102 protein-coding genes and 3 tRNA genes (1 of these 105 running past the window's edge) are annotated in these 111,590 nt (G+C 60.2%); 42 read left to right on the plus strand and 63 right to left on the minus strand.

Annotated elements, in window-relative coordinates; genetic code table 11:
• Nucleotides 1–347: the beginning of a metalloprotease PmbA gene (gene pmbA, locus HUS66_RS03860; protein ID WP_175069644.1), read on the minus strand. It extends 994 nt beyond the left edge of the window; 347 of the gene's 1,341 nt are visible here — the first part of the coding sequence; the start codon lies at nucleotides 345–347; its stop codon lies off the left edge, out of view.
• A gap of 66 nt (nucleotides 348–413) precedes the next feature.
• Here pmbA and yjgA point away from each other — a divergent pair, with 66 nt between their 5' ends.
• Complete coding sequence (yjgA, locus tag HUS66_RS03865) at nucleotides 414–917, plus strand: ribosome biogenesis factor YjgA (protein ID WP_175069645.1); 504 nt, start codon at nucleotides 414–416, stop codon at nucleotides 915–917.
• A 99-nt stretch (nucleotides 918–1,016) separates the two neighbouring features.
• Here the strand turns inward: yjgA and tldD are convergent, their stop codons facing one another.
• The 7 genes from tldD to HUS66_RS03900 are packed head-to-tail and all read right to left on the minus strand — an operon-like array spanning nucleotide 1,017 to nucleotide 10,993.
• A complete protein-coding gene (gene tldD / locus HUS66_RS03870) occupies nucleotides 1,017–2,483 on the minus strand; it encodes a metalloprotease TldD (protein ID WP_254628687.1) in 1,467 nt (488 codons plus the stop codon).
• Nucleotides 2,483–6,409, minus strand: coding sequence for a YhdP family protein (locus tag HUS66_RS03875; RefSeq protein ID WP_175069647.1), 3,927 nt, complete (start codon nucleotides 6,407–6,409; stop codon nucleotides 2,483–2,485). Before HUS66_RS03875 ends, tldD begins: the two co-directional genes overlap by 1 nt.
• A gap of 10 nt (nucleotides 6,410–6,419) precedes the next feature.
• A complete protein-coding gene (gene rng, locus HUS66_RS03880) occupies nucleotides 6,420–7,883 on the minus strand; it encodes a ribonuclease G (RefSeq protein WP_175069648.1) in 1,464 nt (487 codons plus the stop codon).
• A gap of 33 nt (nucleotides 7,884–7,916) precedes the next feature.
• The gene (locus tag HUS66_RS03885) at nucleotides 7,917–8,501 is read right to left on the minus strand and encodes a Maf family protein (protein WP_282848144.1); all 585 of its coding nucleotides are present in this window, start codon (nucleotides 8,499–8,501) and stop codon (nucleotides 7,917–7,919) included.
• Between the two features lie 35 nt (nucleotides 8,502–8,536).
• Entirely contained in the window at nucleotides 8,537–9,025 is a 489-nt protein-coding gene (gene mreD / locus HUS66_RS03890) for a rod shape-determining protein MreD (protein ID WP_175069650.1), read from the minus strand.
• Complete coding sequence (mreC, locus tag HUS66_RS03895; RefSeq protein ID WP_282848146.1) at nucleotides 9,025–9,921, minus strand: rod shape-determining protein MreC; 897 nt, start codon at nucleotides 9,919–9,921, stop codon at nucleotides 9,025–9,027. Before mreC ends, mreD begins: the two co-directional genes overlap by 1 nt.
• A gap of 34 nt (nucleotides 9,922–9,955) precedes the next feature.
• Nucleotides 9,956–10,993, minus strand: a complete 1,038-nt coding sequence (locus HUS66_RS03900) for a rod shape-determining protein (RefSeq protein ID WP_112053387.1) — start codon at nucleotides 10,991–10,993, stop codon at nucleotides 9,956–9,958.
• A 207-nt stretch (nucleotides 10,994–11,200) separates the two neighbouring features.
• Here HUS66_RS03900 and gatC point away from each other — a divergent pair, with 207 nt between their 5' ends.
• The 3 genes from gatC to gatB are packed head-to-tail and all read left to right on the plus strand — an operon-like array spanning nucleotide 11,201 to nucleotide 14,447.
• Nucleotides 11,201–11,488 carry an Asp-tRNA(Asn)/Glu-tRNA(Gln) amidotransferase subunit GatC gene (gene gatC, locus HUS66_RS03905; protein ID WP_175069652.1) on the plus strand — a complete coding sequence of 96 codons (288 nt, stop codon included), beginning with the start codon at nucleotides 11,201–11,203 and terminating at the stop codon, nucleotides 11,486–11,488.
• Between the two features lie 44 nt (nucleotides 11,489–11,532).
• Nucleotides 11,533–12,993, plus strand: coding sequence for an Asp-tRNA(Asn)/Glu-tRNA(Gln) amidotransferase subunit GatA (gene gatA, locus HUS66_RS03910; protein ID WP_175069653.1), 1,461 nt, complete (start codon nucleotides 11,533–11,535; stop codon nucleotides 12,991–12,993).
• Complete coding sequence (gatB, locus tag HUS66_RS03915; RefSeq protein WP_175069812.1) at nucleotides 12,993–14,447, plus strand: Asp-tRNA(Asn)/Glu-tRNA(Gln) amidotransferase subunit GatB; 1,455 nt, start codon at nucleotides 12,993–12,995, stop codon at nucleotides 14,445–14,447. The genes gatA and gatB overlap by 1 nt, the downstream gene beginning before the upstream one ends.
• 120 nt (nucleotides 14,448–14,567) lie before the next feature.
• Here the strand turns inward: gatB and HUS66_RS03920 are convergent, their stop codons facing one another.
• A complete protein-coding gene (locus HUS66_RS03920; protein WP_175069654.1) occupies nucleotides 14,568–14,738 on the minus strand; it encodes a DUF6435 family protein in 171 nt (56 codons plus the stop codon).
• Between the two features lie 317 nt (nucleotides 14,739–15,055).
• On the opposite strand from HUS66_RS03920, the gene HUS66_RS03925 reads away from it, so the two are divergent.
• Nucleotides 15,056–16,495, plus strand: coding sequence for an FAD-binding oxidoreductase (locus tag HUS66_RS03925; protein WP_175069655.1), 1,440 nt, complete (start codon nucleotides 15,056–15,058; stop codon nucleotides 16,493–16,495).
• 182 nt (nucleotides 16,496–16,677) lie between these two features.
• Here the strand turns inward: HUS66_RS03925 and HUS66_RS03930 are convergent, their stop codons facing one another.
• The 5 genes from HUS66_RS03930 to HUS66_RS03950 all read right to left on the minus strand — a co-directional run bounded on the left by HUS66_RS03930 (nucleotide 16,678) and on the right by HUS66_RS03950 (nucleotide 21,802).
• On the minus strand, nucleotides 16,678–17,265 hold the full coding sequence (locus HUS66_RS03930; RefSeq protein WP_175069656.1) for a glycine zipper 2TM domain-containing protein: 588 nt from the start codon (nucleotides 17,263–17,265) through the stop codon (nucleotides 16,678–16,680).
• 380 nt (nucleotides 17,266–17,645) lie between these two features.
• Nucleotides 17,646–18,731 carry an ABC transporter substrate-binding protein gene (locus HUS66_RS03935; protein WP_175069657.1) on the minus strand — a complete coding sequence of 362 codons (1,086 nt, stop codon included), beginning with the start codon at nucleotides 18,729–18,731 and terminating at the stop codon, nucleotides 17,646–17,648.
• A gap of 199 nt (nucleotides 18,732–18,930) precedes the next feature.
• The gene (locus tag HUS66_RS03940) at nucleotides 18,931–19,734 is read right to left on the minus strand and encodes an ABC transporter permease (protein ID WP_175069658.1); all 804 of its coding nucleotides are present in this window, start codon (nucleotides 19,732–19,734) and stop codon (nucleotides 18,931–18,933) included.
• Complete coding sequence (locus tag HUS66_RS03945; protein ID WP_175069659.1) at nucleotides 19,731–20,654, minus strand: ABC transporter permease; 924 nt, start codon at nucleotides 20,652–20,654, stop codon at nucleotides 19,731–19,733. Before HUS66_RS03945 ends, HUS66_RS03940 begins: the two co-directional genes overlap by 4 nt.
• Nucleotides 20,651–21,802 (minus strand): ABC transporter ATP-binding protein, encoded by a 1,152-nt coding sequence (locus tag HUS66_RS03950; RefSeq protein ID WP_175069660.1) that lies wholly within the window; start codon nucleotides 21,800–21,802, stop codon nucleotides 20,651–20,653. Before HUS66_RS03950 ends, HUS66_RS03945 begins: the two co-directional genes overlap by 4 nt.
• A 215-nt stretch (nucleotides 21,803–22,017) precedes the next feature.
• Between HUS66_RS03950 and HUS66_RS03955 the strand changes: the two genes are divergently transcribed.
• Nucleotides 22,018–23,370 carry an aspartate aminotransferase family protein gene (locus tag HUS66_RS03955; RefSeq protein WP_175069661.1) on the plus strand — a complete coding sequence of 451 codons (1,353 nt, stop codon included), beginning with the start codon at nucleotides 22,018–22,020 and terminating at the stop codon, nucleotides 23,368–23,370.
• A 157-nt stretch (nucleotides 23,371–23,527) separates the two neighbouring features.
• Here the strand turns inward: HUS66_RS03955 and HUS66_RS03960 are convergent, their stop codons facing one another.
• The 6 genes from HUS66_RS03960 to hemA form a co-directional block, all read right to left on the minus strand.
• Nucleotides 23,528–24,448, minus strand: a complete 921-nt coding sequence (locus tag HUS66_RS03960) for a LysR family transcriptional regulator (RefSeq protein ID WP_175069662.1) — start codon at nucleotides 24,446–24,448, stop codon at nucleotides 23,528–23,530.
• A 3-nt stretch (nucleotides 24,449–24,451) separates the two neighbouring features.
• The gene (locus HUS66_RS03965; RefSeq protein WP_175069813.1) at nucleotides 24,452–25,216 is read right to left on the minus strand and encodes a HesA/MoeB/ThiF family protein; all 765 of its coding nucleotides are present in this window, start codon (nucleotides 25,214–25,216) and stop codon (nucleotides 24,452–24,454) included.
• Nucleotides 25,217–25,373: 157 nt separating this feature from the next.
• The gene (locus HUS66_RS03970; protein ID WP_175069663.1) at nucleotides 25,374–25,874 is read right to left on the minus strand and encodes an Lrp/AsnC ligand binding domain-containing protein; all 501 of its coding nucleotides are present in this window, start codon (nucleotides 25,872–25,874) and stop codon (nucleotides 25,374–25,376) included.
• A gap of 239 nt (nucleotides 25,875–26,113) precedes the next feature.
• A complete protein-coding gene (gene prmC / locus HUS66_RS03975; protein ID WP_175069814.1) occupies nucleotides 26,114–26,953 on the minus strand; it encodes a peptide chain release factor N(5)-glutamine methyltransferase in 840 nt (279 codons plus the stop codon).
• A 20-nt stretch (nucleotides 26,954–26,973) separates the two neighbouring features.
• On the minus strand, nucleotides 26,974–28,062 hold the full coding sequence (prfA, locus tag HUS66_RS03980) for a peptide chain release factor 1 (RefSeq protein ID WP_175069664.1): 1,089 nt from the start codon (nucleotides 28,060–28,062) through the stop codon (nucleotides 26,974–26,976).
• A gap of 25 nt (nucleotides 28,063–28,087) precedes the next feature.
• Nucleotides 28,088–29,365, minus strand: a complete 1,278-nt coding sequence (gene hemA / locus HUS66_RS03985) for a glutamyl-tRNA reductase (RefSeq protein ID WP_175069665.1) — start codon at nucleotides 29,363–29,365, stop codon at nucleotides 28,088–28,090.
• Nucleotides 29,366–29,597: 232 nt separating this feature from the next.
• Here hemA and HUS66_RS03990 point away from each other — a divergent pair, with 232 nt between their 5' ends.
• The 10 genes from HUS66_RS03990 (at nucleotide 29,598) to HUS66_RS04035 (ending at nucleotide 38,197) form a co-directional block, all read left to right on the plus strand.
• Complete coding sequence (locus tag HUS66_RS03990) at nucleotides 29,598–31,337, plus strand: tetratricopeptide repeat protein (RefSeq protein WP_175069666.1); 1,740 nt, start codon at nucleotides 29,598–29,600, stop codon at nucleotides 31,335–31,337.
• A gap of 69 nt (nucleotides 31,338–31,406) precedes the next feature.
• Complete coding sequence (gene lolB / locus HUS66_RS03995; protein ID WP_175069667.1) at nucleotides 31,407–32,015, plus strand: lipoprotein insertase outer membrane protein LolB; 609 nt, start codon at nucleotides 31,407–31,409, stop codon at nucleotides 32,013–32,015.
• A complete protein-coding gene (gene ispE / locus HUS66_RS04000) occupies nucleotides 32,008–32,895 on the plus strand; it encodes a 4-(cytidine 5'-diphospho)-2-C-methyl-D-erythritol kinase (RefSeq protein ID WP_340162732.1) in 888 nt (295 codons plus the stop codon). The genes lolB and ispE overlap by 8 nt, the downstream gene beginning before the upstream one ends.
• Before the next feature lie 91 nt (nucleotides 32,896–32,986).
• Nucleotides 32,987–33,061, plus strand: a tRNA-Gln gene (locus HUS66_RS04005).
• Between the two features lie 69 nt (nucleotides 33,062–33,130).
• Nucleotides 33,131–34,072: a ribose-phosphate pyrophosphokinase gene (locus HUS66_RS04010; protein WP_175069669.1), complete on the plus strand. Its 942-nt coding sequence runs from the start codon at nucleotides 33,131–33,133 to the stop codon at nucleotides 34,070–34,072.
• A gap of 123 nt (nucleotides 34,073–34,195) precedes the next feature.
• Entirely contained in the window at nucleotides 34,196–34,858 is a 663-nt protein-coding gene (locus HUS66_RS04015) for a 50S ribosomal protein L25/general stress protein Ctc (protein ID WP_175069670.1), read from the plus strand.
• Nucleotides 34,859–35,011: 153 nt separating this feature from the next.
• Nucleotides 35,012–35,596 (plus strand): aminoacyl-tRNA hydrolase, encoded by a 585-nt coding sequence (gene pth, locus HUS66_RS04020; protein ID WP_175069671.1) that lies wholly within the window; start codon nucleotides 35,012–35,014, stop codon nucleotides 35,594–35,596.
• 195 nt (nucleotides 35,597–35,791) lie between these two features.
• On the plus strand, nucleotides 35,792–36,883 hold the full coding sequence (ychF, locus tag HUS66_RS04025; protein ID WP_175069672.1) for a redox-regulated ATPase YchF: 1,092 nt from the start codon (nucleotides 35,792–35,794) through the stop codon (nucleotides 36,881–36,883).
• A gap of 151 nt (nucleotides 36,884–37,034) precedes the next feature.
• Nucleotides 37,035–37,111 (plus strand) — tRNA-Met (locus tag HUS66_RS04030).
• 147 nt (nucleotides 37,112–37,258) lie between these two features.
• Entirely contained in the window at nucleotides 37,259–38,197 is a 939-nt protein-coding gene (locus HUS66_RS04035; RefSeq protein ID WP_175069673.1) for a DMT family transporter, read from the plus strand.
• A gap of 54 nt (nucleotides 38,198–38,251) precedes the next feature.
• Here HUS66_RS04035 and HUS66_RS04040 read toward each other — a convergent pair whose 3' ends face one another.
• A complete protein-coding gene (locus tag HUS66_RS04040) occupies nucleotides 38,252–39,550 on the minus strand; it encodes a M18 family aminopeptidase (protein WP_175069674.1) in 1,299 nt (432 codons plus the stop codon).
• Nucleotides 39,551–39,680: 130 nt separating this feature from the next.
• Here HUS66_RS04040 and HUS66_RS04045 point away from each other — a divergent pair, with 130 nt between their 5' ends.
• Nucleotides 39,681–41,789: a carboxy terminal-processing peptidase gene (locus HUS66_RS04045; RefSeq protein ID WP_175069675.1), complete on the plus strand. Its 2,109-nt coding sequence runs from the start codon at nucleotides 39,681–39,683 to the stop codon at nucleotides 41,787–41,789.
• A gap of 244 nt (nucleotides 41,790–42,033) precedes the next feature.
• Here HUS66_RS04045 and HUS66_RS04050 read toward each other — a convergent pair whose 3' ends face one another.
• The 26 genes from HUS66_RS04050 to HUS66_RS04175 all read right to left on the minus strand — a co-directional run bounded on the left by HUS66_RS04050 (nucleotide 42,034) and on the right by HUS66_RS04175 (nucleotide 70,901).
• The gene (locus HUS66_RS04050; RefSeq protein ID WP_175069676.1) at nucleotides 42,034–42,738 is read right to left on the minus strand and encodes an RNA polymerase sigma factor FliA; all 705 of its coding nucleotides are present in this window, start codon (nucleotides 42,736–42,738) and stop codon (nucleotides 42,034–42,036) included.
• Nucleotides 42,739–42,874: 136 nt separating this feature from the next.
• Entirely contained in the window at nucleotides 42,875–43,255 is a 381-nt protein-coding gene (locus HUS66_RS04055) for a flagellar protein FlhE (protein ID WP_175069677.1), read from the minus strand.
• A 47-nt stretch (nucleotides 43,256–43,302) separates the two neighbouring features.
• The gene (locus HUS66_RS04060; protein ID WP_175069678.1) at nucleotides 43,303–43,938 is read right to left on the minus strand and encodes a hypothetical protein; all 636 of its coding nucleotides are present in this window, start codon (nucleotides 43,936–43,938) and stop codon (nucleotides 43,303–43,305) included.
• A gap of 2 nt (nucleotides 43,939–43,940) precedes the next feature.
• On the minus strand, nucleotides 43,941–46,223 hold the full coding sequence (gene flhF, locus HUS66_RS04065; RefSeq protein ID WP_175069679.1) for a flagellar biosynthesis protein FlhF: 2,283 nt from the start codon (nucleotides 46,221–46,223) through the stop codon (nucleotides 43,941–43,943).
• Nucleotides 46,220–48,304: a flagellar biosynthesis protein FlhA gene (gene flhA / locus HUS66_RS04070; RefSeq protein ID WP_175069680.1), complete on the minus strand. Its 2,085-nt coding sequence runs from the start codon at nucleotides 48,302–48,304 to the stop codon at nucleotides 46,220–46,222. Before flhA ends, flhF begins: the two co-directional genes overlap by 4 nt.
• Before the next feature lie 38 nt (nucleotides 48,305–48,342).
• Nucleotides 48,343–49,479 carry a flagellar biosynthesis protein FlhB gene (gene flhB, locus HUS66_RS04075; RefSeq protein WP_175069681.1) on the minus strand — a complete coding sequence of 379 codons (1,137 nt, stop codon included), beginning with the start codon at nucleotides 49,477–49,479 and terminating at the stop codon, nucleotides 48,343–48,345.
• Nucleotides 49,480–49,710: 231 nt separating this feature from the next.
• The gene (cheZ, locus tag HUS66_RS04080) at nucleotides 49,711–50,397 is read right to left on the minus strand and encodes a protein phosphatase CheZ (protein WP_112053419.1); all 687 of its coding nucleotides are present in this window, start codon (nucleotides 50,395–50,397) and stop codon (nucleotides 49,711–49,713) included.
• Nucleotides 50,398–50,435: 38 nt separating this feature from the next.
• On the minus strand, nucleotides 50,436–50,825 hold the full coding sequence (gene cheY / locus HUS66_RS04085; protein WP_112053420.1) for a chemotaxis response regulator CheY: 390 nt from the start codon (nucleotides 50,823–50,825) through the stop codon (nucleotides 50,436–50,438).
• A gap of 57 nt (nucleotides 50,826–50,882) precedes the next feature.
• On the minus strand, nucleotides 50,883–52,589 hold the full coding sequence (locus tag HUS66_RS17930; protein WP_175069682.1) for a methyl-accepting chemotaxis protein: 1,707 nt from the start codon (nucleotides 52,587–52,589) through the stop codon (nucleotides 50,883–50,885).
• Nucleotides 52,590–52,629: 40 nt separating this feature from the next.
• Nucleotides 52,630–53,691: a protein-glutamate methylesterase/protein-glutamine glutaminase gene (locus HUS66_RS04095; RefSeq protein ID WP_175069683.1), complete on the minus strand. Its 1,062-nt coding sequence runs from the start codon at nucleotides 53,689–53,691 to the stop codon at nucleotides 52,630–52,632.
• 139 nt (nucleotides 53,692–53,830) lie between these two features.
• Nucleotides 53,831–54,652 (minus strand): CheR family methyltransferase, encoded by an 822-nt coding sequence (locus tag HUS66_RS04100; protein ID WP_175069815.1) that lies wholly within the window; start codon nucleotides 54,650–54,652, stop codon nucleotides 53,831–53,833.
• Nucleotides 54,653–54,702: 50 nt separating this feature from the next.
• Nucleotides 54,703–56,895, minus strand: coding sequence for a methyl-accepting chemotaxis protein (locus HUS66_RS04105; protein WP_175069684.1), 2,193 nt, complete (start codon nucleotides 56,893–56,895; stop codon nucleotides 54,703–54,705).
• A 95-nt stretch (nucleotides 56,896–56,990) separates the two neighbouring features.
• Nucleotides 56,991–58,292, minus strand: a complete 1,302-nt coding sequence (locus HUS66_RS04110; protein ID WP_175069685.1) for a methyl-accepting chemotaxis protein — start codon at nucleotides 58,290–58,292, stop codon at nucleotides 56,991–56,993.
• Nucleotides 58,293–58,670: 378 nt separating this feature from the next.
• The gene (gene cheW / locus HUS66_RS04115) at nucleotides 58,671–59,165 is read right to left on the minus strand and encodes a chemotaxis protein CheW (RefSeq protein ID WP_175069686.1); all 495 of its coding nucleotides are present in this window, start codon (nucleotides 59,163–59,165) and stop codon (nucleotides 58,671–58,673) included.
• Nucleotides 59,165–61,354 carry a chemotaxis protein CheA gene (cheA, locus tag HUS66_RS04120; RefSeq protein WP_175069687.1) on the minus strand — a complete coding sequence of 730 codons (2,190 nt, stop codon included), beginning with the start codon at nucleotides 61,352–61,354 and terminating at the stop codon, nucleotides 59,165–59,167. Before cheA ends, cheW begins: the two co-directional genes overlap by 1 nt.
• A 39-nt stretch (nucleotides 61,355–61,393) precedes the next feature.
• Nucleotides 61,394–62,326, minus strand: coding sequence for a flagellar motor protein MotB (gene motB / locus HUS66_RS04125; protein WP_175069688.1), 933 nt, complete (start codon nucleotides 62,324–62,326; stop codon nucleotides 61,394–61,396).
• Nucleotides 62,323–63,201: a flagellar motor stator protein MotA gene (gene motA, locus HUS66_RS04130; RefSeq protein ID WP_175069689.1), complete on the minus strand. Its 879-nt coding sequence runs from the start codon at nucleotides 63,199–63,201 to the stop codon at nucleotides 62,323–62,325. The genes motB and motA overlap by 4 nt, the downstream gene beginning before the upstream one ends.
• Nucleotides 63,202–63,374: 173 nt before the next feature.
• A complete protein-coding gene (gene flhC, locus HUS66_RS04135) occupies nucleotides 63,375–63,971 on the minus strand; it encodes a flagellar transcriptional regulator FlhC (protein ID WP_112053430.1) in 597 nt (198 codons plus the stop codon).
• The gene (gene flhD, locus HUS66_RS04140; RefSeq protein WP_309251207.1) at nucleotides 63,968–64,327 is read right to left on the minus strand and encodes a flagellar transcriptional regulator FlhD; all 360 of its coding nucleotides are present in this window, start codon (nucleotides 64,325–64,327) and stop codon (nucleotides 63,968–63,970) included. Before flhD ends, flhC begins: the two co-directional genes overlap by 4 nt.
• 377 nt (nucleotides 64,328–64,704) lie before the next feature.
• Complete coding sequence (locus tag HUS66_RS04145) at nucleotides 64,705–64,980, minus strand: EscU/YscU/HrcU family type III secretion system export apparatus switch protein (protein ID WP_112053432.1); 276 nt, start codon at nucleotides 64,978–64,980, stop codon at nucleotides 64,705–64,707.
• Complete coding sequence (locus HUS66_RS17730; protein ID WP_175069690.1) at nucleotides 64,977–65,372, minus strand: flagellar hook-length control protein FliK; 396 nt, start codon at nucleotides 65,370–65,372, stop codon at nucleotides 64,977–64,979. The genes HUS66_RS04145 and HUS66_RS17730 overlap by 4 nt, the downstream gene beginning before the upstream one ends.
• 935 nt (nucleotides 65,373–66,307) lie before the next feature.
• Complete coding sequence (fliT, locus tag HUS66_RS04155) at nucleotides 66,308–66,715, minus strand: flagellar protein FliT (RefSeq protein ID WP_175069691.1); 408 nt, start codon at nucleotides 66,713–66,715, stop codon at nucleotides 66,308–66,310.
• 1 nt (nucleotide 66,716) lies between these two features.
• A complete protein-coding gene (gene fliS / locus HUS66_RS04160; protein ID WP_112053435.1) occupies nucleotides 66,717–67,136 on the minus strand; it encodes a flagellar export chaperone FliS in 420 nt (139 codons plus the stop codon).
• A 59-nt stretch (nucleotides 67,137–67,195) separates the two neighbouring features.
• Nucleotides 67,196–68,608: a flagellar filament capping protein FliD gene (fliD, locus tag HUS66_RS04165; RefSeq protein WP_340162734.1), complete on the minus strand. Its 1,413-nt coding sequence runs from the start codon at nucleotides 68,606–68,608 to the stop codon at nucleotides 67,196–67,198.
• Between the two features lie 145 nt (nucleotides 68,609–68,753).
• Nucleotides 68,754–70,460: an HD domain-containing phosphohydrolase gene (locus HUS66_RS04170; protein ID WP_175069692.1), complete on the minus strand. Its 1,707-nt coding sequence runs from the start codon at nucleotides 70,458–70,460 to the stop codon at nucleotides 68,754–68,756.
• 126 nt (nucleotides 70,461–70,586) lie between these two features.
• Nucleotides 70,587–70,901, minus strand: a complete 315-nt coding sequence (locus tag HUS66_RS04175) for a DUF2835 family protein (protein WP_340162735.1) — start codon at nucleotides 70,899–70,901, stop codon at nucleotides 70,587–70,589.
• Between the two features lie 52 nt (nucleotides 70,902–70,953).
• On the opposite strand from HUS66_RS04175, the gene HUS66_RS04180 reads away from it, so the two are divergent.
• The 5 genes from HUS66_RS04180 to HUS66_RS04200 all read left to right on the plus strand — a co-directional run bounded on the left by HUS66_RS04180 (nucleotide 70,954) and on the right by HUS66_RS04200 (nucleotide 77,546).
• The gene (locus tag HUS66_RS04180; protein ID WP_175069694.1) at nucleotides 70,954–71,667 is read left to right on the plus strand and encodes a putative metalloprotease CJM1_0395 family protein; all 714 of its coding nucleotides are present in this window, start codon (nucleotides 70,954–70,956) and stop codon (nucleotides 71,665–71,667) included.
• Between the two features lie 153 nt (nucleotides 71,668–71,820).
• Nucleotides 71,821–73,551, plus strand: coding sequence for a flagellin (locus tag HUS66_RS04185; RefSeq protein WP_175069695.1), 1,731 nt, complete (start codon nucleotides 71,821–71,823; stop codon nucleotides 73,549–73,551).
• A gap of 169 nt (nucleotides 73,552–73,720) precedes the next feature.
• On the plus strand, nucleotides 73,721–76,036 hold the full coding sequence (locus tag HUS66_RS04190) for a glycosyltransferase family 4 protein (protein WP_175069696.1): 2,316 nt from the start codon (nucleotides 73,721–73,723) through the stop codon (nucleotides 76,034–76,036).
• Between the two features lie 17 nt (nucleotides 76,037–76,053).
• Nucleotides 76,054–76,746: a sulfotransferase family 2 domain-containing protein gene (locus tag HUS66_RS04195; protein ID WP_175069697.1), complete on the plus strand. Its 693-nt coding sequence runs from the start codon at nucleotides 76,054–76,056 to the stop codon at nucleotides 76,744–76,746.
• A 20-nt stretch (nucleotides 76,747–76,766) separates the two neighbouring features.
• Nucleotides 76,767–77,546 carry a sulfotransferase domain-containing protein gene (locus tag HUS66_RS04200; protein ID WP_175069698.1) on the plus strand — a complete coding sequence of 260 codons (780 nt, stop codon included), beginning with the start codon at nucleotides 76,767–76,769 and terminating at the stop codon, nucleotides 77,544–77,546.
• A gap of 161 nt (nucleotides 77,547–77,707) precedes the next feature.
• Here the strand turns inward: HUS66_RS04200 and HUS66_RS04205 are convergent, their stop codons facing one another.
• On the minus strand, nucleotides 77,708–78,061 hold the full coding sequence (locus HUS66_RS04205) for a hypothetical protein (RefSeq protein ID WP_175069699.1): 354 nt from the start codon (nucleotides 78,059–78,061) through the stop codon (nucleotides 77,708–77,710).
• A 56-nt stretch (nucleotides 78,062–78,117) separates the two neighbouring features.
• On the opposite strand from HUS66_RS04205, the gene HUS66_RS04210 reads away from it, so the two are divergent.
• Nucleotides 78,118–78,318 carry a hypothetical protein gene (locus tag HUS66_RS04210; protein WP_175069700.1) on the plus strand — a complete coding sequence of 67 codons (201 nt, stop codon included), beginning with the start codon at nucleotides 78,118–78,120 and terminating at the stop codon, nucleotides 78,316–78,318.
• Between the two features lie 229 nt (nucleotides 78,319–78,547).
• Nucleotides 78,548–81,025 carry a flagellin gene (locus HUS66_RS18005; RefSeq protein ID WP_340162742.1) on the plus strand — a complete coding sequence of 826 codons (2,478 nt, stop codon included), beginning with the start codon at nucleotides 78,548–78,550 and terminating at the stop codon, nucleotides 81,023–81,025.
• Nucleotides 81,026–81,167: 142 nt separating this feature from the next.
• On the opposite strand, the gene HUS66_RS04220 is transcribed toward HUS66_RS18005, so the two are convergent.
• Nucleotides 81,168–82,235 (minus strand): OmpA/MotB family protein, encoded by a 1,068-nt coding sequence (locus HUS66_RS04220; protein WP_175069702.1) that lies wholly within the window; start codon nucleotides 82,233–82,235, stop codon nucleotides 81,168–81,170.
• Entirely contained in the window at nucleotides 82,228–83,100 is an 873-nt protein-coding gene (locus tag HUS66_RS04225) for a motility protein A (protein WP_175069703.1), read from the minus strand. The genes HUS66_RS04220 and HUS66_RS04225 overlap by 8 nt, the downstream gene beginning before the upstream one ends.
• Before the next feature lie 135 nt (nucleotides 83,101–83,235).
• Here HUS66_RS04225 and HUS66_RS04230 point away from each other — a divergent pair, with 135 nt between their 5' ends.
• Nucleotides 83,236–83,670, plus strand: a complete 435-nt coding sequence (locus tag HUS66_RS04230) for a flagellar protein FlaG (protein WP_340162738.1) — start codon at nucleotides 83,236–83,238, stop codon at nucleotides 83,668–83,670.
• Between the two features lie 242 nt (nucleotides 83,671–83,912).
• Here HUS66_RS04230 and fliE read toward each other — a convergent pair whose 3' ends face one another.
• Complete coding sequence (fliE, locus tag HUS66_RS04235) at nucleotides 83,913–84,242, minus strand: flagellar hook-basal body complex protein FliE (protein WP_112053603.1); 330 nt, start codon at nucleotides 84,240–84,242, stop codon at nucleotides 83,913–83,915.
• A gap of 354 nt (nucleotides 84,243–84,596) precedes the next feature.
• On the opposite strand from fliE, the gene fliF reads away from it, so the two are divergent.
• The 13 genes from fliF (at nucleotide 84,597) to fliR (ending at nucleotide 96,071) form a co-directional block, all read left to right on the plus strand.
• A complete protein-coding gene (fliF, locus tag HUS66_RS04240; protein ID WP_175069704.1) occupies nucleotides 84,597–86,384 on the plus strand; it encodes a flagellar basal-body MS-ring/collar protein FliF in 1,788 nt (595 codons plus the stop codon).
• Complete coding sequence (gene fliG / locus HUS66_RS04245; RefSeq protein WP_175069705.1) at nucleotides 86,377–87,384, plus strand: flagellar motor switch protein FliG; 1,008 nt, start codon at nucleotides 86,377–86,379, stop codon at nucleotides 87,382–87,384. Before fliF ends, fliG begins: the two co-directional genes overlap by 8 nt.
• Nucleotides 87,377–88,150, plus strand: a complete 774-nt coding sequence (fliH, locus tag HUS66_RS04250) for a flagellar assembly protein FliH (RefSeq protein ID WP_175069706.1) — start codon at nucleotides 87,377–87,379, stop codon at nucleotides 88,148–88,150. The genes fliG and fliH overlap by 8 nt, the downstream gene beginning before the upstream one ends.
• A complete protein-coding gene (gene fliI / locus HUS66_RS04255; RefSeq protein WP_175069707.1) occupies nucleotides 88,147–89,541 on the plus strand; it encodes a flagellar protein export ATPase FliI in 1,395 nt (464 codons plus the stop codon). The genes fliH and fliI overlap by 4 nt, the downstream gene beginning before the upstream one ends.
• Nucleotides 89,538–89,996, plus strand: a complete 459-nt coding sequence (gene fliJ / locus HUS66_RS04260) for a flagellar export protein FliJ (RefSeq protein WP_112053450.1) — start codon at nucleotides 89,538–89,540, stop codon at nucleotides 89,994–89,996. Before fliI ends, fliJ begins: the two co-directional genes overlap by 4 nt.
• Before the next feature lie 8 nt (nucleotides 89,997–90,004).
• Nucleotides 90,005–91,417, plus strand: a complete 1,413-nt coding sequence (locus HUS66_RS17625) for a flagellar hook-length control protein FliK (RefSeq protein ID WP_217487897.1) — start codon at nucleotides 90,005–90,007, stop codon at nucleotides 91,415–91,417.
• 182 nt (nucleotides 91,418–91,599) lie between these two features.
• A complete protein-coding gene (fliL, locus tag HUS66_RS04270) occupies nucleotides 91,600–92,079 on the plus strand; it encodes a flagellar basal body-associated protein FliL (RefSeq protein ID WP_175069708.1) in 480 nt (159 codons plus the stop codon).
• A 19-nt stretch (nucleotides 92,080–92,098) separates the two neighbouring features.
• Complete coding sequence (gene fliM, locus HUS66_RS04275; RefSeq protein ID WP_175069709.1) at nucleotides 92,099–93,145, plus strand: flagellar motor switch protein FliM; 1,047 nt, start codon at nucleotides 92,099–92,101, stop codon at nucleotides 93,143–93,145.
• A complete protein-coding gene (gene fliN, locus HUS66_RS04280; RefSeq protein ID WP_175069710.1) occupies nucleotides 93,138–93,677 on the plus strand; it encodes a flagellar motor switch protein FliN in 540 nt (179 codons plus the stop codon). Before fliM ends, fliN begins: the two co-directional genes overlap by 8 nt.
• Nucleotides 93,674–94,153 (plus strand): flagellar biosynthetic protein FliO, encoded by a 480-nt coding sequence (gene fliO / locus HUS66_RS04285; RefSeq protein WP_175069711.1) that lies wholly within the window; start codon nucleotides 93,674–93,676, stop codon nucleotides 94,151–94,153. The genes fliN and fliO overlap by 4 nt, the downstream gene beginning before the upstream one ends.
• Nucleotides 94,150–94,929 (plus strand): flagellar type III secretion system pore protein FliP, encoded by a 780-nt coding sequence (gene fliP, locus HUS66_RS04290; RefSeq protein WP_175069712.1) that lies wholly within the window; start codon nucleotides 94,150–94,152, stop codon nucleotides 94,927–94,929. Before fliO ends, fliP begins: the two co-directional genes overlap by 4 nt.
• A gap of 85 nt (nucleotides 94,930–95,014) precedes the next feature.
• On the plus strand, nucleotides 95,015–95,284 hold the full coding sequence (fliQ, locus tag HUS66_RS04295) for a flagellar biosynthesis protein FliQ (protein WP_092524835.1): 270 nt from the start codon (nucleotides 95,015–95,017) through the stop codon (nucleotides 95,282–95,284).
• Between the two features lie 4 nt (nucleotides 95,285–95,288).
• A complete protein-coding gene (gene fliR, locus HUS66_RS04300) occupies nucleotides 95,289–96,071 on the plus strand; it encodes a flagellar biosynthetic protein FliR (protein ID WP_175069713.1) in 783 nt (260 codons plus the stop codon).
• A gap of 218 nt (nucleotides 96,072–96,289) precedes the next feature.
• Here fliR and flgL read toward each other — a convergent pair whose 3' ends face one another.
• From flgL to flgB, 11 genes are all read right to left on the minus strand, one after another.
• A complete protein-coding gene (gene flgL, locus HUS66_RS04305; protein WP_175069714.1) occupies nucleotides 96,290–97,534 on the minus strand; it encodes a flagellar hook-associated protein FlgL in 1,245 nt (414 codons plus the stop codon).
• A gap of 18 nt (nucleotides 97,535–97,552) precedes the next feature.
• The gene (gene flgK, locus HUS66_RS04310; RefSeq protein WP_175069715.1) at nucleotides 97,553–99,448 is read right to left on the minus strand and encodes a flagellar hook-associated protein FlgK; all 1,896 of its coding nucleotides are present in this window, start codon (nucleotides 99,446–99,448) and stop codon (nucleotides 97,553–97,555) included.
• A 127-nt stretch (nucleotides 99,449–99,575) separates the two neighbouring features.
• Nucleotides 99,576–100,619 carry a flagellar assembly peptidoglycan hydrolase FlgJ gene (gene flgJ / locus HUS66_RS04315; protein WP_175069716.1) on the minus strand — a complete coding sequence of 348 codons (1,044 nt, stop codon included), beginning with the start codon at nucleotides 100,617–100,619 and terminating at the stop codon, nucleotides 99,576–99,578.
• Nucleotides 100,619–101,755, minus strand: a complete 1,137-nt coding sequence (locus tag HUS66_RS04320; RefSeq protein WP_282848108.1) for a flagellar basal body P-ring protein FlgI — start codon at nucleotides 101,753–101,755, stop codon at nucleotides 100,619–100,621. Before HUS66_RS04320 ends, flgJ begins: the two co-directional genes overlap by 1 nt.
• A gap of 30 nt (nucleotides 101,756–101,785) precedes the next feature.
• Nucleotides 101,786–102,475, minus strand: coding sequence for a flagellar basal body L-ring protein FlgH (locus HUS66_RS04325; RefSeq protein ID WP_425340068.1), 690 nt, complete (start codon nucleotides 102,473–102,475; stop codon nucleotides 101,786–101,788).
• A 16-nt stretch (nucleotides 102,476–102,491) separates the two neighbouring features.
• Entirely contained in the window at nucleotides 102,492–103,274 is a 783-nt protein-coding gene (flgG, locus tag HUS66_RS04330; RefSeq protein ID WP_175069717.1) for a flagellar basal-body rod protein FlgG, read from the minus strand.
• Between the two features lie 42 nt (nucleotides 103,275–103,316).
• Complete coding sequence (locus HUS66_RS04335; protein ID WP_175069718.1) at nucleotides 103,317–104,066, minus strand: flagellar basal body rod protein FlgF; 750 nt, start codon at nucleotides 104,064–104,066, stop codon at nucleotides 103,317–103,319.
• Between the two features lie 20 nt (nucleotides 104,067–104,086).
• Nucleotides 104,087–105,847, minus strand: a complete 1,761-nt coding sequence (locus HUS66_RS04340) for a flagellar hook protein FlgE (protein ID WP_175069719.1) — start codon at nucleotides 105,845–105,847, stop codon at nucleotides 104,087–104,089.
• Between the two features lie 120 nt (nucleotides 105,848–105,967).
• On the minus strand, nucleotides 105,968–106,663 hold the full coding sequence (locus HUS66_RS04345) for a flagellar hook assembly protein FlgD (RefSeq protein ID WP_175069720.1): 696 nt from the start codon (nucleotides 106,661–106,663) through the stop codon (nucleotides 105,968–105,970).
• 4 nt (nucleotides 106,664–106,667) lie between these two features.
• A complete protein-coding gene (gene flgC / locus HUS66_RS04350; protein WP_175069721.1) occupies nucleotides 106,668–107,075 on the minus strand; it encodes a flagellar basal body rod protein FlgC in 408 nt (135 codons plus the stop codon).
• 45 nt (nucleotides 107,076–107,120) lie between these two features.
• Nucleotides 107,121–107,537, minus strand: a complete 417-nt coding sequence (gene flgB / locus HUS66_RS04355) for a flagellar basal body rod protein FlgB (protein WP_175069722.1) — start codon at nucleotides 107,535–107,537, stop codon at nucleotides 107,121–107,123.
• Nucleotides 107,538–107,877: 340 nt separating this feature from the next.
• On the opposite strand from flgB, the gene flgA reads away from it, so the two are divergent.
• The 4 genes from flgA to ligB all read left to right on the plus strand — a co-directional run bounded on the left by flgA (nucleotide 107,878) and on the right by ligB (nucleotide 111,231).
• A complete protein-coding gene (gene flgA / locus HUS66_RS04360) occupies nucleotides 107,878–108,474 on the plus strand; it encodes a flagellar basal body P-ring formation chaperone FlgA (RefSeq protein WP_254628676.1) in 597 nt (198 codons plus the stop codon).
• 98 nt (nucleotides 108,475–108,572) lie between these two features.
• Nucleotides 108,573–108,857 carry a flagellar biosynthesis anti-sigma factor FlgM gene (gene flgM / locus HUS66_RS04365; protein ID WP_175069724.1) on the plus strand — a complete coding sequence of 95 codons (285 nt, stop codon included), beginning with the start codon at nucleotides 108,573–108,575 and terminating at the stop codon, nucleotides 108,855–108,857.
• The gene (locus tag HUS66_RS04370; RefSeq protein WP_175069725.1) at nucleotides 108,854–109,303 is read left to right on the plus strand and encodes a flagella synthesis protein FlgN; all 450 of its coding nucleotides are present in this window, start codon (nucleotides 108,854–108,856) and stop codon (nucleotides 109,301–109,303) included. The genes flgM and HUS66_RS04370 overlap by 4 nt, the downstream gene beginning before the upstream one ends.
• A 212-nt stretch (nucleotides 109,304–109,515) precedes the next feature.
• Entirely contained in the window at nucleotides 109,516–111,231 is a 1,716-nt protein-coding gene (gene ligB / locus HUS66_RS04375; RefSeq protein WP_175069726.1) for an NAD-dependent DNA ligase LigB, read from the plus strand.
• Between the two features lie 281 nt (nucleotides 111,232–111,512).
• On the opposite strand, the gene HUS66_RS04380 is transcribed toward ligB, so the two are convergent.
• Nucleotides 111,513–111,588: transfer RNA gene (locus HUS66_RS04380), tRNA-Asn, on the minus strand.
• Nucleotides 111,589–111,590: the final 2 nt, after the last annotated feature.

Consider the following 111,590-nt stretch of genomic DNA (forward strand, 5'->3'; position numbering starts at 1 on the left):
CGGGCCATCAGCTCGGCCGGCGCCAGGCCGGCAAAGTCGTCCTCACCCGTGTGACGGGCAATCGCCATGGCCTGATCCACGGCGGCGCGGATCGAAGCCTCACCGGCATCCGACGATGATGCCGTGCCCTTGCGCTTGCCCACATAGACAGTTACCGCGATGCCCTGGTCACGGGACAGTTCGACGGTTTCCACCTCGCCAAGGCGCACGCTGACGCCGATCCCCTGATCGACGCTGGCCCCCACCTCGCAGGCATCGGCCCCCAGGGAGCGCGCCTGGTCGAGCGCGGCCTGTGCCCGGGACTCCAGCAATGCCTGCTGGGCGACGGCATCGAAAGCCTGAGTCATCTTGGTCTCCTTGTCGCGAGGCTGGCTGGTATACTGCGCCAACCTCCCAATGCTGATGGTAATGGCATGTCAATTGAAACGCCCGCCGACCACGACGGTCGGCAAAGCAAGACCCAGCGCAAACAGGAAATGCAGGCCCTGCAGGCGCTGGGCGAGAAGATCATCGCCCTCTCCGACGCGTGGCGAGCCCGGCTACCGCTTTCCGACGAGCTGCTGGCTGCCGTCGAGGAAACCGCGCGTATTCGCTCCCACGAGGGGCGCCGCCGGCACATGCAATACGTCGGCAAGCTGATGCGTCGCGAGGACGTGGCCGGCATTCAGGCGGTCTTCGACGAATTCGAGCAGGAACAGCTGCGTCGCGATCACGCTTTCCACCGCCTGGAAGGTCTGCGTGACCGGCTGATCGACGATGACGAGGCCCTCGAGCCCTTCATCGCCGAGTATCCCGACGTCGACCGACAGATGCTGCGCCAGCTGATTCGCAACGCGCGCCGCGAGCGTCAACAGGAAAAGCCGCCCACTAGTGCGCGCAAGCTGTTCAAGCTGATTCGCGACACGGCCGGCCTCTAAAGCCGGAAGCTCGATGCCGAAAGCTGGAAGCGACGCAAGCCCTGCCAGGCCATGGGTTTCTCTTCCAGCTTCCCGCCGCGAAGCCGCGCTCTTCGAGCTTTATGACTCGGTGCCGCCGACGGTCAGCTCATCGAGCTTCAGCGTTGGCTGACCGACCCCGACCGGAACGCCCTGACCTTCCTTGCCGCAGACCCCGATACCGGTATCGAGCTCCAGGTCATGGCCGATCATCGATACGCGGCCCATGGCCTCAGGACCGTTGCCGATCAGGGTCGCGCCCTTGACCGGCGCGGTGATCTTGCCGTCCTCGATCAGGTAGGCTTCGCTCGCCGAGAAAACGAACTTGCCCGAGGTGATATCCACCTGACCTCCCCCGAAGCTGACCGCGTAGATCCCACGCTTGACGCTCTTGAGGATATCGGCGGGATCGTCCTTCCCGGCCAGCATGTAGGTGTTGGTCATGCGCGGCATGGGCATATGGGCATAGGATTCGCGGCGCGCATTGCCGGTGGGCGACATGCCCATCAAACGTGCGTTCAGCTTGTCCTGCATGTAGCCGGTCAGCACCCCGTCTTCGATCAGCGGCGTGTACTGCCCCGGTGTGCCTTCGTCGTCGATGCTCATCGAGCCGCGGCGATCGCTCAAGGTGGCGTCGTCGACCACGGTCACGCCGGGAGCGGCCACCCGCTCACCCATGCGGCCGGCGAACGCCGAACTGCCCTTGCGGTTGAAATCGCCTTCCAGGCCGTGTCCCACCGCTTCATGCAGCAGGATGCCGGGCCAGCCCGCGCCCAGCACTACCGGCATCTGACCGGCCGGGGCGTCGATGGCCTCGAGATTGACCAGCGCCTGTCGCACGGCTTCAGTGGCGAAGCGCTTGGGCGCGCCCTCGTCGCGCAGTCGTGCCAAGGGGTAGCGGCCGCCGCCACCGGCGCTGCCGCGTTCGCGGCGACCGTTGCGCACAGCGATCACGCTGACATTGAGACGCACCAGCGGACGAATATCCGCCCCCAGGGTGCCGTCACTGGCGCGCACCAGCACCACCTCGTGCACGCCGGTCAGAGAAGCGCTGACCTGGCTGACCGCCGGGTCCGCCGCGCGGGCGACCCGGTCGGCTTCCTTGAGCATCGCAATCTTGTCTTCCGCCGAGAGACCGGACAGCGGGTCGATTCCCGCATAGCGCTGCGAGGCGCTGGCCAATTGCGGCGCGACCTGGGTCAGCCGCGAGCCGCTACGCGCGATGCCGGAGGCGGTGCGCCCGGTTTCACGCAGCGCATCGGCGCTGACCTGGTTGGAATAGGCAAAGCCGGTCTTTTCACCGGACATGGCACGCACGCCGACGCCGCCATCGATGTTGTAACTGGCATCCTTGACCTCGCCATCCTCCAGCACCCAGCTTTCGTGCCAGCTGCGTTGGAAGTAGAGATCGGCAAAGTCGACGCCTGGCCCCAAGGCATGCCCGAGGCCGCTGTCGAGCGCCGCCAGGTCGAGGCCACCAGGGGCCAGCAGGGTGCTGACGGCGGTGTCCAGCATGTCCTGGGAAGAGAGTTCGGAGGACTTGAGCATCATTCGGCACTTTCCAGAGAAATCCGCGGATCGGTCCATGGACCTTGCACGCGGTAGTGGATTCGGGTCACGCGGTCGATGGCTCGACCGAACAGGCGCTGGGCGAGAAATACGGCTCCGCCGATGACCGGACCACCGGCCACCAGGGCCGCGACCGGCAACGCCTGCGTCACTGGTACTGTGATCGCCAGGCGCTGATCGAGTTCACGTCGCGCCAGATCGACCTGACCCTCGAGACTGAACTGCGTCGCCGGCGCTTCGATCTGCACGGGACCGTGGGTCTCGAGAATCCCACCATACAGCGTCGCGCTGCCGTTGACACGGTCGAAGGCCGTGCCCTGCCCGGTGACATCGGAGAAATCCAGTCGCAGGCGGCGCAGCAGGTTATCGAAATTGAGCAAGCCTATCAGCTTGGCAGAGCCCGACTGCAAGTTGAGGAAGCGGCCATCGAGCAGTTTGACATCGAGGCTCCCTCGAGAACGTACCAGCGCAAACTGCCAGGGCGCCCCTGGCCAGGCCAGCTGCGACTCGACGTGGGTCTCGGCATTGCGAATCGGCACGTCCTGGCCCAGCGTGGCCAGCGCCGTGCCCAGGTCACCGCCATCCAGCCGCAGGCGAGAGCGCGTCAGGCTCGAGTCGGAACCGGCGGCTTCCCAGATCAGTTCTCCCCGGGCGCTCACTTGACCCAGGGTCAGGCCGAGCGGTGCCAGCACAAGCCGAGACGGCGACGCCTGCCAGCTCAGATTCAGTGGCCCCAGAGTGCTGCCCAGCCGCGTCATCTCGGCAACCCGCAGCCGGCCATCGGGCAGTGCCTCGAGCCAGTTCGGCAGCGGCAGCGGCGCCGGCGCAGCGGCGACTTCGTCGAACACTTGAGTGGGAGCCTCCGGGGCCGGCCAGAGGCCGTCGAGTGACAGCCGCGTAAGGTCCGCATTGACGGTTCTGGCCGCCGATGGACGGTAGTCGACCTCCCCCTTGGCGATACTGCCGTCGAGCGCCATCTGCCAGTTACCGCTGCCCAGTGAGTCGGCGTTTGCCTGAAGGGTTCCCAGGCAGCGGTTGTTCAGCGACAGACAGGCCGTGGACAGGCCGATAGTCGCCAGTGAGTCCGCGCCCTGGCCGCTACCTTGGCGGCCGCTGAGGTGCTGCAATGACAGACCGCTCAGCGCGTCAATCCAGGGCGATATGGGCAGTCGATTGGTCTGCCACTGCACCGACCAGCCAGGATCGCGCGGCCATCTAGGTTCGAGCGGCCAGTTCTCGAGCCACAGCTGCCCCTGAGTGCCTACAGGTGCGGTGCGCCAGCGCATTCGTGCGCGGTCGCGCAGGACCATCTCGCCACGCTCCCGCGCCTGGTCAATGTTAAGCGTCAGCGGGACCGCCTCACCGGCCCGCTTGCCAAAGGGAGCCGGCAGGTTCAGCGCGAGCCCTTCGAGGCGACTATCCAGGCTCACGGTCGGTTTCTCGCCATTGATTGGCATACGCAGCGTGTAGGGGAAATAGCCACTCACCAATGGCGCCAGATCAGGCGTGTCGGCCCATTCCAACAGGCCGCGGGCCAGGGCACGGCCTTTCAGCGTCATCGTCTGGGCATCGCCGTCGAAGTTAGCCAGCAACGGCCCCTCGAAGGCACGGGCACCAAGCTCGCCGTACAAGCCTCCCTGTCCGTCGCGATAGCGATACGACACATCGCCATTCACGTTGAAGAGACTAAGCCCCACTGGCACTAGCCCCAGCCGGGGCTCATCGACGCTGGCACTGACATCCAGCGACAGCGCATCCGGCGCATTGAGATCCATGGCCAAATCGACCTTGCCGGCAAGGCTGCCCTGGCCGTTCCAGTCCTCCCGGCCGATATCAAGGTCGGGAATGGCCGCAAGAAAGTCCAGCAGCGCCGTGGTGCTGCCCTCGGCCTGACTGGCAACCTCCAGATGCTCGTCATTCAGGCTAACCGTTGCATCCCGAGCCTCAAGGCCGACCAGGCTGGCCTTCTCAACGTCGGCCGACAGCCGCTGATTGTCGAGGCGCAGCTGGCCATTGACCCCCTTGAGTGCCGGCCAACCAGGGGCGAATGGCAAGGTGCCATCACGAATATCCAGCGCCAGCGACAGATCCACATCCTCGCTGCGAACGTCATCGGCCAGCGGCAGATTCAGCGCCAGAGTGCCGTCATCGACGACGCCAGCCACGCCAAGTCCCAGCCACTCGGTGAGTTCCGCTGGAAGTGCCTTGACCGGCAACCAATCGAGAAGATCATTCCGGTTAGCATCGACATCGGCGAAGGCAAGATCCAGGGCCAGATGACCCGGGGTGGCGCGCCCCGTTTCCAGATCGAAGCTGCCTGTCACCGGCGCCCCCCGCCACCTGACCGCCAAATCACGGCCGTTAACACTGACTCCCTTATCCTGGTAGGCCCAACTGACCTCCCCGGAGGCCGATGACAGCGCCATCGGCGCGGCAAAGACGTCGGGGAAATTGAGGGAAGCCGGCTCATCTCCGGTGCCAGCAAAACGGACAGTGCCGGACAAGTCCTCTGCCTCGACCCAGGCATCCAAGGGACCGCCGCCCGGCGCGCCCTGCCAGGGGTCGACGGCAACATCATAAAGCTCGACGAAAGCGCGCCAATGACCGTCGCGATGGCCTACCTTGAGGCCGCCCACCTGCCCTCTCGGCGCCAGGCGACCCAGAACCCGCTGCAGACCGTCTGGCAAGGGAGCGCGTTCACGCCAGGCCGCCAGGGCAGCGAGATCAAAGTCGCTGGTGTTAAGCCACCAGCCATTGGCATCTCCGCTAGCCTGCCAGTGCTTGGGTAAGGGCCGACCAGCGGCATCGGACGTGCCTTTGGCGGCCTCGTTGGCTTCTTCTTCAGTAGCGTGGTCAGGATCCTTTGCGCCTTCATCAGCTGTGACGCCTTGCCCTGCAGACGCACCGGCATTCGATGTCGTCACCTCGGCTTCCGAGTCGCCCCGGGTGTTCAACCAGGCCTGCCACCCCTCCTCCCCTCGTAGCCACTGACCGGTAACGCGAATATCCTGAAGGTCCAGCGGACGCTGCTGGTGACTCAGCAGCAACCTGGGCACGTCCACGTCCAGGCGCACATCCTCCAAGGCACCGTGACGCCAGCGTCCCCAGAGCTTGGCCTCACCCTGCGCCTCATCGACCTTCAGGGGCTCGTTGCGGCTGAGCACCCCGGCCAGTTCCACCAGGTGATCGAGTTCCATTCGCGCCTGCAGAGCGGCATTGAAATCGGCCAGCCCGCCTTGGCCAGGCAGCACTTCGAGCACCGCCGTCAGGGTCGCATCGGGATTGTTGGCGACGTGCAGCTGACCCTCGATATGGGCACGACCGGCATCGCCGGCCATCAGCAGCCGAGGCGCATCGAACGCCAAGCGACGATCGAGCCCATGCAGCACGACACGCACGTTATCGACCGCCAGACGCTGACGCAGCAGAACGCCGACCCAATAATCGAGCCTCTCGAGGGTAAAGTGACCATCAGGGATGATTTCCGGCGGCAGCTCGGCTGGCTGCGGCCAGTGCCAGCTGCGATCCGGGTTCTGGTAGAGGTGCAGAGTGACGCCGCGAATCTTGGCATCATCGACTTGGGGCATGCCGAGCAGACTGGCGATCCCGGCGAGGCGCAGGCGCGCACTGTCGATTTCAAGCAGCGGCCGCGCCGGCTCGGTCCGTGAGACCAGGGTAAGGTTCTCGAGGCTCAGTGCAGGGTCGAGGCCCTGAAAGCCGCCGTTAAGTTGCTCCATCTCGAGTTCGGCGTTGAACCTATCCGAGAGCAGGCGCTCGACTTCGGGACGCAGGTAGTCCAGCTCACCGACCGCCAGACGCAGGGTCAGCAGCAACACGGCAAGCAAGGCCAACAAGACGGCAACGGTAGTCAGTGCCCAGCGCAATAGGAGGCGAAACGGGCTCATGGCACGCCTCCTACATCAGCACGATATCGTACTGTTCCTGGGAATAGTGAGCTTCCACCTGGAAGCGGATGGTTTTGCCGATAAACACTTCCAGGTCGGCCACCGAGGCCGACTCCTCGTCGAGCAGACGGTCAACCACTGCCTGGGCAGCCAGCACCATATAGGTTTCGGCGCTGTAGGCGCGGTCTTCGCGCAGTATCTCGCGAAAGATCTCGTAACACACCGATTCCGGTGTCTTGAGGGTGCCACGGCCATGACATACCGGACAGGCTTCACACAGGGTCTGCTCGAGGCTCTCGCGGGTGCGCTTGCGGGTCAGTTGCACCAGGCCAAGTTCGGTCACGCCGGTGCACTTGGTCTTGGCATGGTCACGCTCGAGCGACTTCTCGAGCATGCGCAGCACCTGGCGCTGATGCTCGGTATCATCCATGTCAATGAAGTCGATGATGATGATGCCACCGAGGTTGCGCAGCCTTAGCTGGCGAGCGATCGCCGTCGCCGCCTCGAGATTGGTCTTGAAGATCGTCTCCTCGAGGTTACGATGCCCAACATAGCCGCCGGTATTGACGTCGATGGTGGTCATCGCCTCGGTGGGGTCGATCACCAGATAGCCCCCTGACTTGAGCTGCACCTTGCGCCCCAGGGCCTTCTGAATCTCATCCTCGACGCTGTAGAGATCAAAGATCGGCCGCTCACCGGGATAGTACTCGATGCGCGACTCGGTGCCGGGCATGAACTCCCGGGCGAACTCGAGCAGTTTCTGGAAGTTTTCCCGGGAATCGATGCGAACTCGCTCGATCTCATCGCGCATCACATCGCGCAGGGTGCGAATGAAGAGTGGCAAATCATCATAGATCACGCTGGGAATACCAGCAGTGTGCTTGCGCTCGCTGACCTTGCGCCACAGCCGCAGCAAGAAGTGCATATCGGCGTAGAGTTCGTCTCGGGTCACGCCTTCTGCAGCGGTGCGAATGATGAAACCGCCGGTGACCTCGATATCCTGCTCGGCCTGGCAGGACTCCGTCAGTTGGCGCAGGCGCTCCCGCTCGCCCTCGTCTTCAATACGCTGAGAGACGCCGTTGTGGGGCGAATCCGGCATATAAACCAGGTAGCGAGAAGGAACGGAAAGATGAGTGGTAAGCCGCGCGCCTTTCGAGCCAATCGGGTCCTTGGTGGCCTGCACCACCAGCGGCTGCCCCTCCTGGAGCAACTGACTGATCGAGACCTGCTCGTCGGGCGGGGTATTGGGCGCCATGACCTCGTGAGCATGAATAAAGGCGGCGCGGTCAATGCCGATGTCAACGAAGGCAGCCTGCATGCCGGGCAGTACCCGCACCACTTTGCCCCGATAGATGTTGCCGACGATGCCCCTTCGCCCGCTGCGCTCGATAAAGGCTTCCTGCAGGACGCCATTCTCGACCACGGCCACGCGCGTTTCCATGGGCGTTAGATTGATCAGTACTTCACCGCTCATGCGGGCTTCCTTAATCATTTGCTCATACGGGTATTATGACACAGCTGCCCGGCCACTCATCCACAGCGCCACGCCCTGGCGCTCGAGCAGTTCGGCAGTTTCATACAGCGGCAGGCCGACCACGGCGCTATGACTGCCTTCGATATGGGACACGAACACCGCTGCCCGGCCCTGAATTCCATAGCCACCCGCCTTGTCCTGGGGCTCGCCGGTTGCCCAATAGGCGGCTGCCTCAGCGGGGCTGATCCCTCGCAGGGTCACCCGGGTCGTCACGCAGATATCCACCAGCCCCTGGGGGCCGCTCACGGCCACCCCCGTCAGCACCTCATGAGTGTTGCCAGAGAGTGCCGCCAGCATCTCGAGAGCATGGTCGCGGTCGCGGGGCTTGCCGAGGATGTCGCCTTCGAGCACCACCGCCGTATCCGACCCCAGCACCGGAAGGTCAGAAAACGCCGCACCGGCACGCGCCTTGTCACGCGCCAGACGACAGACATAGTCACGGGGTAGTTCCCCCGGCAGCGGTGTCTCGTCGATGTCGACCGGGTGCACCTCACAGTCAACACCGATCGAGGCCAATAGCTCGAGTCGGCGCGGGGACGCCGAGGCCAGACACAGGATAGCCACGCGTTTCTCCTTTGCGTCACGGGCCTCCGTCAGGAAACGGCAAAGCGGCGGCGTAGGGCCTGCAGCATGGTGAACAGCCAAGGCCACAGGATAGCGCCGATCAATGACGGCAGCAGGAAGGCCAGATGAATGGAAAAGGGACCAAACAGGGTCATCAACCACTGCTCGACCAGTTGCACGATGCCAAGCAACACGAAGATCAACACCGCCTGCTGCACCAGCGAATAGGCACGCATGCGCTGATAAACCAGGGCAACCAGGAAGGCCAAGAGCGACAGCGCCAAGGCATTCAGGCCAAGCGGCGAGCCCTCGATGAGGTCGAGCAGAATACCCAGCACGAAACCGTGAAAGACCCCGATACGCTGGGGCATCACCATACACCAGTAAACCAGCATCAGACCCAGCCAGTCGGGGCGCCACATCAGCCACTTGTCGGCAAGCGGCATGACCTGCAGGCATAGCGCCAACAGCAGGGTCGACCACACCAGCAGATATCCGCGCAATCCCATGGCAGCCATCAGCGCATCAACTCCTTGGGCAGGGGATCGAGGTCAAAGTCGTCCGTCCACAGCGCATCGCCGGCGGCAACATCGACAGCGGGTGGAAACAGCAGCAGGAAGTGCCTGGCGCGCTGCAGCTTCGCCACCGGCATGGCCATCACTGTCGCAAAGGGCTCGCCTGGATCATGTGCCACTTCGCTGACTCGTGCTACCGGATAGCCGACCGGGAAACGGCCGGCGAGACCTGAAGACACCAGCAGGTCGCCTTCGCGAATATCGGCGGTGTCCGGCACATGCAGCACGCGCATGGCATCGAAGCGCCCGGTACCCTGGATGATGAATCGCAGCCCGTTGCGGTTTACCTGCACCGGCATCGCATGATTGGCATCGGCGACCATCAGCACCCGGCTGGTGTAGGCCGACACCGAGGTGACCTGCCCCACCAGCCCGGAAGCATCCATCACCGGCTGCCCCACATAGACGCCATCGCGACGGCCGCGATCGACGACCATCTGCTGGGTGAAGGGATCCGAGTCCAGCGACAGCAGTTCCGCGGTGAGAAAGGGAATATCATCGCGCTTCGTGGCATTGAGGAGTTCGCGCAGCCGCACGTTTTCAGCGGTCAGGCTGGCCATCCGCTGGACACGATGCGACAGCGTCAGCAACTGCTGGCGAAGCTGGCGATTCTCGTCGACAAGTGCACGCTGATCAGACACCGCAAGCGAGCCCCATGACAGGACATCACTGGGCAGGCTGACCAGCCACTGTACGGGCGCAACCACGGTCGACAGCTGTGCCCGCAAGGCTTCTACTCGCGACAATTGATGTTCGGCAAACATCAACGTCAGTGCCAGGACCGCACACAGCAACATGCGGTAACCGGGCACTGGCGCGTGCGTGAACAGCGGTTTGATAGGCGTTCCCCTGGGTCACGGCCTAGCGAACAGGTCAGTCGCTGGAGAGTAGCTCGAAGGTATGCTGATCGATCATTTCCAGCGCCTTGCCGCCACCGCGCGCCACACAGGTCAACGGATCTTCGGCGACGATCACTGGCAGGCCGGTTTCCTCGGAAATGAGCTTGTCCAGGTCGCGCAACAGAGCACCGCCACCGGTCAGCACCAAGCCGCGTTCGGCGATGTCCGAGGCAAGTTCGGGGGGAGACTGTTCGAGGGCACTCTTCACGGCCGTGACGATGGCCGCCAGCGTTTCCTGCAGGGCATCGAGGGCCTCGTGGGAATTCAGCGTGAAGCTGCGCGGAATGCCTTCGGCCAGATTACGGCCGCGCACATCAATCTCGCGCAGCTCGCCGCCCGGATAGGCGCAGCCAATCTCTTCCTTGATGCGCTCGGCAGTGGCCTCACCGATCAGGCTGCCGTAATGACGGCGCACATAAGCGGTGATGGCCTCGTCGAAGCGGTCGCCGCCAACGCGAATGGATTCCGAGTAGACCACGCCATTGAGGGAGATGATGGCAATTTCGCTGGTGCCGCCACCGATATCAACGACCATCGAGCCTTGGGCCTCTTCGACCGGCAGGCCAGCACCGATGGCGGCTGCCATGGGCTCTTCGATCAAAAAGACTTCGCGGGCGCCAGCGCCCTCGGCAGATTCTTTGATCGCACGGCGCTCGACTTGAGTCGACATGCAGGGCACACAGACCAACACCCGAGGACTCGGCGTCAGGAAGGTGCTTTGGTGCACCTTGCGGATGAAGTGCTGAAGCATCTGCTCGGTTACGGTGAAATCGGCGATCACGCCATCCTTCATCGGCCGTATGGCAGTGATATTGCCCGGCGTACGGCCTAGCATACGCTTGGCATCAATACCCACAGCAGCCACGGTGCGCATATTACCCGATTGGCGAATCGCCACCACGGAAGGCTCATCGAGCACGATGCCCCGTCCGCGAACATAGATCAGCGTGTTGGCCGTACCCAAATCGATCGAGAGATCGCTGGAAAACAGCCCACGTAAACGTTTAAACATGGAAGTCTTTCACCTAGTGCAGACCGGAACCCTGTGCGGACGCAAACGGTACCATCGCCGCTTTAATGCAGCAAGCGACATCGGGGGACGTCGCCAGAGCGCAAGTCCTGCCAGCTGGCCCAGGATATGGTACATTTTGCGGTTATTTACTGCGGCAGACGCCAACTCGGCGCCGCCGCCACGATCCATGCTCAAGGGATATCCACCATGGCGCTTGAACCGCAAGACGTGAAGCGTGCGGCGCATCTGGCCCGACTGGGCCTTGATGACACCGACGCCGACCGCTATGTCGACGACCTGACCCGTATTCTCGAGATGGCCGACCAGCTTCAGGCGGTCGACACCGACGGCGTGGCGCCGTTGGCGCACCCACTGGATGCCACTCAGCGCCTGCGCGCCGATGAGGTCACCGAGACCGACCAGCGCGAGCGTTTCCAACGCAACGCCCCGGCGGTCGAGAACGGCCTCTACCTGGTACCCCGCGTCGTCGAATGAGCCCTGCTCGCTGCCTGAATGCCTCATCTGGAGCCAAGTCTCACATGCATGACATGACCCTGACCGAGCTTGCCCGCGCCCTCGAGGCCGGCGAGTTCACCAGTCGCCAATTGACCGAATCGCTGCTTGAGCGCATCAAACGACTCGACGGCGAACTCAACAGCTTTATCAGCGTCACCGCCGAGCAGGCACTGGCCGCCGCCGATGCCGCCGATGCCGCCCGTGCTCGCGGCGAGGCAGGACCGCTCACCGGCCTGCCGCTGGCCCTGAAGGATATCTTCTGCACCGAGGGCGTGAGGACCAGCTGCGGCTCGAAGATGCTCGACAACTTCATCGCGCCCTACGACGCCAACGTGGTCGAAAAGCTCAAGACGGCCGGCACCGTGAGCCTGGGCAAGACCAATATGGACGAGTTCGCCATGGGCTCCTCCAACGAAAACAGTTATTACGGCCCGGTCAAGAACCCCTGGGATCTCTCCGCCGTCCCCGGTGGCAGCTCTGGTGGCAGTGCCGCCGCCGTGGCAGCAGGCCTGGTGCCGGCGGCGCTGGGTACTGACACCGGCGGCTCGATTCGCCAGCCAGCCGCCTTCTGCGGCATCACCGGCCTGAAGCCCACCTATGGCCGCGTGTCCCGCTATGGCATGGTGGCCTACGCCTCTAGCCTCGATCAGGCCGGCCCCATGGCCCGCACCGCCGAGGACTGCGCACTGCTGCTGAGCGCCATCGCCGGCCACGACCTGCGCGATTCCACCAGCGTGGCCCGCGGCGTGCCCGATTACTGCGCCGAGCTGGGCGCCTCACTGTCCGGCCTCAAGATCGGCCTGCCCAAGGAATACTTCGGCGATGGTCTGGACCCGGCGGTAGAGAGCGCCATTCGTGAGGCGGTCAAGGTCTACGAATCCCTCGGCGCTACCGTGCAGGAAGTCAGTCTGCCGCATACCCATCACGCCATCCCGGCCTACTACGTCATCGCCCCGGCCGAGGCCTCCTCGAACCTGTCCCGCTATGACGGCGTGCGCTTCGGACATCGCTGCGACGCGCCCCATGATCTCGAGGATCTCTACAAGCGCTCCCGGGCCGAAGGCTTCGGCGACGAGGTCAAGCGCCGCATCCTGATCGGCACTCACACCCTCTCCGAAGGCTTCTTCGACGCCTACTACAAGAAGGCCCAGCAGGTCCGCCGTCTGATCCGCCAGGACTTCATGGACGCCTTCGAAGAGGTCGACGTGCTGATGGGCCCGTCGACACCGACGCCGGCCTTTGACCTGGGCGCCAACAAGGACCCGGTGTCCATGTACCTGCAGGACATCTACACCATTGCCATCAACCTGGCCGGTATCCCCGGCATCAGCGTCCCGGCCGGCGCCGTCGACGGCCGCCCGGTGGGCCTGCAGATCCTCGGCCCGCACTTCGCCGAATCGCAGCTGCTCAACGTCGCCCACCAGTTCCAGCAGGTCACCGACTGGCACCAGCAACGCCCGGCCTTCGGCAAGGAGAACGCATGATGCAATGGGAAACCGTGATCGGCCTCGAGGTTCACGTCCAGCTGGCCACCCGCTCGAAGATCTTCTCCGGGGCCTCTACCGCCTTCGGCGCCGAACCCAATAGCCAGGCCTGCGCCGTCGACCTGGGCCTGCCCGGCGTGCTTCCGGTGCTCAACGAGTCCGCCGTGGCCATGGCGGTACAGTTTGGGCTCGGTATCGATGCCGAGATTCCCGAAGTCTCGATCTTCGATCGCAAGAACTACTTCTATCCGGACCTGCCCAAGGGCTACCAGACCAGCCAGATGTATCACCCGATCGTCGGGCCGGGCGAGGTCGAGATCACCCTCGATGACGGCGATACGAAACGCATCCGCGTTCATCACGCCCACCTCGAGGAAGACGCCGGCAAGTCGCTGCACGAGGACTTTCACGGCATGACCGGGGTCGACCTGAACCGCGCCGGCACACCGCTTCTGGAGATCGTCTCCGAGCCCGACATGCGCTCCGCCAAGGAAGCCGCGGCCTATCTGAAGGCGATTCACTCCATCGTCACCTACCTGGGCATCTCGGATGGCAACATGGCCGAGGGCTCGATGCGCTGCGACGTCAACGTCTCGGTGCGCCCCAAGGGTCAGGAGGCCTTCGGCACCCGCGCCGAGATCAAGAACGTCAATTCCTTCCGCTTCGTCGAGCGCGCCATCGCCTTCGAGGTCGAGCGCCAGATCGAACTGCTCGAGGACGGCGGCAAGGTGGTGCAGGAAACGCGCCTGTACGATCCCGACGCCGACGAGACCCGCAGCATGCGCACCAAGGAGGAGGCCAACGACTACCGTTACTTCCCCTGCCCCGACCTGCTGCCGGTGGTGCTCGACGATGCCTACGTGGATCACCTGCGCAGCTCGTTGCCGGAACTGCCGGCCGAGAAGCGCGCGCGCTTCCAGAGCGAGCTGGGGCTGTCCGCCTACGACGCCGGCGTACTTTCGGCGACCCGCGCCATGGCCGACTTCTTCGAGGGCGTGAAAGACGTCTGCGGCGATGCCAAGCTGGCCGCCAACTGGGTGCAGGGCGAATTCGCCGGCCGCCTCAACAAGGAAGGCCTGGAGATCGCCTCGAGCCCGGTCTCGGCAACGCAGCTCGGCGAGCTGGTGGCGCGGGTCAAGGACGAGACCATCAACGGTAAGGCCGCCAAGCAGGTGTTCGCCGCGTTATGGGACGGTGAAGGCGACAGCGCCGATGCCATCATCGAGGCCCGCGGCCTCAAGCAGGTCACCGACAGCGGCGCCATCGAGGCGATGATCGATCAGGTGATCGCCGACAGCCCGGTGCAGGTCGCCCAGTATCGCGACGCCGAACCCGACAAGCGCGGCAAGATGATCGGCTATTTCGTCGGCCAGGTCATGAAGGCCTCTAGGGGCACCGCGAATCCCCAGCAGGTCAACGGCCTGCTCAAGGAAAAGCTCGACGCCCTTTGCTGAGCTAGCCAAGCCGCTAAATGACAGGCGTGGAAATGAACTCCGCGCGCTGCCCGCAACGCAAGACGCCCCTTTCACAGGGGCGTCTTTGTATCTGGCAGTGGCACCTGTCATCAAACCCAATCAAGCGTTCTTATGCGCCTCGATTTCCTCTAGCAACGCTTCCGCTTCTGCGGTCAGGGTCGCATTGGTATGCATGTCGCCATTGCGGGCGGCTTCCATGGCCTGCTCGAGCTTGCGCTCATAGGCCTTCTGCAGCTTCTTGGTTGGGTCGCTCTTGAAGATCCCAAACATGGCGTCGCTCCTAAGTATTGTCCCTGCAGACTACGCCAGTTTATGTACAATATCGATACAGTAATTGTACATCACCATATTCGCTCCTGCCGACACCGCTCTTCGACCATTCCCCTAGACGATTTGGTGTCCCCTGCCCTGCGCTACCCGCCAGACTCTGAAGGATGTCGTCATTTCCCTATCATGACAGGACTCGCGTGAACACAAGGTCCTCTCGGATGCCATCCGCCGCCTAGAATCGCGACGCCTTTCTACCCACACCGCTCAGCACGGACGCTCAGCAGGTTTGCCTGACTTCCCCTCAGGGGGGGCTTACCATGAAGACACTTACCTACCAAACTCTGGAGGGCGATCAACAGTCATTGCCCCTTGAGGCCATTGACCGCCTGCGGGCCGCCCTTCAGGGCAGCGTGGTTACCCCGGACGATGCCGGCTATGAGATGCTGCGCCAGCTGTGGAATGGCATGCTGGACCGGCGCCCAGCACTGATCACCCGCTGCCTGGGCGCCAATGACGTCGCCCAGGCCATCGACTTCGCCCGCGAGCATGCCATGCGGCTCAGCGTGCGTGGAGGTGGCCATCATATCGCCGGCAATGCCATTGCCGAGCAAGGCATGACGATCGACCTGTCGGCGCTGCGCAACGTGCGGGTCGACCCACGCCGGCGGACAGCTCGGGTCGATCCTGGCGCCCTGCTTGGGGATCTCGATCGGGAGGCCCAGGCCTTCGGGCTGGCAACCCCGCTGGGCATCAACTCCACCACCGGCGTCGCCGGCCTGTGCCTGGGCGGCGGATTCGGCTGGCTGACGCGCTGCCACGGCCTGACCGCCGACAACCTGCTGAGTGCCGACATCGTTACCGCCGATGGTCAGCGCCACTGGGTCTCGTCAAGCGAGGAGCCCGACCTTTTCTGGGCCATTCGCGGCGGCGGCGGCAACTTCGGTGTCGTGACCTCCTTCGAGTTCCAGCTTCACCCGGTGGGCCCTGAGGTCTACGCGGGCCTGGTGGTCTATCCCTTCGATCAGGCAGAGCGGGTAATGCGCGCCTGGCGAGACTTCACCCAGAGCGCTCCTGACGAACTCAGCGTCTGGGCGGTGCTGCGCCATGCTCCGCCACTGCCCTTCCTGCCCGAGTCCGCCCATGGCCAACCGGTGGTGGTGTTCGCCCTGCTCTATGCCGGCGAGATCGCCGCAGGTGAGCGTCTGGCGGCTCCCATACGGGCCTTCGGCACCCCGCTCGGCGAGCACCTCGGCGCCCAGCCCTACACCGCTTTCCAATCGGCCTTCGACCCGCTTCTCACTCCCGGGGTACGCAACTATTGGAAGTCCCACAATTTCGCTCGGATCGATGATGACGCCCTGGCGGCACTGATCCGCGCGGCCGAGACACTGCCCGGACCGGAGTGCGAAATCTTCGTCGCCCAGTTGGGCGGCGCCATGGCCCGGGTTGAGCCCACCGCCACCGCCTACGCGGGACGCAACGCCACCTATGTCGTGAACGTTCATGGCCGCTGGCAAGCGGCCGAGGACGATGCCTGCTGCCGCGACTGGGCGCGCCAGGCCTTTACGTCCTTGGCGCCCTTCGCCACGGGTGGCGGTTATGTGAACTTTCTCACCGAGGATGAAGGCGACCGAGTGGTAGCGGCCTACGGAATCAACTTTGCCCGCCTACAGGCCATCAAGCAGCAGGTCGATCCCGGTAATCTGTTCCGCATGAACCTCAACATTCCACCGCAAGCCGGCGAGGTGGCGGCCTGACAGGCCAGCGGGAAAGCGGATAAAAGCAGAAAGCGCCAAGAACCGTGCGGCAGGCGGGAAGGCACCGTAACTGGATGATCATGACGACACGGGCGCAACCAGGCGCCCGGTATGGCAATGGAAACAGGTATGGAAAATACCAGGGCCGACATGATGCCGGCCCGACCGCCTAACTCTGCGCTTCAGCCCTGAGAGTCACCCTGAGAGTCACCCTGAGACGTTGCCAGGCCAGCCCGCCACTGAGGCTTACCGTCCTGCATCAATACCCGGTCACCCTGGGGCGCCTCATCGAGTCGAGCGCTGAAGACCTGGCCATCGACCCGGTATTCCACGTCATACCCCAGGTGCTCCTGGCGAGTGTCGGTGACGGTTCGGCACTCTTGTCGGGTGGTGGTAGTGGTCTGGCCGGCCTCGATGCGTCCCTGAACCTCGCGCCCCGCCAGGCCACCGCCCACGGCGCCGGCCACGGTGGCAATCTTCTTGCCACTGCCGCCCCCGACCTGATTACCCAGCAGACCGCCAACGATGGCACCTGCGGCAGTGCCGATGATGCGGTTGGGATCGCGGCTGGGCGCCTGCTGGCTGACCACCACGTCCTCGCAGACCTGACGGGGTGTCTCGACGGTTCGCGTCGCCGCCTCGACCTGCAGGATATCGGCATAGACCGGCTCGGGTGCCTGGGAATAGCTGCTGACCTGATAGGCCCCTACCGCCAATCCACCAAGGCCGAGAACTGACAGGGTGCTACCGATCACGATTGACTTGTTCATCACTCACTCCTCAAACACGACACAGAATCGACCACACAAGGGTCGACAGGGATAAGAGTCGGCTCGGGGGAGTCCAGGCATCGGAATCTCGCCCCGGGGCACGCGCGGGCGCCAGGCGAAGTGACGGGAAGGGATGAGACGAGAACTCGGGCGACATCCTGCCGCTAACGAGTCGGAGACGGACGGAGTATAGCCTAGGGATCAGAAAGCAGACACAGGGCTCACGACAGCTGTGCGGTGTTTCCACACTTGCCAGTAGCCTGTCGCCATCGGCAGACGCGATGAGACCTTGCACTACGTCGGTGGCATTCACTCAAACGAAAAAAGGGCCCGGCGCCGTGATGGCGACCCCGGGCCCGGCAGGCATCATCCGTTGAGGGTCAGCGCGCCTGAACTTCCGACCAGAGCTGCTGGAAGACCTGCAGCTCGTCGCCTGAAAGGCTCGGGATGAAGCGCAGTCGCTGCATGTCATCATCGCTTGGCTGCACCGGCGGCTGGGTCAGCACCTCGTCCAGGTACGGCTCAGCGGCGGCGTTGGGGCTGGCGTAGTAGTTGTAGTTGGATAGCTGGGCGCCTACCTCCGCTTCGAGCAGGAAATCAATGAAGGCATGGGCGAGATCAGAGTTCGGCGCCTCGGCGGGAATCATCATGGTATCGACCCACATCTCGGCCCCTTCATCGGGGATCATGAAGGCGGTATTGGCGAAGCCCTCGGGGTCTTCGTCCTTGAAGGCCAGATAGTCGCCGTTGAAGCTCATCGCCGCATGCACCACGCCGCGAGACAGCTGCTGCAGCGCCGGAGTCCCGTCGGTGAAGCCACTGAAGGTATCGCGACCTTTGGTCTCGATGAGAAGCTTCGCTGCCTCTCGCCAGGCATCCAGGCCGGTGCAGTCATAGCCATGGCCGAGATAGGCACAGGCCCCACCCATGGTCACCTGCCCATCGCCCGCTACCGCGAAGGGGTAATCGGGATTCTCGTTGGCATCGAACAGCAGCGACCAGCTCTTCGGCGCGTCGGGGAAGGTGTCGGTGTTGTAGATAATGCCAGTCGTCCCCCACTGGTAGGGCACGCTGTAGTCACCGCCCGGGTCGTAGCCGGGATCCTGGAAGGTGTCCATGACGTTGCCGAGATGCGAAAGCTTCGTCTTGTCCAGGGGCTGCACCAGGCCAGTCTCGATCAGGCGCGGCACATAGTAGTTGGAAGGCACGATCACGTCATACTGGGACACGCCGCCAGCATTAAGCTTGGCTAACATTTCCGGCTGCGAATTGAAGTAATTCTGCACCACCTCGACGTCATAGCGCTCCTCGAAGGCATCGATGATCGCCGGGTCCATGTACTCGGTCCAGTTGAACAGATAAAGCTTGTCGTCAGCGGCCTGAGCACCGCCGGCCAGCATCAGGCCGAGGAGCGGCAGGGCTGTACGGGCCGAACGACGGAAGGGACGATAAAGCGAGTGCGGCATGCGTGACTCTCCTGGGTAGCAATGATGTGATGTTAGGCGGGACGAGATCGGCGAAATCGGCAGGGTGCCACGTCAAGATCTTCCTGGCGACCTCCACCTGACGACAGCAAGCTAGCGACACCGACTTGGCGACACCATGCTAGAGGCAGGCCATGGCCGCCGGCCCCTAGCGGTCGTGGCGTGGAATAGCCCTGGCTCGCTAGCCACGCCCCGCACGCTGGCGGCCCAGCAGCAGGCTGGCCACGGCGACCAACACGACGGCAGCGATCATCAGCGTGGCAATGGCATTGATCTCCGGCGAGACCCCCTTGCGGATCGCTCCCCAAATATAGATCGGCAGCGTCGCGCTCTCGGGGCCTGCGGTGAAAAAGCTGATCACGAAATCATCCAGCGACAGGGTGAATGACAGAAAGGCCCCTGAGATCAACGCGGGCCTCAGGGTCGGCACCAGAAAATGGCGGGCCCGCTGCCAGGGTGAGGCATAGAGGTCCTTGGCCGCTTCGAACAGACTTGGGTCGAGGCCCACCAGCCGTGAATAGACGATCAGCGCCACGAAGGGGATCTGAAACGACACATGGGCGATGACCATGGTGCCAAGCCCCGGCGACAGCCAGCCGGTGAGGCGCTCCACCTGCACGAAGAAGGCCATTTCGGCGATGCCGAAGACGATATCCGGCAGCACCAGCGGCAGATAAATCAGCACCACCAGCCATCCCAAGCGTCGCCAGCGATGGTGGAACATGCCATAGCCGACCAGGCTACCCAGCAGCAGTGCAATCAGTGAAGACACCACCGCCAGCAGCAGGCTGTTACCCAGTGCCGCGAGCAGCGCCTCATTGCCCATCAGCCGGTAATACCAGCGCAGCGAGACACCGGTAAAATGGGCGGCACTGTTAGAGGCGTTGAAGGAGTAAAGCACCACCACCGCCAGTGGCAGATAGAGAAACAAGAGCGTCAGCCACCAGAAAACCCGCAAGCCTCTATGCAGTCCATGGCGGGTCATATCACCACCTCATCGCCACCGCCCAAGCGCCGACCCAGCCGCCTCATCACGTAGAGTCCGGCGAAGGTCGCCAGCAACATCAGGATCGCGCCGGCGGCACCCAGCGGCCAGTTGGCGCCCCCGCCGAACTGCCGCGCCACCAGGTTGCCGAGCAGCATGTGCTTGCCCCCGCCCAGTAGCTCCGAGACGACGTACATGCCGAAGGCGGGAATCGCCACCAGCACGACGCCGGCCAGCAGCCCAGGCAGAGTCTGAGGGAAGACCGCATGCCGAAAGGTGCGCAGCGGCGAGGCGTAGAGGTCCTGCGCCGCCTCCACCTGAGAGATATCGAGCTTCTCGAAGGCGGCATAGAGCGGCAGCACCATGAACGGCAAAAAGTTATAGACAAGCCCCAGGGTCACCGCAATATTCGACGGATAAAGCCCCATGTTGGACGGTATCAGGTTCAGCGACTCGGCCAATCCCGCCAGCGGCGTGCCTGGCGCCAGCAAGTTCATCCAGCCGAAGGTGCGAATCACCTGATTGGTCCAGGACGGTACCACTAGTGCCAGCAGCATCACCGGCCGCCAGCGCGCCTTGGCGGTACTGATGTGGTAGGCCAGCGGATAGCTGATCGCCACCACCAACAGGGTCGCGATCAGGGTCTGAGCCAGCGAGCGCAGCAGGGTGTAGAGATTGGCCGGACTCCAGCCCAGAATGCCGTAGCCGGCCAGCCGCTCGAAGGCATCCAGCGTCAGCGGCATCTGCGGCTGTCCATAGGGGCCATTGGTCATGAAGGCCACGCCCATCAGGTAGATGCCGGGCAGCACCAAGAATATCAGCAGCCAGAGCACTCCCGGTGCTACGGTCAGCAGCAGGTGGCGGGTCTCGCCAAGGGCCCTGCGCCCACCGGGAGCCGCCAAAACGCCGGGCCCGCTCATGTGCCCCCCTCGTCAGCCAGCGTCACCAGATCCTCGGCCGCTACCGATACGCAGACGCGATCCCCTACGCTTGGCAACTGTCGCCCCCGATTATTGATCATCGCCTGCAGCTCGGCATCGCCTACCGCCAGACGGTATTCGGCGTGGCTGCCTCGATACAGGCAGTCGGTAACGCGTGCCGGCAGGCAGTTGGCGCCGGCCTGATCCAATGGCCGCAAGTCTACCGTTTCGGGGCGGATCAGCAGCAACGAGTCCTCGTCCGATGTCTCTGATAGCTCGGCCTCCGGTGGCTCGACCGTCAGTGCCCCCAGTCCGGTGTTGAGCCGCACGCCATCCCGGGCAAGGATCGGGAAGAGATTGTCGTGGCCCATGAAGCGGGCGACGAAAGCATTCGCCGGCCGCTCGTAGATTTCTTTAGGCGAGCCCACCTGCTGGATGCTGCCCCCATCGAGCACGGCGATGCGGTCCGACATGACCATGGCTTCCTGCTGATCGTGGGTAACGAACAGGAAGGTCATGCCCAGGCGCGCCTGAACGCGCTTGAGCTCGACCTGAAGCTGGCCGCGCAGCCCAGCATCCAGGGCCGACAGCGGCTCGTCGAGCAGCAGCACGTCCGGCTCACAGACCAGGGCGCGTGCCAGAGCGATGCGCTGACGCTGACCGCCCGAGAGCTGATCCACCCGGCGTTCGATCAGCCCACCGAGCTGGATGAAGCGGGCAATCTCGGCAACCCGAGACTCCCGCTCGGGCTTGGAGACGCCCTGCATACGCAGCCCAAAGGCCAGGTTGTCGCGCACCGACAGATGCGGAAAGAGCGCATAGGACTGGAAGACGGTGTTGACGCTGCGCTGGTGCGCCGGCACCTGGGTGATATCGCGCCCGCCAAGGGTCAGGCGACCGGCATCCGGCGACTCGAGCCCGGCGAGAATGCGCAAAAGGGTCGTCTTGCCACAGCCCGAGGGGCCGAGCAGCGTGAAGAACTCCCCTTCGCGGATCGTAAGATCGACGCCGTCCAGCGCCACGGCGTCGGAACCGAAACGCTTGTGCAGGCCCTCAAGGGCGATGGCCGCCTCGGGGCGAGCGGCCGCCGGGGCTCGATTGGTCAGGTCCTGGCGGGGCCGGGCACTCGCCGTACTGGTCTCGCTCATCGCTCTCCTCGTCTTGTCGCATGCCGGCCTTCGCCGACCGGATCATGGCCGGTCGCGCAGTCTATAGAACTGTGCCGCCGGGACCAATAGGGACAGGCGCCTTGCCGCCGTTACGCCATATTTTACTCACCTTGGTGTGAGTAAAGTTGGATTTTTCATACGTGCTGGCCGCGCCATGCTATGGACACACTCCCAGCGCCTGGCCAGGAGGCCCCATGCTGCATTCCGACATTGAGACCGACCCCACCAGTACCTCGGCTCCCAACACCCTGTCGTCCGCCTTCTGGATGCCCTATACCGCCAACCGCGATTTCCGCGAACATCCGCGGATGGTGACCGGCGCCGAAGGACGCTACTTCATCGATGCCAAGGGGCGCCGGCTGTTCGACTCCCTGTCCGGCCTGTGGACCTGCGGTGCCGGCCATAATCGCACCGAGATCAAGAACGCCGTGTCGCGCCAGCTGAGCAGCCTCGACTTCGCCCCTGGCTTTCAGGTCGGCCATCCGCTGGCTTTCGCGCTGGCCGACAAGGTCGCCGAGCTGACGCCGGCCGGCCTCGACCACGTCTTCTTCACCAACTCCGGCTCCGAGGCCGCCGACACCTCGGTGAAGATGGCCAAGGCCTACTGGCGTATCAAGGGGCACCCCGAGAAGACGCGGCTGATCGGTCGCGCCAAGGGCTATCACGGCGTCAACATCGGCGGCACCAGCCTCGGGGGAATCGGCGCCAATCGCAAGCACTTCGGCCCATTGCTCGACGTCAGTCACCTGCCGCACACCCTGCAACAAGGCCTGGCCTTCACCCGCGGCCAGGCCGAGACCGGCTGGGAACTGGCTGATGCCCTGCTCGACCAGATCGCCCTGCACGACGCCTCCACTATCGCCGCGGTGATCGTCGAGCCGATGTCCGGCTCCGCCGGCGTGATCGTGCCGCCCAAGGGCTATCTGGAGCGACTGCGAGCGATCTGCGACGCCCACGACATCCTCTTGATCTTCGACGAGGTAATCACCGCTTTCGGACGCTGTGGCGCTCGCACCGGTGCCGAGGCCTTTGGCGTCACGCCGGACATTATGAACGTGGCCAAGCAATTGACCAACGGTGCCGTACCGATGGGCGCGGTGATCGCCTCTCACGAGGTCTTCTCAGCCTTCATGGACGGCACCGCACCGGCCCACGCTATCGAGTTCCCCCACGGCTACACCTACAGCGGCCACCCGGTGGCCTGTGCCGCGGGCCTGGCGGCGCTGGAGCTGTTCGAGCGCGAGGACTTCCCCGCTCAGGTCCGCTCCATTGCCCCGGCTTTCGAAAACAAGCTGCATGCGCTGCGCGGGCAGCGTCACGTGGTCGACATCCGCAACTACGGCCTGGCGGGTGCCATCCAGCTTGCACCCCGCAACGGCGACCCGTCGATCCGCCCGCGGGATGCCCACCTGGCGCTGTGGGAAGCAGGCTTCTATGTCCGCTTCGGCGGCGACACCCTGCAGTTCGGCCCTCCGTTCTCAACCACGGAAGACGAGCTCGAGCGACTATTCGATGCCGTGGCTACCACTCTCGACACCCTGGCCTGAGCGCCCCGCGCTCTCTATCCCTTCCTTCGAAACCACTCGCGCCGAGTTCAACTTCCCTTCCGGCAGCTAACCAGCTCTTCGGGATCAACTCCCGATAGCCTGGGGATCAACAACGGCCGGCCCTTCGGGGTCGGCCGTTGTCGCTGATCTCGCCCTCTCAGGACTGATTGGCCAGCTCGTCGATAAAGGCTTCGAGGACCCGATGGGGGCGCCGGTCGCGGCGGGTAATGGTGACAAAAGGGGTGCTGAAGCGACAGCCAGGCAGGTCGAGCTCCCGAAGCCGCCCGGCGGCGACCCAGTGGGCGGCCAGATGATCGGGCAGATAGCCAAGGTAGGCCCCGGTGAGAATCATGAATGCCGCGCCCTCGCGATCACTGGCGGTGGCGGTACCTGTGAGCGGGGCATGGGCCGCCCGCGCCGCGTCCGGCAACGGGTAGCCGGGGACTACCGCCTCGAAGCCGGCGAGCTGCGCCGTCGCCAGATCGGCATCGGGGACGGCGAAGAGCGGGTGGGTATCGGCGCAATAAAGCCCTGAGGCCTCATCGTAGAGCGGGCGCGCCTCGAGGCTCGCCAGCAGGTTGACCTCGGGCACCACACCGATATGCAGCCGGGCGTCGAGGACCCCCTGGGCGATGCTGTCCGGTGCTTCCATATAGATATTGACCACCACCTCTGGCCCCTGAGCCTTGAGGGCGGACAGGGCATGGGTGATACGCATCTGCGGCAGGCTGACCAAGTTATCAGTGATGCCGATATTGAGCTCGCCGCGCAGGGTACGGTGCAGGCCGTTGACTTCAGTGCGGAAGGTCTCCAGGGAAGCCAGCAGGGCTAACCCGGCCCGATAGACCTGGCGGCCCTCCTCGGTGAGCGCAAAACCGCCGCGTCCGCGCTGACACAGGCGCAGCCCCAGCCGTTTCTCGAGATCACTCATATGCAGGCTGATCGCCGAGCGGGATATACCCAGCTGGCCCTCGGCAGCGGTGAAGCCGCCGCACTCGACGACCGCCTTGAACACGCGTATCAGACGCACCTCGAAATCGCTGACCCGCCCAAGCGGCGGCGCTGCGTGCTCAGCCATGGTTTAGTCCTGATCGCAGCGCTGCCCGCAAACCGGGCAACCCGGATCGCGGGGCACGCGGAAGCGGCGCCATTCACCTGTGAGGCCATCGAAGGTAGCAAGCCCTTGATGAGCGCTACCGGCACCGCTGAGCAGCTTGACCGCTTCCAGCGCCTGGAAGCTGCCGATCAGCCCCACCAACGGTGCCACCACACCGTTCTCGGCGCAGCGCAGTTCCTCGTCCTCCCCCGGCGTTCCGGGCGGATAGAGGCAGGCATAGCAGGGGCTTTCCAGCTCACGAGGGTCGAAGACCGCGAGCTGCCCCCCGAAACGAATCGCTGCACCGGAGACCAGCGGCCGCCCCGCCGCTAGGCAGGCGGCATTGATGGCATAGCGGGAGGCAAAGCGATCGGTGCAGTCGAGCACCAGATCCGCTGCCTCGACGGCGCGCGCCAACGCCTCGCCATCGAGGCGCTCGGTGATGGCGGTGATCCGGCAATCAGGATTGAGCGCCAGCGCAGCATCGCGAGCCGATTCGGCCTTGAGCCGGCCGATGTCCGCCTGGCCGTGGGCAATCTGGCGCTGCAGGTTGGAAAGCTCGACCGCGTCATCGTCAGCAAGCGTCAAGCGGCCGACTCCCGAGGCTGCCAGGTAAAGCGCCACCGGCGAGCCTAGCCCGCCGGCGCCGATCACCAGCGCATGGCTTGCAAGAAGGCGCTCTTGCCCTTCTATCTCGATCGATTCAAGCATGATCTGGCGGCTGTAGCGCAGCAACGCCTGGTCGTCCATCGTCACGTATCTTCTGGGCCTTTTTCTCAGGTCCTGATCTCAGGCCCTGCTTTGTTACCGGCCAGCACCGGTCAGCCGGCGCCAACGCTCACTACTCTTACTCACGACTCTTACTCACTACTCTTACTCGATACTCTTCACTCAGTACTCTTCTCACTCAGTACTCTTCGAGCTGCTCGACGTCCGGGACATGCAGGGTAAATTCTTCCTTGACCTCTTCCATGACCACATAGCTCTTCGACTCCTTGACGCCGGGCAGCGTCAGCACTACCTCGCCAAGCAACTGGCGATAGGCCGACATCTCAGGAATACGGCACTTGAGGATATAGTCGAACTGCCCCGAGACCAGATGGCATTCCTGGACTTGCGGCAGCTTGCGCACGGCACGCCGGAACTCGTCGAACACCGCCGGCGACTGGCTCTCGAGACTGATCTCGACGAACACCAGCAGCTTGGCCTTCAGGGCCTTGGGGTCGAGCACCGCCTTGTAGCCGCGGATGATGCCCGAGCGCTCCAAGCGTTTGACGCGCTCCAGGCAGGGCGTGGTGGAAAGTCCCACCTGAGCGGCCAGGTCGACATAGGAAATGCGGGCATTGTCCTGGAGAACGCGCAGGATTTTTAGATCGATACGGTCAAGCGAGCGGGTCTTGGCTTTCATGGTCATCCAGTGTCCAAGCTCAATACACAGGCGCCGTCTGAGGCATCACCGCCGGATCGCCTGCGCATCATGGCTTTCATAGTTGTTGGCAGGGGGAATCAACGAAAACCTCAGTGATTGGTCGGGCCAGATGCCGGCTTGTCAGCGAGGTTCGCCATTTTCCCCCATGTTTCCCATACAAGTACCATATCCGCTCTAGGCGGCGCGAGCCGCAGCGCCAACGCTCTTTTCTAGCGAGCTTATGCGAACCAGCGCCCCAGGCTCACCCGGTCGCGCGACCCCAGGTCCTGAAGGGTCACGGCATCTGAATAGCCCGCCTCCTTGAGCGCCTGACGCACCGCCGCACCCTGTTCGAGACCATGCTCGAGCAAAAGCCAGCCGCCCGGGACGAGATGATCGCGCGCCTTGGCCACCAGCCAGTGGAGGTCAGCCAGCCCCTCATCGCCGGCCACCAGCGCCGAGCGAGGTTCGAAACGCACGTCCCCCAGCGCGAGATGGGGGTCATCGTCGGCAAGGTAAGGCGGGTTGGCTACCACCAGCGAAAAGCGCTCACCCCCAAGGGCGGCAAACCAGTCGCTCACGAGGAAGCGAACCCGCGACAGCCCCAGACGGGCGGCGTTGTCTGCGGCCAGGGCGACGGCCTGCGGCGACAGGTCGACGCCGGTCACCTGCCAGCCGGGGCGCTCACTGGCGAACGCCAGCGCGATGGCACCGGTGCCGGTGCCGAGATCCACTAGCTTGCCACTCTCGGCGGCGCCACGAGCGAGCGCCGCCTCGACCAGGCATTCGGTATCGGGGCGCGGAATGAGGGTGGCATCAGAAGTCTTGAGGGTCAGCCCCCAGAACTCTCGTTCACCGGTCAGGTGAGCCACCGGCCTGCCCTGCGCCCTCGCCGCGACGAGGGCCTCGAAGCGCGCCCGCACACCAGGCTCGGCGTCGCGATCGCCCCAGGTATAGAGCCAGGCACGGCTGACACCGAGCACGTCACACAGCAGCACCTCGGCATCCAGCCTTGGGCTCGGCGAAGCGGCTACCTTGAGGCGCTGGGCGGCACGCGCCAATAGCAGGTCGAGGCGCATCAGGCTGTCTCCTTGGCCCATCAGGCTTCCTGCTGCAGGGCAGCGAGCTGCTCGGCCTGATACTCGTGCAGCAGGGGCTCGATGATCTCGCCAAGCTCGCCGGTCATCACCTCGTTAAGCTTATAGAGTGTCAGATTGATGCGGTGATCGGTGACACGCCCCTGGGGAAAATTATAAGTGCGAATGCGCTCGCTGCGATCCCCGGAGCCCACCAGCGAGCGACGCGTATCGGCCTGCTCGCGCTGCTGATTCTCTTGAGCGCTCTGCTTGAGACGCGCGGCCAGCAGTGACATGGCCTTGGCGCGGTTCTTGTGTTGGCTACGCTCTTCCTGACACTCGACCACCACGCCGCTTGGCAGGTGAGTGATGCGGATCGCCGAATCGGTGGTGTTGACATGCTGGCCGCCAGCACCGCTGGAGCGGAAGGTATCGACACGCAAGTCGTTAGTGTTGATGTCGATATCACCGACCTGGTCGGCCTCCGGCATCACCGCCACGGTACAGGCCGAAGTATGAATCCGCCCCTGGGATTCGGTCGCCGGCACCCGCTGCACACGGTGCGCGCCGGATTCGAACTTGAGCCGGGCATAGACGCCCTCGCCCTTGACGCGCGAGATCAGCTCCTTGTACCCCCCCTGCTCACCGTGACTGGCACTGACCACTTCGACCTTCCAGCCGTGCTTCTCGGCATAGCGGGAATACATGCGAAACAGGTCGCCGGCAAACAGTGCAGCCTCATCACCGCCGGTGCCGGCTCGGACTTCCAGATAGACACTGCGACCGTCATCCGGGTCCTTGGGCACCAGCAGCCGCTTGAGCGACTCTTCGAGGGCAGCCAACCGCTGCTGGCCCTCGGCCTGCTCTAGCTCGGCCAGCTCGCGCATCTCGGCATCGCTATCCTCGAGCAGGGCCTGGGCAGCCTCGACATTGCCCTCGGTGCCGCGGAATTCCTGCCAGGTGGCCACCAGCTCTTCGAGTTCGGCATATTCCCGGGAATAGTCGCGGAAGCGCGGCTGGTCGGCGATGACGTCGGGCTCGGCCAGCAGGGCCGAGAGTTCCTCGAAGCGCTCGGCAAAGGTATCCAGGCGCTGACGCAATGTGGCTTTCATGAAGGGTCCTGTTGTCTGGTGCCGGTCATCGAGGTGGATCCTGAGGACGGCGCTCGGCGTCGAAAAGCAGTGCCTCGGCGGCTTCGATCAGATCCTGGCGCTCGGCCCCGGAGGCCTCGCGCAGACCAAGAGTGGGAGCATGCATGAGCTTGTTGGTAAGCTGACGGGCCAGGCGTGCGACGACCTTCTCCGGGTCGTCGCCGCGGGCCAGCTGCGCCAGCGCCTGTTCCTCGGACTCGGCACGCATCTGCTCGCCCTGAGCACGGTAGCGGCGAATCAGGTCGCCGGCGCCGCGCACCCGACGCTCATGCTGCCAACTACCCACACCGTGCTCGATCAGCACTTCAGCCTGATCGGCAGCCACTTGGCGATGACGGCGGTTCTCTTCGATAACCTCCTGAAGGTCATCGACGGTATAAAGGAAGACATCATCCAGTTCGCCGACCTGCGGTTCAATGTCACGGGGCACGGCGATATCGACCATGAACACCGGCCGGTGACGGCGCATCTTGATCGCTCGCTCGACCATGCCCTTGCCGAGAATCGGCAGCGGCGCCGCAGTGGACGAAATAACGATGTCGGCACGGGCCAGGGCATCGGGAATCTCGTTGAGAGAGATCGCCTCGCCACCGAAGGATCCCGCCAATTGCGCAGCCCGCTCACGGGTGCGGTTGGCCACGATCAGGGTTCGCACCCCTGCCTCCTGCAGGTGACGGGCGACCAGCTCGATGGTTTCACCGGCGCCGATCAACAGCGCCGTGGAGCGCTTGAGGTCATCGAAGATGCGACTGGCCATGCTCACCGCGGCATAGGCCACCGACACCGGGTTTTCGCCGATGCCCGTCTCGGTGCGCACCTGCTTGGCGACCGCGAAGGTGTGCTGAAATAGCCGTTCGAGCTCACCGCCCAGCCCCTGGTGGCTGCGCGCCACCTGGTAGGCATCTTTGAGCTGGCCGAGGATCTGCGGCTCGCCGAGCACCATGGAGTCCAGCCCCACGGCCACCCGCATCAGGTGGCGCGCAGCGTCACCGTCCAGATAATGGTAGGCCGCCGCCGACAGCTGCTCGACGCTGAGCGCATGAAAGCGGCTCAGCCATTCAAGGATCGCCGCCTCACCATCGCGCTCGATCACGCAATAGAGTTCGGTGCGATTGCAGGTCGACAGCAGCGCGGCTTCGTGCACTTCGGCCAGAGCGCTTAGCTCGGTCAGAGCCGCTTCCAACTGCGCCGGGGTAAAGGCGACTTGCTCGCGCACCTCGACCGCTGCTGTCTTATGGTTGATGCCAAGGGCCAAAAGCGTCATGCAATCAGAGTCTTCGCTCAAGGGGGTGGGTGCGAATCACGGCGCACGCCACGAGGCGCAGCGCGACAGCAGGATAGCCTGCCTGACACCTGTATCAACGCCTGGGAAGTGGTCGCCGGATCGTCCGAAGATCGCAATTCTATCACAGCCCACCCTGGGGACACGCCCCCATGGCTTTGCCCTTGCCCGGCAAGCCGTTATGCTGAACGCTGATTCCCTTGACGAGACGACCATGCGCGCACGCCTGCTCAAGACGGCCCTCATCACGGCGACCCTCGCGCTGCTTTCGGCTTGCCAGGGCATGCCGATGACCTCAGATGCCAACGATCCCGGCATTGACGACCCCATGCGGGGAGCGCCACCGGTCACGAAGGGCCTGGATGCTCAGGGGCTCAAGACCCTGTTGGTGGCAGAGCTGGCCGGTCGTCGCGGCCAGTATGAACGCGCCGCCCAAGGGTATCTCGACGCCGCCGAGCGCTATGATTCCGCCGCGCTGAGCGAGCGCGCCACCTTGGCGGCCCGTTTCAGCCAGCAGCCGAAGCTGTTCGAGACCGCGGCCCGCCGCTGGCATCAGCGTGCTCCCGACGCAGAGGCCCCGCTGCGCCTGCTGGCGAGCCTTGCCCAGCAGCGCGGTGATTGGCAGGCCGCCTTGGACTCACGGCTGACACTGGTTGCGCAAGGCGAGCCGGGGGAGCTTGCAAGCTTCGCCGAACAGGCGCTGACTCAGGGGGCTGATCCACAGCCACTGGCCATTCGCTTGCGCCGCCACCTGCTGGTGGCCGATGGCAATGCCCCCTACGCTTACGACGCCGTGCTGGCCACCGCCCTGCTCGAAGCCGCCGGTGGCGACGCCGAGCGAGCCGACGCACGGCTTGCCGACCTGGCCCGCACCCATCCCGAGCTCCCCGCCCTGTGGCTGACCCGCGCACGCATTGCCATGCAACGAGGGAATCCGACTGCTGCGCGCAGTGACGCCCGGCGTGGCCTGGAGACCTCTCCCGACGATACGCGCTTCCTGCTGCTGCTGGCCCGAAGCGAGCTGGCATTGGGCCAAGTCGACGCCGCAGAGCGCCAGACCGATCGCCTCCTGGCCCAACAAGACGAGCAGCCGGAACTGCGCCTGGGGCTGGCCCGCCTATTCCTCGAAGCCCGCCAACCGGCTCCGGCCCGTCGCCTGCTGCTGCCGCTGATTGACGACGACGCCACGCCCCCAGCCGCCTTCTTGCTGCTGGGCGGCATTGCCGCGCAGCAAGGCGAGATCGACAATGCCCTCCTCTATTACCGCCAGGTACCAGAGGGCGATCAGTTTCTTAGCGCCCGCCTGCAGGCGGCGCGCATGTTGATCGATGCGGACCGCTTGGCCGATGCCCTGGATTTCCTACGACTCGAGCGGCTGCGCCATGACGACCAGGCCGCCGATATTGCGTCCCTCGAGGTCGAGCTGCTTGATCAGGTGGGTGAGCGCGACGCTGCCGACAAGGTGCTCGCCGAGGCTCGTGACCGCCACCCCAGCGACAACGGCCTGCTATATCTGCAAGCGATGCGTAAATTCAACGCCGGGGACCTGGACGGCATGGAGGCTGATCTGCGCACGCTGATCGAACGCCGTCCTGACAACGCCATGGCCTTGAATGCGCTGGGCTTTACCCTGGCTGACATGACCAACCGCTTCGATGAAGCCTATGAGTTGATCGAGCGGGCCCATCGCCTGGCGCCCGACAACCCGGCCATCCTCGATAGTCTTGGCTGGGTTCTGCACAAGCACGGCGAGAATGCTCGCGCCCTGCCCTATCTCGAGCAGGCCTTCGCGATGATGCCGGATCAGGAAATCGCCGCCCACCTGGCCGAGGTACTCTGGTCGCTTGAGCGAAGCGCCGAAGCTCGTCGTCTGGTCGAGCGTGGCCTGGCCCGCTTCGAAGACCACCCCAAGCTCACCGAGCTGATAGAGCGCATCCCCGCCCTGGCCCCCTGAGGGGCCGGCGGAAACATCGCCCCCGTTACCCTGGCCGACACCTTTGACCGCCCCTTGAACGAGAGCCCCATGACCCGACGCTTCGTCCTTTTGATCGCCCTGGCCGCCCTGCTGGCCGGCTGCGCCACCCGTGGACCTGTCACCAGCGACAGCGCCGAACGCGGCCCCTGGCAGGATCAGGTCGCCCGCGTGCAGGCCCTGACCAGCTGGACACTGGCCGGCAAGGTGGGATTGCACACCGCCAATGAAAGCACTAGCGCCAACCTGGACTGGCGTCACACGCCCAATTATTACCGGCTGCTGATCAGCGGGCCCTTCGGCGCCGGCCGCAGCACCCTCGAGGGCACCGCTGAGAAGGTGACACTGACCACCGGCGAAGGCCGCGTGAGTGCCACAAGCGCCGAAGCGCTGCTTGACCAGCAGCTGGGCTGGTCACTGCCGGTTTCATCGCTGGACCACTGGATCCGCGGCCTGCCCGCCCCAGGCGATGCCTTTGAGCGTAAAACCGATGCCCTGGGCTACCCCACCCAGATGCGCCAGGATGGCTGGACCATCGACTACTCGGACTGGGTGCCAGCCGATGGGCTATGGCTGCCACGCCGCCTGACGATGCAGCGCCCCGGCATCGACGCCACCCTGATCATCAATGCCTGGCAGCCGGAGGCCAAGGGTGAATGAGATCAGAACATCAGGCGCTGCCGGCCCCCTCTCTCAGGACACACTCAGCTTGCCGGCACCCGCCAAGCTCAACCGCATGCTGCATATCACCGGGCGCCGCGCCGACGGCTATCATGAGTTGCAGACGCTCTTCCAGTTTCTGGATGTCGACGACACCCTGCACTTCACTCCCCGAAACGATGCCGCCATCCGCCTGACCCCGGCTATCGCCGGCGTGGCCGCCGAGGACAATCTGGTGGTGCGCGCCGCCGGTCTGCTGCAAGCCGAGACCGGCTGTCGCCGCGGTGTCGATATCCATTTGGAAAAGCGCCTGCCCATGGGGGGAGGTCTGGGTGGCGGAAGCTCCAACGCCGCCACCACCCTGCTCGCCCTGAATCGACTATGGGCGCTCGGCCTCGACCAGGAGCGACTGGCCGCACTTGGCCTGACCCTCGGGGCCGATGTTCCCGTCTTCGTTCGTGGCCACGCCGCCTGGGCCGAAGGCATCGGCGAGCGCCTCACGCCGGTCACTCTGGATACCCCTTACTTCGTGGTGATTCACCCCGGGGTATCGGTCGCCACGGCGCGGGTCTTCCAGGCGCCTGAATTGACACGCGATACTGCGGCCATTAGACTTTCGCGCGCACTTGAGGGGGGCGCGTCGTGCTGGAAAAACGACTGCGAGACCACGGTTCGCAGGCTTTATCCGCAGGTCGACGAAGCCATCGGCTGGTTGGCCCAGCGGGCGCCGACAATGCTGACCGGCACCGGCGCTTGCCTGTTCGGAAGTTTGACGAACGTCGAAGAGGCCGCTAGCATAGCGCGCCAAGTCGACCCACGCTGGCACGCCTTCACGGCGCGAGGCGTGAACGTCTCCCCTCTGCACAAGGCTCTGGGGTGAGGCAATCTGCCTAGATTGCCCGCACGACGGCTGTTGTTTTCAGGCATTTATCCTGGGCAAGAGTGCAAGCTGAGTCGACAGGCAAGGTTACTGGGGTATAGCCAAGTGGTAAGGCACCGGTTTCTGGTACCGGCATTCGCAGGTTCGAGTCCTGCTACCCCAGCCATTCCCTCCCGAGTCGACCGCCCGTCAACATCCCTCATAGAGATTCCCAAGACTCCAAAGGTGGCTGCGCGTGTCTAAATTGATGGTTTTCGCCGGGAACGCCAATCCCGAACTTGCCCGCAAGATTGCCGAAGGACTCGACAATCGCCTCGGCCACGCCACGGTAGGCCAGTTCAGCGACGGCGAAATCGCAGTCGAAATCAACGAGAATGTCCGTGGCAAGGACGTTTTCGTGCTGCAGTCCACCTGCGCGCCCACCAACGACAACATCATGGAACTGGTCCTGATGATTGATGCGTTGCGTCGCGCTTCTGCCGCCCGCATCACGGCGGTAGTTCCCTATTTCGGCTACGCTCGTCAGGACCGTCGTGTCCGCTCGGCCCGCGTGCCCATCTCAGCCAAGATCGTCGCCGACATGATGGTCAAGGCCGGCGTCGACCGGGTAATGACCATGGACCTGCACGCCGACCAGATTCAGGGCTTCTTCGATGTGCCCGTCGACAACGTCTACGGCTCACCGATCCTGCTCGACGATATCGAACGCCAGAACTACGAAGACCTGGTCGTGGTCTCGCCGGACGTGGGCGGCGTGGTTCGCGCCCGGGCTATCGCCAAGCAGCTCAATGCCGACCTCGCCATCATCGACAAGCGTCGCCCCCAGGCCAACCAGGCTCAGGTAATGCACATCATCGGCGAGATCCAAGACCGCACCTGCGTGGTGGTGGACGACATGATCGATACCGCCGGCACCCTGTGCAAGGCCGGTGAGGCGCTCAAGGCGCATGGCGCACGCCGTGTGGTGGCCTATGCCACTCACCCGATCCTGTCCGGCCCGGCCGTCGATAACATTACCGGCTCAGTGCTCGACGAGGTCGTGGTGGCCGATACCATCCCACTGTCCGAATCAGCACGCCGCAGCGGCAAGATCCGCCAGCTGTCGGTGGCCGGCCTGATCGCCGAGGCGATCCGCCGCGTCAGCAACGAAGAATCCGTCAGCGCGATGTTCCACTGACGTCCCGACAAGGGGCGAACGCAGCACCGCGCAGGATACGCGCGCCGTCAGGCGCTATTGGAAACGTCAACGCTTGGTCGCGGGCTTGGCGTTCTCCTCATCAAACCACTGAGGTTTAATACAATGTCCGATTTCAATCTTAATGCCAGCGTTCGCCACGACCTGGGGAAAGGTGCGAGCCGCCGCCTGCGTCGTGCGGACCTCGCCATCCCGGCGATCATCTACGGCGGCGAAACTGCCCCGAAGTCCATCGCCATCGACAAGGCCCCGTTCTACAAGGCCATCGAAGATGAGTCTTTCTTCTCCTCCGTGATCACCCTGGACGTCGAAGGTCAGAAGGAGCAGGTCGTGGTTCGTGACCTGCAGCGTCACCCCTTCAAGCCGCTGGTGACCCACGCCGACTTCCTGCGTGTTGACGCCACCCACGAGCTGACCCTGCACGTCCCGCTGCACGTGGTGGGCGAAGATACCAGCAAGGCGATCAAGGATGAGGACGGCGAGCTGCACCAGCTGGCGTCCGACGTCGAGATCAGCTGCCTGCCGAAGGATCTCCCCGAGTATCTGGAAGTGGATATCAGCAACCTCGAGCTGGGCACCACCCTGCACCTGTCCGACCTGACCGTACCGGCGGGCGTGACCCTGGTCGCACTGACCCACGGCGAAGATCACGACAACGCCGTTCTCAGCGTGACCAAGGCCAAGGTTCGGGATGAGGAAAGCGAAGAAGGCGAGGAAGCCGAAACGCCGGCGGAGAAGCCGGCTGAAGGCGAAGGCGACACCGAGTAATCGGCGTGCCTGCGGGCATGTCGGCCAGCCGTCATGCCCGTTATCTTCTGAAAATCAAGCGCCTCGGCGCTTGATTTTTTTTGCCTGTCCCAAGCCTCGCCCCCAACCTCAGCTTTTAACGCACGAGCGCCCAACATTCGTGAGGACACCGGCATGAGTCAGCTAAAAGCGATTATCGGCCTTGGCAATCCGGGTGCCGACTATGATGCCACCCGGCACAATGCCGGCGCCTGGCTGGTGGAGTCCCTGGCCCGCGATCATCACGCGACCCTGCGCCCAGAGCGCAAGTTCCTGGGGCTCTATTCGAAGATCACCCTGGCCGGCCAGGACCTGCACCTCTTGTACCCCCAGACCTTCATGAACAAGAGCGGCGGTTCCGTGGCGGCCCTGGCCAAATTCTTCAAGCTGGCGCCCGACGAGCTACTGGTCGCCCACGACGAGCTCGATATCGCTCCCGGCACTGCGCGCTACAAACAAGGCGGGGGACACGGCGGCCATAACGGCCTGCGCGATATCATCGCATCGCTTGGCAACGCCAAGGACTTTTACCGGCTGCGCATCGGCATCGGCCATCCTGGCGAGGCTCGCCAGGTCGTCAACTATGTACTGGGCCGTCCCGGCAAGGCCGAGCGCACCGCCATCGACGCGGCTCTGGACGAAATCGAGCGCACCCTGCCGGATGCCGTCGCCGGTGACTGGGCCCGAGCCATGAACCGCCTGCACAGCTTCAAGGGATAAGAGAGAAGACGGAAGAAATTGGAGCGCGGCTGCGCCGCTGGAAGAAGCAAAAAGGCACTCCAAGGCTGGATAGCAGCCCGCCGATAGTCTCGTCCTTCTTCTCTCTTCCGACTTCCCCCTTCTGGCTCGCGCCGAAGGCGTCCCGTAGAATATCGGCCAATCACCACCATCGAACACTCTTTCCAGGAAGATCCCATGGGTTTCAACTGCGGTATCGTCGGTCTGCCCAATGTCGGCAAGTCCACCCTCTTCAATGCCCTGACCAAGTCGGGCATCGACGCCGAGAACTTTCCCTTCTGCACCATCGAGCCCAACGTCGGCATCGTGCCGATGCCGGACCCGCGCCTCGACAAGCTGGCCGAGATCGTGGGTCCCCAGAAGGTGCTACCCACCACCATGGAGTTCGTCGATATCGCCGGTCTCGTCGCCGGCGCCTCCAAGGGTGAGGGCCTGGGCAACAAGTTCCTGGCCAATATCCGCGAGACCGACGCCATCGCGCATGTGGTGCGCTGCTTCGACAACGACAACGTCATCCACGTCGCCAACCAGGTCGATCCCGAGGCGGACATCGAGATCATCAACATGGAGCTCGCCCTGGCGGACCTGGATACCGTGGATCGCGCCATTCAGCGCCTGGTGCGCGTCGCCAAGGGCGGCGACAAGGAAGCCATCGCCACCAAGGCGATTCTCGAACGCATCCAGCCTCACCTGGCGGAAGGCCAGCCGCTGCGCAGCTTCGGCCTCGATGCTGACGAGCAGCAGCAGCTGAAGAGCTTCGGCTTCCTGACCCTGAAGCCGACCATGTACATCGCCAACGTCAACGACGATGGTTTCGAGGACAATCCCTACCTGGACAAGGTTCGCGAGATCGCCTCCGCCGAAGGCGCCATGGTGGTGCCGGTCTGCAACCAGATCGAAGCCGAAATCGCCGAACTCGAGGACGAGGAGCGTGCCATGTTCCTCGACGAACTCGGGATGGACGAGCCCGGCCTTGATCGCGTGATCCGTGCCGGCTACGAACTACTGGGTCTGCAGACCTACTTCACCGCCGGGGTCAAGGAAGTGCGCGCATGGACCGTCAAGGTCGGCGCCACGGCACCGGAAGGGGCTGGCGTGATCCACACCGACTTCCAGAAAGGCTTCATTCGCGCCGAAGTGGTCGCCTACGACGATTTCGTGACACTGGGAGGCGAACAGGGCGCCAAGGATGCCGGCAAGTGGCGCCTGGAAGGCAAGGAATACGTTCTCAAGGACGGCGACGTGGTGCACTTCCGCTTCAACGTCTAAGCCCTGAGCACCTAAGTCCTGGGAACCTAAGCCCTGGGAACCTGATCGGCACGCTCGTGGAGGCTGTAGCTCAAAGGCGATAAAAAAAGCCGATGTATCATGCTCTTATGGTTGACGAAGCATGGCCTATTGAGTAACATTCATCGCCGTTGGCTACATAGCTCAGCTGGTTAGAGCACATCACTCATAATGATGGGGTCCCCTGTTCGAATCAGGGTGTAGCCACCAGGAATTTGAAAAACGCCCGAACGGCCAGCCGTTCGGGCGTTTTTTTTGACCCCTTCAAGCAGACGTGACATCAATAACACCTAGCCCTGCATGCGCGTCCGCCACGAGCTCGGGCTGGCGTGCGAGTCAATACAAAGGATTGTGACGATGTGGATTCCGCTGGCCTTCGTGCTGCTCTTCTCGACCGGTTTCATCTGCGCCCGACTGGGCACCATGGATGCCGAGCCCTTTACCCTGCTCTTGGTACGCAGCCTGCTGGTGCTTCCGGTGCTGGGCATCATCCTGTGGGCACGCCGGTCACCAAGCCAATGGGGCAGTCGCGCGCAGCGAGGCTGCCAAATGGGCGTGGGCATGCTACTGCACGGTGCTTACCTGGGCGGCGTCTTCGCCGCGGTCAAGGCGGGGCTACCCGCCGGGCTCACGGCACTGCTGGTCAGCCTGCACCCACTGGCGACGGCTGCCCTGTCATTGCCGCTGCTCGGGGTGCGCCTAGGCGCCAAGCAATGGTGCGGCCTTGCCTTGGGCGCGCTGGGTGCCAGCTTAGTGCTGGGCGGCGGACTGGAAGTATCCCAAGGATGGCCGTTGATTGGCCTGACCTGGTGTCTGGTGGCCCTGGTCGGCATTTCCAGCGCCACCCTGTGGCAGAAGCGACTGAGCGGCGGCATGGGAATGGTCGAAGGCTTGGTCTTCCAGTACCTGGGGGCGGCACTGGTATTCAGCGTCGCAGCCACCTGGGTCGGCAGTTTCGCCTTCGACCCCACCCCTCGCCTGCTGCTGACACTTGCCTGGCTGGTCGGAGCGATCTCGGTGGGTGCCATCTGGTTACTGATGATGATGATCGCCCGCGGCGAGGCACACCAGGTCGCCCGCACCTTCTTCCTCGTCCCGCCCTGCGCGGCGGTAATGGCCTGGCTGCTGTTCGACGAGCAGTGGACGCTGCCGATGATCATCGGTGCCGCCCTGGTGGTGGCGGGGCTGGCCCTCGACCGCCCGGCGGCCAACCAGACCAATGCTGCCCGAAGCAACGCGACCAAGCCCAGCGACTCCCAAGGCGAGCCGACTCACCCCGAGCAAACAACCGAATAGAGCGCCCGGGCCCCGCCCTTAGCTAAGTCGGGGCGGGGCCAGTCAACCCGCCTCTCAAACCAGCTCAGCGCGATTCAGATAGGCGGTCAGCACACGAATCAACCGCTCGGCGTCCTCGCTGCCGGCGGTCTCGCGGATTGAATGCATGCCCCACTGGGCAACGCCCACATCAAGGGTCGGCACACCGAGTTCGGTGGCGGTGATCGGCCCAATGGTACTGCCACAGCCCATGTCGGCGCGGGTCACGAAGGTCTGTACCGGCACCTCGGCCTCTCGACAGAGGTCATGAAACAGCGCCGAGGTGGCGCTATTGGTCGCATAGCGCTGGCTGGCGTTGACCTTGATCACCGGCCCCCCGTTGATAGCAGGGCCATGGCCGGCATCATGCTTGTCCTGGAAATTCGGGTGCAGCGCATGGGCATTGTCGCAGGAGATCATTCTCGATGCTTGGATCAAGCGAATGAAGCCCTCATCGCCTGCCTCACCGAGCTGGGCATTGACGCGACGCAGCACATCACCGAGGAAGGGTCCCTGAGCACCGGAGGCACTGGCGCTACCCACCTCTTCATGGTCGTTGGCCACCAACACAGCGCCCTGCTCACCGTCGCAATCAAGCAGTGCCTCCAGGCCGATGAAACAGGACAACAGGTTATCGAGACGAGCACTGGCGATGAGCTCGCCCCGGGCGCCGACGCGTGCCGGGGGCTGGGTATCGTAGAGCGCCAGCTCGAAATCCAGCGGTTCGGCGTCCTGGATGCCGTGCTGCGCGTTGAGCCAGCCTCTCAGCAGGTCGTTGAAGTCATCGCCGTCTCCCCCTTGCAACAAAACCGCCGCCATCTCGGTCTGAGGGTTGATGGAGCGACCGCTGTTGGCCTCACGGTCGAGATGAATCGCCAGACTCGGCACCGTTGCCACTGGCCAGTCGACGTTGAGCAGCACGCCTTCGATTCGCCCATCGGGGTATCGCAGGTGAACCCGGCCGGCAAGACCCAGGTCGCGATCGAACCAGGGCGCCAGCAGCGCCCCGCCATAGACCTGCACGCCGAGCTGCAGCCAGCCAGCGCTGCGCTGGGCGGCGTGGGGCTTCAAATGCAACCCCGGGCTGTCGGTATGGGCCCCGATCATGCGCAGCGCATCGAGCCGCCCCTTGGGCAGCTGCATCGCAATAATCGAGGCGTCGTTGCGAGTCACGTAGATTCGCTCACCGGCGACAAGCGTCCAGGGCTGGGTCTCATCCAGGTGACGATAGCCGGCGGCTTCTAGGCGTTCCGCCATATTGGTTACTGCATGCCAGGGCGTTGGCGAGCGCTCGAGAAAGTCGAGCAGGCGATCCACGGGGGAGGCGTGATGCATGTTCATCCTCTTGAAGGGTCTGTGTCTGGCGACACAGGCTGCTACAATGGCCGCTCAGCTGTCGAGAGGCGGGTGACGAGCCGGGTTCAGCTAGGGACGAAGTGTACATGAAATCGGGAGTGCTTCATTGATGAGACGGATTGCAGCCATTGGGCGGATAAGCGCCATCACCCTGATGCTGATGACGCTGAGCGCCATGGCGATGGCCCAACTGCACCCCAGCGAGGCGCAACAGCAGGTGGCGCCAGAAATCGCCGACTCCCTTCGCTTCGGTCATTACGCGGATGTCAGCCTGACCGATAGCTGGTCGCAGCGCGCCTTCCAGCGCTACCTGGATATTCTCGACCCGCAGCGAGCCTATCTGCTCAAGCGCGACGTTAATGAATTCCGCGACAGCCTAAGCAACCGCATCGACGACGCGCTCTACGACGGCGACCTGGAGCCCGCCTTCGCGCTCTACGAGCGCTATCAGGAACGTCTCGAGGCACGCCTCGAATGGATTCTGGCCAAGCTCGATGACGGCCTCGACTACCGCTACGATACCGACCAGCGGCTGGCGCTGGACCGCGAGGAAGCGCCCTGGGCCGAGAAACAAGATGCCCTCGACCAGCTGTGGAACAAGCGCCTCAAGAACTCGGCCCTGACCATGATGCTCAGCGGTCAGGAGGAAGCCGAGGTAGAAAAAACGCTGCGTGATCGCTTTGAAGGCCAGTTGAACCGCATTCGTCAGACCAATGCCGAGGATATCTTCGGCCTTTTCATGGCATCCGTTACCGGCACCATCGACCCCCATACCGAATACCTGTCACCGCGTCAGGGCGAATCCTTCGATATCCAGATGCGTTTGTCTCTCGAGGGTATCGGCGCCCTTTTGCAGGCCGATGGTGAATACGTCAAGGTTTCGAGCCTGGTGCCGGGTGGCCCCGCCGACAAGGCCGGCGTGCTTCAGCCTGCCGACCGCATCGTCGCCGTCGGCCAGGGCGAAGACGGCGAGATGACCAATGTGGTCGGTATGCGCCTCGATGACGTGGTCGACCTGATTCGTGGCCCCAAAGGATCCAAGGTGCTGCTGGACGTGGTGCCCGCCCAGTCGGTGGACACGACGCGTTCGCATATCGTCGAAATCGTGCGTGACACCGTCAACCTCGAGGACCAGGCGGCCAGCAGCGAGGTCATCGAGGTCAAACGCGAAGACGGCACTCACCGCATCGGTGTGATCGACGTTCCCACTTTTTATGTCGACTTCGACGCCTGGCAGGCCGGCGAAGAGGATTACCGCAGCACGACCCGCGACGTGGCCAAGGAGATTCGCTCCCTCAAGGCGCAGAACGTCGAAGGTATCGTACTCGACCTGCGCGATAACGGTGGCGGCGCCCTGCAGGAAGCCAATTCGCTGATCGGCCTGTTCATCGACCGTGGCCCCACCGTACAGGTACGCGACGCCAGCGGGCGCATCAGCCTGTATGGCGATACCGACAGTGGCGTTCTCTATGAAGGCCCACTGACGGTGCTGGTCAACCGTCTGTCGGCCTCCGCATCCGAGATCCTGGCCGGGGCCATTCAAGACTATGGCCGTGGCCTGATAGTGGGCAGCCGGACCTTCGGCAAGGGCACCGTGCAGACCCTCAATGAACTCAGCCACGGCGAGGTCAAGCTGACCCGAGCCAAGTTCTATCGCATCTCCGGGGAAAGCACCCAGCACCGTGGCGTCGAACCCGATATTAGCTTCCCGAGCCTGATCGACCCGGACGTGATCGGTGAGAGCAGCCTGGACAATGCCCTGCCCTGGGACACCGTGCGGGCAGTGCAGTACCGCCTCTACGGGACTCCGTGGCGGCACCTTGAGGCCCTGGCCGCGTCGCATCGCGCGCGCATCGGCTCGCATCCCAATTTCGTCTACCTGGAAAAACAGGCCGAACTTTCCCGCCAGCTGCGCGACCAGCAGACCAGCGTTAGCCTGAACCGCGAGCAGCGACAGCGCGAAATGCAGGCCCAGGAAGCCGAGCAGCTGTCGCTCGAGAATCAGCGCCGTCGCGCGCTGGGGCTAGATGAACTCGAAGACTGGAGTGATGCCCGCGGTGCCGCCGACGAATCACCCTCTGCCGCGCCACTGGACAGCGAAGAGCCCGCCCCCATCGATCGGGCCCAGCTCATCGAGAGTGCGGAAATTCTGCTCGACTACGCGCATCTCAGCGAGGGCGACAGCAAGGATGGGCGCCAGCTCAGCAGCATGGAGTGACCCCTCCCTGACGAAGGGCGCACCCAGCGGGTGCGCTCTGTGGTGACAACAGCTCTCAGGGCACGCAGCGGTGGCAAGACAAGGGATGGGCTGACAGCCACCATCATCCAGAGGTTTCGATAAGCGGTGCCGGACAGGGCTCCACTCCTGCGCATGCGTGGATCACATCACCGCGCTGCAGGAACCAAAATCAGTAGGGACAGGGTAAAAAAGCGCCACCAGCGAGTCACGACGCTGGCTGGGGTCAGCTATCGGAAGCCATTCGAGCCCTGAGACGACTCACGGCCTGACTGTGCAGCTGGCAGACACGAGACTCGGTCACGCCGAGCACCGCTCCGATTTCCTTGAGGTTCAGTTCTTCTTGGTAGTAGAGCGCCATCAGCTGCTTTTCACGCTCCGGCAAGGCACCGATGGCCTCTACCAGCTGTTCGCGCTGCTGGCTATCGACCAGTGCCGCAAAAGGAGACTGCGGCCCACCAGCTCCGGCCTGGGGTTCGCCGCTTTCGGCTACCAACTCTTCGAAAGGCAACAGATGGCCGTTATTGGTATCGCTCAACAGCTGGCGGTAGACATCCATCGGCATGTCGAGATCGGCGGCAATTTCCCGCTCCTCCGGTGGCCGACCCAACTGCTGTTCGAGACGGCGCACACTGGCGTCCACGCTGCGGGCATTGCGCCTGACGCTGCGCGGCATCCAGTCGCGGGTTCTCAGTTCATCGATCATGGCGCCGCGAATGCGCTGGCTGGCAAAGGTCGTAAAACTCGCGCCCGCCTTGGCGTCAAAGCGCCCTAGGGCATCCAGCAACCCCACCATGCCCGCCTGAATCAGGTCATCCAGCTCGACCGCTGCCGGCAACTTGACCTGCAGCGAGAGTGCCTGGCGCCGGACCACAGGCAGGTACTGCTCAAGCATTGCATTTTGATCGATCTTGCCCTGTGCCGTGTACATCCTGTTGCCTCAAGGACCGACATGGAGCCGGAAAGCGTGGTTAGGACGAGGCTCCGAAAACTGTGGAGTTCGATACACTCTATTATTAAGCCTGCCCTGCCTGGCAGAAGGGTGAAATAGCCCCTAATGATGGCGGTTATTTCACTGATGAAGCGCCTCGACTTCGGTAATTGACGATCACCTGCAGACCCTGGACCTTGACCGCCCGGCGCTGACCGTTGGGCAGTAGGAAGCGAAAATGCAGCGCACTAGCGGCCTGCCAGGACATGGGAGCGGTACGCCGCCCCCGAGGAGAGGTCAGGGACAGGCACTCGCTACCCTGACATAGCCATGCCCTGACCGCCCGGTCAGAGGGTAGGCGAAACCGCCAACTGACCTCGCTGACCTGTCGGCCCACCAGCCGTGAGGGGTTAGCCGCCGAGAGCGCCTCAGAGCTTGTCACCCGTCCCGGAACGGCCACGGTCACCGAAGGGGCATTGGCCACCCAACTGCCGGCCGCCAGACAGGTTGGCGCCATTCCCAGCATCATGGCGATGCAGACGAATCGAATTGCCCAGTACCGGCTCATGGCGCCAGCACCAGCAGGTCGATATCGAACGCCTCGCGAGCCATTTGCTGCAGATTGTTGAGCAAGCCGCGCCGCGAAGCCACCGGCGGATGCAGTGCCAACATGCGCCGGGGCCCGCCGCCACGCCGGACGGCCCGCATCACATTGAAGGCTTGCCGAAAACCGTCGCCGTCGGTCTCGACCCACAACGCCCAGCGTTTTTCCTGGCTGGCCAGTTGGGCCAGTCGTGGGCTGTAGGCATCGCAGGCAACGACCTGCCAAGCGGCTGGATCACCGACCCAGCGCTTCCCCTGCCGTGACCAACTGACCAACGCCGCCTGTGCAAGCTCAATGCCATCGACCTTGGGAAGCCCCAGCACCATCAACGGAATGGTCGGGGAGGGCTCTGGCTCTGACTCTGGTTCTGGCTCCGGCTCGGGCTTCAGTTCTGGCTTCAGTTCCGGCTGGGGTTCCGGTGTCGGCTCGGGTGTTGACGCCTCGCTCGGGCCCAGTGTGGCCGAATCATCCGAAACATTGGCGGCGGCATCAGCCAACGGCTGATCATCGGAGCGGACGGTCTCATCCGGGGCTTCATCGCCAGAGGCGACGCGTTCCTGAGCCCAGCGGCGCAGGCCAGCTGCCTGGTCACTCATAGTCAACGCCCTGTCTGTTCACTGAAGTGGCGAATCGCCTCACGGGCATCTAACACCTGTATCAAGCCTTCCAACAGGCTCTTGGCACGGCGTGGCCGACGACCCGCCTGTAATCGCAACAGATGCGCACGCACGTCCATGGCCCAATCCTCTTCGGCATGCTCGAGATGCAGGGCCAAGGCGGCAATGCCCGTCGCCATGAACACCCGGAGCTCGCTGTCGATGGCAAGCGGCCCATGCCCGGCGAGCTGCCGTGATGCCTGGCGAGCAAGTGTCGGCAGTTCATCGTTGCCAAGCTGCTCGAGCAATGCCGCTCGGCCAGAGTCGATCGACCACCAGGTCGGCGACAAGGCGTAACGACGGGTCAGCATCGTACCGCTATCACGCCCACGCACCTCGGCGAACCAGGCACACAAGGCATCGCCGCCGGACTCTCCGGCAGCGTAGCTTACGACCTCAAGTCGGCGCAGCATGACCTTGGCCGCCTGGCCACGATAGCGAATCAATGCGGGCTCAATGGCCTGTGCCTCATCGGCAAGCCCGGCAAGAGGCAGCCGCTCGCCGCGATACAGCACGCGGCTATTGCCCTGTGCCTGGCTCAACCAGCCGCTGCCACGCGCTTGAAGCCAGGCTCTTGTCCGCGCATCCGGCAGCCGGGGCAGCAAATGAGCGCTGACTCCCAACGTCGTCTCGGCCCACTCCATGCGAGCGCTTTGTCCCGCCATCAACCGGTGCTCGGGAAACGGTTGGACCGCCGGGCGTCCATCGCCATCGAGGGCCAGATGAGGGAGCCCCCAGTCTTCGCCCTGAAGCGTCGATGACCGCGCCCACAGTAGCGTGGTCACTGTCGCCGGCACCCGCGCATGCAGAGGTGCCAAACGTTCTGAATGCAGGCTCGGCGGCAGTGAGCTGATCGCCCACGCATCAGCAAGAGTGTCGAAACCGGGTACCCGGGCATGCAGCATGTCCCAGATACTACCAAGCGCCCTGCCCTGTCCGAGCAATGCCGGTGCGCCTCGACTGGCACTGGCCTGAGGTTCATCGGCCTGAGCATCGGCGAAGGGTGAGGGCACGCCTGCCGTCAGCGCTTCTCGAATCAGTTCCTGTGCATCGGCCATCCCCAGATCTTCGGGCACCCGCTGACCGTGAGACACGAAGTGCAGCGTCAACCCGTGGCGGATCAGGGTGTCCAGGGCGCCACCCAGTCTAGCGGCTTCGTCCTGCTTGGTGAGAATGGCATCCTCAAGGCGTCCGCCAACGGCGCGGGCAGACTGTAAGTAAGTGGTCACCACCTCATCGATCGTCTCGCCCTGGCTGGCGGCATTGAGTAGTAACACCAAGCGGACGTCACGACTGTCGCCACGCAGGTGAGCAATCTGTTCAAGTAGCCGGCGATCACGCTGGCTCATGCCCACGGTATCGACGATCACCAAGTGCTTATCGACCAACTGCGGCAAGAGACTTTCCAGCGGACGGTCGGCTTCGAGCGCATGCATCTCGATGCCCATCAGGTCGGCATAAATACGCAGCTGGTCCTGGGCGCCGATCCGGTAGGCATCGGTAGTGACCAGAACCGCCCGCTCCGGGCCATGTCGCATCACATAGCGAGCGGCCAGCTTGGCCGTCGTGGTGGTCTTGCCCACGCCGGTTGGCCCCACCAGGGCAATCACTCCGCCCTGGTCGAGCAGGGCCTCGGGCTCCGGTGTAACGGCAAGCCGGGCCACCAACTGGCGTTGAAGCCACGCCCGCTGATTCTCCTGGGACGTGTCGGCGAGTTCCGCAGGCAAAGCCGCCAGTAGCTCGGCGACCAATTCATGGCCGAAGCCCGATGCCAGCAAGCGGCGACGCAGATCGGATCCAGGACCAGGCCCGGAGCGGCCTTGCTGACCGAGCATCTGGCGCATTTCCTGCATTTCACCCAGCAGTTGTTGGCTGAGGGCGGCGAAGTCCTGGGGCGAAGAAACACTGGCGGCTGGCGGAATCGAGGGCGCCTCTACGGCTGGCCGTGTGTGCGCCATCAGTCCTGAAGAGGCACGATGCGCGGCTCGCCAGTCAAGACCGCCGTCGCTTCCAGCGGTGGTCGTCGCTTGCGAGGCAGGCGGTGCCTGACGGGCAGCCGGCTCAGATGTCGCCATGGCATCAGCTGCATCGTCGGCCATGGCAAGAATCTCGACGCCGTCTTCGACCGGGCGATTAGCGAGAATAAGCGCATCATCGCCCAGCAGCGCCCGCACCTGGCGCATGGCCTCGCGGCTGGTCGCCCCCAGGAAGCGTTTCACGCTCATCGATCACCTCCCACCATGCTGGTGATCCTTAGCGTACGATCATCGGGTATTTCGGCCTGAGACATCACCACCAGATTACGCAGGCGTCGGCGCAGGAAGCGCGAAAGCAGCGCACGCAGGCTGTGCTGGACCACCAGCACCGGCGGTTCGCCACTCTGCTCTTGGCGCTCCAACGCCTTGGAGGCTTGCTCCATCAGGGTCTCGGCAAGGCCGGGTTCCAGGGCGCCACCGCTGTTCATGGCCTGCATCAGTACCTGCTCGAGCTTGGCGTCCAGGCCGATCACATGCAGATCGCCCTGGGCCGGGAACCATTGCTGAGTGATCGCACGTCCCAGCGCGACGCGCACCATGGCGGTAAGGTCGCTGACCTCCACCTGGCCGCCGCCATGTTCGGCCAGCGTATCGAGAATGGTGCGCATGTCGCGAATCGACACATCTTCCTCGAGAAGTTGCTGGAGCAGCCGCTGCAACTGGGTGAGATTGACGATCTTCGGCACCACGTCTTCCACCAGGGACTTGTCCTCCGCGCTCAGCTTGTCGAGGAGTTGCTGAACCTCTTGGCGTCCCAACATCTCGCCGGCATGCTGATGCAGCAAGTGGTTGAGGTGGGTCGCGACGACGGTGCCGGCATCGACCACGGTGTAACCGTAGACTTGGGCGTGTTCTCGCTGCGCAGCCTCGATCCACACGGCGGGCAGCCCAAAGGCGGGATCCTCGGTCCGAGTGCCTTCGAGCTGCCCCGAGACCTGGCCTGGGTCGATGGCCAGCCACTTGCCGGGATAGGCTTCGGCTTGGCCGATCTCGACCCCCTTGAGGGTAATCACATAGGTGTTGGCGCCCAGTTCGAGGTTGTCGCGAATATGCACGACAGGCGGCAGAAAGCCGACTTCCTGGGCATATTTCTTGCGAACGCTCTTGATGCGACCCAGCAGCTCGCCCTGCTGACGGTGGTCGACCAGAGGGATCAGCCGATGCCCCACCTCGAGGCCCAAGGTATCGACCAGTTGAACATCGTCCCAGCTGGCTTCGGGGGCTTCCTGAGCGGGCGGAGGTGCGGTGTTGACCGCTTCTTCGGTCACGCGGTTTTGCTCGTTACGTTGCAGCCACCAGGCCAGACCGCCGAGCAGCACGGTGAAGATCAAAAACACCAGGTTGGGCATGCCCGGCACCAGACCCAGCAGCCCCATAACGCCGGCGGCCAGCCACAGCACCTGGGGGTTGATGAATAGCTGGCTGATCATCTGCTGGCCGACATCTTGATCGGTGGTGACCCTGGAAACCGTCACACCGGCAGCGGTGGAGATCACCAGCGCCGGGATCTGTGCGACAAGGCCGTCACCGATGGTCAGCAGGGTATAGGTCTTGGCGGCGGTGCCGAAGTCCAGGTCATGCTGCATCATGCCAATCAACAGCCCGCCGATGATGTTGACCACCATGATGACAAGTCCCGCCATGGCATCGCCACGCACGAACTTGCTGGCACCGTCCATGGAGCCGTAGAAGTCGGCTTCCTGGGATACATCGGAACGACGCTGACGCGCTTCGTCCTCACCGATCAGGCCGGCATTGAGGTCGGCATCGATCGCCATCTGCTTGCCGGGCATGGCATCGAGCATGAAGCGAGCCCCCACTTCGGCGATACGCCCGGCCCCCTTGGTGATGACCATGAAGTTGATGATGACCAGGATCAGGAACACCACCAGGCCAACAGCGAAGTTGCCGCCGACCAGAAACTGACCAAATGCCTCGATGACCTTGCCTGCCGAGTCGCCACCATTATGCCCTTCCATCAACACCACACGCGTCGAGGCCACATTCAATGACAGGCGCAACAGCGTAGTGAACAGCAGTACTGCCGGAAAGGCCGCGAAGTCGAGCGGCTTCTGGGTGAACATGCTGACCAATAACACCATCACCGCCAGGGCGATGTTAAAGGTGAAAAACAGGTCCAACGCGAAGGGGGGCAACGGCAGGATCATCATTGAAAGGATCATGATGATCAGCAGTGGACCCGCCAGCAGCTTCATCCGCATGTCGCCCAACAGATCCATGCGGCCCAGATAGTCAGTCAGCGCTCTCATCGAGGCTCCTTGGTGATTTCATCGCTCGGGGCGTCAGGCTAGGCCCCATCATCCAGTTCGCTGGGGACCGGCAGATCATGAGGTGTCTCTGGCAACTCACCGCCCTCCTCGCGGACACTCTTGAGTCGCATCGACCAAGCCAGGACCTCGGCCACGGCCGTATAAAGCGCCATGGGCACCTCTGCATCGAGGTCGACATGGCCGTGCAGAGCTCGTGCCAATGGCGGAGCCTCGAGGATCGGGACACGATGTTCTTCGCCCAACTCACGGATCCGCTTGGCTACCTCATCGGCACCCTTGGCCACCACCCGCGGCGCGGCCATCTTGCCCTGGTCGTAGCTAAGTGCCACGGCATAGTGTGTCGGGTTGGTCACGATCACGTCGGCTTCCGGCACCTTGCTCATCATACGGTTGCGAGCCATGGCCTGTTGCTGGGAGCGAATGCGACCCTTGACTTGCGGATCACCCTCGGACTCCTTGTGTTCCCGCTTAACCTCGTCCTTGCTCATGCGCAACTTCTTGGTATGACTCCATAGCTGGAAGGGAACATCGATAAGTACCGCCACGATCAGGGTCAGTATCATCAAACCACTGGCCGTCGCGGCCAGGCTCATGGCATTGGCCAGGGCTTGCTTGATGGGCTGGCTCATCAACGACATGAACTCGCCAAGATGAGTCACCAGGAACCAGGCACCTACGCCTCCGACCAGCACCGACTTGGCGATCGCCTTGGCCAGCTCAGCCAAGGCTTGGGTCGAGAAAAGCCGCTTCAGCCCCTTGAGGGGGTTCAACTTGGAAAGCTGGGGCTGCAATGACTTGGCCGATATCAGCCATCCACCCAGCAAGGCCGGTGCGACCAGGGCCACGAATACCAGCAGGAGGAACAGCGGCAAGAGCGTGAACAAGGCATTCTGCCCAAGCGTCCAGGCATGGGTCAGCATGGGCATCACTTCGAGCGCCTGACGACGCTCGAACAGAAACGACTGTTCCATGATCGTGCCCAGCTGGTTGTACAAGGTGTTGCCCATCGACCACAAGCCGATGACACCAGCCAACAACAACATGAAAGTCGCCAACTCTCGCGAACGGGCTACCTGACCGTCTTCACGCGCCTTCTGTTCTCGTCGGGGCGTGGGATCTTCTGTCTTTTCGTCATCACTGCTTTCATCGGCCATAAGCCATAACCAGCGGGCACTTCCAGAGAGGGCAATTCGATGCTGATCATTGTCGAGAAAGCGAGGAAGGGGCGATGCGTCAAATAGCGCGACGTATTAGGCCTTATTCGGGCGCATGCGCCGTATCACCAAGCCGGGGGAAGCTTAAGCGGTAGGAAAGAAAATAGACAAACACAGCACGGGAGGCATGAAGCTCCGCCGAACATGACGATGTCCGGCGGGGCTCAAGGTTTAGAAACCCAGTTCATCCAGGAGGTCATCGACCTGGTCCTGACTACTCACTACATCCGGCGCCTCTGACTTGACTTGAGGGCCATTCAGCAGTGAGGCCTCACGCTTGGCGTCGGCCTCCCACTGCCCTTCGGCGCGACGCTTCATCTCGTCGCGACCCTGCTCGGCGGGCACGCTGTCGAGCAGCACCTGTACCAGCTGATGCTCGATCTCACGGATGACATCCATCATCTTCTTGATCACTTGGCCCGTCAGATCCTGAAAGTCCTGGGCCATCATGATTTCCATCAACTCCTTCTGCGTCCCTTGAGTCTTCTCGGGCACCTCTGCTAGATAGCTGCGCGTATCAATGACCAGCTCACGAGCTTCATCCAGTTCTTTCGGTGCGTCGAACCACTCAGCCCAGCGCTTGTCGAGCGACGAAGCGCGGGACTCGAGATCATCCTGCAGCGGCTGAGCCCGATCGATGGCATTGAGTGCTCGGTCCGCCGCCTGTTCGGTCATCGAGGCCACGTAGTTCAGACGATCCCTCGCATCAGGAATCGCCTCGGCCGCCTTCTCGATTTCCTGGTCAAGCCCGAGCTCGCGCATGTTCTCACGCAGCATGCGCGTCAGCTGCCCAATGCGCTTCACCAGGTCTTCGCTGCCACCGCCGGGGGTAGACGCCTGTTGAGCATTTTCGCTCATGATCGTTTCTCCTGCCGAGGGCAAGCCCCTCGTCGTGATTACATGCCGAGCTTTTCGAAGATCTTGTTCAGCTTCTCATCGAGCGTCGCGGCGGTGAACGGCTTGACCACATAACCATTGGCGCCTGCTTGAGCGGCGGCAATGATGTTTTCCTTCTTGGCTTCAGCGGTCACCATTAGCACCGGCAACTCTTTCAGGCTATCGTCGCTGCGGATCTGCTTGAGCATCTCCAGACCATCGAGGTTGGGCATGTTCCAATCCGATACCACAAATTCAAAGCCGCCCTGCTTGAGCTTGTTCAGACCGTCCTGACCATCCTCGGCCTCTTCCACATTCGTGAACCCCAGCTCCTTGAGCAGGCTGCGCACGATACGCCGCATGGTGGGAAAATCATCCACCACCAGAATTTTCATATCCTTATTGGCCATTTCAACCTCTTGCGTCATGTCGTCATTATCAAGACCGGCGAAGGTGCCGGCCCGTTATCAGAATTCTTCCCAGTCGTCTTCCGTCGTGGCCTTGTCACGGGTTGCCGGCACCTGGTGCGCGGCCGCCGAGCGAGTCAGCCCAGAGCGACGTTCTTCCGTACGACCAGGCGGTAGGGAGGCACTCTCAGCGGGCGGTGCCTGAGTGATGCCGCCCGCCAGGCGGAAGACCGCTACCGCCTGCTCGAGACGGCTAGCCTGCTCTTCGAGAGATGTTGCCGCCGCCGCCGCTTGCTGAACCAACGCCGCATTCTGCTGCGTCACCTGGTCCATCTGGCCAACGGCTTGAGTGACTTGCTCGATGCCATCGCTCTGTTCCTGCGAAGCAGCCGAGATTTCATCCATGATGTCAGTCACACGCTTAACGGCGTCCACCACTTCCTGCATGGTCTGACCTGCCTGCTCGACCAAGGTGGAGCCTTGTTTGACCTGGCCCACGGAGTCGTCGATCAGGGTCTTGATTTCCTTGGCTGCCGAGGCGCTACGCCCCGCCAGATTACGCACTTCCCCCGCTACCACAGCAAAGCCTCGGCCCTGCTCACCGGCCCTTGCGGCCTCGACCGAGGCATTGAGCGCCAGGATATTGGTCTGGAAGGCAATCGAATCGATGACGCCAGTAATATCGGAAATTTTCTGAGAGCTTTGCGAAATACCCTGCATGGTGGTGATAACGCGATCGACCACCTCACCGCCCTTGCCCGCCGTGCTCGACGCCTCGAAGGCAAGACCGCTGGCCTGACGCGCGTTGTCGGCATTCTGCTTAACGGTGGTGGTCAGTTCCTCCATGCTCGAGGCGGTCTGCTGAAGCGAAGCTGCCTGCTCTTCGGTGCGCGATGACAGGTCGGCGTTGCCGCTGGCGATCTCCCGCGTCCCCACATGGATCGAGCTGCTGCTTTCGCGCACCGTACCCACCGTTTTGGCAAGCCCCTGCTGCATATCGCGCATGGCGGCGAACAACTTGCCGATCTCGTTTTTCGTGGTGGCACGGATATCTTCAGTGAGATCCGCCTTGGCGATGCGCTCGAGAGTCACCACCGCCGAATTCAGCGGCTGGATGACGATCTTACGCAGGGCTACATGAATCAGTATCAGGATAACGGCCGTCACCAGCAGAGCCACAAGCCCGACGCGCTCGTAGAGAGCCGTGCTGGCGCCATAATCTGCCATCAGGTTGTCGCCGCGCTCACCGGCATAGCGCACGAAATCCGTGATTCCCTTATCGGCGGCTTGGTTCAGGCCCACCAAGCGCTCTTGCAGGTTCCGGTACCGGTCGAGATCACCTGCCAACAAAGCCTCAGCCTGCTGACGTACAGCGCCCAAGTAGCTACCAAAATCCTCACTGATGCGCGCGGTGAGCGCCTTGCCTTGAGACTTGCTGGGCACAGCAACGAAATTGTCGTAACGAGCTTCGGCACGATCAATTTGATCGACGATTTGCGTGAGTCTCTGGTCCTGATTCTGCCTGTCCTGGACTAGCTTCGAATAGGCGACGGCGATATCGACTCGCGCACCACTCAGCAAGGCGTCTGCACGGTTGATTTCATTGAGCTGTGACACATTGATCCGGTCCAGGGTGACCAGGGTCTCGTTTGCCATACTGGCGGCCTTTCCTCCAAGACTCGAGACCAGAAGAATGAGCAAGGCAAACAGGACCAGAACGGACGTCATCGCCGTCTTGATACTGATGTTGCGAAAGAGGGTCATCATGCCGTCAATTCCTATGTAAATGTTGGGGGCTCGCCACGAGTCAAACGCGCTGTGCGCGGCCGGAGGCTGCCACCAGTTTCAGCAAGCGAGGGGCGATGGCATCGAGAGGCAACACCTCGTCGGCGGCCCCCAAGGCGATGGCTTCACGCGGCATGCCAAAGACCACACAGCTATCTTCGTCCTGAGCCACCGTTGCGGCACCGGCATTGCGCATGGCCAACAAGCCGGCGGCACCGTCCTTGCCCATGCCCGTCAGCAGCACTCCTATGGCGTTACGTCCGGCCTGCTGGGCAGCCGACTCGAAGAGCACATCGACAGAGGGGCGGTGGCGATTGACCGGCGGGCCGCTATCGAGACGCACCACATAGTTGGCACCGCTACGCGCCAACTTGAGGTGCTGATCGCCCGGAGCAATATAGGCATGGCCAGGTAACACACGCTCCCCATCATGGGCTTCTTTGACGCGAATCTGACAAAGCTTGTCTAGACGCTCGGCGAAAGATCGAGTGAAACCGCCCGGCATGTGCTGAGTGATCAGGATCGCAGGGGCATTGGAAGGCAGAGGCTCGAGCACATTGCGAATGGCTTCGGTGCCCCCCGTTGACGCCCCAATGATCAATAGCTTCTCGCTGGATACCAGCGGCGCCTTGAGCGTTTGCGGTACCGGGCGATCCTTTTGGCGCACTTGTCGTGGCCGAGATCGCGCTGCGGCACGAATCTTTTCGGCGATCAGCTCGCCATAGTCCATCATGCCGCTGCGAATGCCCATGGAGGGTTTGGCAAGGAAATCCAGCGCGCCAAGTTCCAGCGCTCGCAGGGTTATCTCCGACCCCGCCTGAGTCAGCGACGAGACCATCAACACCGGCATGGGGCGCAGCCGCATCAGGCGTTCGAGAAAGTCCAGCCCGTCCATGCGAGGCATTTCCACGTCCAGGGTCAGCACATCAGGGTTGTGCTGCTTGATCAGATCTCGCGCCACTAACGGATCCGGGGCGACAGCCACCACTTCCATATCCGGCTGTTGGTTAATGATTTCGCTGAGCAGGTCGCGTATCAGCGCCGAATCATCGACGCAAAGCACCTTGATCCTGGCTGAGCTCAAGGCAAATCTCCTTTGTTAAGTGCCGGCTGCCGCAACGGACGCGTAACTCGCCGGCATCTTTCATGTTATCGGCTGCCATGAAGCCAGCTTTAACCGCCCAATGCACCGGCAACCACAAGAGTCAGGAACAGCCAGCGCATTAGGTACGAGGTGAGAGGGTATAGACGGTCTGACCGCGCAGCCGGAATGCATCGCTGATATAGGAAAAGTTCTCCGAATGCCCCGCGAACAGCAGGCCATCGGGCTTCAGCAGCGGTGCAAATCGCTGAAGTATCTTCGCCTGGGTCGACTTGTCGAAGTAGATCATCACGTTGCGACAGAAGATGGCATCGAAAGGGCCTTCGATAGGCCAGCCCGGGGCCAGCAGGTTCAGAGACTTGAACTCGACCATCGACGCCACCTCAGGGCGCACCCGGGCAAACCCGGCCCGCCGACCGCTGCCTTTCTGGAAGAAGCGCTTGATTCGCCCTTCCTCGAGCTTGGCGACCTGATCCATGGCATAGATGCCATCCCGGGCTCGGTTAAGCGCATCGGAATCGATGTCGGTGGCCACCACCTGGCACTGGTCGGCCCGTGCTCCCAAGGCTTCCTGTAGCGTCATGGCAATCGAATAAGGCTCTTCACCCGTGGATGCGGCGGCACTCCAGACACGCACGGTGTCTCGCCGCCCGGCCACATGCTGAGAAAGCAGCGGAAAGTGGTGCGCTTCGCGAAAGAATGCCGTCAGGTTGGTGGTCAAGGCGTTGGTAAAGGCCTCCCATTCCCGTGCCTCGGGCTGCCGCTCGAGGCGAGCCAGATAATCACTGAAGTGGGTAAGGCCATGATGGCGCAACCGCTTGGCAAGACGGCTATAGACCATCTCGCGCTTGTGCTCAGCGAGCACGATACCCGCTCGCTGATAGATGAGCTCACGAATGCGGGTGAAATCCTTCTCGGTGAGCACTAGGTCCCGCTCGGCCATGGAGGCCGACCACCCTCCCTGGCCGGCCGCCTCACGGGGTACATGACTGTTCAAAACGCCTCCCAATCATCGTTGGCATTCGCCAACTGACGATTCTGTTTCAAAGCCTGATTTGAGCTACGAGAATGTTGCTGACCCGATGGTGACCGCTCACCCCGCCCGGAGGACTGACCCAGGGCCGGCATTTCACTTACCTTATTCGGTAACCGCTGGATCGATTCGGCACCAACGCCGCGCAGACGGAAAGCGGCAATGGCCGTACTCAAGACCAGGGTCTGCTGCTCAAGCTGCGAAGCGGCACGTGCCGAGGACTGCACTCGAGTGGCATTCTGTTGCGTCACCTCATCCATCTGCGCGATCGCCTGGTTGATTTGCGTAATGCCGCTGCTCTGCTCCTCTGAGGCAGCGGTGATCTCGCCCATGATGTCGTTGACGCGTGTAGCGGCTGACACCACCTCCCCAATGGCTTCTTCTGCTGACTTGACCAGCCCTGCACCGCTGTCGATTTCTTTGGCCGAGCCAGAGATCAGGCCGCGAATCTCTTTGGATGCCGAACTGCTGCGACCGGCCAGGCTACGAACCTCTTCGGCGACCACGGCAAAGCCGCGACCGTGTTCACCAGCGCGCGCCGCCTCTACCGAAGCGTTGAGCGCCAGAATATTGGTCTGGAAAGCGATCGAATCGATGACGTCGATAATCTCGGTCATCTTGCGCGAGCTTGCCGTGATGCGTTCCATGGTATCGACGACTTGGTTCATCAACTCGCCGGCATTGCCCACCTGGGTGGCGTTCTCCACCGCAAGGGTGCTGGCCTGACGCGCATTGTCGGCGTTCTGCCTGACCGTAGTGGTCATCTCTTCCATGCTGGAGGCAGTTTCTTGCAACGAGGCAGCCTGCTGCTCGGTGCGCGATGACAGGTCTTCGTTGCCCTGCGCGATATCACGCGCCGCTGGCCCTACCACCGTCACGCTGCCGTTGACGTCATTGATGATCGTGCCGAGGCTCTTGCGCATCGTATTCAGAGCCACCATCAAGCGCCCGGCCTCATCATCGCGATGCCCCGGCATGGTGGCGGCGAGATTCCCCGCAGCGATCTGCTGAGTGAACTGCATCGATTCACGCAGCGGCTTGACCAGCGCCCGGATGGTCAGCGCGCCCAGCAGAACAAGCAGCAGCATCCCGACGGCCAGCAGCACCCCCTGAATGAAGATCATCTGCTGCTGATCGGCCTCGGCCAGCTCGGCGATGCTGGCGGCATTTGCCTGCTTGTCGGCCACCAGGTCATTGATGGTAGTGGAGAGCTCATCGCCCTTGGGGCGCAACACCTCGTTGAAGGCCACATAGGCCTTGTAAAAATCACCCGAGTCGAGCGCCGCTATCGCCGCATTCAGGCCATCATCGATATAGACATCGAGCCCCTCGGCGAAGGTCTGCTCTGTGGCCGAGAGATTGTCACTCTCGCCGACGAAACCGCCCCAGGCGCCTTCAAGCTTTGTCACCAGCTCACCGACCGTCGCTTTGAGACTGTCCACATCGGCAGACATCGGGTTACTGACAGGCCCATCGAGCTGATCACGCCCCTGGGTCATCAACTGCTCGATACGCTGTAAACGCGCCACGTCCTCAAGGCCATCCCGGTTGATCTCATTGAGTCGCTCGCCGGCAACGTTGAGACTGAAAAGTCCCAGGCTGCTGCTGGCCACCAGCAGCAGCACCGAGACCCCGATCATGGTCGTCAAGCGAGAACGCATGCTGCGCAGATTGACTTGCCGCAGCCGGCTCAGCACACCGCGACGCCGCAATCTACCGCGCTCGAGTGTCAGGTGCTTGCCGCGGCCTTCGCGGATCAGCGCATAGCTGCGTTCCGCTTCCTCGATAGCCTCGCGCGTCGCCTGAACCCTTAGCGAGGCATAGCCAACCAGCTCACCGTCCTCGATGATCGGAGTGACGCTGGCATGAACCCAGTAATGATCCCCATCCTTACGGCGGTTCTTGACCAGCCCGGCCCAGCTTTCTCCTGCCTTGAGGGTCTCCCACATGTTGGCGAAGGCTTCCACCGGCATGTCGGGATGGCGCACCAGATTGTGCGGCGACCCTAGCAACTCTTCCTGGGAAAAGCCGCTGATCTTGATGAAAGCCGGGTTGGCATAGGTGATGCGCCCCTTGGTATCCGTTCTCGAGATCAGGAAGTCGTCTTCTTTCAGCTCTACTTCCCGCTGCGTGACAGGCTGGTTATTGCGCATCTATTCCCCCTTGCATTGGACCCTGCGAGTCCTGACAGACTTGTTTGTTATATTCAGATTCAATGAACTAAATCGGCACCAGGCATTCTTGTCGCCTAAAATGACGACCAGTCATCGTCAGGTGACGCCGAAGACCTGGAAGCCCGGCTCGATGGCTGATCAGACTTGCCGATGAGCTGAGGCATCCAGCGGGCGAGTTCGGCGTCATCGTCGTGCCGATGATGCGCTGTCGCCGTATCGGTACGAAAAGCAGGTGCCGACTCGCTTGCCTGGCTGCCTAGACGGAAAGTGGCAACGGCCGTGCGCAGTTGCTCAGCCTCTCGCTCCAACTCGCTGGCAGCATTGGCGGCCTGCTCGACCAGCACGGCGTTCTGCTGCGTCACCTGGTCCATCTGAGTCACTGCCTGGTTGACCTGACCGATGCCATTGCTCTGCTCTTGGGAGGCGGCCGCAATTTCATCCATGATGTCGCTGACGCGCTGAACCGCTGAAACGATCGCCTCCATGGTCTGGCCCGCGCGATCCACAAGCGCCGTACCCTCTGTCACGCGGGCCACCGAGGCTTCAATCAGACTGCGAATCTCCTTTGACGCCCCGCTACTGCGTCCAGCCAGGTTGCGCACCTCTTCAGCAACGACGGCAAAGCCGCGACCATGCTCGCCTGCCCGCGCGGCCTCGACCGATGCGTTGAGCGCCAAAATATTGGTCTGAAAAGCAATCGAGTCGATTACCTTGATGATTTCACTGACTTGATGTGAGCTGTCATTGATACCGCGCATGGTGCCAACCACTTCGCTCACCACCTCTCCGCCGCGGCGGGCGGTATGGGAAGCATCAACGGCCAACTGGCTGGCCTGGCGGGCGTTATCGGCATTCTGACTGACCGTGGAGGTCAGCTCTTCCATGCTCGAGGCTGTTTCCTGCAGAGAAGCCGCCTGTTGCTCGGTCCGAGACGACAGGTCGGTGTTGCCCAGCGAAATTTCCTGAGCGTGGCGGTGGATCACCTGGCCACCCTGGCGAACCTTACCGACGGTCCGCGCAAGACTCTGCTGCATGTGGTCCATCGCCGCGAACAGGCGACCAATCTCATTGTCCCCTCGCTGCTCAACGACTCCTGACAAATCCCCCTTGGCCATGCGCTCGAAATGCCCCACAGCCCGTTCCAGCGGGCGAATGACATTCACCGTAACGCCCCACAGCACTAAGGCAATGGTGATAAACGTGACACCCAACACAACAAAGATACCAAGCTCGACCAGTTGGGCTTTATCGGCCACCGCCCCCAGGTCACTGACGGCATAGAGTCCAAGCGCACTGAGCACGAGGATCAGGCTGGTAAAGGTTACCAACACCAAGCCCCAGCTCATCCGCACCGTCATGTTGTCAATCAACTTCATGAAAACCCCTTCCCTTTAATGGCGTCACCCAGCTACTGACGCCGTCCATAATTGAGCGTCACCACCGCCCTCTCAGGCCGGCAGCCACAACCCTCGCCGTATCGTCAGGGCGAAATGATGGGGCGGTTGTTGTCGTTATTGCCTTGCTAAGACTCACTTTCGATCAGCTTCGCTCATGGACAAACTCGTCACATGTCGAGCGTGCTATCGCAACGTACTGTCGAAACGTACTGTCGAAACGTACTGTCGAATCTAAAGGGGTTATCGGCCGGAAGCGGGCAGGTCTTTAGGAAGGAAGTGCAAGGCAAGAAAAAAATTGCATCAAAATGACATCGCCCGGCAATGACCGGGCGATGAAAGTGGCGATACCAGGCAGCATCAGGCGTCGATGGTATCCACCAGCGCCATTTCCTCACTGGTCAACAGCTTGTCGATATCGACCAGCACCAACATCCGATCCTCGAGGCTGCCGAGACCGCTCAAGTAATCGGACGACAAGGTGACCCCGAACTCTGGAGCAGGCTTGATCTGCTCAGGTGTCAGCGTCATCACATCGGAAACCCCGTCCACGACGATACCGACGATCCGCTCGCCCACATTGACAACGATCACCACCGTCTGTCCGCCGTACTCGACATTTTCCAGGTGGAACTTGATGCGCAGATCGACGATCGGAACGATCACGCCACGCAGGTTGGTCACCCCTTTGATGAATTCCGGCGCGTTGGCAATGCGCGTGACATTCTCGTAGCCGCGAATTTCCTGCACCTTGAGAATATCGATGGCATATTCTTCATCCCCCAGTGAAAACACCAGGAACTCACGGCTATGTGCCTCTGTAGCAGCGGCACTGGCGGCATTCAGGTCTGTCATTATACTTCTACCTCCTTGGCAGGCGTGGTCTGGCGACGGGCGCTCAGCGCCTCTCTTTTGGTTCGGCTCAGGCGATGCAGGTCAGTGACATCCAGGATCAAGGCCACGCTGCCATCACCGAGTATGGTGGCCGCGGACACGCCGGAGACCTTGCGATAGTTGGTTTCCAGGTTCTTGACCACCACTTGCTGCTGACCGATCAAATCGTCAACCAGCAAGGCATAGCGGCGACCTTCGCCCTGCACGATCACAGCGATACAACTGGTCGGCTCGGTCTCGGCTTCGGCGACGTCCAAGGCCTGATGAACGGCGACAACCGGCAGGTATTCATCCCGCACCTTCATCACCACGTCATCACCGGCCATGGCATAAATGTCTTCTTTGCGCGGCTGAAGCGACTCCAGCACCGTGCTGAGCGGTAGAATGAACATCTCGTTGCCGACCTTGATCGACATGCCATCAAGGATCGCCAGGGTCAGCGGTAACACGATGCGGGTGGTAGTGCCTTGTCCCTGACGAGACTGGATCTCGACATGGCCACCCATCGCCTGGATGTTGCGCTTGACCACATCCATGCCGACACCGCGCCCTGAAACATCACTGACCTGGTCAGCGGTAGAGAAACCGGGCGCGAAGATGAGTTGCCAAACGTCGTCATCACTCATGTTCTCAGCAGTAGGAACGCCGTTGGCCTCCGCCTTGGCCAGCAATTTCTCGCGATTCAAGCCGGCGCCATCGTCTTTGACCTCAATCAGGATATTACCGCCCTGATGTTGCGCCGAGAGGGTCAGGCGCCCAGTACGGGATTTACCAGCTGCCTCGCGCTTATCCGGAGACTCGATGCCATGGTCGAGGCTATTGCGCACCAGGTGAGTAAGCGGGTCGATGATGCGCTCGGTGAGACTCTTGTCGAGCTCAGTGGACTCACCTTCGGTGACGAGTTCCACGTTCTTGTCGAGCTTGGCGGCCAGGTCTCGCACCAGCCGCGGAAAGCGACTGAAGACATAGTCCATCGGCACCATACGGATCGACATGACCGCCTCTTGCAGGTCGCGGGCATTGCGCTGCAAGAGGCTCATGCCATTGACCAATGCACCACCCTGAGTCGCATCCATTTCACTGACGGTCTGATCCAGCATCGACTGGGTAATGATCAACTCGCCGACCAGGTTGATGATCTGATCGACCTTGTTGACCGGCACACGAATCGAAGACTCACCGCTGCTCGCCGCCTTGGGTTTGGCCTTGGCCTTATTATCCTGCGCCTTGTTGGCAGGCTTGCTCGACTCCACCTTGGCAGGTGGCTCAGGCGACTTTTCCGGTGACTGTTTTTCCTGTGGCTTATTTTCCTGAGCCTTTGCTGTCGCCTCACCTTGCTGAGGAGTTTTCTCAGCCGCTTTGCCTGACGCACCCACATCCGACTGAGCCGCATCAGACCGAGCCGCAGCATCTGAAACGTCGGCCGCCGGACCGCCAGCCGCAACTATTTCCAGTTGCTCGGGCTCGACGATGAAGCACATCACCATTTCGATATCATCGACGCTGGTCGAAGTCTCCAGCAGCACCTCGTAGCGACTGCTGTCACCGCGACGCTCGATGATTTCACCAAAGTTGGCCAGCTCTTCGACCAGCAACTCGCGGTCCTTGTCGGCGATACCCAGCAGCGCAATACTCAACCGCCCCTCTGCACTGTCTTCACCACCACTTACGCCAGGCGACCCTTCCTGAGACGGCGGCGTCGGTTCAGGCTCGGCCTTGGCTGCTGATGCAGCTCCCGGCGCATCATCGCCAACCTTCTTGCCCATCTCATCAAGAGCGAGTTGTTTTAAGGTCTGACAGATGCGCTCGAAGGCTTCAGGGTCGGGTTCGCCACCCTGTCGATAGGCATCAAGTTGATCGTGCAGCATATCCTTGGCTTCCAAAAAGGTGTCGACGATATCTCTGCGTAGCACCAGCTCGCCGTGACGCGTGTAATCGAGCAGGTTCTCGAGCAGATGGGTAGTGTGCTGCAAGACATCGAAGCCGAAAGTGCCGGCACCACCCTTTATTGAATGCGCCGCTCGAAAGATCGCATTTAGCTGTTCTGGATCGGGCTCGTCGACATCCAGCTCAAGCAGATGCCTCTCCATATCACCGAGCAGCTCTTCGGCTTCTTCAAAGAATGTTTCGTAAAATTCACTGATATCCATGTTCGTCCCCGAACTGATCATATAACCGGCCGACAGGAGTCATTGAGCGCCTACCGGCTGGCTCACGCCCTCTAGGAATTCTTCAATCGGCAAGGAATTTCCCTGCTCATTCTTTATGGGCGGCTGCCCTACCCTTTCGCCTCGAGCGCCTTGATTTCGGATGTGATCGGCCACTTGCTGATACAACACCACTAACGCAATACGACGATTAATCGCATCACCGGGCTCGCTATCCGGAATCGGCACTTGGTCGCCCATACCTGCGACTCTCAGCAGCCGGTCAGGCTCAAGCCCTCCAGCGACCAACTCTCGGCGCGAAGCATTGGCGCGGTCGCTAGAGAGCTCCCAATTGCTGTAGCCCTGCAGCCCACCCAGATACGGCACGTTATCGGTATGGCCACTGATACTGATCGGATTTGGCACTTCATTGAGGAGAGGCGCCAGCGTCCGAAGCAAACGGCGCATGTAAGGGGCGACCTGATCGCTCCCCAGTTCAAACATTGGGCGTTTGTCAGTATCGACCAACTGGATGCGCAAGCCCTCGCGCGTCATATCAAAACGCAGCTGGTTGCGCAATTCACGCAATACAGGGTCGGCCTGAATGGCGTTTTCCACGCTGCGGCGCAGGTCCTTGAAGCGCTGCTGCATTTCGCTTGGCCGATGATCAATGCGCCGATCAATGCGCTCACGCTCACCTTCGGTAGTGGTCGGGTCGGGGCCACCACCAGGGATGACATTGCGAGTGTTGGCTTGCTTTTCGCCACCCGCGATAGCTGTCAGTAATGGCGTACTAAAATACTCGGCCACGCCCTGACGCTGCTCTCGACTCGCCGACGAGAGGATCCACAGGACCAAAAAAAGCGCCATCAAAGCCGTCATGAAATCGGCCAGGGCAATTTTCCAGCTACCACCATGGTGACCATGAACGACTTTCTTGCGCCGGATGACAATGGGGGGGCCCTGCGAACTCATGCGCCTCCCGTTCCAGCAGAGGCCTTGGCGGATCGCACATGCTCTTCAAGCTCGGCAAAGCCGGGACGTTCGTCGCTGTGCAGCGCTTTGCGGCCAAATTCCACGGCAAGTTGCGGCGCATAGCCATTGAGACTGGCAAGCAGCGTCACGCGAATGCACTGCAGCATCTTGACGCCTTCCTGAACCTGACGGTCAATGCGGCTCGACAGTGGATTGAAGAAGCCATAGCCAAGCAAGATACCGAGAAAAGTCCCCACCAGGGCATGAGCAATCATCACGCCCATCTGCTCGGGTCCGGCATCCGCGGAGCTCAGTGCTTTCACCACCCCCATGACCGCCGCCACGATACCGAATGCCGGAAGGCCGTCACCGACCTTTGCCAAGGCATCAGCAGGGATGTGTGCCTCGTGCTCGAAGGCTTCAATCTCATGAAGCATCAGCTCATCCAGCTGATGGGGATCCATGCCGCCACTGACCATCAGGCGTAAATAGTCAGTGATAAAATTCATGATCATGGGATCATTGACGACCCGCGGATGCTCGGTGAACAGCGGGCTATCCTCAGGCGCATCGATATCTCGCTCGATACCCAGCATCCCTTCGCGACGGACCTTGCTCAGCAGCTTGTACAACACTGCCATGACTTCCATATAGGTCTGCTTGTCATACTTGGCCGTACGCTTGAGCTTGGAAAAGCTCTTGATCGTCGCCTTCATTGCCTTGCCGTTGTTGGCAGCAATAAATGCACCCAAGGCACCACCGAAAATCATGAGAAATTCGGTGGGCTGGTAGAGAGGGCCTAGCTCGCCACCGGCGAGGGCAAAACCGCCGAATACCGATAGCGTTACGATAATGAACCCGAGAGGTATAAACACAAGCTACGTCCTTCACTGCGGCGAATAGCGTCTTATATGTCTATCGGCAAGGTGTCGACGGCCTTGAGGCCCAGAAGCGAAAAAAGGTCGGCCAGGGAGCGACCCAACGAAAAAGCCCTGGCGGTCGGGCCAGGGCTTAAGCAGGGAGGCAATGTCCTACACCAAGCTTTTACTCACGACATGCGCGATGCTGCGGCACGATGCTCAGGTGTGGCCAAGCTGGAGGTGGGCGCTGCGTCTTTCCCCTTGGCCATACGCTTGCGAGTCTTACCTGCCCTTGAGGGCGGCTGACAGATCCCGCACACAAACTCCTGAGTCGGCGTATGCGCATGAGCCACGTATTGACCACGGCACGATGTGCAGGTAGCCAGCTCCAGCAGCTCACTCTCGAAGAAGCGCACCAACGTCCAAGCACGCGTCAGGCCCAGAACCGGCTCGGCGCCGTCCAGGCCGACTTGCTCGAGGTAAAGCCGAAAGGCCTTGACAAAGGCCTCCATACGATCACATTCACAATCTTCTAGCAGGCGGTAGTAGTAATTATAAAAAAGCGACGAGTGAATATTAGGAAGCCATGTAATAAACCAGTCCGTGGAAAATGGCAGCATCCCCTTGGGAGGCGACATGCCGCGCACCTCCTTATAAAGCCTGATTAAACGACCGCGACTGAGGTCAGTTTCGGTTTCCAGTACCTGCAGCCGGGCACCAAGCTCAATCAACTCAACAGCCATCTGGATCTGCTGCATCTCCATCACTAGGCTCTTTTCACTCATGCCATGCCTCCCGTTGAATGGCATGTCGAAGTGGATGGAGCCTGTGACAGGATCATTGACGCATGCGTGTGGATAAGGCCATGTTCGCGCCTCTGCCGAACCAGGGCCTGCAATTGAGTAGCGTCACCCAAGCTTAACTGGCAAAGCAATTGGTTAGTGCGTGAGAGCTGACCCAGCTGCCGCGCCGAGAGTGAGGTTAGAAGGTCCGCCATCTCTCCATCGACCTTGAGCCGAAACATGGCCGTGGCCCGATCGTCGGCTAGTAGGCGCTGCGCCAATAGCAAATACGACAGATTCAAATCCTGGATTTCATCCAGGAGCTGCTCATTAACCATTCCTGACCCCTGCGAAGGCATGCAATTATCAAACGATCAGTCCTTGTCTGACTAGGTGTGTCAGCTTTTTTTATGGGACTGTCTGATCTATCTTTTGACCATTGTTAGTTTTTTAGCATTACATTTTCAACCGTGCGCAAGCGAACCTTTGCTGACGGGTTACAAATAGGTAACGGGGGAAAGCGGGGGTAAAAGGCCGCAAATTGCGAACCAAGCCCCATGCAGGCGATGAAAAAATGCTAGCCGCGGGCAACGCAATTTTCCTTAATACACATTTTTTTTCTTTTCTTTACATGAAAAGAAATTAGTTTGCTCATTACTGGCCAACCCTCCGGAAGGCTGGAAGAACATAAGGATCATAATCATTAACAACATGACGCAATCCTCCCCCCCATGCATCAATCGGATTGGGGCGCCAGGTCACGCACCCAGACCAGTAATTCAGCAATAACTTGGTAGAGTTCTGGTGGGATCTTTTCATCAAGGTCGAGCTGCATCAGCATGTTGACCAATGCAGGCGCATCGTGGACAAAAATATCGTTTTCCCTGGCCGCTTCGATGATGCGATCCGCCATGTCGCCGTAGCCCTTGGCAACGACATGCGGCGCCCGTTCACCTTGATGGTAGGCTAACGCCACCGCTTGGCGCCGCTCGCCCCGAGAGTTAGCGCTCACACCGAGCCTCCTTTGCCTTGCCGCTCGACCATATGCAAGCCGACGGCCTCAAAGCCGCAGGCCTGCAAACGCGAACGCAAGTCAGCCTCACCAGTATGCAGCCGGGCCAGAACCTCCTGATTCTCGGCAGACAGCGTAATATCCAGCTGCTTGGGAGCAAAACGCAGCATCACATCCAGACTCCCCAGTCCCGCCACCTGCAGCGACATTTGCGTCTGCCACGCCCCCTGATCGGCTTCTTCGTCAGCCTCATCAGATGTTGATTGCTCGCCACCGCGCTGTCCTCCCTGCGGCATCTGTAAGACGAGCGCCATAAACACCCCCGACCAGACATCCCCTTCCCAGCGCAATACCGGCGACGGAGTCGCGAGCATTTCCAGTTGATGACGCACCACGTTCTGCTGTGCGTCATCAAGGCCATCCACACTCGCCGAGGCATGATGTGAACGCTCCGCACCAGCGGCAGGCAGGGGTATTTCTGCACGCTCAGCGCCACCAACTTGTTGGTAAGCCTGATGCGTCGGGCTTCCGCCAGCAGGGTTAGGACTAACGCCTGACGTCTGCGCCATTGAAGAAGCATTAGACCCAAGAGATGCTCCGGCTCCTGCTTGGGCTGCTGAACTGGCGGAGCCGCCGGTCGCAACAGGCACTGAACCGCCTCCCCCACGTTGAGCGCTGGCCTCTGGGCCAGCCATCGGCACGGAGCCCACAAGAATGCTCGCCCAGGCGGAACCCGACAGAGACGCGGGCGCAGGCAATGGCATTGACATCGGCGACGGCGCCGACGTGACTGGTGTCAACTGTTGAAAGAGGTTGGCGCTATTAGCGCGATTCATTTGAGGTTCGAGCGCCAGCTGCTGTCGAGGCAGCTCGCCACGGTACCACTTGGCCAAATGTGATTCGTAAAAAAGCCCACTTGTCTCGATGCTCTGCTGTAGACGAGAGGCGACTTGAGTCGATGGCGCCGTACTCGCCTCGGCTGGCAGCAAGGGGCCCTGTACGCGTAGCGTGGAGGGTGGCGCCGGAAAACGCTCGAGCACGCTGGCGATGGTTTGCGCCGATGCGCTGAAATGCGTTTGGGTGGAAGGCTGAGCACCGGGCCGGGATAGATCGGAAGGAGAGACCCCCTGCCCCTGGGAACGGCCAACTAACGGCGATGAAACCGTTCCCTGTCTAGGGTCTAGCCGAGAGTCACTGCGCAGTGCTTGAACGGCATCGCTCGGGCTCGAAGGCTGCACCGGAGCATTGAGCTCCCGCGGCACGGGCACATCGACCCGCTTCCCCAATACCTGATGGAGCAGGGTATCGATCAAAGGCGTTATGCCACTCAAGCATCACCCTTCTTGAATCGCGAAGGACCGCCAAGCACCTGAGACCCCGCCGCGCCTCCATATGCGCTATCAACCGAACGCTTGCGCCGGCTGGCATCCAGCAGTGCGCCAAGCTCGTCACGCCGCTTGTTTAGGCGACGGCGAATTTCCAGGTCATCTTCGAGAATACGCTCCAGCAGCGATGCCTTGCGCTCGCGCTGCACGACATCCAATGTTTTACCGGCCTCGATTCTCGATAGCCGTTCGACTTCGATGACGTAGTCAGCCTCTTCCTCAAGCAGGCGGCTCCAGTCTTCCTCGCAGGCAAAGGCGAGCATTCGGCTAGAGCGCTCCAACAGCGCCTCATAACCGGAAATAATATCGTCATGGGCACCATCGCCTTCTTCGAACCGCCGCTCAGTCATGTCACACCCCGTCAGACCGGCCACCGATCTCGCGCCAGGCAGAACCGATATTTTCGAGAAGTGCCGAGGCCTCATCAAGACGTTCGAGGTCATTACGTAGATTAGCTTCCATTAGCAGGCGAGCCACGTAGTCGTAAAGCGACCACAGCCGCTCAGCAATTTCCCCGCCCTTTTCCGCATCGAGTGCGGCCTGCAGGCCGTTATTGACAATATCTAACGCCTTGGAAATAGCGAGGCCCTTCTCCGGCACATTGCCATCCTGCATATGGATGCGTGCCTTACGAATCGATGCCTGCGCACCGTCAAACAGCATGGCAATGAGCTGATGCGGTGTAGCCGACATGACGCCGCTCTCAACGCCGACGCGAGCGTAGGCCTTGGCTCCCTTGCTGTAAGCGGCGGCTCCTCTCATGGCACTCATGGTCCTTTCCTCGTATTCAGCATAATTGGTGACTGACGCTTCTGGTGCTGTTCAGGCAGTTAGTTTCTACCCAGCTGAGCGTTCATATTGTCGAACTGTTGAGTCAAGTAGCTACTCGTCGAGTTCATATTGGCGATCATGCTGTCCAGTTGAGCGAACTGTTCACGATAGCGAGCAATCGTATCGTTGATATTTTCCTCAGTGCGCGTGTAGCGTTCACCCAAGCGTTCGATGCTATCTTCAAGGCCCTGCGTCGAGTTGGCGATCAAGCCACCTTCTTCCAACATGCGCCCCAGCACGCCATCGACCTGACCAGCCAAGCCGCCTGCCTCATCGGTACCGGTGAAAAAATCACTGAGGGCGGCCAGGTCATTGTCGACTGCATCTCCTAGCTTTTCTTCATCGAGCTCGAGCGTCCCATCGACCTGAAGACTAATGCCGACATCCGAAAGCATCTGGAACGTGCCATCCCCGGCACTGCCACCCAAGGCATTACGAAGTTGAGACTCGACACTACGCAGCGTGCTATCGCCCAGCAGCTCACCCGCATCACCGGTTTCTGCATTGAAGCTGGTCAGGTCCGCCATCTTCTCCTGCAGCTTGTTGTAGCTGTCGACGAAGCCTTTAACCGCAGACTTCACAGCACCGCTGTCACGCTCGACGCCAAGGGTCGCGCTACCCGTCTCGGCAATGGAGAGCGTCACACCCTGCACCGCCCCTTCGACGGTATTGGACTGGCTGGAAATATCGATGCCATTGACGCTCAATTTGGCATTGGCGGCGGCGACTGACTCTGTCATACCGTCTATCGCCATACCCAGGTCACTACCGGTATCGCTAAAAGCTACGGTTATCTGAGACTCGGTGCCGGTCGCCTCGGATGTCAGTACCAGCCGATAAGGCTGGTCAACAGTGCCACTACCATCGAAGCCGCCACCATCATTGACTATCGACGCCTGCACGCCTGCACCCGACGCATTGATACTGTCGCGCACGTCTTCAAGCGTACTGTCGGCAGTGACCTCGATGACCGTATCGTCGCCGCCTCCCACGCTTACCGTCAGTGTTCCCGCGGATGCCAGGCGTTCAGAGCTGCTGGCTACACCATTGGCGGCCAGGCTCTGAGCCCGGGCGAGCTGAGTCACCTCAATATCGTATCTGCCGGGCGCAGCGTCGCTGCCCCCTGCTGCCGTCACGGCATCGCCAGTTACCTCGCTGGTCACGCCCTGAAAGAACTCGGCGTCATTCAGCTTAGCGGCAGCATCTTGAAACTGGGTCAGCGCACTCTCAAGCTGACCATAGGCAGAAATCTGCGACTGGTAGCTCTGCTGTTGCTGCGTGATGGGCGCGAGCTTTTCACGCTCAGCGCTTTTGAGCTGATCAAGCAGCCCATTGAGATCGAGCCCCGAGCCGATACCCAGGGATGAAATCGTCGCCATGCCGGTGCCTCCTGTTGCGAGCCATTCTGCCAAGTAGAGCGCCACCGCGAGGGGCCGAATAGCTTCTTAAATTGCCGTTATTTCACCTATCGGCGCCCAGCATCAGAACTTGAGGAACACATTACGCAATCTGCCCTTGGTCATTGAGACCGCCACCGCACCCTCAAGCAGTCCGTGTTCAAGAATCGCTTGCCGGCACGACAACCCTCTCGGTTGGCTTGCCAAGCTGGGCCAACGCCCTTCCCTCCAGCATGGCACCCAGCGTCTTCGGCTCAGGCGCAGCGATATGCTCGGTCAGCAGAACGCGGGAAGGCTGCCCCTGCGCATCCACCCGCAACACCCAGGCCAACTCACCACCGGCATAGCGCACCAGGGTACCGATAGGAGCGATGCCAAAGTGACGGACATAGCGCTGAACCCAGCGCTGATCGAACAGTTGCGGCTGTTCCAGCAGGTGTTTATAGATGGCATCGATAGCCCAGGCAGGACGGTCAGGGCGCTCACGCCCCATCGCATCGACGACGTCCACCACCGCCATTAGCCGCGCAAGCTCGTGCAGCTGTTCACCTTTTAATCCACGCGGGTAGCCAGAGCCGTCCAGGCGCTCGTTGGCACCGCCAACCACCGCCTGAGTGACCGCACGAGACAACCAGTTACATTGCGCAAGACTGCGCATGACACTCTCTACATGAACCTGAAGCTCGCGGTACTGAGCCTGATCCAGTGACGTTGCCTGACGTACGTTCTCCGGCAATAGCGCCTTGCCCAAGTCGTGCACCATGGCACAGGCCAACAAGGCCTTGCGCAGGTCCCGGGGCATGGAGTGCTGACCGGCGATATCCGCCAGCCGAACGGCCACGGCCAACCCATGCTGAACCAACACCGATTCACGCTGCATGCAGACAAGTGCAAAAAGCACCGCCTCCCGGTCTTCATCCAACAATGCCAATAGCCGATCGGCATGGCGTGACAACTGAATGGCATCCAGGTGGCGACCTTGCTTCAGCGCAAAGAGCTGGTTATCCAGATAGGCGGCAAGGCGTGACAGCCTTCGCGCCATGGGCGTGGCAAATTCACGATGATGTGCTGCCGATTGAATGGGTTTCTGCTCACTCGCCTGAAACAACGGGGAAGGTTCCTTTGTCGGCTTCCCTTCACTGGCACTTTCTCTGGCACGCCGAGCCGCTTCACGCTCGATCTCACGCACGAAGAACCAGAGCTGCCTTTCTTGCTCGGGGCTGCATCCGATGAACTCAAAGCCCGCCAACATGACCTGTCGTTCATGGTCCGAGTGATCGTGACGCAAGGCCCCATTGACCTCCAACTGACTGCCATTGGGAAAGATCAGCTTGAGCCGTATTGTCGATGATGCAGAGGCCAGCACCGATCCCGTTCCCAACGGCAGAACCACCAGCGCACCTTCAAGCGAAAGGTTCTTGAGCACCCCCTGCAAAGGCTCATGGCCTTGTGAATGCCCCAGCAGCACGGTGGTGTCCATGCTCATGGTCAACTCGGCACGGAAATTGTCACGACGCTGCAACACCTCCAACTGCTCAGGGTAAGGCGCCTCGCATAACAGACGACCCTCGAGCTCGTAGGCCTGCGAGATGTTCAGCACCGGCGTACGCACCAGCTTGGATCGCGCCTGGCCCAGCAACCGGAAGCCAAGCCCTCGCTTCAGGTCCCCCGCAACCTCACGAATGGCGCTAATATCCAATACCAGCGATTCATCCGCGCGAACCTCCATCAACAAAACAGGGAGCGGCTGGCTCACTGGCTTATCAAGCATCAGCGAAGCGCCACCCGGCTCGCTCAAGACATCCAGCAACCCTTGAATATCACGCGCACTGTTTACCGGCTCGTAGTCGCTAGCAGCTTCTGCCATCCCATCCTCGTCTCTTCGATTGTACTGCCCACGCAGCCGCCGCTGTGCGGGCAGAAACGTCCATGTTTTTTGCTATCGGCTTGATATAACAAATCTTTAAGGCTACTAAAGACCGGCTAACGGCGCTCACCGGCCCGCGCCCGTTATGCTCGTCAGCGACTCGAACCGCCCCTCAGTGGAAAAACTCAGGCGGTAATAGCCCTCTACCCCGTGCTTGCCCACTACCCTGCTCAAGGCACTAGCGGGAAATGCCACGCGGCGCCCATCCAACGCTTGAGCGTATACCTGCTGCACCTGCCCCTCGTAGTAATCCAGGCATTGCTTGCGGCTTAGACTCAGCCAGATATCGACACTCGGCACCGCGCACTCCTTGTTTATGCTAATCCACTGCCCGCCCTCTTGGCTTGCGATGGCGACGCCATGAGGAAATACTGATGACACTACTTTACCGACTAAGCGTCGTTAGCGCCGTCCCCCAATCACAGGTGATGCCATGCAGGTCGCTCCCATCACAGCCTTTCAGCCCACTGTCCAGCGTCCCACCGGGCAAGTAGAGGCCGCCGCGGCATCCAGAGCCGCCAGTGACAAGGCATCCGCCCACCAGTCGGCACAAATTTCCGCACAAGCGACCAATGCCCAGGCCACCTCCAGGATACAGCCGCCCAAACAGGCAGATGCCGCCGAGCCAGGCCAACAAACAGATAGCAAGACTACCAGCAAGTCAGATACCTCCGAGCGTGCCGAGGCCCAGCATAAAAAGGCCAACGGCGAGGTATTGACCGAAGCCGAGCTACAACAGCTCGACCGGCTCAAGCAAACCGACCGCGAAGTGCGCCAGCACGAACACGCTCATCAGAGCTCGGGCGGCCAGTACGCCGGGCGCATCGAGTATGAGTACGAGCGAGGCCCGGATGGCCAGCAGTATGCCGTAGCCGGCGAAGTATCAATCGACTCAAGCCCCGTGCCCGGCGATCCTGCCGCCACCATCGACAAGATGGAACAGGTTCGCGCCGCGGCTACTGCTCCCGCCGAACCCTCGGCGCAGGACCGCAAGGTCGCCGCCCAAGCCAACCAGCACCTGATCGCTGCGCGCCTGGAGCTCGCCATGCAGCAGCGCGAGATGGACGGCGCCCGCAACACAACCAACGTGCCCCAGCAGCCGGACGCTTCAGCCGACGGCCAATCGGCCTTTCAGCCTTCAGCCTGAGGTCGTATCAAAAAATCTGCATCAAGCCCCTAAAGCTTTGCGGGCGCCTTCCGATAACTAGGGTAACGGCCAACGGCGCCGTTGCGGCAGGCCCGGAGCGCTAACGTGACGGGCCCGCCAATGGAGCCCTCAACAGCTTGGAAGGAAATCACTATGTCCGTGATCAATACCAACATCACTTCGATGATCGGTCAGCAGAACTTGAACGAGTCGAAGAACGCCCTGACCACCTCCATGGAGCGCCTCTCCTCCGGCCTGCGCATCAACAGCGCCAAGGACGACGCCGCCGGTCAGGCCATCGCCAACCGCATGTCCAGCCAGATTACCGGTCTCTCTCAGGCACAGCGTAACGCCAACGACGGCATCTCTGTTGCCCAGACCGCCGAAGGTGCGCTGAACCAGGTCAATGACAACCTGCAGCGTATCCGTGAACTGAGCGTTCAGGCCCAGAACGGCACCAACAACCAGGAAGACCTGACCTCCATCCAGAACGAGATCAACCAGCGGCTGGGCGAGATCGACCGCATCTCCGAAGAGACCAGCTTCAATGGCACCAAAGTGCTGGACAGCGATCAGGAGCTGTCCATCCAAGTCGGCGCCAACGACGGTGAAAGCATTTCGATCAGCCTGAGCCAGATCAACGCCGAAACCCTGGGCCTGAGCAACTTCAATGTCGATGGTCAGGCCGAGATCGAAAATACCGCCGCAACCGAAGATGACCTCAAGGTCGCCGCTAACGTCTCCGTATCCACTGGGTCGGGCGACTATACGCTTGAACAAAGCAACACAGCGGCTACTGCCTCGGATGTGCTGTCACAGCTGTCAAGCGGCGACACCGTCGATGTCACCAGTGGCGGTGCTATCACCGACGCGACTCAATTCGGCCTTGCCAGCGGCACCATTTCTGGTGGCAGTGCCACTCTAACCAGTGACGGTTCCGGCAGCTTTAGTCTGCCTGACGTAACCGCCTTCAGCGGCAGCGATGCCGCCGCCCTGGCCACCGGTACCGCCGAGGCCCCCACCAGCGCCACCTACACCTTCAGTGGCGGATCCCAGGACGTACTGATCGATAGCACGGGCAACATCACGGACACAGACGGCAATCAGCTGTACCTCACAGGGAATGATGAGCTGACTCTCAACGACGGTGGTTCTGGCTCAGCCGCCGCCAGTGCAACCAATGTAACTGCTGCTATTTCTGCTGACGCCAACGCAGCAGGCAACATTAAACTAGCCATCGATGGCGGGCCGACTATTGAGTCCAATGGTGCTGCCGATAGTGACGCCACACTCTCCGGTGTAACCGTCACCAGCGATGAACTCACCACGCTCGCAGCCGATAACAGCAACACCATTGAAACCACGGTTCAAACATCGGGCACGGCGGAAAACATCAACATCCAAAGTGACGGCAGTGTCGTCGAGGATTCTTCCGGAGATGCGGTGTACGTCAGCGCCGACGACGGCTCGACCCTGGTAGATACCGACACCACCGACACCGAGCTCTTTGTCCGCGAGAATGGCAACATTACCGACAATGCGGCGAATCAGTATTTCGTCGATGAAAGCGGCAGCCTTACCACCGAGGCCACCAGCCCGGGCACCAAGACTGAAGACCCCCTCCAGGCCCTGGACTCGGCGCTTAGCGACGTCGATGCTCTGCGCTCCGACCTGGGTGCCATCCAGAATCGCTTCGATTCTGCGATCACCAACCTGAGCACCACCGAGACCAACCTCTCGGCTGCTCGCTCGCGCATCGAGGATGCCGACTACGCCACCGAGGTCGCGGACATGACCCGCGCCCAGATCCTGCAGCAGGCAGGCACCTCCGTACTGGCGCAGGCCAACCAGATCCCGCAGGGCGTGCTTTCCCTGCTCGGTTAAGGCGAAAGCACTGGGAGCCTTGTCTCCTAAGGCACTTGATAGACCGGCCCTCAGGGGCCGGTTTTTTTATTCGCCAAAAACAACTGAAATGCCTGCCCTTTCTCACCCTTCCTTCTCAACCAGCCTCGCTAAGATGGAGGAGGCCCACAACTGGTTATAAGAGTTTCCCATGCCCCCCAAAAATACCACCACACACCACTATCGTAAGCCTCGCCTGCTATGGGCGAACGCCTTCTGCCTGCTGGACACTTCCAGCGGCGCCAGCATGAGCGTACGTGAAATGCTCCACCAACTGCTTGCTCAGGGTTACGACGTTCAGACGCTAGGGTGCACGATCTTCGACAACCCGAAAGGCGCCGGAAAGCTAAAAAGCCACTTAAAAAAGACGCCTGCAAAAACCCATCAGCTGATAGACGTGCCCGACGGGCAGCTCACTCACCAGCTGCTGGTGACAAAAAACACGTATCGTAAGAACATAACCGCCCACGAGGAAAGCCTATGGTATAGTCAGTATCTTTACCTACTGGATAGCTTTAAGCCTGACGTAGTCTGGTTTTATGGTGGTCAAACACTGGATTTACTGATCGCCGATGAAGCGCGCGCGCGAGGAATTCCCTCCGCCTTTTACCTGGCTAACGGTAATTACATGTCGCCACGCTGGTCGCGCGACGTCGATCTAGTACTGACCGACAGCGAGGCGACGGCCCAGATGTACCACCAGAAAGTTGGTTTTAGGGCGAGTCCTGTTGGCAAGTTTATCGACCCAGATAAATTCATCGCCACACACCATCAGCGTAAACACCTGCTATTCGTCAATCCCTCATGGGAAAAAGGGGCAAGCATCATTGTCCAGCTAGCACTGAAGCTGGAGCGTGAGCGACCGGATATCACCCTGGAAGTCGTGGAAGCCCGGGCCGACTGGCAACATGTGCTACGCGAGACGACCCGCCGGCTTGGCCAAGAACGCGATAACCTGCCGAACGTGGTTGTCACGGCCAATACCAACGATATGCGACCAATATACGAGCGCGCACGCGTATTATTGGCCCCCAGCCTGTGGTGGGAAAGCGGCGCCAGGGTGCTGGCCGAAGCGATGCTCAACGGCATACCAACCATTGTCAGCAATCATGGCGGCAGCGCGGGATTAATTGAAGACGCCGGTGTAATACTGGACTTTCCCGAGGCATGCTATGAGCCCCCTTATCAGCACAGCATGACGGATGACGAGCTACAGCCACTCTTCGAGACCGTTGTAAACCTGTTCAATGGTGCATCGCTGTATGAAGAATACGTGGAAAAAGCATGGCGTGTGGGTAGAGAAAGACACCATATCGATGTCAGCACGCGACGCCTCACCAGAGCGCTGGGTCCATTGGTCAAAAAACGCGCAGGCAACAAGGACTTTCTCAGACTGCAACGCAAGGGCCACAAGCATCACTTGGCCGGCACCGCGGGCAAGCCGGCGTTCACCCGGGTCTCAACTACGCCACAACCACAATCTCAACAGCATCCGTCACCTAACGGCCACAATGAGCCTTCGAGCAAGCCTACGTCACTCTTCCGGAAAGATGTCGACTGGCAGCTAGACAGCCAGGTCATCGTGCTGGATAACTCCGCCACACTACTCAAAAACAGCAAGACAAACACACTGCTAAAGAATAAAGCACTCGCTATCATTGCATTCGACCCCGCCAGCCAAGTTGAAAACTTGGCGCTTTACGAAGGTAGCGACGATATTCAGATCTTCCCCCACGCCCTGCTGGGAGATGGCACCCCTACTACTCTCCATATTTGCCTTGACCCCTTACTGACAAGCACGCTGAAACCGCTTCCTGCGCAAGAGGTGCCAGAAGCTTACCGCCAAGGCGCGCAGGTCATCGTAGAACTCCCCATTCAGAGCATTCGCCTGGATAGCATTAAAGGACTGAACACCCTTGACTGGCTGATTCTCGATCACCTCAGCGACAGCCTTGCAATTCTGCAAAATGGAGACAACGCCATAAAAGACACCCTGGTAATTGAAGCCAGGTCCAGCATTCAATCCACGCATTGCAACCAGCCAGACATTGATGACATCAATGAGGAAATGGCACATCGAGGCTTTCAGTTATATAGATCAAATAGCATACACCAACTCAACCCCGAAGAGATGGCAGCCAGCAACAGCACTACTGCACTTTTCTTACCAAGCCAAGATCGCTTAGCGAAGATGGCAGACGCCGACAAAAAGAAGCTAATCCTTATTCTTCACAGCTTCTATCTCCCTAGCGATGAAGTACATGCATTCATATCAAAAACTGATAAAAACATGGCGGACATGTACTTAATCCATATCTCAAATGGAATAAACTTATACAACTCTGCCACCTCCATGCCAAACAAAGGCAAGGCGCATAATGCAGATGAAGACACAGCACCACACAACCATGAAGTAGAAGAAACCAAGGATGACAACATCTTGGTTTCTGGAAAAATCATTTTTTAACCAGCACTGGATCGGCCATGCCTATTCTATATAAAGGAAACGAGAGAGTCATTTTCTCGCACATCCCCAAGACAGCCGGCACATCGCTATATGTCTGGTTCGCCGATAATGGCTGGATGATATCAAACCTTCACCTGCTAAATATTGGAACAGGGAATATTTTTCGGCAAAGATACAACATCTGGCAATGCCAAATGGAAGGGAAACCACCAGAAGGTGTCAGCCCACAGCATGCCACTGCCTGTGACTTTTCCAAATGGGGTGACTTCACTTCCGGATTTTGCATCGTCCGACACCCCTTGACGCGCTTTGCATCAGAGTTGAAGTATTTTTTCCCCAACTTCTGCAAAGAAAAGGGTGTTAGCAGGGTCACCGATTCTCTGATTGATCACTACATCAACCTTTATGCCAACAATGCTTTTAGGGACCACGAAAAAGACAAAACCATACGAGACAACCATATTCGCCATCAAATAGACTTCATCGATGGAAACACAAACGTCTTATATTATGAAGGCGAGTGGAAAAGCTGGCTATCAAAGAAATACTCCCTAAAGGGAACTCCTCCCCATGAAAACAAAGACAAATTAGACATCAACTTCCACAACTACATAGATAAAGATTTGGAAGAAAGGATATATAACTTTTATACACCCGATTATAAAACGCTAGGCTACCCCAGAGACCATCGAAAAGTGGTTGCCATTTAACCCGCCGATAGGACATCTCCATGGACCCCACACCCCAAAAAGAAACGACATATATCATTTCTTACCCGAAAAGTGGAAGAACCTGGCTACGCGCCATAATCGGAAAATTCATATCGCTTAAATATGGCATCGACGAATCCAGAATGCTAGAAGTCGAAGAGCTCACCAGAGAGCTAGGACTAAACCCCGTAAAATTCGACCATGACCAATCGGCGATGCTACAAAGAAAGCATTACAAAGAAATATTAGCAAAAAGAGAGGAGTACTGCCAAAAAAAAGTACTCCTCCTTACCCGAGATATAAAAGACACACTGGTATCCGCTTACTTTCAGGCGACCAAGAGAATAAATATATTCAACGGCTCAATTTCTGATTTTTTGTATGACGACCACCTCGGTGCCTACAAAATCCTCTCCTTTTATAAAAGCTGGATACAATCCAAGCACATACCTGGCGAAATAATGGTAGCTTCTTATGAAGACCTTCACAGCAATACCCATTTTACGGTAAAGAAAATCCTTAACTTTATCGGAATTTCAAGTATAGATGAAAACATGCTCGCTGAAGCCATCCATCATTGCTCCTTTGACAATATGAAAAAAATGGAAAAGAACCAATATTTTTCAACATCGGCGTTAAGGGCAGCTAACACCAACGACAATGATAGCTACAAGGTAAGGAGCGGCAAAGTGGGCGCTTACCATGAGCACCTGAGTGACGATGATATCTTCTTCATCGACACCGCGACAGAAAGATTCAAAATTGATCTAAATGATTTAAAAAGCAGGCTTTCTGTGTAGCGGCAACATCATCGTCACATCACTCGCCCAACAGGTAGCCTTAAGCAAAAATATGCAACTCAGCTTGAGGCTGCCATAATATCAAAAAATATTGATCATTGTAAAATGATTATATAACTCACACTACGCCCGGCACCCAAATAGGAGACCAGCCAATAACGCTAACAAATGTTTTTATTCCGGCACGAGGGATCATCAGCGATATCCTCCCCAAGCTGGCGTCCATGCATAGTTTCGTGAATCACACCCTGGCGCAAAGCATCAAGCGGCAAGAAAGCGACGACGCCCGCCAGCGCGAAGAAGAACTTAAGACCGAACTGGAACTTGAACTTGAACTTGAACTTGAACTTGAACTTTAACTCACCATCATCCGCATGAATATCGATAACCTCGCCAAGCGCCATGAGGCAACCTTGTCTGAGCTGGATGTCAGCCGTCGGTTCTGCGGCCCCGATATCGAGCTGGATAAGGATGAAGCGGCCGCCATTGAGCGATTGAGGCACCTCCATCAGCATATCCGCTCGCACTATGCCGAGCCATAGCCGTTCTCCCTCCTGACTATGAGAAGATAATGCAAGAAAGCGACTATGAACGAGTAATCCAGGAACTAGACGAGCTTATCCACGACACCAAAGAGCTGATCGAACGCTTCGAAGCCACCGGCATGAAGGGGCAGATGCAAGTAGACTACGACAGGCTACTCGCTATCCATGACCAGGCCGTTAAGGATCAGCGTGCCCACACCTTGACAATGCTGAACGATCACCCGTAAGCCCAACTTGATGGGAACTACCCCCTCACACATCCAGCGGCATAGACAACTCAGCTCTCTCCGACTACATCAAGAGGGGCTAATTCCACCAAGATGTCTGGAATTGTCTAACTCAGCCATTTTTTATCAGCCAAGGCTAAAGCGGCCGGCTCTGATGCCGGTAGGCACTTTACGAACTGACAACCCTACCGTGATGCAAGGAAGCAGAATGGTTTAGATCCGTACCAACCTGATGGCACTGACCGGCCAGCAACACCAAGCTCAAGCGCAGGACAGCTTGAGTACCGCCATGGAGCGGCTTTCCTCGAGCCTGAGAGTCAATGGAGCCAAGGATGATGCGGCAGGGCAAGCTATCGGCAACCGCATGAGCAGCCAGATCACTGGTCAAGCCATGGCGCAACGCAACGCCAACGATGGCATCTCGATGTCGCAGACGGCAGAAGGCGCCTTGGATCAAATCAATAACAATCTCCAACGTATCCGCGAACTGACAGTGCAGGGACTCAATGGCAGTCTGCGGACCAGCGACCAAGATGCTGTTCAGGCGGAGATCAACCAGAACCTCAAAGAGATTAACCGCTTGGCCGAATCCGTGGGTTACAACGGCATTCCGCTGCTCGATGGCCGGGCTGGGAAAGTGGACCTGCAAGTCGGTGCCAATGATGGCGAGACACTGGGTATCGATCTCTCACCACCGGGCTTTAGCGTCGAAGCCTTGGGTCTTGAAGACTTCAATGTGGCTGGCGTGCCGGGCACCGCGACCGAGCGGGACACCCTGGTCGGCAAGGCCGAGGATATCGTGCTGGCGGACGCGCGCACGACGGTAAACTACCCACCCGGCGCGGAACAGACGCTCTACACCCTCGATGAGGTCGATGAGCCGGGCAACTACTACGTCAGCACGGGATCTGGCAACTTCTCGCGCGTCGATGTCCAGGCCACCCACGAGACCGCCACGGACGAAAGCGTCGTCACGGTCTCCAATCCCCAGGCCCTCTACCAGACCCATAGTGCTCTGGATGAAACCGCCATTACGAACTTGGCACCGGGGCAACGTTTGCTCAACGTAGAAGACACCTTCTATATCGAAGAGGAAGTGGATGATCGCGTCACCTATCGGGAAGCGGGTTTTTCCGTGTCCTTCGATGAGAGCTCGGCTGCCACGGCCGAGATAGAACCTGACGCTAACGCACTCGATGGCAGTGGCTACTACACCGGCGTCGCCCCCGGAGATACCATCACCATCGAGCGCGGCGGCAATACTGTCAGCTACCAACAGGATGAATACGACACCGTCAACTTTCCTGATGTGGCCAGCCCCGATTCGCCGGAACTGGTGATGGGCACCGATCTCGACGGAAACGATCACTATTACGTCAAGAATGGCAGCGGCAGCGATATCGATTACCACCAGGTCGATGATATCCAGGATCGTCTGCGGGTGTCGTCGTCGGCCCTCGCCAGCGACCCGTCGCAAGTCGACCAGACGGTCACGCAAGTCAATGCCTTCGAGTTCGGTGGCGAGACCTACGATATCGATGATTTCGACAACATCAGCTTCGAGGACACCACTAGCCCCACAATCGTCAAATATGAGGATGATAATGATAGCAGCGTGGAGTACTTCCTACGCACCGGGGCGTCAGGCAGCTATCAGTACCATGACATCACCAATGTGCAGACGGAGCTCGACATCGGCCATGCCGGCGACACCTTCGCCGGACCGGACCTGCTGACTCTGAGCCAGGGCGGCATAATCGACGAGGGACCGGGGGACCTCGGCATCACCCAGTCCCCCGAGGTCAGCGACTTCCTGCAAGCCGGTGTCACCGCCAACTTCCCGAACGACTTGGACGTCAGTGACCCTGAGCTTGTACAGCGGTCCGGCGACCAAGGCTGGGTCATCCGCGGCACTCTGAGCGGGGGCGGCTATGGCTACTACGACGCCGAACTAGAAGTGGAACTGGATGCCAATGGCAAGCCGACCGCTTATACCACCACCACCGATCAAGCCAGCCCCACCGTGCTCGGCGTGGACGAGCATGTCGTCGAAAAAGTACACGGCGTGTCGACGGTGACGATCGATCCTCGCAACGTCTCGGTCGAATACACCGATGCCGAAGGGCGGGTCTATGAGAACGTCCTGCAGGAGAACGAAGACGGCAACTATTATTTCGAACTGCCCGGTGAAAGCTCATTACTCGGCGGCTACAAGTCTGCCACGCTCGTCGATCATGATGGCGAAGGCGAGATCTTGCTAAAAACCAAGAATGGTAGTGGCGAGGTTGTCGTTTACTATCCCACTGAGCTGGATCAGAGCCGTAATGACAAGTTCTTCGTATTCACCGATGGTGACGGCTTCAACGATCAGGGCGACCCCCAAACGCGTCTGCGCATTCAGGAAGCCGGTGAAGACTTTCGCTTTCAGGTACCCCGCAACCCCTTGGCGGCACTGGACCGTGCTATCGGGATGGTAGACGCCAAGCGAAGTCATCTCGGAGCCATGGAAGGCCGACTAGAGTCAGTGATCACGGGCAATGAGACAACCAACATCAACCTCTCGGCAGCACGCTCACGCATCATGGATGCTGATTACGCTGACGAGGTCTCACGCATGACGAAGACACAGATTCTCCAGCAAGCCGGCACGTCGATGCTGGCCCAGGCCAACCAGTTGCCGCTGAACGCACTGTCTCTATTGGGTTGATACTCAAGTGACCGCGTATCATAACGGCACCTTATCGGCCTCCAATTGGAGGCCGGCTTGTTAGCCGCTAGTGCAGTACGCCCACTGCTCCAACATCAGTCATCGTTGACGCCCTAAGCCCGCAAAAAGATCACTGCACAGCCTACAAATGCACGATCACTTCCACGCGCCGGTTGGCCGAACGCCCTTCTGGTGTATCGTTGCCTTCCAGCGGCCGGGTATCGCCATAGCCGATTGCTCTTAGCCGTTTAGCGTCGACGCCAGCCGCCTGCAGCTGACGAAGTATCGCCGTAGCGCGGGCTGAAGATAGCTCCCAGTTGGACGGAAAGCGCTCGGTGGCGATGTCGCGGCTGTCGGTATGGCCCTCCACCGACACGGTGCCGTCGTAGCGCTGAATGATACTTACCAGCCGATTGACGACATCCTCCCCAATCTCGGTCAGGTCCGCCGCGGCCGATTCAAAGACCAGCCGGTCCTGGATGCGCAGATTAATGCCTTCCGAAACACTGGAGACTTCCACGCCTTCCAGGCTTGGCAACACCTTGGCATCGGCGAGCTGCGAATCAATGGCATCGCTAAGGTCTCTCGCGGACGCTACCGCCTCAGGCGATAAGCGGACCGTGTTGGCGGGTGCAGCCGGGGTGACGACGACTTTCATATCACCGAGCGCCGCTAGATCAAGGCGCTGATCGAGCATCACCGAGGGCGGAGGAGCAAACTCTTTGGCAGTGCCATACGACGGAAGAAGTGCCAGGGCACCAGAGGGGTCGATCTGTTTGACCGGAGTCGGCAGATGTTCTGCCAGAGCCAAGGGCTCGCGAGTCGTGACCTGTGTCTCGGACTGAGAGGCAGCCATTCCGTCCACCGCGGGCTGCTGCCAGGCCTGGATGGCACCGGCTAACATCAGCGCGCCCTCGGTCTGGACGCGCGGCGCGTCACCTGGAAGGAAGGTGGGCGATCCGTTGCCAATACCTAGCGCCACGACAATAGCTCCAGAAGAGACTTGTTCGGCTAAGGGTCCATCCGACAGCTGCTCATTTGGCTCGTCGGCGCTGTTTGCGGCGGCGACCGCCAATAGCAGGGCAAACAGGGCAACCAGCAGCGTCATGACATCGATGTAGCTGAGCATCCAGACACCGCTGGTGTCCTCGGGGCCGGCGTCGTCGAGAATATCGTGCTTGCCAGTTCGCCCCTGTTTTACCTCACGCATTATGGCGGGCCTTTCTCATCATCTTGGGCAACCGTCGGCGTGGTTTTCCGCTGGTTACCTGACCACCCGAGGCGCTATCGGGTTCATCACTCAACTCATCACGAAGCTCGTCGCGATGGTTGGCCATTAACGACTTGAGGGTCTCTTCAATGAACGACGGCAAACGCCGGCGCGACATTAACGATACGCCTTCGAGAATCATATTCATGGCGATCAGGCGCTCTTCCGTGCGACGCTCGAGCTTCACGGCGATCGGCTTGAAAACCAGGTTTGCCAACACGATGCCGTAAAAGGTCGTCAGCAGTGCTACGGCCATGCGCTCACCGATAACGCCAATCTGTGCGGCATCCATCCCCTCCAGCATATTGACCAGCCCGACCAGGGTGCCAATCATGCCGAAGGCCGGCGCATAAAGCGCCATGGTGCGAAAGATCTGTGCTTCGGCTCGCTCGCGGGCTTTTAGGCGGGCGATCCGCCAGCTCAGCAAGTCAATGATTTCTTCTTCCCGGGTATTGTCGATCACCAACTGAATACCGGTGCGCATGAAAGGGTTGCGTAAGCTGTCCAGCCTTTTCTCGACCCCTCGTACATCGCCAGAAAACCATAGCTTTGCCAGCCCCACCAGCTCTTGAAGGTCTTCTTCAACGCGGCTGTTCTCGCGACGGAATACCAGCCCGACCAGCCGCACGACCCGCACCACCTCACGCAGGGGATAACTAATAAAAGTGGCGGCCAGCGTGCCGGTCAGCACGATGGCAAGCCCTGGTAGGTTGATAAAGCTCGAGGGTGCCTGGGCACTCAGCAGTAGCACACTTGCCAGCATCATCAAGCTGGCTGCAATACCAATCAGTGTGGAGGGGTTCATGATCTGGATATCCGCCTGGGTCGCTGATAAGGAAAAGGAAAACCGGGAGAGCGTGGCATGGCTGGCAGCGTACTTGCCCTACAGGTGCCCGCCTGGGCTCGCTAAAGTTTCTGCATGGGCCGTCGATAACTGTCGTTGAGTAAAAAAACAACCTCAGTACATGAAGGGCTCACCAGCATGACATCACCGATCAATGAATCAGGCACTCTGCATGCAATGCCGGCGCTCCAAGAGCTCACGCCACGGCAACGCATCGACAGCGCTCTTGCGCAATTGCCAGCAGCCGGCGAATCCGCCGCTGATGGGCGTGGTGCCTCAACGGCAAGTTCGTCTGCCGTCACCGGCTCGCCAGGTGCAGGCGAACTCGTTGCGCCTATCCAGCGTATCAACGAGGTCATGCGCAGTTATGGGATCGAGTTTTCGCTCGATGAACATCCGTCTCGTGTGGTAACGCGAATCGTCGATCGCGTCAGCGGTGACGTCATTCGCCAGATCCCATCAGAAGAAGTGCTGCGAATCGCGAAGCAGCTTGACGAGCTTCAAGGCCGCCTGATCAGCTTCGAAGCTTGAGCAGGCTATATAAGCCCCAAGCGTCAACTTCCTGGTTCTGGCTTCTGGATGCTGCGACCAAAGGGCTTGCTGGCCCTCGGCATGGCAAGTAAGGCCTGCGATGCTGGAATGGCCAAAGCCCCCAGCCAGTCGGGAAATAGCCCGTCAGGAATTAGCCCGTCAGAAATGTTCGCTGCAAGACGGGCATCTACGCCTACAACGTCAAACCTCGGGTCTACCGCACGTCATGCCAGCAGGCCTTACTAGACCTGCATATTCATCACGTCCTTATAGGCGGTAACGAGGCGGTTGCGAACCTGCACGCCCATTTCGAACGCCACACTGGCTTTCTGCATGTCGACCATCACGTCATTCAAAGCGACATCGCTGTCCCCTGACAGGAAGGCGGTGCGCTGGCCGGCCGCCGTCTGCTGCATCTCGTTGATGCGCTGCAGCGATGAGCTGAGCTCATCGGCAAAGCCCCCCTGCCCTACCGATGTGGACACGGACTGCCCCTTGAGCTGCTCGCCGCTGGCCTGAGCGGAAAGGCTCTGCATCTGCTGGAGCGCCGACTGAATCGAAGGAGAACTCATGGGCTTAGCCTCATCGTGGGAGTAGTGGGTGAAGCCTAGCAGGAACTCTTGGCACCCCATTCAGCCAATTGGCGACAAAACCGCAGGCTTTTCTGACCTTTGTCGTTGCCGCAGCTAAGGATAATAGCGTTCATCACAGTACTAACCAAAACGGCACTGACCCACTTGCGCTGGCAGACACGGTCCTGATGGAAGCAGTACCGACGGAAACAGTACTGATTAGACGTAGCACTGCCCGAACTAGTACCGCCCGACTCGGGACGGACACCCGCGATGAACGGATGTTGACATGTCTTCTGCCCACACCTTTGAGCACATCACGACACGCACTGCCGATCGCTGCCGGAGGCTTTCATGAGCAACGGGGCCACGGCCACCGATTCTGCACGCCAGGGCAATGCGTCCTCTGCCAGCGCACAGCGCGGGGCGGCACAACCAGCTTTCGATCGAATCAAGGATCAATTGAAGCGCAACCCCATGTTGCCACTGCTGATTGCACTGGCGGCGGTGATTGCGATAGTGATCGCCCTGCTGATGTGGGCTCAATCACCGGACTACCGGGTGCTTTATAGCAATTTGAGCGAAGCAGACGGTGGCCGCATCATCAACGAACTCGACAGCCGCCAGGTGCCCTATCAGTTTGCTGCTGGGGGCAGTGCCTTGCTGGTGCCGAGCGACAAAGTCAACACGTTGCGCCTCCAACTGGCCGAGCAAGGGCTTCCCCAGGGCGGCAATGTCGGCTTCGAGATCATGGACGACCAGGCCTTCGGCATCAGTCAATTTGCCGAACAGGTCAATTTCCAGCGCGGGTTGGAAGGCGAACTCGCAAGCTCAATGGAAGCCCTGGGCCCCGTATCCAAGGCCCGCATCCATTTAGCAATGGCCCAACCTTCGGTATTCGTTCGCGAAGAAAAACCCGCCAAGGCGTCCGTCGTTTTGACCCTGCAGCCCGGCAGGGTCTTGGGTGAGGGGCAGATCAACGCCATCACTCACATGGTGTCCAGCAGCGTTCCTGATCTGGCTTTAGAAAATGTGACCGTTGTCGATCAGAACGGTCGCCTGCTTTCACAACCGGACGGGGCCAGTAGCGGTCTCAACGGCACGCAGCTGGATTACGTCGCCGAGGTAGAAAACTCTTACCAGCGGCGCATAGAAAACATTCTCAAGCCCATTCTGGGCGACCAGAACATCCATGCTCAGGTGACCGCGCAGGTCGATTTCTCACGTCGTGAGGAAACGGCTGAACGCTATGGCCCCAACCAGGACCCCAATCAAGCCGCCATCAGAAGTTCACAGGTCAGTGGCACCTATTCGGGTGGTAATGAGCTAGCTCAAGGGGTGCCTGGGGCACTCACCAATACGCCACCGGGCGCTGCCGCCTCGCCGATCGATCAGGCCAACGCGGATGCCGGTGCTGGCGGAAACGATGGCGCCAACGGCAATGGTGAAGACGATGGCGGCGAACCGCCAAGTCGCTTGAGTCAAGACAACGTCATCAATTACGAAGTCGATCGTAACGTTACCCATATCCAGTATCAGCGCGGTGATATCGAACGCCTGACCGCCGCGGTCGTGGTCAACTACCGCGAGCAGATGAATGACGAAGGCCAGATGGAAATGGTCGCGCTGGACGATGCCGAGATCGCCCAAATAGAGCGCCTGGTGCGACAAGCCATCGGTTTCTCGCAAGGCCGTGGCGATGCGATCGAAATCGTCAACAGCCCGTTCACTGGCCAGGATGACAACACGGTCGAACTGGCGTGGTGGCAACAGTCTGACGTCCAGCAAATGGCCTTCAAGCTGGGACGCTACCTGCTGGTGGGTCTTGCCATCCTGCTGCTGTATCTCTTGATACTGCGCCCGCTGATCAAGCGCTATACCGAGCAGCCAAGCCTGCCTGGTGCCGGCCAGGTGTCTAGCTCCGGCCAGACCATCAGCACCTCGGTCGGCCAGGACGGTGATGAAAGTAATGCCAACAGTGTCGCAGGCGATGAAGGCCCGGCGGAGACCTATACAGCGCCCAGACGACCGCGCAAGTCCGCGACCTACGAGCAAAACCTTCAAGATCTTCGTGAGATGGCGCAGGAAGATCCCCGCATGGTCGCGATGATCGCACGCAGCTGGATGAACAAAGATGAGTAAAGACGCGAGCAAGCTCAGTGGCGCCCGTAAAAGCGCCATCCTGATGTTGTCACTGGATGAAGACAGTGCCGCCGAGGTCTTCAAGTTTTATTCGGCGCAAGAGGTCCAGAACATCAGTCAGCAGATGGCTGAACTCGGCCAGATCTCACATGAAGATATGCGTGTGGTACTCAATGAGTTCCGTCGGGAGATCGACGAATACGCCTCTATCAACGTCAACTCCAGCGATCATATCCGCTCCGTCCTGACCAAGGCACTGGGCAGCGAGCGCGCAACGAGCCTGATCGAGGATGTACTCGAATCCAAGGGCGCGAGCTCTGGCATAGATGCACTGAACCTGATGGAAGCCTCGGTCGTGTGCGAAATGATTCGCGACGAACATCCGCAGATCATTGCCACCATCCTTGTGCATCTGGAGCGCAACCAGGCCGCCGATATTCTGGAGCTGCTCGATGACAAATTGCGTAATGATGTGGTCCTGCGCATCGCCACTTTCAGCGGCGTGCAGCCGGCAGCACTGCAGGAACTGACCGAAGTACTTGGCAACATGCTGGACGGTCAGAACCTCAAGCGCAGCAAGATGGGCGGCGTAAGAACGGCCGCCGAGATCCTCAACCTGATGAACTCCAGCCAGGAAGAGACCGTTATCGAAACCGTACGGGCTCACAGCGAAGACCTTGCTCAGCGCATCATCGACGAAATGTTCCTGTTCGAGAACCTGGAAGATATCGACGACCGCGGCATTCAGATGCTGCTCAAGGAGATCGAGACCAACTCCCTGGTGGTGGCACTGAAGGGGGCGCCAGACACCCTGATGGAGAAATTCATGCGCAACATGTCGCAGCGAGCTGCCCAGCTGCTGCGTGAAGACATGGAAGCGCGTGGCCCGATTCGCCTGTCCCAGGTAGAAGCCGAACAGAAGTCCATTCTGCAAGTCGTCAGGCGCCTCGCCGATAGCGGCGAAGTGGTACTGAGCGGAGGAGACGACAGCTATGTCTGATCCTGACGGCCGCTGGAATGACCAATGGCGCCCCTGGCAAATGGACGAGCTCAAGGAACGTGCACGCAGCGCTCCTGCTGCACATCCTGCCGACCTGGAGCGCCAAGCCAGAATCCGGCGTCGCGCTCAGGAGCATCAGGCGGCTCTTGAGGCCGAACGGCAGCGGATACACGACGAAGCACGCGATAAAGGCTACCAGGATGGCTTCGAAGCAGGGCGCAAGGAAGGACACGAAGAGGGGCTGAAACAAGGCCGCGCTAAAGGCGAAGAAGAATTACGCCAGAAGACGCAAGACACCATTGCCCCTCTGCAACCACTCGCTGCCCGTTTCGGCGAAGCCATTGCCCAACTGGATGACGAGATCGCCGATGCGCTGGTCAACCTGGCCATTGCGACGGGACGTCAACTGGCGGGGGATGCCCTCAAGGCAAGCCCCGAGCAGATTCTGGACATTGTGCGTGAACTGATTCATGTCGAGCCGGCGCTGTCCGGTAAGCCAAGACTCTGGTTGCATCCAGAGGATATGACCATCGTGGAAGAGCAGCTTGGCCACGAGATCGAAAGTGCAGGCTGGCAGCTACAACCGGACGACCAGCTCAGCCGTGGTGGATGTAGGGTCACGAGCCAGAGCGGCGAACTGGATGCCAGTTGGGAATCGCGCTTCGAGGCCATCTCTGACCAGGTACGCCACCGGTTACCTGCTCACTCAGCAGTCTCTCAAGAGCAAGAGCAAGAGCAAGAGCAAGACCAGGAGACCAAAGCATGAATGCCGCCGAGCGCGCGACCACACACCAGACCCACTGGCGAGAAACCCTCGACCGGGTCATGGCGCGCGTTGAAGCATTGCCTAGCTACCGGGCCAGCGGCCGGATCACTCGTGCGACGGGGCTGGTGCTCGAAGCCGTAGGGCTTCGGGTGCCGCTGGGAAGCGCCTGTCGTATCGAGCTGAGTGCGGACAGCACCCATGCCAAGGCGCGCTACGCCGAAGCCGAGGTAGTGGGTTTTTCCGGCGAAAAACTGTTCCTGATGCCTCTCGCCGAGATCAGCGGCCTGACGCCAGGTGCCCGCGTCCTTCCTCTCGGCGATGGCGGAGCACAAACTGCCCGGCGTTTCCCGTTGGGGGCATCCTTGCTCGGACGAGTCGTCGATGGCAACGGCAAGCCTCTAGACGGTGCAAGATCATTACAGGACGTTCCCCATGCACCACTGGCCACGCCGCCACTGAACCCGCTGGCACGTGCGCCGATAGAGAAACAGATCGATGTCGGCATCCGCGCCATCAATGCGCTATTAAGCGTTGGCCGCGGTCAGCGTATGGGGCTTTTTGCCGGCTCAGGCGTCGGCAAGTCGGTGCTGCTTGGGATGATGGCCCGTTACACCAAGGCCGACGTGATTGTCGTGGGGCTGATTGGCGAACGTGGCCGAGAGGTACAAGATTTCATCGACAACATCCTCGGTGAAGAAGGGCGCAAGCGGTCCGTGGTCGTGGCGGCGCCTGCCGACACTTCTCCTCTGCAACGTCTGCAGGGTGCCTCCTATGCCACTCGCCTTGCAGAAGGCTTTCGCGATGAAGGCAAGAATGTGCTGCTGATCATGGACTCGCTGACACGCTATGCCATGGCACAGCGTGAAATTGCCTTGGCGATCGGTGAGCCCCCCGCGACCAAAGGCTATCCCGCTTCGGTGTTCGCCAAACTGCCCGGGCTGGTCGAGCGTGCAGGCAATGGCGAAAAGGGTGGCGGATCGATCACTGCCTTTTATACGGTCTTGACCGAAGGCGATGATCAACAAGACCCTATCGCCGATTCGGCGCGTGCCATCTTGGATGGCCATATCGTGCTGTCACGCGCGCTAGCCGAATCAGGCCACTACCCCGCTATCGACATCGAAGCATCGATCAGTCGCGCGATGGGGGCCATCACGGATCATGCACAGCAGCAGCAGGCACGGCTTTTCAAGCAGCATTTTTCACGCTATCAGCGCAACCGCGACCTGATCAGCGTTGGCGCTTATAGCCCCGGTCATGACCCACAGCTTGATCAGGCAGTTCAGCTATTCCCACACCTGGAACACTTCCTGCAGCAGCAAATTGAAGAACGTACCGACGTGGCAGAAGCCAAGCAGTCCTTATCGGCTATCGTTGGAGGTGGAAGATGAGTGCATCCTTACCGCTCGATACCCTGACAGAGCTGGCCAGAGAGGCTCGAGATGCAGCCGGCCAGACGCTGGCCAACGAACGACGCTCCCAGCAGCAGGCTGCGACACAATTGGACACCCTGCGACGCTACCGGCTTGAGTACGCCACTCGTCTGCAGAATGCCATGCATAACGGCATAGACCCGGCGACGCTGCACAACTATCAGCAGTTCCTGGCCTCCCTCGATGCCGCCGTAGACCGAGCTCGCGCGGCGCTCGAGGATCACTCGCAACGTGTCGAAGGCTGTCAGCAGCATTGGCGGGAAGAGCAGAAGCGCTTGACGTCCTACGATACCTTGGCGAATCGCCGCCAGGAAAAGGCGCGGCGTCTAGAGCAACGCCAGGAACAACGCCACAACGATGAAATGAGCAGCAATAGCCTGTTGCGTCGCACACCCGATGATCGGGGCCTCTAGGAGATTACATGGATATCATGGACGTAATGTCAGCCCCTTCATCCTCGAGCAAAGCCACTGGGCGGCAGGCCAACGGGGCACAGCAAGGCACCACTCAGGACTTTGGGGCGCTGCTGTCTCAACGCCAGACCCGCGCCGACGGCAAACAGGACGCTTCCTCGCCTCAGGCCTTGCCGGCATCGCAAGACACATCGCTAGCGCGCCTTAAGCAAGCGGTTGCGGCGCTGAGTCCAGAGCAGCTAAGTGCCTTGAAAGACCAACTTCAGCAATCCCCTGCTCAGGATGCCCTCAGCGCTTCACAACGAGAGGCACTGGCCGCCCTTCTCGATGGTGAGCCTCTGGGCGAGAAAGCTGCCCAAGACCTGAGCAAGGTCCTGTCAGCACTTGAGTCATTGCCAAACAACGGCCAGCAGAGCCCGACTTCAGACCCGGATAGCTCTCAGACCTGGGTGAGTGACGTCGACACGGATGGAACCGACCCATCCGTAGCGAGCGGCATCGCACCTGATGCGACGCCAAGCACCGACATCAAGGATGGCCCCCTGGGCCTGTCCGTGATTGCCGCGCGAATGAATCTCATCGACCAGGCTGGCAGTTCCAGTAATGGCAACAAATTAGCGCTGGCAGGCCAAGCCGCGGCGAATGGTGACGGCCGCCGAGATCAGACGACTCTCAGTCAGCCTGCACTCAATGCAGCAGATTGGCTCAACCGTAATGCGATGGCCCAGGCAGTCGGTGATTCCGCCGCGACCGCTGCCAACCGTCAAAGCATGCCAGGAATCGTCACCTCGGATAGCGCGGCAGCCGCCCTGATGGCAGATGGCGCCGATGCTCGCAGCGCCGCCTTCACGCCTTCATCCGCTAGCTCGGATATGCTGGCGGCGCTTTCATCTGGAGACCGTCTTAGCGGCATGGCCGGTGCAGGGGCCAACTCGGCATCCGTCAGCACATCTGCCCAGGCCCAGGTCGGCAGCGGGGCCTTGACCGCCCCGGTCGCCAGTCAGCAATGGCAGCAGCAACTGGGCCAGCAACTGCTTGGCATGACCCAGCGCGGTGACCAGCAGATGGAGTTAAAGCTTCACCCTGCCGACCTAGGCCCCCTGTCCGTCAGTCTCAAAGTCGCGGAACATGGTGGTGCCCAAGCCCAGTTCCTGTCGGCTCACGCCCAGGTTCGCAACGCCCTTGAGCAAGCCATTCCTCAACTGAGAGAAGCACTGGCACAGCAGGGCATCACCCTTGGCGACACCTCGGTAGGACACCAGGCATCCGGCCAGCATTCCCAGGAACAGGGCCTTGCGGGTCGTCAGTCACAGGGAACTGGCATCATCGGTGAAAATGATGAAGGTGGGGTGGACCCGCGCTCAATGCTGAGCCCATCAGCCACCAGCCTGATAGATGGGCGCGTGGATCTGTATGCGTGACGGCAATATACGCCTGCGTGGCCAGTTCCACATCGTCTCGTCTTCTCCAGCTGGTAAATGAGTGACCAGTGACAAAATCGTGAGTTGAGTGCTTTACGGTGGCCTATTCGCGCCACCGTTTTATCTCTTTAGCCCGCATACTCCCTAGCCAAAGGGCATCAACTACGACAATGGCGGAATAAATGGCAAAATCTTCGACCTCTTCAGGGAAAAAATGGCTTCTGGTCGTGTTGCTGATGGTTCTTGTGTCATCCGCGACGGCAGCTGGTGTCTACCTTCTGATGGATACGGGTAGCCAGGCACAAGCCGCCGAAAATGCCGAACCTGAGCCCGTGACGGCTCCCGACCCCATTTTCGTCAAAATTGATCCCTTCACTGTCAACATCAGTGGCGACGACTACGGCAACCGTTTCCTGTATATAGGCCTGACGCTGCAGGTCGACGATGAGACAACACGCGACCTGCTGGTCAACCACATGCCCCAGGTACGCAGTCGAATGCTGATGCTGTTTGCCGATCAAAGCGTCGAGGAATTGACCTCTCCAGACGGCAAAACCCGTCTGTCGGCTGAAGTCTTGAGCCTGTTCGATGTCCCCTTGACCGATCCACAACCCGAGCTGGCGATCAGTGATGTGCTGTTCACCGATTTTATTGTGCAATAACTCATAGTGCCCAAGCGCCATGTCTCAAGATGATCTGCTATCGCAGGAAGAAATCGACGCTCTGCTAAAGGGCGTAAGCGGAGAAGAGGAAAGCTCCTCGGACGCCGCTGGCAATGAATCGCGGGTAAAACCCTTCGACCCGGCCAACCAGCACCGGGTGATCCGCGAGCGCCTGCATGCCCTGGATATCATCAATGAACGCTTTGCGCGGCACTTCCGCATGAGCCTCTTCAACCTGATCCGACGCAGCGCCGATATCACTGTCGACTCAGTACGCTACCAGAGCTACAGCGATTTCACTCGCAACGTACCCGTCCCGACCAATATCAACATGATCACCATGAAGCCACTGCGCGGCTCGGCCCTGGTGGTATTCCCACCCAGCCTGGTGTTCATGGTCGTCGACAACCTTTTCGGGGGTGACGGTCGCTTCGTCACAAAATCCGAAGGGCGTGAGTTTACCAATACCGAACAGCGCATCATTCAGCGGATTCTCAATCTGGCCATTGAAGCCTATCAGGAGGCTTGGAGATCGGTATATCCGCTTGAGATCAGCTATATGCGCTCCGAGATTCAAGCGAAGTTTGCCAATATCACCAATTCTCCTAACGAGATCGTGGTCAACACCACTTTTCATCTTGAGGTGGGCAATCTGGCAAGCGACTTCCAGATTTGCATGCCCTATTCGATGATCGAACCGCTCAGGGATATTCTCACCAATCCGCAAAACGATAGCTTCGGTAGCGGGGACAAGACCTGGACCAAGCGAATGGCAGGTGAGATCCGCCACTCCGAAGTCGAGTTGGTTGCCGAATTTGTCGATATCCCAGCGCGCATTTCCCGCGTTATGAGCCTGCAGGTTGGCGATGTGCTGCCAATCGAGCTTCCCCAGACCGTGGGCGCCAGCGTCGATGGAGTTCCGGTCATGGAGTGTGAGTACGGCAGTCAGAAGGAACAACGAGCACTGCGCGTGCTGCGCATGATCGATCACGCCTCAATGTCCGGCAACACCCCGGATACCTTCATCAAGGGATCCGAGACATCCAAGGAAAGTAACGATGAGTGACCCGAACAAACCCGATCAGAACTCCATCCCCGATGATTGGGCCGACGCTATGGCCGAGCAAGAAGATGCCACTGCTTCGGGTAACGAACAGTCGGCCGAAGATGATCCGTGGGCGGCAGCACTCGCAGAACAGGATGCTGCCGAAGCCAGTGACCAGGGTGATGCTAAAGGTCAAGAAGCGGGCCAAGAGGCAGGCGAAGGAAAAGAGGCGACCTCGGCGGGTAGTCAGGTCTTCCGACAGCTAGGTGACGGAGCCGACAGTGGCACGGCTCGCGATCTTGATATGATCATGGATATCCCGGTCAAACTGAGCGTGGAGCTTGGCCGGACCAAGATCACCATCAAGCAACTGCTCGAGCTTGCACAGGGCTCCGTGATCGAGCTGGATGGTCTCGCCGGCGAACCCATGGATATCCTGATCAACGGTTATCTGATTGCTCAGGGCGAGGTCGTGGTGGTAGACGACAAATATGGCATTCGCATCACGGAGATCATTACGCCTTCGGAGCGGGTACAGAAACTGAATCGATGAGCTCGTCAGCATCCACCACCGGCGCCGCGGCCGATATGTCGTCGGCTGGAATCGATACCCTTGCTAGCGGCAGCGATAGCCTGATCGGGCTTGCCGTTATCGGCAAGGTCGGACTGGTCCTCGCCCTGATTATCGGTGTGATCTTGCTGGGAAGCCGCCTGGTACGTCGGATAGGCCCCCGCAGTTTGCGTGCCGGCCAACGCATCAAGGTCGTCAGTTCGGCGGCCGTCGGTCAGCGTGAACGTGTGGTCATCGTCGAGGTTGAAGGCACCTGGTTAGTGCTTGGCGTAGGCGGTGGCCAGGTCAACAAGCTGCATGACCTCGAGGCGCCTGAGCCTGATGCTGCTTCTACATCCCACCCTTCGGGAACCGAGGATAACGGCAAAGGCTTCGCCGAACGCTTTGCTATCGCCTTGCGGCATAATACCGGCGCCATGCTGAAGAACCAGCGAGACAACGGACGGAAAGACTCATGAAGCCACTTTCCGGTTCTAGAATCTCCGCCTGTATCCTGCCCCTCGGCCTGGTGATCATAGCGCTATTAGCGGCTCTGCTACCCGAGACGGCTGCGGCGCAATCGCTTCCCGGCATTGTATCGCGTCCTACCGGGGACGGCGGACAGCAATGGTCCATCAAGCTGCAAACATTGCTGCTTCTCAGCAGCATGGCCTTTCTGCCGGCCGCCTTGCTGATGATGACCTGCTTCACGCGTATCATTATCGTTTTAGGCTTGTTGCGCACCGCCATGGGCACTCAGTCTGCACCGCCCAATCAGGTCTTGCTCGGGCTCGCCCTTTTCCTGACATTCTTCGTCATGTCACCGGTGCTCAACGATATTTACCAGACGGCCTGGATCCCCATGGCCAATGATGACATCGCCTTTCCACGCTTCTTTGAGCTGGCAAGTCAGCCGTTGCGTGAGTTCATGATGGGCCAGACCCGCGAACCTGACCTGGCTCTCTTTGCGCGCCTGGCCGACATAGGCCCCATGCAAGGCCCCGAAGACGTACCGATGCGGGTATTGCTGCCGTCTTTCGTCACCAGTGAACTAAAAACCGCTTTTCAGATTGGTTTCACGCTGTTCATCCCCTTTCTGATCATCGACCTAGTTGTTGCCAGTGTGCTGATGGCGCTGGGCATGATGATGGTCCCCCCTGCAACGATTTCCCTGCCTTTCAAGCTGATGCTGTTCGTGCTGGTCGATGGCTGGCAACTGTTGATGGGCTCACTGGCGCAGAGCTTTTATTTATGACACTGACATCGACACCATTGCATCAGGCAAAGCGCACGGGCGATGCGTCTGTCTTTTAACGTCCAAGTGGTAAGGAGAAACGTCCATGAGCCCAGAGATGGTAATGAGCATGGCCTATCAGGGCATGCGCGTGACCCTGTTCATGGCCGCCCCACTGCTGCTGACAGCACTGCTGATCGGTTTGCTGGTCAGTCTTTTTCAAGCGGCCACCCAGATCAACGAAATGACGCTTTCCTTTATCCCGAAGATACTCGGGGTATTCGGCATGTTGGTACTGCTTGGCCCCTGGCTGCTCAAACTGATCATAGGCTTCACGCGTGAGCTAATTCAAAATATCCCCCTCATGGTCAGCTAGGACCATGGTCGAAGTCACCTTTGACCAACTGCATGGCTGGCTAGTCGCCTTCCTGTGGCCTTTCATGCGCCTTTCTGCCTTCGTAATGGCGTCACCACTCTGGGGCCACTCCAGCGCCCCCCGCCAGGTAAAGATTGGCCTTACGGCGTTAATCTGTGTGGCCATCACCCCTACCCTCCCCCCCATGCCCGACGCCCCGATCATGTCGTGGGCTGGGCTTGGCATCATGATCGAGCAGGTAGTGATCGGTGCCGCCATGGGTGTGGTCATGCACGTCATCTTTGCCACCGTTCAGGCGGCCGGCGACTTCATAGCACTGCAGATGGGGCTGGGCTTCGCTACTTTCTTCTCTCCAGATACCGGCACCAACACCATGATTCTGGCACGTGTGCTCTACATGATCACACTGCTGATGTTTCTGGCCATGAATGGCCACCTGGTCGCCCTGGAGATCCTGGTCAATAGCTTCAGCACTTTGCCTATCGGCTCTGGTGTGAACCTAGATGCCTTTGAACTGCTGGCACGCTTTGGTAACACTATCTTCGTATTAGGTTTGAAGCTGGCGCTACCTGTCGTTTCAGCCCTTTTAATCATTAACCTGTCGCTCGGCATCCTCAACCGCTCGGCCCCACAGCTCACCGTCTTCTCGATCGGCTTTCCCATGTCACTCACAGCTGGCGTGTTCCTGCTGATGGTGCTGATGACCGACTTGGAGCGCTATTTAGAAAACCTCTTTGCAATTGGGCTTGGCTTTATGCGCAGTCTAGTGACAGCCATGACGCTCTAGGTAGGTAATCAGACTGACCACGTACCAAAAAAGCCCTCTGCCTAAAGAAAAGACGACAGAGGGCTTTATGAGCAGCTGCTTTAGGGTCAAACCGTTCTGGTAAACAGAACCCTAGAAAAGCTTCGTATTACAGGCCTTTTGAGATCGGGAACGACCTACCAGCCACGTTACTTCTCATGCCATTATCCTTTCACGCTGGCTAATCGCCTTGATAAGCGTCAGATCTGATCAAAGAGTGACATGCCCTGAATATTCGCAAATGATTTTTGGGCTGCCTGTAAGCCCACTTGGCGCAGGCTATACTCAGAGATCGCCTCGACATAGTCCAGATCGACCAGGTCCGACCGCGTCTGCTCGTAGCTCAGCTTGCGATTACTGCTGACCTGATCGACCACATCCAGCTCGTTGAGACGGGCACCAACGGAAGCGCGGGTAGTGAGCACATTATCAAGGCTGTTATCCAGCTCACGCATCGAAGTATTGATTGTGTTTTGCTGGTCCGCCTTAAGGCCAGGATCGCCATCAACGGGTGTCTTCAGGACATCGATAGCCGACTTGAGGGTTGCAAAGACATCCTGATTAGCGTCTGAACCATCGGCAGGATTTACCTTGATGCTATCTCCACCAGCGGCGTCAGGCGTACCGTCTAAAGTGATCGACAAGGCACCACCACCGAGCTCAATGCTTTCTCCACTGACATAACTCTCCGTGGGTCCAGTGGTAGTCGTGCCATCAGGCGCAGTGGTCACGACCTGATAGCTACTGTCATCGAGAAAGTTGATTTGGTAGGCGTCTTCCCCATATCCAGGAACCGAGGAGTCAAGACGGTTCGGACCCGAGAAGGTCACGTTGCCATCGCCCGCTGTATCGCGTGCTGCGGTGGCTACGTAACCGGCACCGCTGGGTACGCTGTTAAAGATGGCATCGCCACTATCCGATACGGGCATGAGACGTGACGAGTCGATACGCTCCTCACGATTAGCGCTGTCTCCGATATAAGTCACATCACCACTATTGTTTTGCACGAAAGGCGGGGCGTCATCCTGATAGCCACCGAACAGATAAGCCCCGTTGCCATCCGTGGCATTAGCCTGACCGAGCATGGTGTTATAGATGCCTTCCAACTCACTGGCCGCAGATTGCCTGTCGGCATCGCTCAGTGTGCCATTGGCTGCCTGCACCAGCAGTGTCTTGGCACTACTGATCGCCTGGCTAACACTATTGAGCACACTTTCCTCTTGTGAAAGCGAATTACGTGCGCTGACCCGAGAATCGGTATATTGCTCGGTAACCGACAGTGACTGGGACACACCCACTGCCTGTGAGGCCGCCTGGGGGTCATCCGAGGGATTAACTACCCGGCGCCCACTGGCAATCTGCTGGCCGACGTCGATAAACTGACTCTGTTGCCGGTTCAGACTACCCGCGCCCTGCTCAAACATTGTCACGGTACTGATACGCATGATTCGAAACTCCTATGATCAGGTCCGCAGGCCGAGAATGGTGTCGAACACGGTAGAAGCGGTCTGAATGACCTTGGAATTGGCTTGGTAATACTGCTGGTAACGAATCAGGTTAGCCGCTTCTTCATCGAGGTTGACCCCGGACTCCGACTGCTGAACACCGCGCAACTGTTCGGTTAAGCCGTTCTGCGCCTCTAGGTTTACCTGCACGATATTCGTGCGATTACCTACATCACTGACCATCGACGCATAAGACTCATTCAGCGTCGCAGAACCAGTCACCAATTCACTGCCCTGCAAGTCCTGTAGTGCAATCGCATTACGATTGTCGCCGGTACCGGCACCATTCAGGCCCAGGCTTAGCGTTTGACCATCCGCCAGATTGCCGAAGGTCAGTGCCACGCCATCAAGGGTTATCTCGTCGCCAGGCTGTACGCTGAAGTTCTGAGATGCGCCGGTGTCAGGGGTGGCCACGATATCGAAACTGCCGCCACCGGCGTCGCTGATGCTAAGCGACCAGGGAGCATTGCCCGACGCAAGCGCGTTACCAGGCTCGCCCTTGATGGACGCTACGGCCTCTGTATCACCGTTCAATATGCTGCCCGCCGCAATCTTGTCCAGATCGCTAATTTCGGTCTGCATGTCACGGCCCGCTCGGCGCACCGGCTGCACTTCAAAACGATCTCCCTGCTGCAGAGACCCTGAGTCGAAGGTAATGGCCACCCCTCCGAACGTCAGCTCATCGCTGCCGTTGAAAGTAAAGTCACTGCCTGCGGCAAGTTCCGCACCCGAATCTTTACGGGTGATGGTGAAGTCTTCAGCCGCCGTCGGCGTGCCATTCTCGACTCGGATCTCGTAGTCGGTAGCAAGCAGGTTGGAGGTGTCGCCAAAGGTCGTGGAAGCGACATCGGCAGTACCTTCATTGTCCGAATGCGCATAGGCACGTGGTGAACCGATGCTGAAGAAAGACCCGCCGACGTCGCCATCGAGATCAATACCGGCCGCATGCTGCTCATTGAACCCCGAGACAAGTGATACCGCGAGCTGACCGATCTGGTTCTGGGTCTTATCCAGCGTTTCGCTACGGAAGTTCAGCAGGCCACCGAGACTGCCACCGGTGATACGGTTCTCATTGAGTTCTACCATATTACCACCGGAATCCTGGTAGCCCACCACGGTGCGCTGGGGATCGGCATTGGAGCTGATGGCCTCCAGCTGGAAGTTGTTGGTACCGGCAACCAACGGCTGACCATTCGACAGGGTCACGTTATAGGTGCCGCCGTCCTGAATATTGAGCTTGATATTCAGTCGTTCGCTCAGATCGTTTACCAGCTTGTCGCGCTGATTGAGCAAGCTGTTTGGAGCTTCACCGGTCTTGGCTTCGGCGAGCACGATTTCGCGATTGAGAGACGCAAGCTGCTTGGAGGTGTTATTGATCTGCGTGACTTCATCACCGATCTTGGCATTGATCCCCGTTTGCATATCCTGGAGATAAGCATCGAAGGATCGCACTTGGGCACTCAAGGTATCGGCTGATCCCAGCACACCCTGCCGGGCAGCAGGGTCCGAAGGTGAACCCGATAGGTCGCTCATTGCCGAGAAGAAATCCTGCATCAGCGGTGAGAGCCCGGCCCCGTCGTCAGCCAGCAGGTTATCGATCTGACTGACTTGAGTCTGGTACGTTTCCAAAGCGGACGACGTACTGGTCGCATCATTGAGCTGATCGGCCACATAGCGATCGAACTGACGCTGGATATCGCTAACTTTGACACCACCCGAGGTATTACCCTCGGTGAGGATCGTCAGTTCCCGATTGTAGCCCGGTGTATAGACATTGCTGATGTTGTTACTGGTGGTGTTCAGGGCATTCTGCGCGGCATTCAGGCCGCTGAGGCCGATAGTAAACATGCTCATGACGGGAATCCTTTACATCAATAATCAACATATCGGCCGGAGGCCCGCAGACTTGATAGTGGCGCAGCGCAATCGTGCCAGGCTTGGTACGAAAACTAGCTGCGCTCGCTGACTCTTCATACCAACCCTAGCGTTCACCCACTGAACTATCTGCCAGGCGCTGTTGGCTAGCAGGCTTCAGCGGACCCAGCGTGTCCATGACAGCAATCAATTTATCGGCATAGCGAGGATCGGTGGCGTAACCACCAGCCTGCAGGGCTTGAGCAGCCTGACCGGCATCCGGAGCGGTCAATACACCGGCATAGCGCGGGTTGTCACCGATCAGTCGCGCATAGTCGGTGAAGGCTGCCTCGTAAGAGTCATAGACCCGGAAGCTATCGGTGATCGCCACTCGCTTGCCATCGATCACCTCATGGGTCCTGACATCAGTCGTCTCACCCTGCCAATCGCTGCCGGCCTTGATGCCAAAGAGGTTATGGCTGTTGCTACCGTCTTGAGTGGTAATGGAATAGCGTCCCCAGCCGGTTTCCAGGGCTGCCTGGGAGAGAATGAGTTCGGCCGGCACGCCGGTCGTGCGGCTCGCTCGCTGGGCCGGCTCCTCGAGCAGCGCCCTGAAGCTCTCGACATGTTCGAGGCGAGAAGCCTGACGAGTCGATTCCTGCTGATCGCTGCCAGCCATCCGGTCGGTGGGTGCTACCGCATCACTCGACAGTCTGGCATCCACAGCATCCAGGAAGTTCTGCGGCACTGCGGAACGTTCTGCGCCTTGAACATTCGCCGAGTGCTGCGCTTCTGACCGGGCGAACTGTTGCAGCGGCTCGCCACGGGGAATGCCCGAAATCAGACTATCACTGCGGGTATCGACGCTATGCCGACCACCTCCGAGCTGTTTCTCCAGCATCTCGGCCAGACCAAAGCCCTGACCGGAAAGGTGCTGCGACCATTGCTGATCGAGCAGCGAGGTGAACATCTCGGTTTGCTTGCTGTTGAGAAGATCACTCTTGGGGATAGCATCACGCATGCTGGTCATCATCTTCTGCAGGAACAGCGCCTCGAACTGTTGGGCCGCCGCCTGCCTGCCGGCATCCTCGTCCACGCGCGCCGTATGCTTAAGGCGCTGAAAGCCTTGCATATCGAGGGCAAACTGGCCGCTCATGTCCTGAATCGTCATTAGATAATCTCCAACTCGGCGCGCAGCGAACCGGCAGCCTTCAGTGCCTGGAGAATGGACATCAGATCCTGCGGCGATGCCCCGAGTGCATTGAGTGCATCCACGACCTCGGACAGGTCGGCCCCTTCGACCTCTCGCAGATAAGCCTCCTGCTGCTGAATGCCGATATTGGTATCCGGTACGACGGCTGTCTGACCGCTCTCACTAAAGGCGTTGGGTTGGCTGACCTGGAAGTCGGTATCGATGATGATCGAGAGACTGCCGTGGGCCACCGCCGCATGCCGCAGCGTGACGCGACTGTTCATGACCACCGATCCGGTCCGCGAATTAATGACCACCTTGGCGGCCGCTTCGCGGGGATTGATCTCCACGTTCTCCACACGTGCCATGAAGCCGACCCGCGCATTGTCGTTCAAGGGGCCCTGCAGCTGAATGACGCGGCCATTGAGCGCAGAGGCCACCGGACGGCCAAACTCCATGTTGATCGCCGTCACTGCACGCTGGGCCGTGCCGAAATCCGTTTCCCTGAGCAACAGTTCCAACATCCCGCCCTGGCGGCCAAGTTCGAGCGGCACTTGACGCTCAACCAGCGCTCCCCCAGGGATGCGTCCATTGGCCTGCTGATTGATCTGAACACTGCTGCCACCGGCCTGTGCACCAACGCCAGACACGAGCAGATTGCCCTGCGCCATGGCGTAGGTCTGGCCATCGGCCCCCTTCAGAGGTGTCATCAATAGCGTCCCGCCGCGCAGGCTTTGCGCGTTACCCACTGACGACACCACGGTATCGAGTTCTTGACCCTGGCGTGCAAAGGCCGGAAGTTTGGCCGTAACCATCACAGCCGCCACGTTGCGCAGTTGCAGGTTGGTACCCTGAGGGACCGTAATCCCCAGCTGGGACAACATGTTGGTCAGACTCTGACTGGTGAAAGGCGCCTGGGTGGTCTGGTCGCCGGTACCATCAAGTCCAACGACCAGGCCGTAACCGACGAGGGCATTATCACGCACACCGGCGAAATCAGACAGCTCACGCAACTGCTCGGCACGTGCAGATAATGCCCACACCAGCAGCAGGGCAAGCACCAGGCCTTGCCGAAGAACACAAAACTCTCGAGAAACGAAAAATGCACGCATCATTCAGGCCTTGCCAAGGAAGTCGGATAACACCTAGAACGGCGAAATATTGAGGAAGAAACGCTGCAGCCAACCCATGTGCTGCGCCTCGTTGATATAGCCGTCGCCTACGTACTCGATACGCGCATCGGCGACCTGAGTCGAAGGCACGGTATTTTGTCCGGTAATGGTGCGAGGATTTACCACGCCGGAAAAGCGTATGAACTCGGTCCCCTGGTTGATGGCGATCTGCTTCTCGCCCCTTACCCGCAGGTTACCGTTAGGCATCACATCCAATACCGAGACGGTAATGGTCCCGGTGAAGGTATTGTTGGCCTCGGAGCCGCCTCCGCCGGTGAAGTCACTCTGTCCGGAGAGGTCGAAGCCGTATTCGGCCAGCTGTTCAAGCGCATCGGGGGTGTTATCGATGGTCAGTCCAGCAGAACCGGAGCGATCCGCATTGCTTTGCGAGTTCTTGCTGGCACTGACCTCTTCATCGAGCACGATCGTCAGAATGTCGCCGATCGCCCTAGGCCTGCGATCTTCAAACAGCGGCTGATAAGCATAGCCAGCGTTGGCCTGGTAGATGGAGCCGTTGGGCGCGGGCGGCCGCGGTTCGGCGATATTGACCTGCTCCTGCTCACCCACTACCGATGCCCGTGGCAGCTGCGCACAGCCAGACACCAGCAGACACAGCGCCACAACCAGAGCCCAGTGCCGGACCGGCATACACCCCTTGAACATCATGACCGCCCCTTGGTTACAGCTGTGCCAGCCGGCTCAGCATTTCATCGGACGTCTTGACTGCCTTGCTGTTGATCTCATAGGCCCGCTGGGTCTGGATCATGCTGACCATTTCTTCGACGACATTGACGTTGGAGGTTTCCACATAGCCCTGGTAAATCGTCCCCAGCCCATTGGCACCAGGGATATTTTCGTTACGAGGGCCTGAGGATGCCGTTTCCAGGTATTGGTTTTCCCCGATGCTTTCGAGACCGGCCGGGTTAACGAAACTGGACAGCGTCAGCTGACCAATTTCGCGGTTGCCTGCCACACCGGGCTCGGTCACCGAGACAATACCGTCCTGACCGATGCTGACGGAAAGCGCATTTTCCGGGACGACAATCGCCGGCTGAACGGGATAGCCGCTCGACGTCACCATCTGGCCGTTGGCATCGAGCTGAAAACTGCCATCGCGGGTATAGGCCGTAGTGCCATCGGGGCGCAGTACGTTGAAAAAGCCGTTGCCGTTAATCGCCAGGTCACGAGAGTTCTCGGTTTGCTCAATGGCGCCTTGGCTATGCAGCCGCTCGTTGGCCACCGGGCGCACGCCGCTACCCACCTGCAGCCCCGAAGGCAAGGTGTTCTGAGCATCGTTCTGGGCACCCGGCTGACGCAGGTTCTGGTACATAAGATCTTCGAACACGGCTCGAGACTTCTTGAAACCGTTGGTGCTGACGTTGGCCAGATTGTTCGAGATGACGTCCATCTGAACCTGTTGGGACTCGAGTCCCGTCTTGGCGGTCCACAATGATCGAATCATGATGTTCTCTCCTGAAACAGTTCGCCTGAAGGTAAGCCGCTATCAACTGAGAGACAGCAGGCTGGTGGCACGCTGAGCATTCTCGTCGGCGCTGCTGATGACCTTCATCTGCATTTCGAAGCGCCGCGCCGTATCGATCATCGACACCATCGATTCGATCGCGCTGACGTTACTGCCTTCCAGGGCACCCGAGGCAACCCGGACATCCTCGTCACGGCCCAGCACTTGCGGCTGACCGTTGGGCCCTGCGCGAAAGAGGCCATCCTCGCCGCGGGTCAAACCGGCATCGCCGGGGGAGACGAGCTTCAGGCGCCCCACATTGACGATGGCGTCGGGGTTTTGGCCGGCACCAATCGCACTGATGGTACCGTCACCACCCACGGCAAGCTTGGCTTCCAGAGGAACGGCGATGGGCCCGCCGTCGCCCAACACGGGACGTCCACCACTGGTCAATACGCCATTACCGTCAACCTGCAGGTCGCCGCGGCGGGTATAGGCTTCATTGCCACCGGCATCCTGCACGGCCAGCCAGCCATCACCTCGAATCGCCACGTCGAGGTCACGGCCGGTGGCGTTGACAGGGCCGGGACTAAAGTCCGACCCCGGCGTGCTGGCCGCCACCGAGGCTCGCGTATCCAGAACGCCATCCCCCTGAACCGGTACGGCGCGCATGGCGTGAAGCTGCGCCCGAAACCCCGATGTCGAAGCGTTGGCCAGGTTATTACTGACCACCGCCTGCTGCTGAAGACTCTGGCTGGCGCCGCTCATGGCGGTATATAGCATGCGGTCCATTATCGACTCATCCTCACCCGTTAACGCAGGTTAACAGCGCTCTGCAGAATCTCATCCTGGACCTTGATGGTCTGGGAGTTCGCCTGATAGGCCCGCTGCGCCACGATCATGTCGACCAGCTCGGAGGCCATATCAACGTTGGAGGTCTCGACCGCACCGGCAGTGACACTGCCCAGCACCCCGGTCCCCGGCTGCCCGACCAGCTCGCCGCCAGACGCAGCGGTCTCGGTCCAGGCGTTGTCACCGGCCGCCTTCAAGCCTTCCGGATTGCGGAAGTTGGCCAGGGCAATCTGCCCTGCGGCCTGGGACTGCTCGTTGGAGAAGTTACGCACGATGCTGCCATCGTCTTCGATCTCGATTCCCACCAGCGTACCTGCCGTGTAGCCGTTCTGAGTCAAGCTATTGACCGTAGAATCATTAGAAAACTGTGTTCCTGCGAGGCCGAGATTAAATGCCAGGGGTTCGAAGTCATCACCGATATCAAACTGAACGTCACGTTCTCCCCCCCGAATCAAACGACCGCTGGCATCGAATCGGACTGTACCGAGAGAATCGCTTGCCGTTTCCGCTCCAGTTGGCCCACCATCAAGTCGTGCATCTACCTTCCATTCGTTCCACTCGGTATCAGATGTTGTGGCATTCAGGCGCGTATAAAACAGGGTCAGGTTGCGGGCATTGCCTTGGGAATCAAAGACGGTAGAAGAACTGGAATAGGAATAGGCATTGGAATCAGCGAGGTCAACTTCCGGCGCTGCCGCGGCCTGAAGCGGATTATTCAGCTCGGCAAGGCTCACATCTTGGGAAGTAACACCAGGACCAGGTGATTGGCCGGTCTTGTAGGCTGCCAGCTTGCCATCATTTACGTAGACATCGTAATCAGTACCATCCGCATCAGATACCTGTACTCCTTCACCAGCACTAGTCAATAGTCGATCGTTGGCACCGACGCTATACAGGTCGCCATTATCCGCTATCCAAATGGTCTCGCTGTCGCTCGGCGCCGTAAGTGCCGGCTTAACTGGTGAAGGGGTCTCCTTCTTATTCAGGACGATCTCTCCATTGTCATCGATGACACGCAATTCGCCATCGCGGTACTCGACGGTATTCGCTCCATCATCATTGACAGCACCAGCTTCATCGACCTTCACCTGACTGCCATCAGCTTTAACGATCGGGCCATCGGCTAATTGATTCGACGGACTTTGCGCGAAATAAAGCTCATTATTGTCATCATTCCTGACAATGGCGCGCCCCTGAGCGTCCATCACCAATTCACCTTCGAACTTGGGCACACTGGCATCAAGGTTGAAGCTGATATCTACCTCATCAGTTGCCTTGGCTGGCATGCTGTCGGCGGCGACTTGCAACACTTCTGGCTGACCACCGGTGACAACTTCAGAAAAAGGATCATTGGCATTCTGAAGTCCGTAGCCCATCAGCCGCGCGCCCTGAGCGTTCACCAGGTAGCCATCGGCGTCCATGCTCAGCTGACCGTTACGCGAGTAAACCGTTTCGCCATTCTGCTGCATGCGGAAAAAGCCTTCGCCGCTGATGGCCAGATCCAGCTCGCGACTGGTGCTTTCAATGTTGCCGTCGCTGAAATCCTGCCGCACGGCCGCAACCTGTGTCCCCAGGCCCACGTCGGCGTTGGCGAAGACATCAGCGAAAAGCGTCGTGGACGACTTGAAGCCAACGGTCTGGGAGTTGGCGATGTTATTGCCCAAGGTATTCAGGTTGGCCTTGGCGGCATTCAGGCCACTCAGCGCTTGTGAAAAGCCCATGGTTCATTTCCTTTATGGCGATGTGAAGGTGCGATATGAGAGACGGGTACTTTATCTAAACCAGCTTTTTACGCCGGATAGCCTGGGCTGAAAAAACTCGCTGCGCCCAGGCCGAAGGCGTCAGAGGATCTGCTTGACGTCATTCAGGCCGACCTGTCCGTAGACGGCACCGAGGTCAAGCGAAACATCTCCGTTTTCCTGAGGCGTCACCGCCCCCACCTGTGCATAGTTAAGAACCTGGGAATCGATGGAACTTTCACCACGTGTCGCCTGCAAAGACACGTTATAAGCACCTTCCGGCGCTTTTTCCCCAGAAGACAGTTCTCCATCCCAGGAAATATTCGATACGCCGGCCTTGGCGCTACCCGCGTCATACTGGTCGACGACCTGACCGGAACCATTGGTAATGGTCACGCGCACATTATCGGCGGGCTGATCAAGCTCAATACCGATGGGCGTAGTGGTCACTTTCCCATCCATCTGACTGGTCAACACCTTATTGCCCGGCACCATCACACCAGAGCCGACCAAACCGGCTGCTTCAAGCGCCCTGCCTTGATCGATCTGATCTGTGATCGAAGAGAGTGTCGAGTTGAGTTTCTCGATGCCGCTGACGGTATTGATCTGCGCCAGCTGCGACGTCATCTCAGCATTCTCCATGGGATTCATGGGATCCTGATTCTGCAGCTGCGTCACCAGCAGTGTCATGAATTGATCGTTGAGATCGTCAGATTCGCGGTTAGTGGCTGCCTTACCGGTTTGCCCGGCGGTGCCGTTAACGCTATTCAAAACACTCGAGTCAATGCTAGTAGCCATTCAATCAGTTCTCCCCCAGGGTCAGCGTTTTGGTCATCAGCTGTTTGCTGGTGTTCATTACTTCGATATTCGCCTGGTAGGAACGTGACGCCGAGATCATGTTGACCATCTCGTTGGTGGGATCCACGTTGGGCATGGTCACGTAGCCATCGTCATCTGCAAGCGGGTGATCAGGGCGGTATTCCATGCGCATCGGCGACGGATCATCCACAACGCCGGTGACACGTACGCCACCGACTTCAGAGCCACCCTGTTGCTGGGCCTCAAACCAGACTTGCTTGGCGCGGTAAGCCTCGCCATCAGGTCCCGCCACGCTATCCGCGTTAGCGAGGTTGCTGGCGGTCACGTTCATCCGCTGCGCCTGCGCGCTCATAGCGGAAGCGGATATGTCAAAGATCGAAAACATCGACATGCTTAGCTCACTCCTTAGGCTCGGAAGCAACCATCATTGTGATGATCATTCCGACTGCATGGCTGACTTGAGGCCCTGAATCCGGCTGTTCAGCATCGTCAGGGAGGCTTGGTAACGGACAGCATTGTCGGCAAATTCAGCCCGCTCACGATCCATATCGACCGTATTGCCATCAAGGCTTGGCTGGGCCGGTACGCGATACATCAGGTCATGCACCTTGCTGCCTGAGGCGCCATGGCCTCCAATGTGCCCCGCAGAGGTAGTCGACAGAGAAAGACCGCTCTGACCCGCACGATCACCTTCCATCGCTCGCGACAGCTCCTGCGAAAAATCAAAGTCGCGTGCCTTGTAATTAGGCGTATCAGCGTTGGCAATGTTACTGGTCAAGACCTCATGCCGCTGCTGGCGAAGGCTGAGGACCTCCTGCTGGAAGTTCAGCGCCGACCCGAGCTTATCGATCATTTGTGCACCCACAATCGCAAAATGGGGAAATGTTGAGAGTGAAGAATAGCGATGCCCCCGTCATCTCAAAGGATCAAACAGACCCGCATTTCGCACCCAATTCCGTTATTGAACTGGCCAGCAGCCGAGTAGAATTGGCTCAAACCCAATCCCCAGCCTCCTCGAGTCAGTGATTGCCATGCCCCAAACGCCCTGCAAGCCTGCCTCTCGGTCTCGCATCGCGAGCGCCTCTCGCAAGAGAGGCCTGCGCTTCACCCTGTCACTATCTCTCCTGATGTGGATAGCGCTAACGGCGGCACCTTCACTCGCGCAGAATCAAGCAGCGAACCAGGACCCAGCATTGGTCGAGGCCGTGAAACGCTTCCTGCTGGACCAAGCGCCCGAGGACGCCGAAGAGGTGAGGGTCGAAGTGTTTCCGCCTTCGGCGCAATTCGGCGCCTGCTCATCGCCACAGCCTTTCTTTCCCAACAGGCACCAGCGCCAGTGGGGGCGCGTCTCGGTAGGCGTCGAGTGCTCAGGTTCTCAGGATCGCTATCTCCAGGCAGAAGTGGAGGGCATCGGCAGTTACGTCACGGCAGCCGAACGCATTGAGACCGGCACCGTCATCGATCAAGGCATGCTTACCATTCGCCAGGGCAGTCTGGGGCGCCTGCCATCCAGCACGATTCGCCACGCAGATGAGGCGATTGGCAAGATGACGAGGCGCACGGTCTCGGCAGGCTCGACCCTGCGAGAACACCAATTGCGCAATATTCCTCTGGTCGAACAACGTCAGTCCGTATCGGTGGAGGCTCAGGGGGGTGGCTTTCGTGTCTCGCGGGAAGGCGAGGCACTGGAGGATGGAGGAATGGGAGATGAGGTTAGAGTTCGCCTCTCACGACGTGAGATCATTACCGGGGAAGTGATCGGCTCCGATCGCGTTGCCGTCGACTTCTAAAGTCATCATGCGGCACCGACAAAAAAAGCCCGCTACGATTAAAGATACCGCCCAACTGGCCGATACCATGGGCAAGCACCATTGACGAGGCCACTCCCTTGAAAATCGACAGCTCCCAATCTTTGACCCGCCTGCAGCAGACGGACCAGGCCACCAGCAAACCCGTCGCCGCCGGTAACTCGCAGGCATCGGCAACGCCGACCTCTGCGTCCGTCGCTCACCTGAGCACAGGCAGCCAGAATGCTAGCGGCGATATCGACACCGCACGGGTCGAGGAACTGCGTCTTGCCATCAGCGAAGGCCGCATGGAAATCGACGCCGACAAGATTGCCGACGGCCTCATTGCCAGCGTCCAGGATATCCTCAACGGGGAGTCTCCATGAGTTTGAGAGAATCTCTCGAACGTCAGCGGCAGCGCATCGCATCACTCGAGGCTCTCTTGAACGATGAGCGACAGGCATTGTTCGCAGGCCGCGTCGACGGTGAGTTGCTCAACCGCATTGCCGCCGACAAACAGGAGGTGCTGACCCAGGTCGAGCGCTTTGAAACCCAGCGCAGCCAGGTACAGCAACGCCTGGGATATGACGCAGGCCTTGAAGGCGCCGCCAGCGCTGCCTCCGATGCCGGCTGCCTACCTGTCTGGCAAGCATTGCTGGAGGACGCTCAACGCACGGCACGCCTTAATGCCATCAACGGCGACATGATTCGCCAGCGCCTCGAGCAAAATCAGCGCATGCTCAACGCGCTACGCGAGGCAGCAGGCAACAGCTTATATGGTCCCAATGGCCAGTCTGAACCTCGCCGCAGCTTAGTGTCCTCACGCGCCTGACACCCTCCCCCTCCGCTGCACCCTTCTTGACGACCACCGCCCATTGATGGTCGCTTCGCTGCAACGCCATGCCATGAAGCTCAAGGCGGGATTGGCATAGTGCACTATACTTATGTAGTGAACGCTACCGATCAGACCCGACACCTTGTTGCTGTTGCTGAAATCGCCACTCATGGATCGAGTGCGACCGCTAGAAGCCAGGGAGGCTCAACATGCCCGACTGCCCGCATACTTTTCACCGACTGACGCTATTGCTGTGCCTGCTGTGGCTGGCCACACCACCTTCAGTGGCAAACGACTGCCCAGACTGGTCAAGCCCCGCAGCCCAAAGCGCTATCGAAACCCTTGGAAAACGCCTTACCGAATGGAACAACGCCTATTATCGCGACGGCGAACGCCTGGTCGATGATGCCACCTATGATCAGGCTCGACGGCACTACCACCAGTGGCAGGCCTGCTTCGATATTCAAGCAGCCGAGATCTCAACTGCTCCGGCAACAGACTCAACCCTTCGACACCCCTACCCCCTGACGGGCCTCAACAAGCTCGACGATCTGGCCGCGCTTCATGATTGGATGGCCCAACGCCGAGAACGGGCGCTATGGGTTCAGCCCAAGGTCGATGGCGTCGCCGTCACCCTGGTTTATGAGACCGGCAAGCTCACGCGGGTGATCAGCCGCGGCGATAACCTCAGCGGACAGGATTGGTACAACAAGGCCCAGGCCATTGCAGCCATTCCCAAACAGCTATCCGCACCGGCACCGCCCCGAGCAACCCTGCAGGGCGAGCTCTATCTCCGCCTAACGGATCACGTCCAGGCCGAATCAGGCAGCGCCGGGGCCCGCAGCGCTATTGCTGGACTCATGGCAAGGAATACACTGAGCGCTGATGCCGGCGCTGACATCGGCCTCTTCGTATGGGGTTGGCCGGATGGCCCCAGCGACATCGAAACCAGGCTCAGCAGACTCGCCGACTGGGGCCTCACCGACAGCGCTCGCTTCAGCAAGGCTATCGACACGGCCCAGACGGTCGCCAAGGTCAGGCAGCGCTGGTATCGCCAGCCAGCGCCCTTTGCCACCGACGGCGTGGTGATTCGCCAATCGCACCGTCCGATTCACACGCCCTCTACCCGTGAGACAGCCAAGACACCACCCGACTGGGCCATCGCCTGGAAACACCCCTCGCGCAGCGCTCACGCTCTAGTCACAGGCGTCGAGTTCACCATCGGCCGCACGGGGCGAGTCACTCCTCTTCTTGAACTGCAACCCGTCGAGCTGGACGATCGCGAAATCAGCCATGTCAGTCTTGGCTCACTAGAACGTTGGCAAGAGGAAGACATCCGCCCCGGCGATCAGATCATCATTCAACTGGCCGGCGGTATCATCCCCCAATTCGATCGGATGCTGGTACGCACACAGCCACGCCCCGCTGTATCGCCTCCAGACCCAGACACCTACGACACCCTGAGCTGCCTGCAACTCAGCGACGGGTGTCGTGAGCAGTTTCTGGCCAGACTAACCTGGCTATCAGGTGATCAAGGGCTAGACATGGCAGGCATCGGCGAAGGCAGCTGGGTAACGCTTATCGACGCAGGCCTGGTAAGACACCTAAACGACTGGCAAGCCATAGAAGAAGAGCAGCTACGCGAACTTCCAGGGGTCGGCGAGACCCGCGCCGCTCAGTGGCTCGAGGCCTTTCATCCAGCGGATGGTTGGCGACTAAGCACCTGGCTCAAGGCGCTAGGCATGCCTCCTGCCGCAAACGACAGCCTGACGCCGACCACAGACCTTGCTAGCCTTCAAGCTCGATCAATAACAGACTGGAAAGCGTTCAAAGGGATTGGCCCCATAACCGCCCAAGAGCTTCGCGCTTTCTTTCAGCATCCGGAGATCCAGCACCTGCTAGCAGCGAGTCTCGATCATTCGTAACCATGGTTCATGCACAGGCTTATGAGGTCAGCTCGGCCCAAGCCCCGGAGACACGACAGGGGCCAACGGCACCAGCCAGCACGCCTGGCGTCGCAAAGGCGAACAGGGATAGAGAGATAACGCGAAGCAACGCAATATGACCTGAACCAGGAGCCGGCAACGATCGGCATTCAGGATCTACTCAAGAGAAAAGAGAATGCTCGGCGAGCAACACCAACCAGGAAAAGGCAGGCCAAGATAAGACAGGAGGGAATATCAACAATCGCAGACTGCAGTAGAAATGGCTCCCCGAACAGGACTCGAACCTGTGACCCAATGATTAACAGTCATTTGCTCTACCAACTGAGCTATCGGGGAAC

Origin of the sequence: Onishia taeanensis (genome assembly GCF_013349955.1) — a bacterium.
GTDB lineage: Bacteria > Pseudomonadota > Gammaproteobacteria > Pseudomonadales > Halomonadaceae > Onishia > Onishia taeanensis_B.

What these genes read in the sequence shown, in the direction of transcription:
- yjgA (WP_175069645.1), top strand. Translation starts at nt 414, where the DNA reads ATGTCAATTGAAACGCCCGCCGACCACGACGGTCGGCAAAGCAAGACC.
- tldD (WP_254628687.1), bottom strand. Translation starts at nt 2,483, where the DNA reads ATGCTCAAGTCCTCCGAACTCTCTTCCCAGGACATGCTGGACACCGCC.
- HUS66_RS03875 (WP_175069647.1), bottom strand. Translation starts at nt 6,409, where the DNA reads ATGAGCCCGTTTCGCCTCCTATTGCGCTGGGCACTGACTACCGTTGCC.
- rng (WP_175069648.1), bottom strand. Translation starts at nt 7,883, where the DNA reads ATGAGCGGTGAAGTACTGATCAATCTAACGCCCATGGAAACGCGCGTG.
- mreD (WP_175069650.1), bottom strand. Translation starts at nt 9,025, where the DNA reads ATGGCTGCCATGGGATTGCGCGGATATCTGCTGGTGTGGTCGACCCTG.
- HUS66_RS03900 (WP_112053387.1), bottom strand. Translation starts at nt 10,993, where the DNA reads ATGTTTAAACGTTTACGTGGGCTGTTTTCCAGCGATCTCTCGATCGAT.
- gatC (WP_175069652.1), top strand. Translation starts at nt 11,201, where the DNA reads ATGGCGCTTGAACCGCAAGACGTGAAGCGTGCGGCGCATCTGGCCCGA.
- gatA (WP_175069653.1), top strand. Translation starts at nt 11,533, where the DNA reads ATGCATGACATGACCCTGACCGAGCTTGCCCGCGCCCTCGAGGCCGGC.
- gatB (WP_175069812.1), top strand. Translation starts at nt 12,993, where the DNA reads ATGCAATGGGAAACCGTGATCGGCCTCGAGGTTCACGTCCAGCTGGCC.
- HUS66_RS03920 (WP_175069654.1), bottom strand. Translation starts at nt 14,738, where the DNA reads ATGTTTGGGATCTTCAAGAGCGACCCAACCAAGAAGCTGCAGAAGGCC.
- HUS66_RS03925 (WP_175069655.1), top strand. Translation starts at nt 15,056, where the DNA reads ATGAAGACACTTACCTACCAAACTCTGGAGGGCGATCAACAGTCATTG.
- HUS66_RS03930 (WP_175069656.1), bottom strand. Translation starts at nt 17,265, where the DNA reads ATGAACAAGTCAATCGTGATCGGTAGCACCCTGTCAGTTCTCGGCCTT.
- HUS66_RS03935 (WP_175069657.1), bottom strand. Translation starts at nt 18,731, where the DNA reads ATGCCGCACTCGCTTTATCGTCCCTTCCGTCGTTCGGCCCGTACAGCC.
- HUS66_RS03940 (WP_175069658.1), bottom strand. Translation starts at nt 19,734, where the DNA reads ATGACCCGCCATGGACTGCATAGAGGCTTGCGGGTTTTCTGGTGGCTG.
- HUS66_RS03945 (WP_175069659.1), bottom strand. Translation starts at nt 20,654, where the DNA reads ATGAGCGGGCCCGGCGTTTTGGCGGCTCCCGGTGGGCGCAGGGCCCTT.
- HUS66_RS03950 (WP_175069660.1), bottom strand. Translation starts at nt 21,802, where the DNA reads ATGAGCGAGACCAGTACGGCGAGTGCCCGGCCCCGCCAGGACCTGACC.
- HUS66_RS03955 (WP_175069661.1), top strand. Translation starts at nt 22,018, where the DNA reads ATGCTGCATTCCGACATTGAGACCGACCCCACCAGTACCTCGGCTCCC.
- HUS66_RS03960 (WP_175069662.1), bottom strand. Translation starts at nt 24,448, where the DNA reads ATGGCTGAGCACGCAGCGCCGCCGCTTGGGCGGGTCAGCGATTTCGAG.
- HUS66_RS03965 (WP_175069813.1), bottom strand. Translation starts at nt 25,216, where the DNA reads ATGGACGACCAGGCGTTGCTGCGCTACAGCCGCCAGATCATGCTTGAA.
- HUS66_RS03970 (WP_175069663.1), bottom strand. Translation starts at nt 25,874, where the DNA reads ATGAAAGCCAAGACCCGCTCGCTTGACCGTATCGATCTAAAAATCCTG.
- prmC (WP_175069814.1), bottom strand. Translation starts at nt 26,953, where the DNA reads ATGCGCCTCGACCTGCTATTGGCGCGTGCCGCCCAGCGCCTCAAGGTA.
- prfA (WP_175069664.1), bottom strand. Translation starts at nt 28,062, where the DNA reads ATGAAAGCCACATTGCGTCAGCGCCTGGATACCTTTGCCGAGCGCTTC.
- hemA (WP_175069665.1), bottom strand. Translation starts at nt 29,365, where the DNA reads ATGACGCTTTTGGCCCTTGGCATCAACCATAAGACAGCAGCGGTCGAG.
- HUS66_RS03990 (WP_175069666.1), top strand. Translation starts at nt 29,598, where the DNA reads ATGCGCGCACGCCTGCTCAAGACGGCCCTCATCACGGCGACCCTCGCG.
- lolB (WP_175069667.1), top strand. Translation starts at nt 31,407, where the DNA reads ATGACCCGACGCTTCGTCCTTTTGATCGCCCTGGCCGCCCTGCTGGCC.
- HUS66_RS04015 (WP_175069670.1), top strand. Translation starts at nt 34,196, where the DNA reads ATGTCCGATTTCAATCTTAATGCCAGCGTTCGCCACGACCTGGGGAAA.
- pth (WP_175069671.1), top strand. Translation starts at nt 35,012, where the DNA reads ATGAGTCAGCTAAAAGCGATTATCGGCCTTGGCAATCCGGGTGCCGAC.
- ychF (WP_175069672.1), top strand. Translation starts at nt 35,792, where the DNA reads ATGGGTTTCAACTGCGGTATCGTCGGTCTGCCCAATGTCGGCAAGTCC.
- HUS66_RS04035 (WP_175069673.1), top strand. Translation starts at nt 37,259, where the DNA reads ATGTGGATTCCGCTGGCCTTCGTGCTGCTCTTCTCGACCGGTTTCATC.
- HUS66_RS04040 (WP_175069674.1), bottom strand. Translation starts at nt 39,550, where the DNA reads ATGCATCACGCCTCCCCCGTGGATCGCCTGCTCGACTTTCTCGAGCGC.
- HUS66_RS04045 (WP_175069675.1), top strand. Translation starts at nt 39,681, where the DNA reads ATGAGACGGATTGCAGCCATTGGGCGGATAAGCGCCATCACCCTGATG.
- HUS66_RS04050 (WP_175069676.1), bottom strand. Translation starts at nt 42,738, where the DNA reads ATGTACACGGCACAGGGCAAGATCGATCAAAATGCAATGCTTGAGCAG.
- HUS66_RS04055 (WP_175069677.1), bottom strand. Translation starts at nt 43,255, where the DNA reads ATGGCGCCAACCTGTCTGGCGGCCGGCAGTTGGGTGGCCAATGCCCCT.
- HUS66_RS04060 (WP_175069678.1), bottom strand. Translation starts at nt 43,938, where the DNA reads ATGAGTGACCAGGCAGCTGGCCTGCGCCGCTGGGCTCAGGAACGCGTC.
- flhF (WP_175069679.1), bottom strand. Translation starts at nt 46,223, where the DNA reads ATGAGCGTGAAACGCTTCCTGGGGGCGACCAGCCGCGAGGCCATGCGC.
- flhA (WP_175069680.1), bottom strand. Translation starts at nt 48,304, where the DNA reads ATGAGAGCGCTGACTGACTATCTGGGCCGCATGGATCTGTTGGGCGAC.
- flhB (WP_175069681.1), bottom strand. Translation starts at nt 49,479, where the DNA reads ATGGCCGATGAAAGCAGTGATGACGAAAAGACAGAAGATCCCACGCCC.
- cheZ (WP_112053419.1), bottom strand. Translation starts at nt 50,397, where the DNA reads ATGAGCGAAAATGCTCAACAGGCGTCTACCCCCGGCGGTGGCAGCGAA.
- cheY (WP_112053420.1), bottom strand. Translation starts at nt 50,825, where the DNA reads ATGGCCAATAAGGATATGAAAATTCTGGTGGTGGATGATTTTCCCACC.
- HUS66_RS17930 (WP_175069682.1), bottom strand. Translation starts at nt 52,589, where the DNA reads ATGATGACCCTCTTTCGCAACATCAGTATCAAGACGGCGATGACGTCC.
- HUS66_RS04100 (WP_175069815.1), bottom strand. Translation starts at nt 54,652, where the DNA reads ATGGCCGAGCGGGACCTAGTGCTCACCGAGAAGGATTTCACCCGCATT.
- HUS66_RS04105 (WP_175069684.1), bottom strand. Translation starts at nt 56,895, where the DNA reads ATGCGCAATAACCAGCCTGTCACGCAGCGGGAAGTAGAGCTGAAAGAA.
- HUS66_RS04110 (WP_175069685.1), bottom strand. Translation starts at nt 58,292, where the DNA reads ATGAAGTTGATTGACAACATGACGGTGCGGATGAGCTGGGGCTTGGTG.
- cheW (WP_175069686.1), bottom strand. Translation starts at nt 59,165, where the DNA reads ATGACAGACCTGAATGCCGCCAGTGCCGCTGCTACAGAGGCACATAGC.
- cheA (WP_175069687.1), bottom strand. Translation starts at nt 61,354, where the DNA reads ATGGATATCAGTGAATTTTACGAAACATTCTTTGAAGAAGCCGAAGAG.
- motB (WP_175069688.1), bottom strand. Translation starts at nt 62,326, where the DNA reads ATGAGTTCGCAGGGCCCCCCCATTGTCATCCGGCGCAAGAAAGTCGTT.
- flhC (WP_112053430.1), bottom strand. Translation starts at nt 63,971, where the DNA reads ATGAGTGAAAAGAGCCTAGTGATGGAGATGCAGCAGATCCAGATGGCT.
- flhD (WP_309251207.1), bottom strand. Translation starts at nt 64,327, where the DNA reads ATGCCTTCGCAGGGGTCAGGAATGGTTAATGAGCAGCTCCTGGATGAA.
- fliT (WP_175069691.1), bottom strand. Translation starts at nt 66,715, where the DNA reads ATGACTGAGCGGCGGTTCGAAGAAGGCGATGGTGCCCATGACGATATT.
- fliS (WP_112053435.1), bottom strand. Translation starts at nt 67,136, where the DNA reads ATGAGTGCCATGAGAGGAGCCGCCGCTTACAGCAAGGGAGCCAAGGCC.
- HUS66_RS04170 (WP_175069692.1), bottom strand. Translation starts at nt 70,460, where the DNA reads ATGGCAGAAGCTGCTAGCGACTACGAGCCGGTAAACAGTGCGCGTGAT.
- HUS66_RS04180 (WP_175069694.1), top strand. Translation starts at nt 70,954, where the DNA reads ATGCAGGTCGCTCCCATCACAGCCTTTCAGCCCACTGTCCAGCGTCCC.
- HUS66_RS04185 (WP_175069695.1), top strand. Translation starts at nt 71,821, where the DNA reads ATGTCCGTGATCAATACCAACATCACTTCGATGATCGGTCAGCAGAAC.
- HUS66_RS04190 (WP_175069696.1), top strand. Translation starts at nt 73,721, where the DNA reads ATGCCCCCCAAAAATACCACCACACACCACTATCGTAAGCCTCGCCTG.
- HUS66_RS04195 (WP_175069697.1), top strand. Translation starts at nt 76,054, where the DNA reads ATGCCTATTCTATATAAAGGAAACGAGAGAGTCATTTTCTCGCACATC.
- HUS66_RS04200 (WP_175069698.1), top strand. Translation starts at nt 76,767, where the DNA reads ATGGACCCCACACCCCAAAAAGAAACGACATATATCATTTCTTACCCG.
- HUS66_RS04205 (WP_175069699.1), bottom strand. Translation starts at nt 78,061, where the DNA reads ATGCTGATGGAGGTGCCTCAATCGCTCAATGGCGGCCGCTTCATCCTT.
- HUS66_RS04210 (WP_175069700.1), top strand. Translation starts at nt 78,118, where the DNA reads ATGCAAGAAAGCGACTATGAACGAGTAATCCAGGAACTAGACGAGCTT.
- HUS66_RS04220 (WP_175069702.1), bottom strand. Translation starts at nt 82,235, where the DNA reads ATGCGTGAGGTAAAACAGGGGCGAACTGGCAAGCACGATATTCTCGAC.
- HUS66_RS04225 (WP_175069703.1), bottom strand. Translation starts at nt 83,100, where the DNA reads ATGAACCCCTCCACACTGATTGGTATTGCAGCCAGCTTGATGATGCTG.
- fliE (WP_112053603.1), bottom strand. Translation starts at nt 84,242, where the DNA reads ATGAGTTCTCCTTCGATTCAGTCGGCGCTCCAGCAGATGCAGAGCCTT.
- fliF (WP_175069704.1), top strand. Translation starts at nt 84,597, where the DNA reads ATGAGCAACGGGGCCACGGCCACCGATTCTGCACGCCAGGGCAATGCG.
- fliG (WP_175069705.1), top strand. Translation starts at nt 86,377, where the DNA reads ATGAGTAAAGACGCGAGCAAGCTCAGTGGCGCCCGTAAAAGCGCCATC.
- fliH (WP_175069706.1), top strand. Translation starts at nt 87,377, where the DNA reads ATGTCTGATCCTGACGGCCGCTGGAATGACCAATGGCGCCCCTGGCAA.
- fliI (WP_175069707.1), top strand. Translation starts at nt 88,147, where the DNA reads ATGAATGCCGCCGAGCGCGCGACCACACACCAGACCCACTGGCGAGAA.
- fliJ (WP_112053450.1), top strand. Translation starts at nt 89,538, where the DNA reads ATGAGTGCATCCTTACCGCTCGATACCCTGACAGAGCTGGCCAGAGAG.
- HUS66_RS17625 (WP_217487897.1), top strand. Translation starts at nt 90,005, where the DNA reads ATGGATATCATGGACGTAATGTCAGCCCCTTCATCCTCGAGCAAAGCC.
- fliL (WP_175069708.1), top strand. Translation starts at nt 91,600, where the DNA reads ATGGCAAAATCTTCGACCTCTTCAGGGAAAAAATGGCTTCTGGTCGTG.
- fliM (WP_175069709.1), top strand. Translation starts at nt 92,099, where the DNA reads ATGTCTCAAGATGATCTGCTATCGCAGGAAGAAATCGACGCTCTGCTA.
- fliN (WP_175069710.1), top strand. Translation starts at nt 93,138, where the DNA reads ATGAGTGACCCGAACAAACCCGATCAGAACTCCATCCCCGATGATTGG.
- fliO (WP_175069711.1), top strand. Translation starts at nt 93,674, where the DNA reads ATGAGCTCGTCAGCATCCACCACCGGCGCCGCGGCCGATATGTCGTCG.
- fliP (WP_175069712.1), top strand. Translation starts at nt 94,150, where the DNA reads ATGAAGCCACTTTCCGGTTCTAGAATCTCCGCCTGTATCCTGCCCCTC.
- fliQ (WP_092524835.1), top strand. Translation starts at nt 95,015, where the DNA reads ATGAGCCCAGAGATGGTAATGAGCATGGCCTATCAGGGCATGCGCGTG.
- fliR (WP_175069713.1), top strand. Translation starts at nt 95,289, where the DNA reads ATGGTCGAAGTCACCTTTGACCAACTGCATGGCTGGCTAGTCGCCTTC.
- flgL (WP_175069714.1), bottom strand. Translation starts at nt 97,534, where the DNA reads ATGCGTATCAGTACCGTGACAATGTTTGAGCAGGGCGCGGGTAGTCTG.
- flgK (WP_175069715.1), bottom strand. Translation starts at nt 99,448, where the DNA reads ATGAGCATGTTTACTATCGGCCTCAGCGGCCTGAATGCCGCGCAGAAT.
- flgJ (WP_175069716.1), bottom strand. Translation starts at nt 100,619, where the DNA reads ATGACGATTCAGGACATGAGCGGCCAGTTTGCCCTCGATATGCAAGGC.
- HUS66_RS04320 (WP_282848108.1), bottom strand. Translation starts at nt 101,755, where the DNA reads ATGATGCGTGCATTTTTCGTTTCTCGAGAGTTTTGTGTTCTTCGGCAA.
- HUS66_RS04325 (WP_425340068.1), bottom strand. Translation starts at nt 102,475, where the DNA reads ATGTTCAAGGGGTGTATGCCGGTCCGGCACTGGGCTCTGGTTGTGGCG.
- flgG (WP_175069717.1), bottom strand. Translation starts at nt 103,274, where the DNA reads ATGATTCGATCATTGTGGACCGCCAAGACGGGACTCGAGTCCCAACAG.
- HUS66_RS04335 (WP_175069718.1), bottom strand. Translation starts at nt 104,066, where the DNA reads ATGGACCGCATGCTATATACCGCCATGAGCGGCGCCAGCCAGAGTCTT.
- HUS66_RS04340 (WP_175069719.1), bottom strand. Translation starts at nt 105,847, where the DNA reads ATGGGCTTTTCACAAGCGCTGAGTGGCCTGAATGCCGCCAAGGCCAAC.
- HUS66_RS04345 (WP_175069720.1), bottom strand. Translation starts at nt 106,663, where the DNA reads ATGGCTACTAGCATTGACTCGAGTGTTTTGAATAGCGTTAACGGCACC.
- flgC (WP_175069721.1), bottom strand. Translation starts at nt 107,075, where the DNA reads ATGTCGATGTTTTCGATCTTTGACATATCCGCTTCCGCTATGAGCGCG.
- flgB (WP_175069722.1), bottom strand. Translation starts at nt 107,537, where the DNA reads ATGATCGATAAGCTCGGGTCGGCGCTGAACTTCCAGCAGGAGGTCCTC.
- HUS66_RS04370 (WP_175069725.1), top strand. Translation starts at nt 108,854, where the DNA reads ATGAGTTTGAGAGAATCTCTCGAACGTCAGCGGCAGCGCATCGCATCA.
- ligB (WP_175069726.1), top strand. Translation starts at nt 109,516, where the DNA reads ATGCCCGACTGCCCGCATACTTTTCACCGACTGACGCTATTGCTGTGC.